At 41.4% G+C, this 115,343-nt stretch carries 106 protein-coding genes, 1 pseudogene, 1 riboswitch and 1 other annotated feature (1 of these 109 running past the window's edge); of the genes and pseudogenes, 62 read left to right on the top strand and 45 right to left on the bottom strand.

The genetic code is table 11. The features are described 5' to 3' along the window. Window positions 1–578 precede the first annotated feature (578 nt). The 7 genes from ACTWP7_RS13275 (at window position 579) to ACTWP7_RS13305 (ending at window position 7,849) form a co-directional block, all read left to right on the top strand. Window positions 579–1,418, top strand: coding sequence for an SAM hydrolase/SAM-dependent halogenase family protein (locus tag ACTWP7_RS13275; RefSeq protein ID WP_443123603.1), 840 nt, complete (start codon window positions 579–581; stop codon window positions 1,416–1,418). 65 nt (window positions 1,419–1,483) lie between these two features. Beyond that, on the top strand, window positions 1,484–1,996 hold the full coding sequence (locus ACTWP7_RS13280) for a DUF4362 domain-containing protein (protein ID WP_443123604.1): 513 nt from the start codon (window positions 1,484–1,486) through the stop codon (window positions 1,994–1,996). A gap of 100 nt (window positions 1,997–2,096) precedes the next feature. Beyond that, on the top strand, window positions 2,097–2,921 hold the full coding sequence (locus ACTWP7_RS13285; protein ID WP_014641499.1) for an aldo/keto reductase: 825 nt from the start codon (window positions 2,097–2,099) through the stop codon (window positions 2,919–2,921). 248 nt (window positions 2,922–3,169) lie between these two features. After that, window positions 3,170–4,660, top strand: a complete 1,491-nt coding sequence (locus ACTWP7_RS13290) for a methyl-accepting chemotaxis protein (protein WP_443123605.1) — start codon at window positions 3,170–3,172, stop codon at window positions 4,658–4,660. A 185-nt stretch (window positions 4,661–4,845) separates the two neighbouring features. Next, the gene (locus ACTWP7_RS13295; RefSeq protein ID WP_443123606.1) at window positions 4,846–6,219 is read left to right on the top strand and encodes a hypothetical protein; all 1,374 of its coding nucleotides are present in this window, start codon (window positions 4,846–4,848) and stop codon (window positions 6,217–6,219) included. Between the two features lie 153 nt (window positions 6,220–6,372). Continuing rightward, window positions 6,373–7,329 carry a UV DNA damage repair endonuclease UvsE gene (uvsE, locus tag ACTWP7_RS13300; RefSeq protein ID WP_443123607.1) on the top strand — a complete coding sequence of 319 codons (957 nt, stop codon included), beginning with the start codon at window positions 6,373–6,375 and terminating at the stop codon, window positions 7,327–7,329. 52 nt (window positions 7,330–7,381) lie between these two features. Beyond that, window positions 7,382–7,849 carry a nucleoside deaminase gene (locus tag ACTWP7_RS13305; protein WP_443123608.1) on the top strand — a complete coding sequence of 156 codons (468 nt, stop codon included), beginning with the start codon at window positions 7,382–7,384 and terminating at the stop codon, window positions 7,847–7,849. A gap of 13 nt (window positions 7,850–7,862) precedes the next feature. Here ACTWP7_RS13305 and ACTWP7_RS13310 read toward each other — a convergent pair whose 3' ends face one another. Continuing rightward, window positions 7,863–8,444, bottom strand: a complete 582-nt coding sequence (locus ACTWP7_RS13310) for a CDP-alcohol phosphatidyltransferase family protein (RefSeq protein WP_443123609.1) — start codon at window positions 8,442–8,444, stop codon at window positions 7,863–7,865. Between the two features lie 180 nt (window positions 8,445–8,624). Here ACTWP7_RS13310 and ACTWP7_RS13315 point away from each other — a divergent pair, with 180 nt between their 5' ends. Further along, entirely contained in the window at window positions 8,625–9,206 is a 582-nt protein-coding gene (locus ACTWP7_RS13315; protein ID WP_443123610.1) for a cell wall hydrolase, read from the top strand. Window positions 9,207–9,272: 66 nt separating this feature from the next. On the opposite strand, the gene ACTWP7_RS13320 is transcribed toward ACTWP7_RS13315, so the two are convergent. Further along, entirely contained in the window at window positions 9,273–10,685 is a 1,413-nt protein-coding gene (locus ACTWP7_RS13320; RefSeq protein WP_443123611.1) for an alanine/glycine:cation symporter family protein, read from the bottom strand. A gap of 153 nt (window positions 10,686–10,838) precedes the next feature. Between ACTWP7_RS13320 and ACTWP7_RS13325 the strand changes: the two genes are divergently transcribed. Next, window positions 10,839–11,435, top strand: a complete 597-nt coding sequence (locus ACTWP7_RS13325; protein ID WP_443123612.1) for a flavin reductase family protein — start codon at window positions 10,839–10,841, stop codon at window positions 11,433–11,435. A 25-nt stretch (window positions 11,436–11,460) separates the two neighbouring features. On the opposite strand, the gene ACTWP7_RS13330 is transcribed toward ACTWP7_RS13325, so the two are convergent. The 4 genes from ACTWP7_RS13330 to ACTWP7_RS13345 form a co-directional block, all read right to left on the bottom strand. Further along, window positions 11,461–12,261 (bottom strand): DUF2935 domain-containing protein, encoded by an 801-nt coding sequence (locus ACTWP7_RS13330; protein WP_443123613.1) that lies wholly within the window; start codon window positions 12,259–12,261, stop codon window positions 11,461–11,463. A gap of 154 nt (window positions 12,262–12,415) precedes the next feature. Beyond that, window positions 12,416–14,050, bottom strand: a complete 1,635-nt coding sequence (locus ACTWP7_RS13335; RefSeq protein ID WP_443123614.1) for a thiamine pyrophosphate-binding protein — start codon at window positions 14,048–14,050, stop codon at window positions 12,416–12,418. Then, window positions 14,047–16,869: an EAL domain-containing protein gene (locus ACTWP7_RS13340; protein WP_443123615.1), complete on the bottom strand. Its 2,823-nt coding sequence runs from the start codon at window positions 16,867–16,869 to the stop codon at window positions 14,047–14,049. Before ACTWP7_RS13340 ends, ACTWP7_RS13335 begins: the two co-directional genes overlap by 4 nt. 868 nt (window positions 16,870–17,737) lie before the next feature. Beyond that, a complete protein-coding gene (locus ACTWP7_RS13345) occupies window positions 17,738–18,706 on the bottom strand; it encodes an iron-hydroxamate ABC transporter substrate-binding protein (RefSeq protein ID WP_443123616.1) in 969 nt (322 codons plus the stop codon). Window positions 18,707–18,898: 192 nt separating this feature from the next. On the opposite strand from ACTWP7_RS13345, the gene ACTWP7_RS13350 reads away from it, so the two are divergent. Genes ACTWP7_RS13350 through ACTWP7_RS13360 form a run of 3 tightly spaced genes read left to right on the top strand, consistent with a single transcriptional unit; the run spans window position 18,899 to window position 21,963 of the window. After that, complete coding sequence (locus ACTWP7_RS13350) at window positions 18,899–19,954, top strand: FecCD family ABC transporter permease (RefSeq protein ID WP_443123617.1); 1,056 nt, start codon at window positions 18,899–18,901, stop codon at window positions 19,952–19,954. Continuing rightward, entirely contained in the window at window positions 19,951–20,961 is a 1,011-nt protein-coding gene (locus tag ACTWP7_RS13355) for a FecCD family ABC transporter permease (RefSeq protein ID WP_443123618.1), read from the top strand. The genes ACTWP7_RS13350 and ACTWP7_RS13355 overlap by 4 nt, the downstream gene beginning before the upstream one ends. A gap of 15 nt (window positions 20,962–20,976) precedes the next feature. Continuing rightward, entirely contained in the window at window positions 20,977–21,963 is a 987-nt protein-coding gene (locus ACTWP7_RS13360; RefSeq protein ID WP_443123619.1) for an NAD(P)/FAD-dependent oxidoreductase, read from the top strand. Between the two features lie 76 nt (window positions 21,964–22,039). Here the strand turns inward: ACTWP7_RS13360 and ACTWP7_RS13365 are convergent, their stop codons facing one another. The 6 genes from ACTWP7_RS13365 to ACTWP7_RS13390 all read right to left on the bottom strand — a co-directional run bounded on the left by ACTWP7_RS13365 (window position 22,040) and on the right by ACTWP7_RS13390 (window position 27,501). Beyond that, entirely contained in the window at window positions 22,040–22,372 is a 333-nt protein-coding gene (locus ACTWP7_RS13365; RefSeq protein ID WP_443123620.1) for a hypothetical protein, read from the bottom strand. Between the two features lie 83 nt (window positions 22,373–22,455). Further along, complete coding sequence (locus tag ACTWP7_RS13370; RefSeq protein ID WP_443123740.1) at window positions 22,456–22,902, bottom strand: DUF4385 domain-containing protein; 447 nt, start codon at window positions 22,900–22,902, stop codon at window positions 22,456–22,458. A 16-nt stretch (window positions 22,903–22,918) separates the two neighbouring features. After that, window positions 22,919–23,863: a glutaminase A gene (gene glsA / locus ACTWP7_RS13375; protein ID WP_443123621.1), complete on the bottom strand. Its 945-nt coding sequence runs from the start codon at window positions 23,861–23,863 to the stop codon at window positions 22,919–22,921. 172 nt (window positions 23,864–24,035) lie between these two features. Continuing rightward, a complete protein-coding gene (locus ACTWP7_RS13380; protein WP_443123622.1) occupies window positions 24,036–25,061 on the bottom strand; it encodes a cytochrome d ubiquinol oxidase subunit II in 1,026 nt (341 codons plus the stop codon). A 34-nt stretch (window positions 25,062–25,095) separates the two neighbouring features. Next, window positions 25,096–26,424, bottom strand: coding sequence for a cytochrome ubiquinol oxidase subunit I (locus ACTWP7_RS13385; RefSeq protein WP_443123623.1), 1,329 nt, complete (start codon window positions 26,422–26,424; stop codon window positions 25,096–25,098). Window positions 26,425–26,532: 108 nt separating this feature from the next. Then, window positions 26,533–27,501 (bottom strand): class I SAM-dependent methyltransferase, encoded by a 969-nt coding sequence (locus ACTWP7_RS13390; protein WP_443123624.1) that lies wholly within the window; start codon window positions 27,499–27,501, stop codon window positions 26,533–26,535. Window positions 27,502–27,523: 22 nt separating this feature from the next. Further along, window positions 27,524–27,752, top strand: a binding site (T-box leader). A 106-nt stretch (window positions 27,753–27,858) separates the two neighbouring features. On the opposite strand from ACTWP7_RS13390, the gene ileS reads away from it, so the two are divergent. The 4 genes from ileS to ACTWP7_RS13410 all read left to right on the top strand — a co-directional run bounded on the left by ileS (window position 27,859) and on the right by ACTWP7_RS13410 (window position 35,580). Continuing rightward, window positions 27,859–30,948 carry an isoleucine--tRNA ligase gene (gene ileS / locus ACTWP7_RS13395; protein ID WP_443123625.1) on the top strand — a complete coding sequence of 1,030 codons (3,090 nt, stop codon included), beginning with the start codon at window positions 27,859–27,861 and terminating at the stop codon, window positions 30,946–30,948. Between the two features lie 256 nt (window positions 30,949–31,204). Then, window positions 31,205–32,566 carry a sigma-54 interaction domain-containing protein gene (locus ACTWP7_RS13400; RefSeq protein WP_443123626.1) on the top strand — a complete coding sequence of 454 codons (1,362 nt, stop codon included), beginning with the start codon at window positions 31,205–31,207 and terminating at the stop codon, window positions 32,564–32,566. Between the two features lie 276 nt (window positions 32,567–32,842). After that, complete coding sequence (locus tag ACTWP7_RS13405; RefSeq protein ID WP_443123627.1) at window positions 32,843–34,246, top strand: YjiH family protein; 1,404 nt, start codon at window positions 32,843–32,845, stop codon at window positions 34,244–34,246. Between the two features lie 11 nt (window positions 34,247–34,257). After that, entirely contained in the window at window positions 34,258–35,580 is a 1,323-nt protein-coding gene (locus ACTWP7_RS13410) for an aspartate aminotransferase family protein (protein ID WP_443123628.1), read from the top strand. Between the two features lie 69 nt (window positions 35,581–35,649). Here ACTWP7_RS13410 and ACTWP7_RS13415 read toward each other — a convergent pair whose 3' ends face one another. Beyond that, complete coding sequence (locus ACTWP7_RS13415; protein ID WP_443123629.1) at window positions 35,650–36,024, bottom strand: hypothetical protein; 375 nt, start codon at window positions 36,022–36,024, stop codon at window positions 35,650–35,652. A gap of 1,005 nt (window positions 36,025–37,029) precedes the next feature. On the opposite strand from ACTWP7_RS13415, the gene ACTWP7_RS13420 reads away from it, so the two are divergent. After that, window positions 37,030–37,464 (top strand): DMT family transporter, encoded by a 435-nt coding sequence (locus ACTWP7_RS13420; protein WP_443123630.1) that lies wholly within the window; start codon window positions 37,030–37,032, stop codon window positions 37,462–37,464. A gap of 104 nt (window positions 37,465–37,568) precedes the next feature. On the opposite strand, the gene nadA is transcribed toward ACTWP7_RS13420, so the two are convergent. From nadA to nadB, 3 genes are read right to left on the bottom strand one after another with little or no spacing between them, the layout of a single operon-like run. Beyond that, window positions 37,569–38,675, bottom strand: coding sequence for a quinolinate synthase NadA (gene nadA, locus ACTWP7_RS13425; protein ID WP_443123631.1), 1,107 nt, complete (start codon window positions 38,673–38,675; stop codon window positions 37,569–37,571). After that, a complete protein-coding gene (gene nadC / locus ACTWP7_RS13430; RefSeq protein WP_014641528.1) occupies window positions 38,662–39,525 on the bottom strand; it encodes a carboxylating nicotinate-nucleotide diphosphorylase in 864 nt (287 codons plus the stop codon). Before nadC ends, nadA begins: the two co-directional genes overlap by 14 nt. Continuing rightward, window positions 39,506–41,068 carry an L-aspartate oxidase gene (gene nadB, locus ACTWP7_RS13435; RefSeq protein ID WP_443123632.1) on the bottom strand — a complete coding sequence of 521 codons (1,563 nt, stop codon included), beginning with the start codon at window positions 41,066–41,068 and terminating at the stop codon, window positions 39,506–39,508. The genes nadC and nadB overlap by 20 nt, the downstream gene beginning before the upstream one ends. A 99-nt stretch (window positions 41,069–41,167) precedes the next feature. On the opposite strand from nadB, the gene ACTWP7_RS13440 reads away from it, so the two are divergent. Beyond that, window positions 41,168–42,301: an IscS subfamily cysteine desulfurase gene (locus tag ACTWP7_RS13440; protein WP_443123633.1), complete on the top strand. Its 1,134-nt coding sequence runs from the start codon at window positions 41,168–41,170 to the stop codon at window positions 42,299–42,301. A gap of 52 nt (window positions 42,302–42,353) precedes the next feature. On the opposite strand, the gene ACTWP7_RS13445 is transcribed toward ACTWP7_RS13440, so the two are convergent. Then, window positions 42,354–43,673, bottom strand: coding sequence for a TrkH family potassium uptake protein (locus ACTWP7_RS13445; RefSeq protein WP_443123634.1), 1,320 nt, complete (start codon window positions 43,671–43,673; stop codon window positions 42,354–42,356). Between the two features lie 196 nt (window positions 43,674–43,869). On the opposite strand from ACTWP7_RS13445, the gene ACTWP7_RS13450 reads away from it, so the two are divergent. Then, window positions 43,870–44,688, top strand: a complete 819-nt coding sequence (locus ACTWP7_RS13450; RefSeq protein WP_443123635.1) for an ABC transporter ATP-binding protein — start codon at window positions 43,870–43,872, stop codon at window positions 44,686–44,688. A gap of 90 nt (window positions 44,689–44,778) precedes the next feature. After that, the gene (gene mscL / locus ACTWP7_RS13455; RefSeq protein ID WP_443123636.1) at window positions 44,779–45,270 is read left to right on the top strand and encodes a large conductance mechanosensitive channel protein MscL; all 492 of its coding nucleotides are present in this window, start codon (window positions 44,779–44,781) and stop codon (window positions 45,268–45,270) included. Between the two features lie 995 nt (window positions 45,271–46,265). Here mscL and ACTWP7_RS13460 read toward each other — a convergent pair. After that, window positions 46,266–46,415: a hypothetical protein gene (locus ACTWP7_RS13460; protein ID WP_443123637.1), complete on the bottom strand. Its 150-nt coding sequence runs from the start codon at window positions 46,413–46,415 to the stop codon at window positions 46,266–46,268. 198 nt (window positions 46,416–46,613) lie between these two features. Here ACTWP7_RS13460 and ACTWP7_RS13465 point away from each other — a divergent pair, with 198 nt between their 5' ends. After that, a complete protein-coding gene (locus tag ACTWP7_RS13465; RefSeq protein WP_443123638.1) occupies window positions 46,614–47,855 on the top strand; it encodes an MFS transporter in 1,242 nt (413 codons plus the stop codon). Between the two features lie 33 nt (window positions 47,856–47,888). Here ACTWP7_RS13465 and ACTWP7_RS13470 read toward each other — a convergent pair whose 3' ends face one another. Then, complete coding sequence (locus ACTWP7_RS13470) at window positions 47,889–48,317, bottom strand: BrxA/BrxB family bacilliredoxin (RefSeq protein ID WP_443123639.1); 429 nt, start codon at window positions 48,315–48,317, stop codon at window positions 47,889–47,891. Window positions 48,318–48,328: 11 nt separating this feature from the next. Then, the gene (locus tag ACTWP7_RS13475) at window positions 48,329–49,477 is read right to left on the bottom strand and encodes a conserved virulence factor C family protein (protein ID WP_443123640.1); all 1,149 of its coding nucleotides are present in this window, start codon (window positions 49,475–49,477) and stop codon (window positions 48,329–48,331) included. Between the two features lie 300 nt (window positions 49,478–49,777). Between ACTWP7_RS13475 and ACTWP7_RS13480 the strand changes: the two genes are divergently transcribed. The 3 genes from ACTWP7_RS13480 to ACTWP7_RS13490 are packed head-to-tail and all read left to right on the top strand — an operon-like array spanning window position 49,778 to window position 52,142. Continuing rightward, on the top strand, window positions 49,778–50,698 hold the full coding sequence (locus tag ACTWP7_RS13480; protein ID WP_443123641.1) for an ABC transporter ATP-binding protein: 921 nt from the start codon (window positions 49,778–49,780) through the stop codon (window positions 50,696–50,698). Further along, window positions 50,691–51,668: an ABC transporter permease gene (locus ACTWP7_RS13485; RefSeq protein ID WP_443123642.1), complete on the top strand. Its 978-nt coding sequence runs from the start codon at window positions 50,691–50,693 to the stop codon at window positions 51,666–51,668. The genes ACTWP7_RS13480 and ACTWP7_RS13485 overlap by 8 nt, the downstream gene beginning before the upstream one ends. Before the next feature lie 21 nt (window positions 51,669–51,689). Beyond that, window positions 51,690–52,142, top strand: a complete 453-nt coding sequence (locus tag ACTWP7_RS13490) for a DUF4064 domain-containing protein (protein ID WP_443123643.1) — start codon at window positions 51,690–51,692, stop codon at window positions 52,140–52,142. Between the two features lie 115 nt (window positions 52,143–52,257). On the opposite strand, the gene ACTWP7_RS13495 is transcribed toward ACTWP7_RS13490, so the two are convergent. Continuing rightward, complete coding sequence (locus ACTWP7_RS13495; RefSeq protein WP_443123644.1) at window positions 52,258–52,407, bottom strand: hypothetical protein; 150 nt, start codon at window positions 52,405–52,407, stop codon at window positions 52,258–52,260. A gap of 35 nt (window positions 52,408–52,442) precedes the next feature. Then, window positions 52,443–52,616 (bottom strand): hypothetical protein, encoded by a 174-nt coding sequence (locus ACTWP7_RS13500; RefSeq protein WP_443123645.1) that lies wholly within the window; start codon window positions 52,614–52,616, stop codon window positions 52,443–52,445. A 121-nt stretch (window positions 52,617–52,737) separates the two neighbouring features. Between ACTWP7_RS13500 and ACTWP7_RS13505 the strand changes: the two genes are divergently transcribed. Further along, window positions 52,738–53,643, top strand: coding sequence for a formate/nitrite transporter family protein (locus ACTWP7_RS13505; protein ID WP_443123646.1), 906 nt, complete (start codon window positions 52,738–52,740; stop codon window positions 53,641–53,643). Window positions 53,644–53,714: 71 nt separating this feature from the next. After that, window positions 53,715–54,407, top strand: coding sequence for a Type 1 glutamine amidotransferase-like domain-containing protein (locus ACTWP7_RS13510; RefSeq protein ID WP_443123647.1), 693 nt, complete (start codon window positions 53,715–53,717; stop codon window positions 54,405–54,407). A gap of 58 nt (window positions 54,408–54,465) precedes the next feature. Here ACTWP7_RS13510 and ACTWP7_RS13515 read toward each other — a convergent pair whose 3' ends face one another. Together ACTWP7_RS13515 and ACTWP7_RS13520 are read right to left on the bottom strand one after the other, a co-directional pair. Then, complete coding sequence (locus tag ACTWP7_RS13515; RefSeq protein WP_443123648.1) at window positions 54,466–54,936, bottom strand: DinB family protein; 471 nt, start codon at window positions 54,934–54,936, stop codon at window positions 54,466–54,468. A gap of 128 nt (window positions 54,937–55,064) precedes the next feature. Continuing rightward, window positions 55,065–56,093 (bottom strand): AimR family lysis-lysogeny pheromone receptor, encoded by a 1,029-nt coding sequence (locus tag ACTWP7_RS13520; RefSeq protein ID WP_443123649.1) that lies wholly within the window; start codon window positions 56,091–56,093, stop codon window positions 55,065–55,067. Between the two features lie 177 nt (window positions 56,094–56,270). Here ACTWP7_RS13520 and ACTWP7_RS13525 point away from each other — a divergent pair, with 177 nt between their 5' ends. Next, window positions 56,271–57,035: a MerR family transcriptional regulator gene (locus tag ACTWP7_RS13525; protein ID WP_443123650.1), complete on the top strand. Its 765-nt coding sequence runs from the start codon at window positions 56,271–56,273 to the stop codon at window positions 57,033–57,035. Between the two features lie 47 nt (window positions 57,036–57,082). Here ACTWP7_RS13525 and ACTWP7_RS13530 read toward each other — a convergent pair whose 3' ends face one another. Further along, the gene (locus ACTWP7_RS13530) at window positions 57,083–58,138 is read right to left on the bottom strand and encodes a class I SAM-dependent methyltransferase (RefSeq protein WP_443123651.1); all 1,056 of its coding nucleotides are present in this window, start codon (window positions 58,136–58,138) and stop codon (window positions 57,083–57,085) included. 265 nt (window positions 58,139–58,403) lie between these two features. On the opposite strand from ACTWP7_RS13530, the gene ACTWP7_RS13535 reads away from it, so the two are divergent. The 3 genes from ACTWP7_RS13535 to ACTWP7_RS13545 all read left to right on the top strand — a co-directional run bounded on the left by ACTWP7_RS13535 (window position 58,404) and on the right by ACTWP7_RS13545 (window position 60,999). After that, window positions 58,404–59,174 (top strand): LysM peptidoglycan-binding domain-containing protein, encoded by a 771-nt coding sequence (locus tag ACTWP7_RS13535; RefSeq protein WP_443123652.1) that lies wholly within the window; start codon window positions 58,404–58,406, stop codon window positions 59,172–59,174. A 394-nt stretch (window positions 59,175–59,568) separates the two neighbouring features. Beyond that, complete coding sequence (locus tag ACTWP7_RS13540; protein WP_443123653.1) at window positions 59,569–60,165, top strand: 3D domain-containing protein; 597 nt, start codon at window positions 59,569–59,571, stop codon at window positions 60,163–60,165. A 237-nt stretch (window positions 60,166–60,402) separates the two neighbouring features. Further along, the gene (locus ACTWP7_RS13545) at window positions 60,403–60,999 is read left to right on the top strand and encodes a 3D domain-containing protein (protein WP_443123653.1); all 597 of its coding nucleotides are present in this window, start codon (window positions 60,403–60,405) and stop codon (window positions 60,997–60,999) included. Window positions 61,000–61,381: 382 nt separating this feature from the next. On the opposite strand, the gene ACTWP7_RS13550 is transcribed toward ACTWP7_RS13545, so the two are convergent. Further along, window positions 61,382–61,945: an NADPH-dependent FMN reductase gene (locus ACTWP7_RS13550; RefSeq protein WP_443123654.1), complete on the bottom strand. Its 564-nt coding sequence runs from the start codon at window positions 61,943–61,945 to the stop codon at window positions 61,382–61,384. Window positions 61,946–62,065: 120 nt separating this feature from the next. Between ACTWP7_RS13550 and ACTWP7_RS13555 the strand changes: the two genes are divergently transcribed. The 4 genes from ACTWP7_RS13555 to ACTWP7_RS13570 all read left to right on the top strand — a co-directional run bounded on the left by ACTWP7_RS13555 (window position 62,066) and on the right by ACTWP7_RS13570 (window position 65,313). Then, the gene (locus ACTWP7_RS13555; RefSeq protein WP_443123655.1) at window positions 62,066–62,560 is read left to right on the top strand and encodes a GNAT family N-acetyltransferase; all 495 of its coding nucleotides are present in this window, start codon (window positions 62,066–62,068) and stop codon (window positions 62,558–62,560) included. 84 nt (window positions 62,561–62,644) lie between these two features. Continuing rightward, window positions 62,645–62,797 carry a hypothetical protein gene (locus tag ACTWP7_RS13560; protein WP_014641555.1) on the top strand — a complete coding sequence of 51 codons (153 nt, stop codon included), beginning with the start codon at window positions 62,645–62,647 and terminating at the stop codon, window positions 62,795–62,797. Window positions 62,798–63,060: 263 nt separating this feature from the next. Then, a complete protein-coding gene (locus ACTWP7_RS13565; protein WP_443123656.1) occupies window positions 63,061–63,861 on the top strand; it encodes an SDR family NAD(P)-dependent oxidoreductase in 801 nt (266 codons plus the stop codon). A gap of 288 nt (window positions 63,862–64,149) precedes the next feature. Beyond that, window positions 64,150–65,313: an AI-2E family transporter gene (locus tag ACTWP7_RS13570; RefSeq protein WP_443123657.1), complete on the top strand. Its 1,164-nt coding sequence runs from the start codon at window positions 64,150–64,152 to the stop codon at window positions 65,311–65,313. Between the two features lie 31 nt (window positions 65,314–65,344). Here the strand turns inward: ACTWP7_RS13570 and ACTWP7_RS13575 are convergent, their stop codons facing one another. The 4 genes from ACTWP7_RS13575 to ACTWP7_RS13590 form a co-directional block, all read right to left on the bottom strand. Next, window positions 65,345–65,905 (bottom strand): cysteine dioxygenase, encoded by a 561-nt coding sequence (locus ACTWP7_RS13575; RefSeq protein ID WP_443123658.1) that lies wholly within the window; start codon window positions 65,903–65,905, stop codon window positions 65,345–65,347. Window positions 65,906–65,931: 26 nt separating this feature from the next. Next, window positions 65,932–66,840 carry a DMT family transporter gene (locus ACTWP7_RS13580; RefSeq protein ID WP_443123659.1) on the bottom strand — a complete coding sequence of 303 codons (909 nt, stop codon included), beginning with the start codon at window positions 66,838–66,840 and terminating at the stop codon, window positions 65,932–65,934. Between the two features lie 92 nt (window positions 66,841–66,932). After that, entirely contained in the window at window positions 66,933–67,397 is a 465-nt protein-coding gene (locus ACTWP7_RS13585) for a GNAT family N-acetyltransferase (RefSeq protein ID WP_443123660.1), read from the bottom strand. A 224-nt stretch (window positions 67,398–67,621) separates the two neighbouring features. Next, the gene (locus tag ACTWP7_RS13590) at window positions 67,622–68,626 is read right to left on the bottom strand and encodes a YeiH family protein (RefSeq protein ID WP_443123661.1); all 1,005 of its coding nucleotides are present in this window, start codon (window positions 68,624–68,626) and stop codon (window positions 67,622–67,624) included. 117 nt (window positions 68,627–68,743) lie between these two features. On the opposite strand from ACTWP7_RS13590, the gene ACTWP7_RS13595 reads away from it, so the two are divergent. Next, complete coding sequence (locus tag ACTWP7_RS13595; protein WP_443123662.1) at window positions 68,744–69,640, top strand: LysR substrate-binding domain-containing protein; 897 nt, start codon at window positions 68,744–68,746, stop codon at window positions 69,638–69,640. A gap of 622 nt (window positions 69,641–70,262) precedes the next feature. Here the strand turns inward: ACTWP7_RS13595 and ACTWP7_RS13600 are convergent. After that, window positions 70,263–71,474: an MFS transporter gene (locus ACTWP7_RS13600; RefSeq protein WP_443123663.1), complete on the bottom strand. Its 1,212-nt coding sequence runs from the start codon at window positions 71,472–71,474 to the stop codon at window positions 70,263–70,265. 110 nt (window positions 71,475–71,584) lie between these two features. Here ACTWP7_RS13600 and ACTWP7_RS13605 point away from each other — a divergent pair, with 110 nt between their 5' ends. The 4 genes from ACTWP7_RS13605 to ACTWP7_RS13620 all read left to right on the top strand — a co-directional run bounded on the left by ACTWP7_RS13605 (window position 71,585) and on the right by ACTWP7_RS13620 (window position 75,252). Next, a complete protein-coding gene (locus tag ACTWP7_RS13605; protein WP_443123664.1) occupies window positions 71,585–72,460 on the top strand; it encodes a LysR family transcriptional regulator in 876 nt (291 codons plus the stop codon). Then, entirely contained in the window at window positions 72,453–73,028 is a 576-nt protein-coding gene (locus tag ACTWP7_RS13610; protein WP_443123665.1) for a nucleotidyltransferase family protein, read from the top strand. Before ACTWP7_RS13605 ends, ACTWP7_RS13610 begins: the two co-directional genes overlap by 8 nt. A 75-nt stretch (window positions 73,029–73,103) precedes the next feature. Continuing rightward, window positions 73,104–73,904, top strand: a complete 801-nt coding sequence (locus tag ACTWP7_RS13615; RefSeq protein WP_014641569.1) for an STAS domain-containing protein — start codon at window positions 73,104–73,106, stop codon at window positions 73,902–73,904. A 187-nt stretch (window positions 73,905–74,091) separates the two neighbouring features. Then, on the top strand, window positions 74,092–75,252 hold the full coding sequence (locus ACTWP7_RS13620) for an acyl-CoA dehydrogenase family protein (protein ID WP_443123666.1): 1,161 nt from the start codon (window positions 74,092–74,094) through the stop codon (window positions 75,250–75,252). Window positions 75,253–75,654: 402 nt separating this feature from the next. Here ACTWP7_RS13620 and ACTWP7_RS13625 read toward each other — a convergent pair whose 3' ends face one another. Together ACTWP7_RS13625 and ACTWP7_RS13630 are read right to left on the bottom strand one after the other, a co-directional pair. Then, window positions 75,655–76,179 carry a type 1 glutamine amidotransferase domain-containing protein gene (locus tag ACTWP7_RS13625; protein ID WP_443123667.1) on the bottom strand — a complete coding sequence of 175 codons (525 nt, stop codon included), beginning with the start codon at window positions 76,177–76,179 and terminating at the stop codon, window positions 75,655–75,657. 48 nt (window positions 76,180–76,227) lie between these two features. After that, the gene (locus ACTWP7_RS13630; protein WP_443123668.1) at window positions 76,228–76,611 is read right to left on the bottom strand and encodes a DoxX family protein; all 384 of its coding nucleotides are present in this window, start codon (window positions 76,609–76,611) and stop codon (window positions 76,228–76,230) included. 211 nt (window positions 76,612–76,822) lie between these two features. Between ACTWP7_RS13630 and ACTWP7_RS13635 the strand changes: the two genes are divergently transcribed. Continuing rightward, window positions 76,823–77,725, top strand: coding sequence for a DUF1002 domain-containing protein (locus tag ACTWP7_RS13635; protein ID WP_443123669.1), 903 nt, complete (start codon window positions 76,823–76,825; stop codon window positions 77,723–77,725). Between the two features lie 70 nt (window positions 77,726–77,795). Here ACTWP7_RS13635 and ACTWP7_RS13640 read toward each other — a convergent pair whose 3' ends face one another. Both ACTWP7_RS13640 and ACTWP7_RS13645 read right to left on the bottom strand, forming a co-directional pair. After that, window positions 77,796–78,638 (bottom strand): alpha/beta fold hydrolase, encoded by an 843-nt coding sequence (locus ACTWP7_RS13640; protein WP_443123670.1) that lies wholly within the window; start codon window positions 78,636–78,638, stop codon window positions 77,796–77,798. 173 nt (window positions 78,639–78,811) lie between these two features. Beyond that, the gene (locus tag ACTWP7_RS13645) at window positions 78,812–79,390 is read right to left on the bottom strand and encodes an SCO family protein (RefSeq protein ID WP_443123671.1); all 579 of its coding nucleotides are present in this window, start codon (window positions 79,388–79,390) and stop codon (window positions 78,812–78,814) included. 207 nt (window positions 79,391–79,597) lie between these two features. Here ACTWP7_RS13645 and ACTWP7_RS13650 point away from each other — a divergent pair, with 207 nt between their 5' ends. Then, window positions 79,598–80,383: an alpha/beta fold hydrolase gene (locus tag ACTWP7_RS13650; RefSeq protein WP_443123672.1), complete on the top strand. Its 786-nt coding sequence runs from the start codon at window positions 79,598–79,600 to the stop codon at window positions 80,381–80,383. A 12-nt stretch (window positions 80,384–80,395) separates the two neighbouring features. Here ACTWP7_RS13650 and ACTWP7_RS13655 read toward each other — a convergent pair whose 3' ends face one another. Then, window positions 80,396–81,829, bottom strand: coding sequence for a hypothetical protein (locus ACTWP7_RS13655; RefSeq protein WP_443123673.1), 1,434 nt, complete (start codon window positions 81,827–81,829; stop codon window positions 80,396–80,398). Window positions 81,830–81,944: 115 nt separating this feature from the next. On the opposite strand from ACTWP7_RS13655, the gene ACTWP7_RS13660 reads away from it, so the two are divergent. Next, window positions 81,945–82,271, top strand: coding sequence for a hypothetical protein (locus ACTWP7_RS13660; protein ID WP_443123674.1), 327 nt, complete (start codon window positions 81,945–81,947; stop codon window positions 82,269–82,271). A 41-nt stretch (window positions 82,272–82,312) separates the two neighbouring features. On the opposite strand, the gene ACTWP7_RS13665 is transcribed toward ACTWP7_RS13660, so the two are convergent. Next, window positions 82,313–82,486, bottom strand: coding sequence for a hypothetical protein (locus tag ACTWP7_RS13665; protein WP_443123675.1), 174 nt, complete (start codon window positions 82,484–82,486; stop codon window positions 82,313–82,315). A gap of 155 nt (window positions 82,487–82,641) precedes the next feature. Between ACTWP7_RS13665 and ACTWP7_RS13670 the strand changes: the two are divergent. From ACTWP7_RS13670 to ACTWP7_RS13700, 7 genes and pseudogenes are all read left to right on the top strand, one after another. Then, window positions 82,642–83,483: pseudogene (locus tag ACTWP7_RS13670) on the top strand (alpha/beta fold hydrolase). Continuing rightward, complete coding sequence (locus ACTWP7_RS13675) at window positions 83,480–84,085, top strand: NUDIX hydrolase (RefSeq protein ID WP_443123676.1); 606 nt, start codon at window positions 83,480–83,482, stop codon at window positions 84,083–84,085. The pseudogene ACTWP7_RS13670 and the gene ACTWP7_RS13675 overlap by 4 nt, the downstream one beginning before the upstream one ends. A 62-nt stretch (window positions 84,086–84,147) precedes the next feature. Next, a complete protein-coding gene (locus ACTWP7_RS13680; protein WP_443123677.1) occupies window positions 84,148–85,296 on the top strand; it encodes a trans-sulfuration enzyme family protein in 1,149 nt (382 codons plus the stop codon). Window positions 85,297–85,789: 493 nt separating this feature from the next. Further along, complete coding sequence (locus ACTWP7_RS13685; RefSeq protein WP_443123678.1) at window positions 85,790–87,031, top strand: dicarboxylate/amino acid:cation symporter; 1,242 nt, start codon at window positions 85,790–85,792, stop codon at window positions 87,029–87,031. A 260-nt stretch (window positions 87,032–87,291) separates the two neighbouring features. Next, window positions 87,292–87,855 carry an RNA polymerase sigma factor gene (locus ACTWP7_RS13690; RefSeq protein ID WP_422168750.1) on the top strand — a complete coding sequence of 188 codons (564 nt, stop codon included), beginning with the start codon at window positions 87,292–87,294 and terminating at the stop codon, window positions 87,853–87,855. Then, a complete protein-coding gene (locus ACTWP7_RS13695; protein WP_443123679.1) occupies window positions 87,848–88,672 on the top strand; it encodes an anti-sigma factor in 825 nt (274 codons plus the stop codon). The genes ACTWP7_RS13690 and ACTWP7_RS13695 overlap by 8 nt, the downstream gene beginning before the upstream one ends. A 139-nt stretch (window positions 88,673–88,811) precedes the next feature. Then, window positions 88,812–90,146 (top strand): copper amine oxidase, encoded by a 1,335-nt coding sequence (locus ACTWP7_RS13700; RefSeq protein WP_443123680.1) that lies wholly within the window; start codon window positions 88,812–88,814, stop codon window positions 90,144–90,146. A gap of 268 nt (window positions 90,147–90,414) precedes the next feature. On the opposite strand, the gene ACTWP7_RS13705 is transcribed toward ACTWP7_RS13700, so the two are convergent. Further along, window positions 90,415–90,594 carry a YjzC family protein gene (locus ACTWP7_RS13705; protein WP_014641591.1) on the bottom strand — a complete coding sequence of 60 codons (180 nt, stop codon included), beginning with the start codon at window positions 90,592–90,594 and terminating at the stop codon, window positions 90,415–90,417. A gap of 201 nt (window positions 90,595–90,795) precedes the next feature. Here ACTWP7_RS13705 and ACTWP7_RS13710 point away from each other — a divergent pair, with 201 nt between their 5' ends. From ACTWP7_RS13710 to ACTWP7_RS13735, 6 genes are all read left to right on the top strand, one after another. Next, a complete protein-coding gene (locus ACTWP7_RS13710; protein WP_443123681.1) occupies window positions 90,796–91,368 on the top strand; it encodes a TetR/AcrR family transcriptional regulator in 573 nt (190 codons plus the stop codon). 80 nt (window positions 91,369–91,448) lie between these two features. Continuing rightward, on the top strand, window positions 91,449–94,622 hold the full coding sequence (locus ACTWP7_RS13715) for a bifunctional cytochrome P450/NADPH--P450 reductase (RefSeq protein ID WP_443123682.1): 3,174 nt from the start codon (window positions 91,449–91,451) through the stop codon (window positions 94,620–94,622). 270 nt (window positions 94,623–94,892) lie between these two features. Then, window positions 94,893–95,102: a hypothetical protein gene (locus ACTWP7_RS13720; RefSeq protein WP_223254248.1), complete on the top strand. Its 210-nt coding sequence runs from the start codon at window positions 94,893–94,895 to the stop codon at window positions 95,100–95,102. Window positions 95,103–95,441: 339 nt separating this feature from the next. Further along, window positions 95,442–96,083 (top strand): methyltransferase family protein, encoded by a 642-nt coding sequence (locus ACTWP7_RS13725; protein ID WP_443123683.1) that lies wholly within the window; start codon window positions 95,442–95,444, stop codon window positions 96,081–96,083. A gap of 17 nt (window positions 96,084–96,100) precedes the next feature. Then, the gene (locus ACTWP7_RS13730) at window positions 96,101–97,606 is read left to right on the top strand and encodes a phytoene desaturase family protein (RefSeq protein ID WP_443123684.1); all 1,506 of its coding nucleotides are present in this window, start codon (window positions 96,101–96,103) and stop codon (window positions 97,604–97,606) included. Between the two features lie 137 nt (window positions 97,607–97,743). Next, complete coding sequence (locus tag ACTWP7_RS13735; RefSeq protein WP_443123685.1) at window positions 97,744–98,736, top strand: sodium:calcium antiporter; 993 nt, start codon at window positions 97,744–97,746, stop codon at window positions 98,734–98,736. A gap of 90 nt (window positions 98,737–98,826) precedes the next feature. On the opposite strand, the gene ACTWP7_RS13740 is transcribed toward ACTWP7_RS13735, so the two are convergent. Continuing rightward, entirely contained in the window at window positions 98,827–100,968 is a 2,142-nt protein-coding gene (locus tag ACTWP7_RS13740; protein WP_443123686.1) for an MMPL family transporter, read from the bottom strand. Window positions 100,969–101,126: 158 nt separating this feature from the next. Between ACTWP7_RS13740 and ACTWP7_RS13745 the strand changes: the two genes are divergently transcribed. Both ACTWP7_RS13745 and ACTWP7_RS13750 read left to right on the top strand, forming a co-directional pair. Then, window positions 101,127–101,759 (top strand): uracil-DNA glycosylase, encoded by a 633-nt coding sequence (locus tag ACTWP7_RS13745; protein WP_443123741.1) that lies wholly within the window; start codon window positions 101,127–101,129, stop codon window positions 101,757–101,759. A 791-nt stretch (window positions 101,760–102,550) separates the two neighbouring features. Continuing rightward, window positions 102,551–104,215 carry a YndJ family protein gene (locus ACTWP7_RS13750; protein ID WP_443123687.1) on the top strand — a complete coding sequence of 555 codons (1,665 nt, stop codon included), beginning with the start codon at window positions 102,551–102,553 and terminating at the stop codon, window positions 104,213–104,215. Window positions 104,216–104,384: 169 nt separating this feature from the next. Here ACTWP7_RS13750 and ACTWP7_RS13755 read toward each other — a convergent pair whose 3' ends face one another. The 3 genes from ACTWP7_RS13755 to ACTWP7_RS13765 all read right to left on the bottom strand — a co-directional run bounded on the left by ACTWP7_RS13755 (window position 104,385) and on the right by ACTWP7_RS13765 (window position 107,972). Further along, window positions 104,385–104,480, bottom strand: a complete 96-nt coding sequence (locus ACTWP7_RS13755; protein WP_139205849.1) for a putative holin-like toxin — start codon at window positions 104,478–104,480, stop codon at window positions 104,385–104,387. Between the two features lie 201 nt (window positions 104,481–104,681). Further along, the gene (locus ACTWP7_RS13760; RefSeq protein WP_443123688.1) at window positions 104,682–105,722 is read right to left on the bottom strand and encodes a ribonucleotide-diphosphate reductase subunit beta; all 1,041 of its coding nucleotides are present in this window, start codon (window positions 105,720–105,722) and stop codon (window positions 104,682–104,684) included. Window positions 105,723–105,737: 15 nt separating this feature from the next. Further along, a complete protein-coding gene (locus ACTWP7_RS13765; RefSeq protein ID WP_443123689.1) occupies window positions 105,738–107,972 on the bottom strand; it encodes a ribonucleoside-diphosphate reductase subunit alpha in 2,235 nt (744 codons plus the stop codon). Window positions 107,973–108,120: 148 nt separating this feature from the next. Then, a riboswitch (cobalamin riboswitch) is annotated at window positions 108,121–108,295 on the bottom strand. A 259-nt stretch (window positions 108,296–108,554) separates the two neighbouring features. Between ACTWP7_RS13765 and ACTWP7_RS13770 the strand changes: the two genes are divergently transcribed. Continuing rightward, window positions 108,555–109,241, top strand: a complete 687-nt coding sequence (locus ACTWP7_RS13770) for a methyltransferase domain-containing protein (RefSeq protein ID WP_443123690.1) — start codon at window positions 108,555–108,557, stop codon at window positions 109,239–109,241. Between the two features lie 209 nt (window positions 109,242–109,450). Then, complete coding sequence (locus ACTWP7_RS13775) at window positions 109,451–109,594, top strand: hypothetical protein (protein WP_443123691.1); 144 nt, start codon at window positions 109,451–109,453, stop codon at window positions 109,592–109,594. A 36-nt stretch (window positions 109,595–109,630) separates the two neighbouring features. Here ACTWP7_RS13775 and ACTWP7_RS13780 read toward each other — a convergent pair whose 3' ends face one another. Beyond that, window positions 109,631–110,491: an alpha/beta fold hydrolase gene (locus ACTWP7_RS13780; RefSeq protein ID WP_443123692.1), complete on the bottom strand. Its 861-nt coding sequence runs from the start codon at window positions 110,489–110,491 to the stop codon at window positions 109,631–109,633. Window positions 110,492–110,726: 235 nt separating this feature from the next. Between ACTWP7_RS13780 and ACTWP7_RS13785 the strand changes: the two genes are divergently transcribed. Next, window positions 110,727–111,152 (top strand): pyridoxamine 5'-phosphate oxidase family protein, encoded by a 426-nt coding sequence (locus tag ACTWP7_RS13785; RefSeq protein WP_443123693.1) that lies wholly within the window; start codon window positions 110,727–110,729, stop codon window positions 111,150–111,152. Between the two features lie 696 nt (window positions 111,153–111,848). On the opposite strand, the gene ACTWP7_RS13790 is transcribed toward ACTWP7_RS13785, so the two are convergent. Together ACTWP7_RS13790 and ACTWP7_RS13795 are read right to left on the bottom strand one after the other, a co-directional pair. Next, window positions 111,849–112,739, bottom strand: a complete 891-nt coding sequence (locus ACTWP7_RS13790; RefSeq protein WP_443123694.1) for a cation diffusion facilitator family transporter — start codon at window positions 112,737–112,739, stop codon at window positions 111,849–111,851. Window positions 112,740–112,932: 193 nt separating this feature from the next. Next, window positions 112,933–114,309 carry a DUF2254 domain-containing protein gene (locus tag ACTWP7_RS13795; protein WP_443123695.1) on the bottom strand — a complete coding sequence of 459 codons (1,377 nt, stop codon included), beginning with the start codon at window positions 114,307–114,309 and terminating at the stop codon, window positions 112,933–112,935. 152 nt (window positions 114,310–114,461) lie between these two features. On the opposite strand from ACTWP7_RS13795, the gene ACTWP7_RS13800 reads away from it, so the two are divergent. Together ACTWP7_RS13800 and ACTWP7_RS13805 are read left to right on the top strand one after the other, a co-directional pair. Then, complete coding sequence (locus ACTWP7_RS13800) at window positions 114,462–114,908, top strand: GNAT family N-acetyltransferase (protein ID WP_443123742.1); 447 nt, start codon at window positions 114,462–114,464, stop codon at window positions 114,906–114,908. A gap of 79 nt (window positions 114,909–114,987) precedes the next feature. After that, a protein-coding gene (locus ACTWP7_RS13805) for an aldehyde dehydrogenase family protein (protein ID WP_443123696.1) crosses the window boundary here: on the top strand, window positions 114,988–115,343 show its 5' portion. Its footprint extends 1,099 nt past the window's final position; only the first 356 of its 1,455 coding nucleotides appear in the window; its start codon is at window positions 114,988–114,990; its stop codon lies off the right edge, out of view.

The raw sequence follows: 115,343 nt of genomic DNA on the forward strand, positions 1-115,343 counted from the left end.
CGGGGTCTCACCGATCATGTTCATCCCGCAGGAGTCTTCATCATCCCCCTCCGGACCTGGCCAAATCAGAAGCTCGAAACCACTTTAACTCGTAAGGAATTAGACCAGGTGGTTCTGTACCTATTTTTAAGGGTATAACGATGCACAATAGCCTGTTATAAAAGCGTTTAATGCAGATTAAGGAGAAGAACTTTCATCTTCTGGAAGGGTCCGTTCGCAACATTATAGTTGGGGGGGTGGGGAAATGATGAGACTCCCATGGGAGAAGGGACTAGGCGAGATCCCACAGGGAGTGAAACGAGCGAGGAAGCTCACCGTTCCCCCATAGGAAAGCGAGTTATTTCCCCACCTGCCCTTGTCCATCTAACGTAAAGGACCCATTTATCTCGAAACTGAGTCTTCAAGTAATGGGAGCTTATCTTCAGGTTGTCACGGGTGGCTTCGCAGGATAATCGTTTTAACAAATTAAATATAGAATTTTTTTATGAAAGTGTTCAGAAACGATAAACTTGTTGATTTTGCTGAAGGATTTGGATAAACTATCAATAATTTATAACTAAAAAAAGAGGCGGGATTCGATGAATCAAGCGCTAGTTCTACAATCCGATTTTGGCAGAAGTGACGGGGCAGTCAGCGCCATGCACGGGGTGGCCTATTCCGTGTCTGAGGGGTTATCAATCTTTGACTTAACGCATGACATCCCTCCTTTCAATATATGGGAAGCTTCCTATAGATTGTGGCAGACAATCGCATACTGGAAGGAAGGCACGGTCTTTGTTTCAGTGGTGGATCCCGGTGTAGGTTCGACGAGAAGGAGTCTCGGAGTAAAAACAGGAGCAGGCCACTTTGTAATTACTCCTGATAACGGAACACTGACCCACATTAAGCGTACAGAAGGTATTGTACAGGCACGTGAAATTGATGAAACTATTAATCGACTTCCGAGGTCAGGAGAGTCCTATACGTTTCATGGAAGAGATATTTATGCTTATACAGGAGCACGACTTGCCTCTGGAGTAATTTCGTTTGAAGAAGTAGGTCCTGAAGTACCGTTAAAATCACTGGAGGAACTTCCTATTCAGGAACCAAGTATAGGAAGAAATTATGCAGCGGGGAGCATCGACATACTGGACATCCGTTTTGGAAACTTGTGGACCAACATCCCCCGTGATTTCTTCAAACAAATTGGGGTTGGGTATGGAGATACACTGGAGGTAACGATAACTCACGATGGCCGAGAAGCTTACCATAACTCGATGACTTTTGGTCGTTCTTTTGCTGATACTCACAAGGGTGAGCCTTTAGTGTACGTTAATTCACTTGATAACTTAGGTGTAGCCATTAACCAGGGTTCGTTTGCGAATGCTTATAATATTGGAACTGGCTCCAGTTGGCAGATTACCTTACTAAAAAGCTGAGCTCTCCGCGGCCGGTTGTAACGTAAATTCATTTGATTCGTCTAATGAAATAGAGGTGATCAAGCATGAAAATATGGAAGATTTTATTGCTTGCTTTATTGCTAACCGGCTGTGGTGAGAGCACCGAAGAGGAAACTGATCAATCCAAGAAGGAACAGGAAATTAGCACGATGGAGCAGGAAGACCAGGAACCGGATAGTAAAGAAGAAAAAGGTACGGAGGATTCTGCTGATATGAACAAAGAAGAACCTGAGGATAAGGCTGTAGAAAAACAAGTTGAGATTATTGAGGAGCTTGATGCTTTTATTCAGAATGTTCAGCAAGGGATCGTGGATGAGGTACACATTGTGAGACGTACGACAGAAGGAGATCCCATTTTTATTGATCTTTCTTTTAACGGGGAAGATATAAATTATAAACACGATAATCGAAGAGATAAGCTCGGGAATGGGCAAATAACGACAAAGACATGTCAGAGTATCGATAAGGAAGAGCAGGAGGGTACACTCGCTTATCAACTAACTTGTGGTCATGAAAGGTCTGTAGAAATTTATCAAACCGACTATAATGAATATTAAGAGATCTCTCTTTCTTATAAGGTAAGCAGAATAGAAGCATTTGGAAATCCATCTGTGCTACACTGCCTCTGTAAACCTTTAATAAGAAAGGGAGTTTTTTATGAAAACCATGACACTTCATAGCAATGTGGAAATGCCTCAACTAGGATTTGGAGTATGGCAAGTAGAACAGAAAGACGCGGTAGCCGCTGTAACAAAGGCGCTTGAAACAGGATACCGCCATATAGATACGGCTGCTGCTTATAAAAATGAAGAACAGGTTGGCGAAGCTATTAAGCAAAGTGGTTTAGGCCGTGACGAACTATTTATTACGACCAAAGTCTGGAACGCCGACCAAGGATATAACAACACGATTCAAGCGCTTGAGACTAGTCTGGATAAGCTAGGTCTTGAGTATGTAGATCTATATCTAATCCATTGGCCGACTCCTGAATACGATGAATATGTAGAAACTTATAAAGCACTGGAACAGCTGCAGAAGGATGGAAAAGTAAAAGCGATCGGCGTGTGTAACTTTGATATTGACCATCTTGAGCGTCTGATGGAAGAATGTGAAGTAAAACCATCCGTTAACCAGGTCGAATGCCATCCGTATCTTGCTCAGAATGAACTGAAAGATTTCTGCCGCAAAAATGGTATCCATCTGGAAGCGTGGAGTCCACTAATGCAAGGAAAAGAAGTGCTGAAGGACGAAACCATTCAATCAATAGCAGAGCAGCACAATAAAACAGCTGCCCAGGTCATAATCCGCTGGCACTTGCAAAACGAGACCATTGTTATTCCAAAATCAGTCACACCTTCAAGAATCGAAGAAAACTTCAATGTATTTGATTTTGAACTGACGGCAGAGGATATGAACTCCATTAATAAATTAGACCGCGGAGAAAGAAAAGGACCTAAACCTTCTGAGATGAACATCCGATAAAAAGAATGTAGGAAAGAATGAAGCTGCTGGTTTTCCGGCAGCTTTTTTTATACAAGCAGGTGCAGAGGGATAAGTAGAATATTAATACATACATAAAGGCGCATTAGTAGTAGAGCAATCAAATAATTAGTATTATTAAGTATAGTTCATTAGTATTACGTAAAGATAGATACAAAAACGGGAGTGGGTAAAAAGTAATGGTTAAAAGGCTGAACGGGAATCTACTTATGTTATGTTTTTCTTTCGGAGTGCTTATAATTGCAGTGACGGTTTATATTTTGCACCGTATTTTTGGATTTTTAGAGTCTTACTCCCTGCTTATGGGGGTTAATAATCTTTCACCTTCTATGAATACCCTGCTTTATATCCTTTTAGGGATAACGGCGGCTCTTGTATTCACAGGTTTCGCTCTTTTTCGCACGAACCCGAATCACCGCATACTTCCATTAATCACTACCTTAGCCTTAACTCACGGCTCAATGCTCATCATTGCTTCAGGCGACGGGTTAGTTGAATATCATTTCTCTATATTTATGGTTCTTGCTTTAATTGCCTATTATAACTCTATCGCCCTGCTTAGCATCAGCGCGGGTATATTTGCCGTCCATCACTTAGTTGGGTATTTCTTTTTTCCTGTGCTGTTGTGCGGGACACCAAATTACAAATTCTCTTTGCTTATGATTCACGCTGTGTTCCTTTTGCTAACCTATGGAGCCACGCTCATCTTAATTCTACATAAGAGGAATTTAGTAAAAGAGATAGAGAAGGAGCGCAGCCTTAGTTCAGAGACGTACGAAGCAGTCGTCCAGCATGTGAACCGAAGCGTGGTCGAGCTTGGGAGGCTGGCGCAGGTCATTCAGTTTGAAACAAATGAAAGCGCCAATTCTGCTCAGGATATGGCTGGTTCTGTTCAAACCATGAATGCAGCGGCTGTTACTCAAAGAGGTCAGGCAGAAGAAAACACGGGAAAACTGGCAGAGCTGCTGCAAACGATTAAAGAAATGGATGAACATATAAAGGAAGTAGAGGACCACTCTGAGCTTGCCAATGAACAGTCGCTTGCAGGAGCGTCTGTTGTTGATGAAGCACGCAACAGGGTTCAGGAGGCAAATCGCTCAGTGGAGCAGTTAGAAAAGCTATTCGCCCAATTTTTGAATCAAACAGGTGAAGTCTCCACTTTCGTTTCTGTTATAAGGGATATTAGCGAAAAGACAAATCTCTTAGCCCTCAATGCTTCTATTGAAGCAGCAAGAGCAGGAGAAGCAGGAAAAGGGTTTGCCGTTGTAGCTGAAGAAGTCAGGAAATTAGCCCGCCAGTCGAGTCACTCTGCACAATCCATTCACAAAGTTGTATCGGGTATTCAGGAAGAATCAGCGGTCATCCATTCAGAAATGAATGAATGTACTTTAAAGATAAATGAAGGATACAAATTGATGGAGAATGCTGAAGGATCATTAAATGGTATCCAGAAAGCTACATCGGAAGTTACTCCCCGGATAAAAGATACTGGACAGCGTTCTTCCCAAATCCGTACAAGTGGAGCTGGGGTTCAAGCTTCCATGCAAGAGCTGAAAAATGCTGCTAAAGAGAACGAAGCAAGCAGTGAGCAAATAGCCGCAGCTTCTCAACAACAGCTGGCCATGTCTCAGGAATTAGAAGCTGTTGTTGATCAGCTAAATCAATTAACCTATGAACTTCAAGAGTTAGTGGATGGGATGAGTATTGAAAAAGTATCCTAGCAGGAGCGGTAGAAAACGGTGAAGTTGATCAGGGCTCTTTTTAAGGATAGGAAATAAACCCAATCCTGAAATTCAAGTTTCTTGAAAATAATCATTGTAACCGATAGGATGAGATCATTGGTAAAAATAAGTAGACGAACTCATCCTATATCCAATGTATCGTTCGCCTATGGGCAGGTGAGGTTATGCAGAATTTAAAGATTACAAATTATCTATACATCTTTTACTCATTGGTGTTCTTGCTAAATATTGTTCACGTATTCTGGGCAAATGATATTCTATTCTTTGTCATTGGGGTCATGGGAATAGTGATGTTGATTATTAATTTTCCCAGGTCTGACAAGGTGTTCCGAATCCTTGGTGTTGTGCTGTTAGCGATAGGCATTTTTTTCTTTATATCGAGTGACGTCTCTGTAAATGAAATACCTTCTTACTTTGCTGGAAACATAAGTCTGCTTTTTCTTCTTTCTATGCTTCCATGGATGAATAGCGTAGTGAAAGCTGGAAGATATAATAAATTGCTGCAGTCGTTGCTCGGCGGGAATGTGAAAGGTATGGGATCCTTGTACATACGAAGTGAAGTAACGATGGTCTCGCTGGCTGCTTTTTTGAATTTATCATCAGCCACAATTTCACAAGACCTGTTGAAGAATCAATTAAAAGAGGCTAAAACTAAAGTGAGAAATAGCTTCATAGCCATGGCGACGCTTCGGGGATATTCCCTTGCCTTACTTTGGAGTCCACTCGAAATATTATTGGCTACATCCATCTTCATTACAGGCGCGAATTACTTGGAAGTGCTGCCCTGGATGCTGCTCGTAGCCATTCTTGGAATCACATTGGACTCGACTATCGGAAAGCTCATTTTTCGAAAACATGATATAGGAAGTAATTCACTGACATCAAGCCATCCCCAGTTCCAAAAAAAGAAACTGGTGGAATTTATAGCTGCTCTTGTTCTATTTTTAGTGGTGGTTGTTTTCCTGGCAAATGTCGTTCAATTTGATTTTCTATTTGCCGTCACCATTGCTATATTCCCATTTGCTTTTATATGGGCAGTGGTAAAACAGCGAAAAAATAGCTTCTTGCAGATAGGATGGCCTATTTGGAAAAGACAGACGAATAATTTAAATAATTTCATCGTGTTATTATTATCATTATCGTTTTTTACGGAGGCCTTGAATGCTTCTCCATTTTTACAATATTTACAGGATCCAATTGTGGCTTTGGAAGGCAGCCCTATCCTCATAATGTTGTTTATTCAAGCTGCATTTCTTGTGTTAACCCTGCTCGGCGTGCACCCAATTGCTACGATGGGGATCTTTGGGGGAGTCAGCGGTCTGTTAATAGAAGCGCTGCCTTCAGTAACTTTGACGATTTTACTCGCAAGCTGCGCAATTGCTACGGTTCCGTCAGCTCCATATGGTCTTATTGTAACGATTACGTCTGTCGGTTTAGGGGTCAATCCTTATCAAATTGTTTTAAAAAATCTTCCATACACCTTAATGTGCGGATTTATAGGTATAATTGTTTCTATGATAACGCTTTACATTTACTAAAAGTCCCGTGTTTGTATAAAGACGAGAATCTTCTTCAAGAAGATTCTTTTTTTGTCGCTGAAAATCATGAATGAAAATGCTGTAAGTATATTAAACACCTGAGAAAAGGGGAATATATTGATAGACATTCAAGCAGTGAAGGAGTTTATATAAATGATCATAAGATTCGGCTACGTAGCCCATGCACTCTCCCTTTGGGAAGCCACCCCGGCAAAAACCATGACCTTTTCAAGATACAAAAAATTACAAGAAGAAGAGCGGCTGCCTGAGCTGCAAAGAATTACCCGTCTAAATTTACAGCATACACTCAGGGCCATTCATTACAATATTGCACATGAAATACCACTATATCGGTTCTCTTCCTCACTTGTTCCATTAGCCACCCATGACGAAGTGGAGTGGGATTATATTACACCATTTCAGGAGTTGTATGATGAAATTGGTACGCTCGTTAAGAAACATGAGCTGAGAACGAGTTTTCACCCAAATCAATTCACACTATTCACGAGTGATAAACCTCATGTGACAGAGAATGCCGTTAAAGACATGGAATATCATTATGCTTTATTAAAAGCGATGGGGCTCCATCATGAATCTCATATTAATCTTCATATCGGAGGGGCCTATGGGGATAAATCAGCTGCCCTGGAGCGCTTTCATGAAAATGTAAAGCAATTGCCAGATCCTATCAAAAAGCAAATGACCTTAGAGAATGATGATAAAACGTACACCACTACAGAAACCTTGGAAGTATGCGAAAAAGAAGGGATCCCCATGATGTTTGACTATCATCATTACATGGCTAACCATACCGCTGAGGAAGATCTAGCTGAACTTTTGCCAAGGTTTTACGAAACGTGGTCCGGATACGGGTTTCCACCTAAAGTTCACTTATCTTCTCCAAAGAGCGAAGGGGCTTATCGTAGTCATGCAGATCATGTGGATGAAGCGTTTGTAACCCCTTTTCTAAAGATAGTGAAACAGACAGAGCAGCCGATTGATGTCATGATTGAGGCTAAGGAAAAGGATCGTGCTCTATTGAAGCTTGTAGAAGGCCTGGCCGCTCAGAGAGGTGTGAAGAGGGTGAAAGGGGCGGAGCTTGATTATTAAAGGTAGATTAAACACGCGTAGAAATGAGATTCAGTAATAGGAGGTGTAGCAGATGAGTGAAGAAGAATACCTGAAGTACACGATTCAATTAGCCGCTGACAATGTGGATCACGATGGAGGTCCATTCGCTGCCATTGTTGTAAAAGAAGGGACTATTATCGCGGAAGCAGGTAACAGAGTGACAGAGAAGATGGATCCAACAGCGCACGCGGAAGTTCAGGCGATTCGAAGTGCGTGCGAGACTCTGAATCACTTTGAATTGAAGGGATGCGAGCTTTATGTAAGCTGTGAGCCCTGCCCCATGTGTGTGGGAGCTATCTATTGGGCGCGTCCTGAGCAGGTGTACTTTGCGGCAGGGAGAGATGATGCCTCACGGGCAGGTTTTGATGATAATCTGATCTATAAAGAAGTCTCAAAGGATCCACAGGAGAGATCTCTACCTTTCCGCAGGATAAACATACAGGATGCAGCGCTTCCGTTTAAGAAGTGGGAAAGGAAAGAAGATAAATCAGCGTATTAAGTTTCCTTTCCATTTACTGCAGAATTCGCTTTGCTTCTATGAACCTTTGTATTCCTGTGAACAATTCCACAGCGAAGAAAAGAAGAGTGGACCATAGAAGGAAGTTGGGAAACAGAAGCATAATACTAAAGAATATAAAGCCTTCAGATCGTTCAGCCGCTCCTGCTTGATAATAAAATGACTTGATACCTGCCTTTTCAGAAACTGCTCCTACCACTAGGAAAACCGTCATGGAAATAATGATCGAAACGCTTAACAGTAGTAGTGGCCACATGACTTCGGGATGCAGATAGGCAATCGCCACAATCATGGCTACTTCCACGATTCGATCGAACGTAACGTCCATGACGGTTCCAAAGGGAGAAGATTTAGTATGGCGTGCCATCGTTCCGTCAACAGCGTCTAAAAAACCTGATACCCATAATACGATTACTCCCAATATTGGATAACCGCCTAAGTAGAGAATACTGGTAGAAAGTCCTGCAATAAGTGCGAGAATGGTTATCTGGTTGGGGGTCCTTCCTCTTCTGAGTAAAAAAGAAGCTGTTTTTTCTATAGATGGCTGTACATACTTTCTGGCGTGCGTGTCTAACATTAAAATCACCTGCTTTTCTCTTTTTCTCTCATTTTAACCCTTTCTAGTAGTTCGTAAAATCATTTAAGCTCCTTTTCCGTACATTGTACAGCTGGTAATGTTGGAAAGAATTAATAGTGAAAAAATTTAACCTCCCATGTTAATGTGTGAAATAGATTATTTCAGGGAGGTTTATTGCATATGTTTAAGAATTTAATGGTTTCCTTATTGGTGTTTACTGGAATATTCTCATTTACTTTCCCTGCGCAGGCGGAAGGTGCTGAAGAAACTTATACCGTCCAAAAGGGCGATTCCTTATATAGCATTGCATCGAACTATGGGGTTTCTACCCATCAGCTGAAGGCGGTCAATGATAAATGGTCTTCCATGATTTATCCAGGAGAACAGCTGCAAATGCCTGTGCTGCCGGAAGAATGGGAGAAAAATTTACTGGCCCGCTTAGTTGAGGCGGAAGCTAAAGGCGAAAGTTATTCAGGTAAAGTGGGCGTGGCGACGGTAGTCTTAAACCGTGTAGAAAGCGATAAATTCCCAGACTCCATTTATGGAGTGATTTATGATGGTATTCAATTCTCTCCAGTATTGAACGGGACGATCGAGCAGCCTGCCAGTCAGGAATCGAAACAGGCTGTAGAGGAAGCCGTAGCTTATCAGGGATACGATAGAGAGTCTCTTTTCTTCTATAACCCTTCGAAAGCTTCCAGCAGTTACCTTAGCAGTAAAGAAGTAACGACTGTTATAGGTAATCACGTATTCTTGCGTTAAAATCAAAAGAAGCGGGCATGGTCATCCATGCCCGCTTCTTTTGATCTTTATTTTAGGTCCATTCGTTTAACCAGCTTCTTCTTCGTCAAACAGTTCGACCTCTTGTTTACTTTTACGTTTCTTATACACTCTGTTCACATAATCATCAGTTAAAGCAGCAATTTCTTTATGCAGGAACAGCAGGGGAATGATATTCGTAAGCAGCACAAAGGCAAGAAGCAAATCAAGGAATTGCCACACAAATTTCAGCCCTCCGATAGCTCCGACAAAAACCGCTAAAATATAAACGATTCTCATAACACGGGCAAATTTAAGGTTATATAAATACTCGGCTTGTTTTTCGCCATAGAAAACTAATATACCGATGGTTGTCATAACAAAAAATAGTAGAAAGATCGAAATGAATGTACTGCCAAAGGCGTCTCCAAACTCTGTACCAATGGCAATATTAATCATGTTGGAAGCATCTGTACCTCCAACCTCTTTCCATGCTCCGGTAACTAGCACGGTGATGCCCGAAATGGTACAGATAACAATCGTGTCAATAAAGACACTGAATATTCCCCAGAGACCTTGTCTTGAAGGGTGGTCTGTCTTGGCAGCAGCATGAGCAATAGGAGCTGTTCCCAGTCCTGCCTCATTAGAATACAGACCGCGGGCAATCCCCCAACGTAGAGCTTGAGCTACACCCGCTCCTGCGAATCCTCCTGTTGCAGAAACCGGGGTGAAAGCAGAAGTGAAAATTAAACTGAATACTTCCGGTAGCTGACCGGCATTGGCAAAGATGACATAAAGGCAGACAGTTAAATAAATCAGTACCATACCCGGCACCAATTTATCGGTTACCTTGGCGATACGCTGAATACCTCCAAATACGACAGCAGCAATAGCGACACATACCACAGCTCCTGTAATATAAACAGGCCAGCCGAATGCTCCCTCGGCCTGTGTGGCAATGGAGTTGGACTGTACCATCGTACTCGGAATCAGTTCAAGCATAAGAAAAAACGCAAAGGCTGAGGAAAGCCATTTCCAGCCGAGGGCTTTTTTTATGTAATATTGAGGTCCCCCGACCCAAACGTTCTTTTCGTTCTTTTCCCTGTACTTCATACCCAGCAGAATTTCAGAGTATTTTGTCGCCATTCCTATGAGAGCAATAATCCACATCCAGAATAATGCTCCGGGGCCTCCTAAGGAGATGGCAATAGGAACACCAACGATATTAGTGGCTCCTGCAGTAGAGGCTAAGGCAGAGGTGAATGCTTGAAATGGGGTGATGGTACCTTTTTTATCAGTTTTCTTGAAGATCTGACCGATGGTTTGATGGAGAACGTGGCCAAAGAAGCGAAATTGAAAGAATTTGATTCTAATGGTAAGAAAAATACCTCCTGCAATCAGAATAATAGCAAGTGGATACGTCCATAAAAAATCTGATAAGTCAGCAATCCCTTGCTCTATACTACTCCATAATTGTCCCAATTAAAGGGCCTCCTTTAAAGTATTAGAAATTTTGTGTGAATTAATCCATATATTCCCTAAAATGTTGTAATTAAACACACAATGAGCAAGAGAGATGAGAACGAAAAGCGGTTCGCGTATGATGGTTATAAAGGCTCTCAGGAGGGATAAGCTTTGTTAATCCATAAGGATCATTTCAAAGATCATAATATGAGTAAGTTGATCAAAGGGGCAGTTGTACCGAGACCGATTGCATGGGTGTCTACAGAAAGTACTGATAATGTACGCAATTTAGCGCCATTCAGCTTTTTTACAGTAGCTTCAATGGACCCCATTACGTTATGTTTTTCAGTGGGAAATGTAGAACGGGAAAAAGATACACTCACTAATATTAAAGAGACCGGCCAGTTTGTCGTGAATATCGTATCTGAGTCGCTTGCCAATCAGATGCATGAAAGCAGCAAAGCTCATCCGAGAGAAACAGATGAATTCATAAAGGCAGGAACGAGGACAGAACAAGCGGCATATGTAGAAGCTCCACTAGTTACGGATTCACCCGTAAGCATGGAGTGTGAGCTCGACAGGATCATTGACCTGGGGCTCAACCAGCTAATTCTTGGACAGGTTGTTGGCTATCATGTTAGGGAGGAATTTTATATGGAAACAGATAAGATTGACCCTTATAAGCTGAAACCTGTGGGGCGTATGGCAGGAGATTATAGTTACATCCGTGAATTCTACAAGCTTCCAAATGAGAATTTGCCAGAATAAAAAAGCACCCAATGTGGGTGCTTTTTTATTCCGTACGGGGCTTTGTAGGGTCACAGGAAGGGTGCTCTCCCTGTGTAGACTCAGCTATTTTAAATAAGTAATAACATTCTTCGCGAGCCATATGGTCTGCCATTAAAGCAGAAAAAGTACCTAGGAGTTCGGCATTCATCTCCATTTCTTCCAGTTCTCTCAGAAAGGTTTTAAAAATCTTCATTTCAAGAGCTACTTCATCATTAAATTTTCTTAATGCTGGAAAGGATTGGCGATTAGTGCGCAGGTACCCTTTCATTTCTAAGGCTTTTAAGTAAAATTGCTCAAAATGCTTCGTAAACTTATCGCTTTTTTCTTTCAAGCGCTTTTCCACACCATCCAGTTCATCATTAATAGCTCCCGCGTGTCCTGAAGCGTCCATTAACCAAAGGAGATGGTGATGCAGCTCATGGAAGAGAGGCGGTACTTCTCTTTTTCCTAAATAGCCAATAACCAGCATATACTCTTCCAGTTCATTTACCATGTGATTAATAAAAGTGGGAGGAAGGTGGATCTTGATTTGACTAAAGAGAGAGCGCTCAAGTAAATCAAGCTTAAACCGGTGAAATTCTCGTACTTTTTCTCCAGCTTGAAGGCTGAAAGTCATCCAATCCTGTATGGTTCCACTTCTGGATTGATTGAGATAATCATCCCATAACTGTACGTAAGACTTAGCCAATTCAATCGTTTCTTGTTCTGAAGGGTATAAAGAATCTCTGATAAACCTGGCATGGTCTCCCAAAATTTGCAACCAGAACTGGTGCTCGAACTTAGCTGTTTCTTGAAAGCTCTTCATTGTCTACACCCCTTGTCTATAGCTTCCTTCCATAGTTATTCAAAAAGGGAGGGGCTCATACGAAGGGCTCTCATAAAAAAAGCTCGCAGATGCGAGCTGAAACAGACTTGAACCTTTTCTACTAATACTCTGGAATTGAGAGTGGTTCAGTATCTTATTTTCCAAAGGATGAAAGGAATTTCACTCGGTCTCCCATAGGCGGAACGGTATCATCTACCAGAGATATTTCCAGCAAAGATGGGCCGGTGGTTTGAAGCAACTGGCGAACCTTTTCTTCAGTAAGTTCACCCAGGTGGTCAATTCGAGCGCACGGTACACCTAAGGAAGCAGCCATTTGAGAAATATCCACCGGTTGTTGAGAAAATCGTTCATGGGCTCGTTTATATTGAAGGGAGTGGCCATGATGAACCATGCCAAGACGTGAATTGTTCATAACTACGAACAATACGGGAATATCGTACTCTTTTGCCGTAAGGATCTCCATTCCGTGCATAAAGAAGCAGCCATCTCCTGTAATACTAATCGTTGGCCGTTCTGGTTCAGCAATTTTGGCGCCAATAGCACTGCCAATACCACTTCCCATAGCCCCAAAATGCACGTTTATATCAAAGGAGTCTTCATGAAAGACATTCATGTGGTTAATGACGTAGGCCATAAATTCTCCAATATCAATTGTATATCTTGAAGAGGAAGGCAAAATTTCTTGTAGCTTATGCAGCACATTGGAAGTATTGTACTCTTCCGTCAAAGATACGTTAGCCCTGTTCTCCGAAGGATAAGAATTTCTTTTCTTTCCGCGTGCATTTAATTCTGTGATCATAGAAGAAACGGTAAGGTGAACATCGCTGTGAATCGCTGTATCTACGACATATTTTCGATTGAAAACAGAAGCATCGAAATCGACCTGTATGGTCCATTTGTCTTTATTAATATTAGGGTTCCAATTATTGGTGGCCGTTTCTCCGAGACTGGAGCCTAATATAAGAACCGCTTCCTTTGTACGATCATTAATCAGCTGGGAAGCTTGTTCATGACCGGCAAACCCGAATACACCGGCGAGAAGTGGATGGTCATCGGGGATCAATCCTTTGGCCTGCGGAGTAGTGACAATCGGCCAGTGGAGAGTTTCGGCTAATTCAAGCACATCATTAACTGACCCCCGTATACCTTGGCCAGCAAAGATATAACCACTTTTGACTTCCGTCATTTTGTCAACCGTTTCATGGATTAACTGGTCATCCGGCAGTAAGGGAGTGCGAGATGGGAAAGCTGGAATCCGGGGGGCAGGAATATCGTGCAGCTGCACATCGATCGGCATTGCAATATGTACAGGACCCGGGACTCCCGTAAGGGCAATTTCTACGGCCGTATGAATTTCAGAGAGAAGGTCTTCCGCCTTATCCACCCGTTTACTGTACTTCGTGACAGATTGATAAAGTGGATCTGCATGAAGCTCCTGGGAAGCGTTAAGTCCAACAGTGTTTACAGGTACAGCGCCCGTTAGAAACAACACGGGCAAGTGTTCCCTCATAGCATTTGCTGCACCCGTAACTAAGTTAGTACCGCCGGGACCGCTGCTCCCAATACAGACTCCGAGAGACTGAGAGTACTTGGCATAAGAAGCGGCCATATAGGCAGCTGCACCTTCATGTTTAGCAATGATTGGCGTAATGGTAGGTGTATCATAAAGTTCATCAAAAAAAGCATTAACGGACCCTGCAGGGATTCCGAAGATTTTGGACACATTTCCTGACACTAGGTAATCCAGAACAGCTCGAACGGATTTCATTTTTTTAACCCCTTTTTAGAATGTTTTTTTACAAATTCTTCAATCAGTTGACCGGGAGGGAGAGGACGACTGAAAAAGAACCCTTGGATTAAATAGCACCCACGGCCTTGAAGAAAATCAATCTGATCCTGCGTCTCTACTCCTTCAGCAATCACATCAAGTTTAAGGCTGTTCGCTAAAGTGATAATGGTATCGGTGATCGCTGCATTATTTTTATTAGTTGTAATGTCATCAATAAAGGATTTATCGATTTTAAGGGTATCCACAGGAAAGTTCTTTAAGTACCCAAGCGATGAATATCCTGTGCCGAAATCATCAATTGAAATTTTAATCCCCAGGTTTTTCAGTTGTTTAATAGTAGTTGTTGTTTTACAAGTATTGTGAATGATAAGATTTTCTGTTAACTCTAATTCCAAGTTCTCTGCTGGTAAATGAGTTTCATTAAGGACACGCATCACCACGTTAACTAAGTTGTTCTGGTTGAATTGCTGAGGCGACAAATTGACAGAAACCGTCCAATTCTTATATCCCTTCATGTACCATTGATTCATCTGCTTACAAGCCTCTTTTAATACCCATTCTCCGAGTCTCGTGATTAACCCTGTTTCCTCAGCAAGAGGTATAAAGGTTTGAGGTGGAACGAGCCCTAAATGAGGATGATCCCAGCGAATCAGCGCTTCCATACCAATCATCTCTTTGGTTTCCAGATTCATTTTGGGCTGATAATGTAACATAAACGAGTTTTCTTCGTTTAAAGCTTTGTAGAGGTCGTTCTCCAGCTTTATTGTTTCTATAGAACGATTATCGATGTCCGATGAATAAAATTGAAACTGGTTCCCTGAAAGCTCCTTGGCCTTGTACATAGCCAAATCGGCATGCTTAATAAGCTCTTCGGCACCTGATCCGTCAGATGGGTAAAGACTGATACCGATACTTGTTTTAATGGCTATTTCCTGGCCATTTATTGTGAATTGCTGCTCGAAGACCTGGAGGATCTTGTTCGCATAATTGACCGCATCCTGCTCTTCCTTCACGCTTGGTAGAAGGATGATGAATTCATCGCCACCTTGTCTCGAAACGGTGGCATCTTTAGGCATAACAGACTCCAGACGCTGTGCTGCCTTTTGGAGTACCGTATCTCCAAATCCATGACCGAATGTATCGTTAATCTTCTTAAAGCGATCTAAGTCCAAAAACAGAATGGCTAGTGAACGATTATGGAGCTCGGCGTATGTTAAGGCCTGGTTGAGCCTGTCTTGAAATAAAACACGGTTGGGTATATTCGTTACCATATCGTAATAAGCGTGGTATTTTATTTTTTCTTCCATTTGTGTTCTGGAGGTCACATCTTTAAATGTAATTACATAACCTACGATCTGCTCAGCTTGTCTTTGGGGTGTAATCACATATTCGACCGGAAAGTAAGAACCATTTTTCTTTTTAAAATAACTATCAGAATGACTATGATTGTGATCGGCATCATCTGCTTCCACAAATTTTCGGAAATGGTCTGCCTCGTCAATCTGGTAGAAGATCTTTTTGTAAGAAAGTCCCATGATTCCATCTTCGTTCGGATAACCGAGTAGTTCGATTGCGGAAGGGTTAGCGAAAGTGATTTTTCCGTCTAAGTCAAGCCCGAAGATCCCTTCGCCGGCTGAATTTAGGATAAGTTCTTTCTCATTACTGATTTTTTGTAAATCTGTGATAGCTTCCTCAAGTTCCTTATTCTTTTGCGTTAGTTCAGAGGTGCGTTTATTAATGATCCATTCTTGTTTTTCCATATAAATTAGATTAAAAAGAACAGGTGCTGTGGCATCTACTATGGATTCAGCAAGCTGGCGAACATAGCGCGGATAGGTATAGCCTTTTTCTTCTAAATTTACAATTGCTATGGTCCCGAGTACTTCTCCTACAGCTACCAGAGGGATCATATATAATCCTTTAATACCAAATCGCGTGCATGCCTCATGGTTCGGCCTTGAATCTATGGTAACGTCAGGAATCATGATGGAGTGTTTCTCTTCTACAACCTCGCGGAAAGCAGCATCATTTGTAAAATCAACCTTTAGTTGCTGGTGTGTGTTCTTCCAATCATCCTCTGTCCAGTCACTGCTTTTACTCAAGCTGACGGGCTTCATCTGTAACTCAGCTGCGGGGTCAAGGAAATGTGCGCCAATGTTATTGTTTTTTAACACTTTACTTAAGTAATAGAAACATTTGTCAATGGCTTCTTGAAGAGAAGAACAGAGTGAGAGTTCGCGGGTTACATCCAGTAATAGCTGCTTTTCTTCGATCAAATCTTCTTTACGGGTCAAATTAGTGGCATTTCGTATAGCGACAGCAGCCATATTTACATAAGCATTGATGGATTCTATTTCATCCTCGGTTAAATCCATAGGAATTCCATAGTCGAATAAAAATACCAATCCATAAAGTTCATTTTCGTAGAAAATAGGAGCCACAAGTAAAGAATTAATTTTGAACGCCTGGATCGCCCTTGAATCAGGACGATTGTCTTTTGAGGTATCTGGAATGTAAATGGTTTTCTTCGTTTCAATGACTTCTTTGGCAAGTTGATCGTATTCTGGATCTACAATATGCATATCAAGCGTCATTCCATTTAGAAGAGCTGGTTTCCCGACGTAGCCTCTATAGGTGCCATCTTCTTGTGGCAGGTAAATCCCAACAGAATCACAGCGTGTGATTTCTTCGGATATGGCTGTTACGACGTGCTCTAAAACATCGCGCAAATCAAGTTTGGTATTGATAAGCTTGGTAATTTGCGCTAGGCGAGAATATCTAGTTTGTTCTTCAGCCATTTCATAACCTCCATACTCGTCATATTATGATATTGTTCGACTTCTGAAACGAACCTCCTGCTTTAGGACTTCACTTAATATGTTCTCTATCATAAAAAGGGTCAAAAGTCATATCTAAATTACTTATTTATACAGTTGTAAAGTATCAGGATTTGATTAGGGTAAAAGGACAAAGAGGGTGTATGGATCGTAATGAACACATCTGCTCAATTGGAGTTTTTATTTAAGAAAAGCTTCCGTTTGTTGAAGACTCAGTTTCGAGACATTGGAGAAGCTGAATGTCCTCCGGGGGACGATTTCGCTTTCCGCGGGCATGAGGTGAGCTTCCTCGGGCTTAACAGCCCTGCGGGATCTCACCGATCATGTTCATCCCGCAGGAGTCTGCATCGTCCCCCTCCGGACCTGGCCAAATCTGAGACTCGAAATTACCTAACATACTGTTTGCTTGATGAGAAAAAAGCATGGGGTGATGAGGTTATTTCATGCTAGAACGATGTGAAAAAGCTTGTTATAGAAGCATTTTAGAACCTATTTATGAGGAGAGCATCCTCTCTTGAAAAGGGTCCGTTATTCTCACGTGGCTGGGTTGGCGAAGGAAACAGCGAGACTCCCACGGGAGAAGGAGCTAGGCAAGACCCCACAGGGAGTGACAGCGACCGAGGAGGCTTGCCAGTTCCCCCGTAGGAAAGCGAGTTGTTTCCGTAGCCAGCCCCTTTTTATATTAGCAACGGACCAAAGATATCTCGAAACTGAGTCTTCAACAATCCGGCCCTATTGTGTAATAACTTTTCTGATTAAGATTGAACATAACCTTTATCAGAACCAATAAAAAAAGTGTAAACATCTACGTTTACACTTTTTTCATTCTCTATTGTGTTAGTGTATCTGTAACCTTATCTATAGTCATGCCGTGGGCAATTACGCCATCAATGGTCCAGTGACTAGGTTCGTTCATTTGATAGACTTGGTCATTTTCAACAGCCGGGGTGCTTTGCCATACGGAACTATTGTTAATAATTTCCAACCCGGCTTCTCCCTCCTGAGCAATTAAAAAGACATGGTCAGCATCCATCTGCCCTAGTTTTTCTAATGCGATTGGGTTCCACTGCGCTTCGGCTTCCGGAAGGTTTTTAATAAACTCAGGCTCTGTCACGCCAAGGTCGTTGTATAGAACTTCTGCACCATAACGAGTGTTTTCGAAAACATAGAATTGTTCACCTGAAGCCCATACGAATGCAACTGACTCGTCGCCAATGGACTCTTTCAGACTTGCTTTGGCTTCCTTTGCTTTTTGATCAAAATCAGCCAGTGCCTGTTCGGCTTCTTTTTGTTTACCAAGAATTTCGCCCATTTGGGTTAATTGCTTGCGCCAATCTGAACTGTTTTCTTCACTGAATACGTAGGTCGGTGCAATATCACTGTATTCTTCATACGTACCATTTTGCAGAGCGGATGGACCGCTGAATAAGATTAAACCTGGATCCTGGTTAATGGTTTGTTCTAATGGAAGATCCCAGGCTATTTTGGGAACCCCCTCTAATTGAGGCTGTAGGTAGTCGAGAACTGTGTCACCAATCGCCCACTGTGCCACAGGCTGCTCTCCAAGAGCTACTAAAGGATCTTCTAAGTAAGGGGCGAGAATGCGTTCAGGGTTGGAAGGGATGGTTACTTCTCCCATCTCATGAGTCAACGTTCGCTCTTCGTTTGATTGTTCATCTTGATTTTGGTCTGAAGGGTTTTCTTCAGAGGACGAAGAGTTTTCGTTATTATTACATGCCGTTACTACAGTAAGCACGAGCAATAGACTGAATAACAAAAGGGATTTTGATCTAAGCATGACTTTCCTCCTAAAATGATAGTCTAATACCCGATAATGATAATCATTTTCATTGGAAATGTCAAGCCAAAACCTGCTGCACCTGACTTGAACTACTAGAATATTATCGATATAATACGTAGTGATAATGATTCTCAATTTTAATTAAATAGATACATAAACTGATGCTAGTGATAGAGAGGATTTACTGCCGTGAGAGAAGAGGTTGAGCGAAATAAAAATAATAAAAAAGATATAGAAGGATTAACCTCGAAGTTCTTCCAGGCTGGACTTGTATTTTTGCTGGCTATTGCTGGATTATTCCTGTCTCTTGGACTATCCGTTTCTTTAGGGGTAACCGATATACAGTTAAAAACGGTATGGGACTCTATATTTGCTTTTGATCCAGGAGTCACAAATCATCAGGTCATCCGTGAACTGCGTTTACCTCGTGCATTTGGCGCTGCTCTAGTGGGCAGCTTTCTTGCTGTTTCAGGGGCTGTCATGCAGGGATTAACTAGAAATCCGCTGGCTTCTCCCTCGATTATGGGTGTTACGCACGGGGCTGCGTTTGCTCTTATCATTGCTTTAGTGTTTTTCCCGACTATGACGAATCTGGGGATGACCATTTCAGCTTTCATAGGGGCGGGACTCGCCGTACTTATTGTATTCGGTGTAGGGTCTTTTTCAAAAGGCGGCTTGACCCCTGTAAAACTTGCCCTTGCCGGTGTTGCAGTAGGTGGTATGTTGAGTTCTCTATCATCTGCCATCTCTCTTCATTTTCAGGTGGCCAAGCAAATGAGTTTTTGGTACGCCGGAGGGTTAACGGCGACAGATTGGCTGTCTGTGAAAATTCTTTTAGTTGTTGGAGTTGCGGGTTTAACGCTTGCATTATTTCTCTCAAGAGCGGTCACAATCCTTAGTTTAGGAGAAGATGTGTCCAAAGGACTCGGTCAAAACACTTTTGTCGTAAAGTCTTTAGGAATTGTGGTTGTTTTTCTTTTAACAGGAGCTGCTGTTTCTGTTGCAGGGACGGTTGGATTTGTAGGATTAGTTATTCCTCATATGACCCGGGCTTTAGTAGGCACGGACTATCGGTTGATTATTCCAGTATCGGCTGTGCTCGGAGGATTGCTTCTTGTGTTATCGGATATTGGAGCGCGGCTCGTTAACGCTCCTTTTGAGACACCTGTAGGAGCCATCACGGCGTGTATTGGTGTTCCTTTCTTTCTATACCTTGCTCGAGGAGAGGGGAGGGGGATGGAATGAATAAAAAGCAGAGTCGCTTTGGCTGGGTTGTCTCTATACTAGGAGCTAGTATATTTTTGTTATTTCTATTCAGCTTAAACATGGGTGTCGTCAACATAGCTCCAATGGAAGTCATTCGTACGCTTCTTGGGAGTGGAAGCAGCACACAGGAAATGGTGTTATTTGATATCCGCCTGCCGAGAATGGTGCTTGCTCTTCTAATCGGTGCAGGCCTCGGGGTCTCAGGCGCCATTCTTCAAGGGGTATCACAAAATGACCTTGCGGACCCGGGGATTCTTGGAATTAATACAGGCGCCGGTTTTGCTATTATTGTCTACATTTTCTTTTTTCAAGGTTCGATGTCCAAATTAAGCGGCCTTGGTATTTACGCCATGCCCGTTTTTGCCCTGGCAGGGGCTTTTCTGGCTGCTTTTCTGATTTACCTATTAGCCTGGAAAAAAGGGATTAATCCAGTTCGGTTAATTCTTGTTGGTATCGGGGTGAATTCGGGATTCAGCGCAGCTTTAATTATTTTTCAAGTAAAGATGAACCCTCAGGATTTCACTCAGGCTATGGTGTGGCTTGCTGGAGATATATGGGGAGGGAACTGGGACTTTGTTGCCGCTTTGGCTCCGTGGATCATTTTGTTGACTGTATATGCCATGTACAAAGCGTCAGTTCTGAATATCTTGAATCTTGGCGATCAGATTTCCACAGGTCTGGGAGCGGCCGTGGAAAGGGAACGCAGGGTTTTATTGGCGCTTGCTGTTGCGCTTGCCGGATTATGCGTAGCTGCTGGTGGCGGCATTGCTTTTCTTGGATTGATAGCCCCTCACGTGGCTCGAAGATTAATGGGACCAAAACACGAGACGTTAATTCCTGTTACGGCTTTAATAGGTGCACTGATTTTGCTAGCAGCGGATACAGTAGGAAAGAACTTGATCGCTCCTTCCGAAATACCGGTTGGTATCGTAGTAACCATTGTCAGCACCCCTTACTTTATATATTTACTAATGAAAACCCATTAGAAGAGGAGACCAATTATGAACGAGATGTTTGATGTAACGATTATTGGCGGAGGAACAACAGGTTTGTACACATCATTTTATAGTGGCATGCGTGGTTTAAAAACAAAAGTCATTGAATATCACCAGGAGCTGGGCGGGAAAGTAGCTTTCTTCTACCCTGAAAAGAAGATATATGATGTAGGAGGGTTTCTCGGTGTCCGGGGAGAAGATCTCGTGACCGAGGTGGAAAACCAGGCGTTAAGTGTCCAGCCTGTTATCGTTACAGGCGAACAGATTCGGACGATTGATAAACAGGAGGATGGATCCTTTATCCTGACAACAGCAAGTGGTGAGCAGCATTTCTCGAAAACCGTTATTGTTGCCTCAGGTATGGGGACATTCGAGATGGAACCTCTTCAGGTAGAAGGCAGTAGTCAATATGATGACAGGTGCATTCACTACACTATTCAAAACGTAAATCAGTACGCTGGAAAAAAAGCAGCTGTTATCTCTCAAAGCCGAGTTGGAATCGACTGGGCGCTTGCTCTTGAAAAAGTTGCAGAGGAAGTACATTTAATTAACCGTGGCGAAGAATTTAAGGCCGTGTATGAACAGGATATAGAAACTCTTGAAAAGTCATCCGTTCACGTTCATAGGAATCAAAAGGTAGAAGATTTAGCAGGTGACGGACAAGTGCTCACAGGAGTTACTTTACAGGACGGAACCGAATTGGATGTCGGGCACCTTTTAGTCTATGAAGGACTGAATATAGAGAAAAGCCTATATGACAGCTGGGGCCTTGAAACAGAAAAAGGGAGGATTCCTGTTGGTACGGATATGTGCACATCTATCGATGGGGTTTTTGCAGCAGGCGACGCGGCTATTTATCCAAGTAAGACGATGTTGATCGCTTCTGGATTTTCAGAAGCAATGACGGCCGTGAATAGTGCAGCCATGTACCTGGATCCTAAAGCAAAAGCGCAGGTGTATAGTACGGTTATTTATAAACATGCGAAAGATTGACACGGATAAAAACCCCAAATGAGAGAAACCTTTTCCTGCCGAATCTCTCATTTGGGGTTTTTAAATTAGGGAGAATTTAATGGCAGATGCCCAAATTATAGGCAACGATCTTTAATTGGGCACCAATCGTTAGAAGCCAGGCGGTAAGATTAATTAGAGCGATTGCAGACCATTTTCGAGTATGAACAACGGATTTTCGCTTACTAAAATAATAGGTTAAAAAAGGGATCGTAAGTATCGTTATGATAGTAGTCAATCCTAGCAAACCTTTGTATTCGTTTGTCCATAGAAAATGATTAGGAAATGGGATAATAATAGTTGGCGTGTATAAGATGGAGATAAAATAATATCCTAAAATCCAAGAAGTGAGCATAAAGAAAAGGCTCATCCAAAGTGAGAGTAGTTTCACTTGTTTCTCTCCTTTGCATCATTATCCCGACCTTTTTGGTCGGGTTAATGATATCTTATGTTTCCCCGCTCGAAAAGTCAATATTACCCGTATGATTTTTGGTGTTCTTTTTTCTTCTTCAAGTATTCTTCATCTTCCCTTGCCTGGATCCACTTTTCTTCGAATATCTCGGCTGATTTTGCTTTTTCTTCATCAATATCCCGTTCATTAATCTCCCCATTTTTATCGTACTTTTTACCACCTTTATAATTTGCATAGCGGCGGGAGCGTGTATATCCCATCTGCAGAAATTTCCGTGCCATATCCATACCGACGAAGTCATCATTTTTCTTGTATTCTAAGAACATTTGATAGATTTTATCTGATGATTCCCTGGCTATTTCAGGAGTTTTAAAGCGCCAGTGGGGGAGGATCTCCCCTTTGTAGGGTTCAACCATCAGGACGCCCTGTTCTCCACGCCCTACTCTATATTTGTCCGGGTTCTTACGGAAATCTGTATTTTTAAAGTCTATGGAATAATCGAATGGCAAAGCAGTCTCTCCTTCATTACGTATTTTCAACTCCGAACATATTTAATCCCAGATCCTGAGACAGTTTTTTTATGAGGGCTCCACCTGCGGTACTGTTGCCTTTTGGACTGATGGCTGGTCCAATGACACCAACCCCCATTCGGCCTGGAATAGCACCGATAATACTGCCAGATACTCCGCTTTTACAAGGAAAACCAGCTTCTACAGCATAATGACCTGAAGAGTTATACATACCTGAGGTCATCATAATAGCTTTGACCGTGCGAAGGTGATGAGGAGGGATTAATCGTTCTTCACTTTCGGAAGTCATTCCACCTCTTGCAAGGAATGCGCCTACGCGCGCAAAGTCCTCCGAACACATCATGACCGAATTCATCCGAAAGTATAGTTCGAGTGCATCATCCACACTGGTAACGAGTGTTCCTGTACTTTGCATGAAATAAGCCAGAGAACGGTTACGGGCGCTATTGGCACGTTCCGCCTGGTACACTTCTTCACTCATTTGCAATTCGTTATTATTTGTAATTTTTTTAAGGAAGTCAAAATAGCGGTTAAACCGGTTTTCTACACTTTTCCCTTTGATTAATGCAGCAGTAGCGATGGCACCTGCATTAATCATCGGGTTAAAGGGTTTGCTAGTATCGTAAGATTCAAGCTGACTAATGGAATTAAAAAAATCCCCCATCGGTTCCATCCCCACTGTCTGGAAAACACGATCTTTGCCAAAATCCTGCAGGGCGAGCATTAGACCGATGATTTTCGAGGTGCTCTGCATGGGAATATAATGATGGTGATCACCTGCTGATAAAGACTTTCCTTCATTCGTTATGATGGTCACACCTAGAAGGTCCTTCATCGTTTCATCAAAATTGGGAAGGTCCATGTTTACTTTACCTGAGGAAGCATAGGGTTTGCTGTCTTCGATAGCATCCTCAAGATATTCTTCAGTGAGTTTCTGCATGTAGTTCTCTCCTTACCTGTTATTCATCTCTACCTATTTCCCTTGTAAATGGAAAGGATAAACCAATTACCCCCCTCTAATGCTCGATAGTATAAAAAAAGGAAATAAAAGGCACCTCAGGTCATCCAGATAATGGATGACCTGAGGTGCCTTTTATTTCCAGTTAAGTTGTTTAAGGTTGTTTAAGGTAGCGTCTATCTTTAAGGAACAGGCGCCAGAACAGATAAAAGGCAGGAATTAAAATTCCAAATCCAACCCCGTACACAATCAGCATCGGATAGAAGGTTGATGGATTTGTGAATCCATCTGTAACTGTGAGATGCGGATAGACAAGATAAGGAAGGTGTGCCGAACCGTAAGCATAGATGGCAATTCCATATTGGAGAATGATCGCAGTAACAGCAAGCCTTGACCAGCCGCGCACTCCGTCCCGTTTTTTAATAAATAACAAAGTGTACCCAATGATAAAAAAGAACACAGATAATCCAAACCACAGCCAGTTATCCTCGATGTTTTCTACAATCCAATTTGCTTCGGCCGGGAATGTCCCAATTGTTAACATAGCAATAGCGATCGACACAGGACCGAGCCAAATCGCATGCTTGCGAAAGGTCTGATAAGCTGACCAATCATCTGCTTCCTTGGAATAATCCATAAGGAAAACGGCTGAAATAAAAAGCTCGGTGGAAAGACCAAATGCAATATGCATATACAAGGTCGGGTGAGTAAGCAGCTCAGCGTAATGAAGGACGGGTAGATCATTTTCAAAATCCACAAATCCACCGAGTGTGATCGGTAAGATACTTACAAGAAGTGCGGGAATAATTAACCCGGAAAATCCTGAGGTCAGCCGCATAAGTTCCCTGTACTTTTGAGTGTGGTGTTCAAACACCATAAACGTTGTTCGAATCGTCAAAAGCAGCAGTCCAATTCCTACGGGGACAAGCAGGATACTGCCAAGTAAAGTTGTTGCAAATGGGAAGAACGTAACAACGGAAACAACGAAGATGACTAAAAAGACATTTGTAACTTCCCAGGTAGGGGATAAAAAGCGGTTCGCTATTTGCGAAGCACTGGTCTGATCATTTTTTCCGTAAATCATTCCCCAGAATCCTGCTCCAAAATCCAGGGATCCAAGGATGGAGTAGATAAAAAGTAAGCTCCATAATATCGTAATGGCGAGCGTCGAGGCTTCCATAGGTTAATCAGCTCCTTTATAGGTAAACGTGGATTTAATGCGCTGCATCCAGGTCTATGCTTACAGGGTTCCGCTTAAAATAGGATCGCAATACGAAACCGGTGATAAATAATAGAGTGATATACAGCGTTAAAAATAATCCAAGTAAAAAGCCGACGCTGCTTGATTTAGTTGCGGCTTCGCCTGTGCGAAGTACGTCTGTTATGGTCCAGGGCTGTCTTCCAATACAGCTGAAGCACCAGCCGGTTTCAATCGCAATCATCGCAAGTGGTCCGCTGACCGCGAGAATAGCCAGAAGCCATCCTGGAAATTCTCTTTTTAGCACATGCTTCCAAAATATAGCGAAGAAAGCGACGACAATTAAAAGCGAGCCGATACCGACCATGACGTTAAATAGGACATGTACATACAGAGGGGGCCAAAGTTCTTCAGGAAATTCGTTCAGGCCGAGAACTTCGGTATCCAAGCGGTCTCCAGCCAGAAAACTGAGAGCGTATGGAATCTCTACGGCATATTTGACCCGCTGGTCTTCCAGTGATGTATAGCCTCCAATGGATAAAGGCGCATAGCGGGTGGTTTCGAATAAACCTTCAGCGGCAGCGAGTTTACGCGGGTTATATTCATGAAGCATTTGAGCCGTTTCGTGTCCATTTATCGCAGTACCCAGGGACATGATGGCCCCGAAGTACAAGGCAATAGTCAGAGCTTTTTTATGATAATTGCGTTCTTTGCTTGAGAGGCCTCTTCTCATTAAACGGATAGCAGCTATGGAAGCAATGATAAAAGCAACTGTCATATAAGCAGATAAAGTAACATGGATGGCTGTCACCCCAAAGCTCGGGTTAAAGAAAGCAGCCCATGTATCGACATCCGTAATAGTTCCGTCCGGTGTTATGTTAAAACCGGCGGGTGTATTCATCCACGCGTGGACATCTGTAATTAGAATTGCCGAAGCGGTGGCCCCAAGAGCAACCGATATAATGCTGATAAATCTTAAAACAGGCGGCAGCCGATCAGCTGCATATAAGTAGATCGACATGAAAACAGCTTCGATTAAGAATGCGAATATTTCCATCTGAAAAGGGAGGGCAATGACTTGTCCGACAATTTCCATGAAATTAGGAAAAAGCAATGATATAAGAACGCCGACAATCGTACCGGAAGCAATTGAAACCGCAAGTATAATGGCGAAACCTTTCGTCCACCTTCTTGCCATCAGTGCATAATCGGAATCTTTTTTAATGTAATGCAGAACTTCGGCGATGATAATCATCACAGGGAGTCCCACACCGATTGTGGCATAGATAATATGAAACCCTAAGGAAGACCCAAACAATACGCGGGCCATAACAACGATATCCATGAAATATTCCACCTCCAATAACTATCCATCATTTATTTCCTTAATCTCTTTTTATATACAAAAAGATGGAATTTCGATCGGCAGAATACAAAAAAGACACCCACTAAGTTAGTGAGTGTCATACTTTTGACAGAGAACCATCCATTCATCAATTGAAAAAGCTTCCATGCTACCTTCTTTAAGGACAAAGGAAAAATAGGAAGAGGCTTGAGGCCCCGCTTGAAGGAAATACTCTTCCACAAGCTGCTGACTGTTTTTATCATGAAGGGTACGCTCAAGCCAATCCCGGAAAGGCAGTGTTTTTTTGCGCTTCATTTCTCTTTTTAGCTGAAATCCTGTAGGCTTAATCATTGTTTTCCATTCTGAGACTTTCCAGGCACGGTGGTGACTGGGGTCACGCATTTCCTCGAACGTGTTGTAGAAAAGGTCAAGGTCATCATCCTCAGGGGCGATATTGTCGATCATCATAAATAATCCACGGGGTTTCAGTACCCGATAAGCTTCTTTTATAAATTTCTCTGGGTCTGGAAAGTGATGAGGAGCAATTCGGCAGCAGACTACATCAAAGCTTTCATCAAGAAACGGGAGGTTGGATACATCCGCAACAATATAAGAAAGGTTTTTTATATCGCTCAAGTGCCGGGCTGTGTTTTGCAGCATATCTTTGGTGAGGTCGCTTGCCACAACATGATCCATCCACCGGCTCATTTCCCTGGCTACATGCCCGCCGCCAGTCGCCAGATCAATCCCTTTCCAATTTGGTTCAGGATTCAACCATTCCGTAATTAAGTTTAAGTCCTGCTGATTATTATGGGTAGCACTACTTACATAAGCTTCTTTGTTTTTAGAAAAGGTAGATTGCACCCTTTTTTTCATTTCTTCAGACATCCCGCCACCTTCTTTCTGGTTTGTTATTAGTGTACTCCCCAGGTGGTAAAAGCGATAATACTGGATTTTAATCCAACCTGATAAGCAAAATGCATCAAAGAACACGACCGCCACGTTGACTCGTATAAACCCTCCGAAAAATGGGCAGGATGGTGGGTGAAGATCCTTTGACAATTCTAGGATTTCCATGTACGATATGGAGAAACTACGTATTTTTTCGTTGACGAGAAGAGTAGGCTGTAAAGGCTGTCCACAGAGAGTCGCTGTTTGCTGCAAGGCGATGACAGGTTAGAGCTGAAGATCATCTCTGAGAAGTTTCGCTGAAATGAGGGTAGAGTAGGTGGAACCGGCAGACGGCCGTTATCCGTTTAATGAACCGAGAGCCGTGCAATTGCTGCGCGGAATATGGGTGGTACCGCGGATCTACATCCGTCCCTGTTTTTATGAGCAGGGGCGGATTTTTTATATTTTAAAAGGGATTTCCCCTTGAGTCTATGGTTGATGAGTTTATCGAGATAAAAATAAAAAGGGTAAGAGGTGGAACGAATGCGCAGTGTTAATACGAAAGAAGCAGCAGTAGACCGCGAGAATCGCGTCAAGGACTATTGGAACGCTGAAAATGTATTCAATCGTTCAATGGATGAACGAGAGGGTGCAGAAACGTTTGTATTCTATGAAGGGCCTCCAACAGCTAATGGACTTCCGCACGCCGGTCACGTACTGGGCCGTGTTATTAAGGACTTCGTAGCTCGCTATAAAACCATGGGAGGTTATCAGGTACTTCGGAAAGGCGGCTGGGATACTCATGGTCTCCCTGTTGAACTTGAAGTAGAGAAGCAACTTGGTATTTCCGGAAAACAGCAAATCGAAGAGTACGGTGTAGAGAAATTTATTGAAGAATGTAAAAAAAGTGTCTTTAACTACGAGAAGCAGTGGAGAGAGTTTACGGAGTCCATCGGCTACTGGCTGGATATGGATGATCCGTACGTAACGCTTCAGAACCGATATATTGAAAGTGTCTGGTATATCCTGAGTGACCTTCATAAACGTGACTTATTAAGCAAAGGGCACCGCGTTACCCCTTACTGCCCAAGCTGCCAGACCACACTTAGTTCGCACGAAGTTGCTCAAGGGTATGAAGATGTTAAAGATCTGTCAGCAACAGCTAAGTTCAAAGTGAAAGGATCCGAAAATGAGTTCTTCCTGGGATGGACGACAACTCCTTGGACCCTTCCGGCTAACGTAACGCTTGCTGTACATCCTGCACTTACTTATGTGAAAGCGAAGCAGAATGGCGAAGTTTATATCGTTGCTGAAGCACTGGCTGAGAAAAATATGGGAGAAGACTACGAAGTTCTATCTACTCATAAAGGCAGTGAATTTACCGGAGTAGAATATGACGCGCCATTCCCATTTGTTCAACCAGAGCGTGGCCACTTTGTGGTAGAAGCAGATTTCGTTAACGCAGAAAGCGGTACAGGTGTCGTACACATTGCTCCTGCTTATGGTGAAGATGACTACGCTTTAGTAAACGAACACAATCTGTCTTTCTTTAACGTGGTGGACAGTCAGGGACGTTATACGGAAGATATTCCTCCGTTTGCAGGACGATTCGTAAAAGACTGTGACGTTGACATTGTGAAGTACCTGGCAAACGAAGGTCTTCTTTTCCATAAAGAAAAGTATGAGCACAGTTACCCGCACTGCTGGCGCTGTGACTCTCCGTTGCTTTACTACGCAATCGAAAGCTGGTTTATAAAAACGACAGAACTGAAAGATCAATTCCTGAAAAATAACCAGCAAGTGGAGTGGTATCCAGACCATATTAAAGATGGCCGTTTTGGTAATTTCCTTGAAAATATGGTCGATTGGAATATTGGACGTAACCGTTTCTGGGGTACACCGTTACCTATCTGGATCTGCGACTCCTGCAATCACCAGTATGCACCGCACAGTCAGGCGGATCTGCAGGAAAAAGCGATCGGTGATATCGGAGATGTAGAGCTTCATAAGCCATATGTCGATCGTGTACAGTTGCAATGTGATCAGTGTGAAGGAACGATGAACCGTGTCCCTGAAGTTATCGACGTTTGGTTTGACAGTGGCTCCATGCCATTCGCTCAGCAGCACTATCCATTTGAAAATAAAGAGCAGTTTGAGAAGCAATTCCCGGCAGATGTCATCTGCGAAGGAATTGACCAGACCCGCGGATGGTTCTACAGCCTGCTTGCTGTTTCGACCTTGTTTACAGGGAAAGCCCCTTACAAACGTGTGCTTTCTACCGGCCACATCCTGGATGAAGAAGGTCGTAAGATGTCGAAGAGTAAAGGGAATGCCCTTGACCCAATGGATCTCGTGAATAAATTTGGAGCGGATGCTTTCCGTTGGGCTCTCCTTGCTGATAGTGCTCCATGGAACAACAAGCGCTTTTCAGAACGCGTTGTTGTGGAAGCTAAATCCAAAGTGATTGATACACTTGTAAATACGCACGGATTCTATACGCTGTATGCAAATATTGATGGTTACGAGTTCGATGCGAAGGAAGCGGGAGAGAAAACACTTCTGGACCGCTGGGTACTCGCCCGATTGAATAGTGTTACAGCTACGGTTACCGAGGCTCTGGATAATTATGACTTTACAAAAGGTGCTAAAGCGCTGGAAAAATATGTAGATGAATTGAGTAACTGGTATATCCGCCGTTCCCGTGATCGTTTCTGGCAGGAAGGAATGACTGAATCCAAGAAAGCGGCTTACCATACCTTGCATGAAGTTCTGGTTAACTTGAGCAAGCTTCTCGCACCGTTCATTCCATTTGTAGCGGATGATATTCATCACAATCTAACAGGCAAAAGTGTTCATCTCGCTTATTTCCCTAAAGTGGATGACAATCAGGCAGACCATCAGCTTGAACAGGATATGGATGCCGTCCTTCAAGTAGTTGAACTGGCTCGCGGCGTACGCAATACCGAAGCGATTAAGACGAAGCAGCCGCTTTCTGAACTAGTTGTCATTCCAGTTAACCCTGAACAAGGAAAAGCACTGGAGCGATACAATTCCATCATCCGTGATGAAATTAACGTCAAAGAAGTGGTCGTTAAGCAGTCTTCTGATGATCTTGTCCGTTATGAAGTGAAACTGAATTTCCGTGCGGCAGGTCCTGTCCTCGGTAAGAATGTAGGAGTGGTGAAAGGCTACCTTGAAAAGCTTTCGGATGAAGAAGCAGCTAAGGTTGTAAACGAAGGGAAAGTCGTGGTACCAACAGGAGACGGAGAAGTTGAAGTACCGATGGACCTACTAAACGTAGAACGCGTAGCTGATTCCGGCTTGTCTATGGGATCAAACCAGGACTTCCACGTGATTCTTGATACAACGATCACTGAAGAGCTTCGCCTTGAAGGTCTGGCGCGCGAAGTGATCCGTGTCATTCAGGATGATCGGAAACAGCAGGATCTTCCAATTGATCTTCGCGTCAATATTGCTCTTGATGGCGATGAAGATGTGAAGAAAGCCATCAAGCAAAATGAAGCCTTGATTCGTGAAAATGTACTCGTGAAGAACCTTACAGTAGGAGAAACAGATAACATGAAAGACTTTACGGTTGGCGAAAGCCAAGTAAGAGTCGCCCTTCAAAAATAAATATGTATAAATAAAAGACCTGGCTCAGAGGAATCCTCGTGCCAGGTCTTTTTTAATAGGACAAAAACGAGTTTACCATCTTATATAAGTGAAAGGGTGATGAATTTACAAACTATTCGATCATTCTGGGCAGTTATGTTAACCTTAGAGTAACTATTATTCACTTGTGAATAACGATTGCAAGCAATTTCCTAGGAGTGAGTACAATTCTATTGAATTTATATTCAAATTTGAATAATAAGGGTGATGTGGTGATATGACAGAGTGGGATGAATATAAAACGATCTTTCATTCGCTGCAGGAAGATATTCTCGTCACAAAAACTGACGGGACCATTGTGAAAGTCAGCGAAGGCACTGGGGCAGTATATGATATTAATGCAGATGAGCTTATGGGCAGATCCGTCTATGATCTGGAAAAAGAAGGACTCTTTACTCCTCTGGCTACGCCAAAAGTGGTGAAGTCGCAAGAGAGAGCGACTTTTGTTCAAACCCTTAAGGGTGGTAAGAAATTGCTGGTTACGGCTTTGCCCGTTTTTAACAATGACGGTGAGCTTGTACGTGTAGTCAGCTACTCTCATGATGTAACGGAATTAATGGAAATCAAGGCCGGAATGGAAGAGATGACGGTTGAGATGGAGCGTGTGAGAGATGAGCTTACTCGGTTAAAGCAGCAGAATGAGGGAGAGTTTATTGCTAAAAGTGAACAAATGCGCAAAGTCCTCGCTACAGCCAGTCAGGTGGCGGGTGTAGACGTAAATGTTCTTCTCTTAGGTGAGTCTGGGGTAGGCAAGACAGAGCTGGCAAAAATGATGCATGAAAAAAGCGAGCGTTCAAGCGGCCCCTTTATTGAAGTAAACTGCGGAGCGATCCCGGATTCATTATTTGAAGCCGAACTGTTCGGTTATGAAGGCGGCTCCTTTACGGGGGCTACTAAAGGAGGAAGGAAGGGATTTGCTGAACTGGCTTCTGGCGGAACCTTGTTTCTGGACGAGGTAGGAGAGTTATCCCTGGCCAATCAAGTAAAGGTACTAAAATTAATTCAGAAAAAAGAGTTTTATAAAGTAGGCGGCCGTAAAGAAATTCATTCCGATTTCCGCCTGATTAGTGCAACAAATAAGTATTTAAAAGAATCTGTAGAGCAAAAGCTGTTTAGAGAAGACCTTTATTTCCGGCTGAATGTAGTTCCTTTAACGATTCCTCCTTTAAGGGAAAGAAAAGAAGATATTACCCCGCTTCTCCAATCCTTTCTTGAGCATTTTACGACCCGTTACAAAAGAAAAAAAGTGTTAGATCGAGATGTACTGCATGAATTAAACAAATTGGAATGGAAAGGGAATGTAAGAGAGCTTATGAATCTGGTGGAAAGATTAGTCGTTACTTCGTCGGACACTATTATTCTTCCTTCCGATCTCCCTGAATCCTATCAGCAGATTATTTCTTCCTATTCAGAAATGAATAATTTTGAGGAACCCTTGGCTATGACAATGGAAAAAGTAGAAAAAGAAAGACTGGAACAAGCGAAACAAAAATTTCAAACTACGACTAAAATAGCAGAAGCACTGGGCATCAGCCAGCCTACAGTAGTTAGAAAACTCAAAAAATACAGAATTAAATAATAAATTGGCACGATACTTGCATGTTACAAAGGTAAGAGACTATAGTCTTTTGCCTTTTTATTTGTTTTTGTGATAGGTCTTTGCTGTCTTCTCTTAAAAGTGATCTTTGACTAAAGGGGATTGTGGAAGGCGCTTATTCAATGTGTTGTGTGGAGGAGTGTTCCAGGAATCAGCTCGTCCAGCTAGTACAAAGGTGTAGAGCGGTTGAGAGATTTGTTTTAGACGATAGGTTGTTTTCAATGTAACCTGATTAAATAATTTTAAGGAGTGGAAGCGATGGAGGTTAAGCAAAAAGAAGATTTTCAACAGGAGGAATGGAACGAGAAACTGGGAAACAGGAAGCAGCAGTCCCGACGGAATTACTTTTGGTTTATAGTTCCCTCTCTATTAGGTGTTCTATTGTTTTTATTCCCTATTCCTTATGGCGGGAAAATTACGATTGGTGTCGGAGTTATGGCAGAAGCTGTACAGGCAAACCTGGAACCGGTTCTTCCGAGTTTAATGACAGGAATTCTTGTGATTTCGGCTATCCTTCCAGTGGTAGCGAAAACGGTGAAGCCCAAATTTATCATCGATAAACCGTTCATAAAACAACTATTTTATGTGAACACGTTTTGGATGAGCACGAGAATAATTGGAGCTGTATTTGCTCTTATGACTCTTTTTGCCGTGGGGCCGGAGTTTATCATTTCTGATGTTACCGGTGGCACTATGCTTTATTCTCTCGTTCCTGTTCTCGCTGCCTGGTTTTTGTTTGCGGGAATTTTAATGCCATTATTAATGGAATTTGGCTTAATGGATTTTATAGGGACAATGCTTCGTAAAGTCATGAGGCCAGTATTTAAGTTGCCGGGCCGTTCTTCTATTGATGCTTTAGCCTCCTGGATGGGAGCGGGAACAGTAGGTGTCTTAATTACCACCAAGCAATATGAAGAAGGATATTATACAAAGCGGGAAGCTGCCACTATTGCTACGAACTTTTCGATTAACTCGATTGCTTTTAGTTTAGTGGTGATCAGCTTCATAGGTTTAGAAGAGTTCTTTGTACCTTTCTATTTAACGGTAGTGATAGCTGGGCTGGTTGCTGCCTTCATCTGTCCAAGGATCCCTCCATTATCAAGAAAAGCGGATACTTATTATGAAGGAACTGGGAGGAGAATCTCAGAAGATACACCTGAAGGAATGTCCAATTTTCAATGGGGGTTAAATAAAGCTCTTAGTAAAGCTTCAGAAGTTAAGGGTGTTAAACACGTAGCCAAGCAAGGAGTTCAAACGGTCCTCGATATATATTTCGCACTGATTCCATTAGTGATGGCGCTTGGAACAATTGCTTTAATTATAGCTGAATTCACACCATTTTTCACGTACCTGTCTTTACCGATTGTACCTGTACTTCAATGGATGCAAATACCTGAAGCTGCTCAGGCAGCTCCGGCCATGCTCGTTGGATTTGCCGATATGTTCCTACCTGCGGTTATTGGAGCGGGTATAGAAAGTGAATTAACTCGATTCGTCATAGCCGCCATCTCCTTAACTCAGCTTATTTACATGTCTGAGATTGGAATACTGCTGGTTAAATCTAAAATACCAATTTCAGTGGGGGAACTTGCTGTTATTTTCCTGCAGCGCACAGTTATTACACTCCCAATTATCGTATTGATTGCCCACTTTATTTTTTAGGAGGAAAGTAGATGAATTCATCATTTGATAGTCTATATGGAAGCATGTCTGATTTACTAGCCCCGAGTATGGCAAAAGACCATCCGAATCTTCCGGTTGAAAAGGAGGAGGGGTGTTACTATTACGGAACAGATGGTAAAAAATATTTGGATTTCACTTCGGGTATTGCTGTAGCTAATACTGGTCACCGTCATCCGAAAGTCGTTCAGGCTATTAAGGATAGTGCAGATAACTTAATGCATGGTCCTTCCGGAGTAATTATGTATGATTCTATTCTCAGAGTTGCTGATCGTTTAAAAGAGAAATTACCCGGAAATCTGGATTGTTTCTTTTTTGCAAACAGCGGTACTGAGGCCATAGAGGGAGCTTTAAAATTAGCAAAATATGCGACTCAACGCCCTTATACGATTTCCTTTACCGGCTGTTTTCACGGCAGGTCGCTGGGGGCGCTTGGAGTCAGCACCTCGAAAAGTAAATATCGGAAATTTTTGCAGCCTAATGGACTGACTTATCAGCTGCCTTACGCTGACAGCTCAGGGTGTCCAGAGGGGCAGTATGTAGGGGAATACTGCGCGGAAAAACTCGAAAAAGAGGCAGAGCTTTTATTTGATCATCAGGTAACACCCGAAGAAGTCGCCTGCATGATTGTGGAGCCAGTCCTTGGAGAGGGGGGTTATATTATTCCTCCTAAAGCCTGGCTTCAAAAGGTTCGCGAAATTTGCGACCGACATGGTATTCTTTTAATTTTTGACGAGGTCCAGACAGGGTTCGGACGAACTGGGGAGTGGTTTGCTGCTCAAACATTTGAAGTTACTCCTGACATCATGGCGATTGCTAAAGGCATCGCTTCAGGCATGCCTCTAAGTGCTACGGTTGCTTCTAAAGAATTGATGAGTAAATGGCCAATGGGGACCCACGGTACCACGTTCGGTGGAAACCCTATCGCCTGTTCAGCAGCGCTTGCTACCCTGGATGTAATGGAAGAGGAACATCTAATCGATAATTCAAGAGAACTCGGAGCATACGCCTTACGACGGTTAAAAGAAATAAGAGAAAGGCATGAAGTCATCGGCGAGGTAAGGGGGGTAGGACTCATGATTGGAATAGAAATTATCCACCCTGAAACAGGGGATCCGGATGGAGCTGGAATGATGAATATATTAGACACTTCCCTTGAAAAAGGTGTCCTGTTCTACTTATGCGGGAAGCACCAGGAGGTTATCCGCATGATTCCTCCGCTAATCGTTACCAGAGAGCAGATTGATCAAGGCTTGGCCGTATTTGAAGAAGCCGTATATGAGTTCGAACAGAAAAAAACATATGTAGGTTCATAAACTAGAAAGCCTGAGCATATTGCTCAGGCTTTCTTGCTAGGATCAAAATTAAAGCAAAAAGAATAGCAGCTAGTACCAAAACTCTCTGGAAATATCCATTTCAATGGTTGGATTTTCAGTCTTCAATTTACCAAGCAATTTGCCGCAGTTTCTAATGTGAACCAAGTATTTTCTGCCGGTCTTCATTTTAAATACCAATCCATTATAACTTCTATCTGGCGTACCGATTTGAATAGCTCCTTTAGGAATTTGGCTCAAATTAACCTCGTAAATCATATCAATTTCTTGAATGGGGAGACGAGTCGTATCCCAGCCGAACACTCGGCTAAGCTTAAGCTCATTATCGGTAATTTTATAATTAACCGTTACTAAATTACCGATAACAAAAATAAGAGCAAAAACTAGAAAGAACAAGAGCATATAAACAATAACCATATGAAGCATTTGCCTCCCTTCTATTTAAATCCTTAATAAAAGGTACGATTACATAAGAGAAGGGTTTCAACTACTATTGATCAAAAGGTGGGAGACTTATTAAAAACACTCTCTACTTATAAAATGAAAGATAACCTGAAAATAAATATCACTTCTCTATGAATTCTGAAACATCATACCACCCACTTCTTCGATAGAGTCCGCCGGGAGTACTGATTTTACTCCGCACAAAAACAATTTTTATGGGTAATGGTGTGAAGGATTTTAATCAAAGATGATATTGAACTAATGGGCCGGTTACTGTAAGACTCAGTTTCGAGATAATCTGGGTCCGTTTCCCAAAATTTAATAAGGGTGGCTGCGGAAACAACTCGTCTTGTTCCATCACCCAGACACTCGAGACATAAGCCGCTCATCAACGGATTGAAAAACCGCCATCCTTTTGATGGTCGGCTTATGCTGGTCGTGTCTTTCAGGGTGATTCCACATTTGAACACTTTCCTGCGGCCCTACACGACGTAGGGGCGATCGATGTTGCCACAGGACGTGGCGATCTTAGTCGATCCTCCTTTTACCATAAGCCTCCTCGCTCGTTTCACTCCCTGTGGGGTCTCGCCTAGCTCCTTCTCCCGCGGGAGTCTCATCGTTTCCTTCGCCAACCGAGCCACGTGGGAATAACGGACCCTTTTCAAGAGAGATTGCTCTTCTTCTAAATAGTTACTAAAATGCTTCTATAACAAGCTTTTTCACATCGTTCTAGTATGAAAATTACCACGTCCCCCCCATGCTTTTTTATCATCCAACAAACAGGATGTTAGGTGGATTCGAGTCTCAGATTCGGCCAGGTCCTCCAATGTCTCGAAACTGAGTCTTACGCAAACGGGAGCTTTTATTAAGAAACCAAGACTCAGATAATCAGAATATTTATAGATGAATTCAATAAGTTGAGCTCCTGGATAGAGTTTGAAATAATTGAGCTTATATTCTGATAGAGAATGGAGTGAGAAGCAAGCTATGCAGTGGTTATTAATGGTACTGGTTTTCATAGGTGGAATTGGAGTTGCCGTCCAGTCATCAGTAAATGGGGGACTCGGGCAGAAGATTGGTGTGTTTGAAGGAGCATTTACATCCTTTTTAGTAGGAACAGTCGTCTTATTTTTAGTCATGCTCTTTTTCGGTAAAGGGAATATAGTTAACGTGTTTCAGGTGCCAAAATGGCAGCTTCTTGGAGGCGTGCTGGGAGCTTTCTTCGTTTCGACCATGGTTTTAGCTGTACCTAGAATTGGAGTAGGGGCTGCTATTTTTACGCTAATATCTGCTCAGCTTATTGCAAGCTCACTTATCGACCATTTCGGCTGGCTTGGTATGAAACAGATCCCGCTGGATGGTCAAAGAATAGCTGGAATGGCTCTCATGATTATTGCTATTTTGCTTTATACTAAAAATTAATTCTTTCATACATAAAAAAGGCGCCTCTCACCAGAGAAGCGCCTTTTTTAGTTATCGAGAAACAGTTCATCTTATTCATTGTACTTGTAAATTTCTTTTTAACATCAGGCCCTTGCCAGCATACGTTCCAGTGCTTTTTTAGCATCGGCCGCAATCTCAGGATCTACTTTTATTAAGTTTTGAGGTTTCCCTTCGGCTAAGGTTTCCAATGACCATGCGAGGTGAGGGAGATCAATTCGATTCATGGTAAGACAAGGACACATCCGTGGATTTAAGGAAATGATATGCTGTTCCGGGTGTTCGTGGATAATTCGGTTCACTAAATTCATTTCCGTGCCGATCGCCCATGCACTGCCAGGAGGAGCATTTTCGATTTGATTAATAATATAATTCGTTGATCCAGCATAATCCGATAGAGCTACCACTTCACGGCTGCATTCAGGGTGAACAATGATGTTCATATTAGGATAATCTTTTCGTACCTGTTCGACGTTTGGCACAGTAAAGTTTTCGTGAACCGAACAGTGCCCTTTCCATAAAATCACTTTCACTTCTTCGACAGGTACTTCGTGAAGCAACTCTTCTTGTATAGGATCCCATACCGCCATTTGTTCGAGAGGGATGCCGAGGTCGTAGGCCGTATTCCGCCCCAGATGCTGATCCGGCAAAAACATAATACGCTCTTTTTGGGATAAAGCCCATTCGATCATCCCCGCTGCATTGGAGGAAGTGACTGTGGCTCCGCCATGCTTTCCTACAAATGCTTTAATGGCAGCAGTTGAATTAACATAGGTAAGTGGGAGTATGGTGTTGTTAAAGATGCCCATTAGCTTCTTCCATGCTTTTTCAGTTTGCGTGAGGTTCGCCATATCGGCCATCGAACAGCCAGCTCTCATATCAGGGAGGTACACATGCTGGTCCTCCCGAGTCAAAATATCGGCGGTTTCTGCCATAAAATGTACTCCGCAAAAAACGATCGCTTCTGCTTCGTGCTGACTTGCCGAAAGCTGAGCTAGTTTAAGAGAATCTCCGCGTACATCGGCAAACTGGATGACTTCATCTTTCTGATAGTGGTGACCAGGGAGAAAAAGTTGCGCGCCCATTGTCTTTTTTACACGCCGAATGATAGTTTCTAATTCCTCTTTACTCCTATTTTTGTAACGCTCGGGTAAAGTGGGGCTGGAATTTTCCATCGTTTCAAATAGATTCATAGTTGGGCCTCCTTTGTTTAATCGAAACATTTGCACTAATATCAAGAGAAGTAGCTGAATGGGTAAGCGCTCCAAGGGAAATATAATCAACTCCCGACTCACGGTATGCGGCTAAATTATTCAAGTGAATTCCTCCTGAAGCTTCCGTTGTAATGTGAGAAGGGACGAACTTGACCAAAGTGCTGATTTCTTCTGGAGACCGGTTATCGAACATAATGCAGTCAGCTCTAGCCTGGACAGCTTCCTTAACCTGAGCTTCCGTTTCTGTTTCCACTTCAATTTTTACCATGTGCCCCAGCTTGGCTCTTACTATTTCGACGGCTTTTAAAATGGAACCGGCAAAAGCTATATGATTATCTTTCAACATGACGGCGTCGTACAAACCATATCTATGATTTACTCCCCCTCCCATCCGGACAGCGTATTTTTCAAACATTCTTAGCCCAGGGGTGGTCTTTCTTGTGTCACAAATTTTCGTTTCTTGATTATTGAGAGTTTCAACTGCTCGTTTAGTATTTGTAGCGATTCCGCTCATTCGTTGAATTAAATTAAGGATCACCCGTTCACCTTTCAGTAAATTTACGATCGGTCCTTGAATAGCAGCGATGCACTCACCTGAACCGACTTCAGTCCCGTCCTGAGTATAAAGTTCAATCATAATCGACGGATCAAGAAGCTGGTAACCCTCTCGAATAATTTCTGAACCACAAAAAATTCCGGACTGTTTGCTTACAAAATGCAGTTCACCTTCTGCATCTTCAGGGAAGAGGAAGTCACTGGTTACATCTTGATCTCCTATATCTTCAATAAAAAAATCTTCCAGGAGGCGCCTAACTTTTAATCTGTTCATTGAATGACCTTCTTTCTAATGATCTTTGCTTAAGAACCTTTTTTGTCTGCCAGTAGGTCCTTTCTTCAGGAAAATCACTGCGGTAATGACCTCCCCGGCTTTCCTCCCTTTCTATAGCTGAGTCTGTAATCAGCCAAGCCGTCTGCATCATAAAGAAACGGGTGATTTGCTCGATAGTGAGCAAATCAAGCCTTGATTCATAAAACTTTTCTAATTGGAATGATTCCAGCCACTTTATTTGCTCGGTAAGCCCCTGAGCCGAGCGCACAATCCCTACCTGGTCCATCATGGATTGCTGGATTAATTCTTTTTCGGGCAAAGCGGGGAAGATGGGTGTAGTCTTTTTCTTGGTTGAATGAATAGGCATATGCTTCACAGGAGTGCAGTTAATGTGCTGGGCAAGTCGTTTTCCAAACATGAGTCCTTCCAGCAACGAATTACTGGCAAGTCGATTTGCACCATGCACCCCAGTACAAGCCGTTTCTCCAAGAGCATATAGTCCTTCGACATTGGTTCGACCAATGGAATCGGTCTGTATACCACCCATAGCAAAGTGAGCGCCCGGTGCTACAGGTATTCGTCCTCTACTTAAATCAATACCATGCTTTTTACAAAGAGCGGTGACAGTAGGGAATTTAACAGAAAAACCTGCAATGGAGCTTATATCTAAATAAATGCGCTGTCCTTTCCGTAGCCACTCATAGATGTGCTGCGCCACAATGTGTCTTGGGGCTAAGTCTTTCAAAGGGTGAACATTTTCCATGATTCTTTCACCCATATCATTAATTAATATGGCCCCTTCTCCTCTAACTGCCTCTGAAACAAGCCCTTTTGTTTTTCCGTTTGAGTATAAAAGGGTGGGATGGAATTGAATGAATTCCATGTCTGCAAGCTCTGCCCCGGCCATATACGCTAAAGCCAAGCCATCTCCCGTAATCGTATCCGCGTTAGAGGTGAAGGAATAGAGCTGGCCACAGCCGCCAGTTGAAAGAACGACATAAGGAGCTGTGAATGTATGTACAAAGTTTTCTTTATTTTTACTTTTAACACCATAACAGCGGCCCTGGTCATCAAGAAGCAGCTCGAAAACAAACTCATTTTCATAGATAGAGATATTAGAAGATAAGTGTTGAATAAGTCCTTCTACAATCCGCTTTCCGGTTTGGTCTCCACCTCCGTGAACGATTCTGCGGTGGCTGTGAGAACCCTCTTTACCGAGGAGTAGAGAACCAGTTTCATCGGTATCAAACTGACATCCATCCTTAATGAGTTCCGCAACAAGGGCGGGAGCTTCTTCTGCTAATTGCATCACAGACTGTGGATGATTTAAGTGGCATCCGGCTTCAAGTGTATCTAAGTAATGAAGATAAGGGTTATCGAGAGGCCCGATTGCTGCTGCGATTCCTCCTTGAGCACAAGTTGAATTGCTATGTTTCAAGAAAGACTTTGTGATAACAATCACATTTAAATCCTTAGTTAAGTGTCTGGCTAACTGTAAGGAGGCAATTCCGCTTCCTACAATAATCACGTCTGCTTTTTTCATATTCAGCCTCCTGTTTATTTACAGGTGTATTGACACTTATATTTACACAGAATTAAACTTATGACAAGTGGTTTACTTGAAAAAGGGAGGATAAAAGGAATGTCTAACTATTTTGACTATGCATCCACTTGCCCAATCGATGAGGAAGCCCTGGAAGCTTATATCAAGGCTGCCCGCGAATTCTATGGAAACACCAGCAGTCTGCACGACCCGGGAACAAAAGCTGAAGTGCTGCTATCTCATTGTCGCCAGACACTTGCGGATCTTCTCGAGGTTAATAAAGAAGGGATTTATTTTACAAGTGGAGGTACAGAAAGTAACCTGCTTGCCATAGAAGGTCTAATGAAAGCAGGTAAAGGAAATCATCTGATTACTTCAGCTGCCGAACATTCTTCTGTAAAAAATGCAGCAAAAAAATTGGAAGCAGATGGATATGAAGTCAACTGGGTTCCATTAACGAAGGAAGGAACCATTGACGTAAGCGAATTAGAAAATTTAATGCGCGAAGATACTGTGCTTGTAAGTATTCAGCACGTAAATAGTGAACTTGGATCAATCCAGCCTATAAAAAGAATTCGAGAGATTTGCGATAAGTGGGGCGCATTGTTACATAGCGACTGTGTTCAATCATTTGGTAAGGTGGATTTAAAATCAATGACGCCTTACCTGGACAGTTTCTCACTCTCAAGTCATAAAGTATATGGACCTAAAGGAGTGGGAGCCTTGTACATCAGCCCGTCTGTTTCTTTTCAGCCCCTGCTGCCAAATGGAACTCATGAAGCTGGCGTTCGAGCTGGCACCGTAAACACTCCTGGGATCGCAGGCTTTATAACGGCTGCTTCAAAATCCATTCGAGAGCTTCAAGACCGCCAGTCTAAAGTTAAAGCTTTAAAGCGTGAGTTCTTGACTGCTTTGAAGGATATAAGAAACCACGTCACAGTAGTATGCGAGTCCGTGAATTCGGTCCCGATTATTGGCATATGTATGCATGGCCTTGAAGGGCAGTGGGTAATGCTCGAAGCCAATCGCCGCGGTTACGCTTTTTCTACTGGAAGTGCCTGTCAAGTTAGGAGTGAAGGATCTCCTTCTATACTTGAGGCAGTAGGAATCAGTGGAGAGGAAGCAAAATCTTTCATTCGTGTGTCTTTTAGCCATGAGCAGACAAGTGCAGATATAGAGGGTCTAGTCGAGTGTCTTAAAGAAATAGCATCCAGCTATTCTAATTCTTTCTAGCTAAACAGAGAACCCTCCCTCTCTTGAAATAGAAGAAGGGGAGGGATGTATGCTAACCGGTTAATACGTCTTCGTTCGGATATTTAACCGGATCTGGCTTGTAACGGGCGAAAGCAAAGGCAAAGGTCAGTGGTCCTAACTTTCCAACCAGCATGATGAAAATCAGCGTCAATTTTCCGATTAGAGTTAGGTGGCCTGTCAGTCCCATAGACAAACCAACCGTTCCAAAGGCAGATATCGTTTCGAACAGTATCATTAAAAAAGGGGCATCTTCGGAGAGGTTCAGAACAAAAGTCCCCAAAAATACTACACCTACACTGCCAACCGTAAGAGCGAGAGCGCGCATGATCAGATGGAAGTGGAAACTTCTGCGGTACAGGTTCACATGTTCTTTTTGCCTGAAAAAAGTAATGGAAGCAAGGACTATGATGAGGGCAGTTGATAGTTTAATGCCGCCAGCGGTTGAAGTGCTACCCCCACCAATGAACATAAGCATCAGCATGTAAAAGAGAGAAGATTCTTCCATCTGACTAATATCAATGGAATTAAATCCTGCTGTTCTTGGTGTTACTGCCTGAAAATAAGCTGCCTGCAATTTACCGAGTGTAGAGAAGTCTGCGATGGTGGCTGGATTATTGAATTCTAAAATGAAAATCATAAACAAGCTAACCACATTTATGCATAAGGTCCCGACCAGCATGATTTTAGTGTGAAGGGAGAGGTGGTAAAATTCTTTACTTTTCCATAAGTCAAAAACAACCGTAAAACCGATTCCTCCTATAATAAAAAGCAAGGTAATGACAATATTAACGAGCGGGTCCACTGCATAAGCAGAGAGGCTGTCGGACCAGATCGAAAAACCGGCATTGTTGAAAGCTGAAATGGAATGAAAAATACTTGCATAGATACCTTTAGCCATCCCCATTTCCGGAACCCATCGTAACGATAGAAAAACTACGGCAAAGGTCTCAATTGTTATTGAAAAGATAAATAATTTACGAACCAGGCGTATAACACCGCCTAAAGAAGTTTGATTTAAAGCCTGCTGAATTAACAGCCGCTCTTTAATTCCAATTCTTTTACCAAGCACTATGTAAATCAGTACCGCAAAGGTCATAATTCCTAAACCGCCAACCTGGATCAGAACTAAAATGATAACCTGACCGAACAAGGTGAATGCTGTACCTGTATCTATTACGACTAACCCGGTAACCGTCATGGCTGAGGTTGCTGTAAATAGAGCATCAATGAAAGTTATTCCATTGGTTGTAGCGGACGGTAGTTTAAGCATTAATGTGCCAGCGGATATAAAGAGCATAAATACGCTGATCAGCGTTTGAGGCGGACTCATGTGAATCATACGGGTTTTCATGGTTATCTCCTTTAGTAAAAGAATGATCTTATTATAATCCAAGCTTACAAAAGAGAAATAGTCCATTAGAACTACTTTTAGTTAACTTGCTTGTTTTTAATAAAATCTTTATAATCATAAGTGATAATGATTTTCACTATTAGCATTTACTATAGATATTGAAAGTTTGTTTATAGATTTGAGGGAGGATTTTTGCATGGCAAAGCTGATGACAGAAAAAGTCGGTATCGCTTATGGTGAGTACAATGTGGTGGAAGACCTGGACTTGGATATTCCCGAAAATCAGATAACGACCATTATAGGCCCGAATGGGTGTGGGAAGTCCACAATACTGAAGGCTTTAGCCAGAATTCACACCGTAAATTCAGGAAGTGTCTATTTAGATGGCAAAGCGATAAAAAAAGAATCCACTAAAAATATTGCCAAAAAAATGGGCGTGCTCCCTCAAACGCCGAAAGCACCAAGCGGTTTGACTGTATCTGAATTAGTTTCTTACGGGAGGTTCCCTCACCAAAAAGCCTTTGGAAAGTTAAATGAGCACGATCGAGAAATGATTCAGTGGGCTCTATCCATTACAGGTATTGAGGAATTTGCAGACCGTCCAATTGATGCTCTCTCTGGCGGTCAGCGCCAGAGAGTGTGGATTGCGATGGCCCTGGCACAGGAGACAGAACTGCTTATTCTGGATGAGCCGACAACATACTTGGACTTAGCTCATCAGCTGGAAGTCCTTAAGCTATTAGAACAGCTGAATCGGGAAGAGGGACGTACGATTGTAATGGTCATCCATGACTTAAACCATGCAGCTCGATTCGCTGACTATATTGTAGCTTTAAAGGAAGGGCGTATAATTAAGGAAGGAACACCAGCAGAGGTAATCAAGCCAAAAGTTCTGGAAGAGGTATTCCAAATCGATGCGGAAGTCGTTCAAGATCCAAGGACGAACCGGCCGGTCTGCCTTACCTATGATCTACTGGGATCCGTTCCTAATGTATGCCAAAAAGCCATTTTATAAATGTACCCCCGTGCGCTTGCCCGGGGTTTTTTGTGGGCTCATAGTTTGTCCGAATATCTCATAGGATAAAAAAAGAAGGGGGGAGAAACGATGGGGCTGTTCCATGAATTTCGCCAGTTCACAGTCAGAGGGAGTGCAGTGGATATGGGGGTCGGGATGGTACTGGGAGCGGCATTCAGCGGATTTATTGATTCGCTTGTTACAGATATTCTGCTTCCTCCTGTAGGGCTACTATATGCCAAAATGAACTTTGAAGAAATGTTTCTTAATTTGAGCGGGGGGTTCTATCCAAATCTGTCTGCGGCTAAAGAAGCTGGGGCTGTAACGATCAATTATGGACTATTCCTTACGGCAACGGTCCGTTTTATGATTGTCTTATTTGCTGTATTTCTTGTAGTCAGGCAAATTAATCGCTGGAAAAAACCTCATCAGCACCCGTTACATGCCATGACTAAAAAAGAGTGCCCTTATTGTTGTACGCCTATACCCTCTCAGGCAGTTATTTGCCCTAATTGTGGTTCTCAACTGGAACAAAACTTTAATAAAATAGAGCACCAAAAAACTCGGTGGAATATTAAGTAGTTAGCCTCTGTCATATCTCCGGGATGATTATTAAAGATAAGCTCCCGTTTGTATAAGACTCAGTTTCGAGATAACTCGGGTCCGTTGCAAACATTAGATGAGGGCGGCTACGGAAACAACTCGTCTTGTTCCATCACCCAGACACTCGAGACATAAGCCGCTCATCAACGTATTGAAAAACCACAATCCTTTTGATGGTCGGCTTATGCTGGTCGTGTCTTTCGGGGTGATTCCACATTTGAACACTTTCCTACGGGGGAACTGGCAAGCCTCCTCAGTCGTTAACACTCCTTGTGGGGTCTCACCTAGCTCCTTCTCCCGCGGGAGTCTCGTCGTTTCCTCCGCCACCCCAACGATATCTAGTGAACGGACCTTTCCAGAAGAGGAAAGTTCTTCTCCTTAATCTGCATTAAATGCTTTTATAACAGGCTATCGTGCATCGTTACATCCTGAAAACAGGTGTAAAACCATACGTCTTAATTCCACATCAAGCAGGTATGTTTGATGTGATTTCGAGCATCTGATTTGGCCAGGTCCGGAGGGGGATGATGAAGACTCCTAGGTTAAAAGCGGAAGCACCTTGCTCAGCGTCGTATGGACTGGACTGAGCTGGCGGAGATAAAGAAAACACGAAGAGCGGAGCGATTCGATGTTGCCTTATCGTACAGAAGTGAGGGAAGTCTCACTAGACGCTAGGGCTGGAGCTGGATAGCTCTCCATATCGTTTATGTTCTGATATTTGATTAAGACTAAAAAAAGAGTAAGAACGGGATGAACGTGATCGGTGAGACCCCGGATAGCGTTAGCTCGAGGAGGCTCAGCACATGCCCATGGAAAGCGAATCATCCCCCACAGGACCTTTCTTCTCATAAAAATATCTCGAAACTGAGTCTTAAACAATCCGGCCCTATAGTTGAAGAAAGTAATAATGAAAATCAACAAAAAGGAATACCTCGTATAGGGCATTCCTCTTTGTTGATTTTTATTATAATTACCTATTCCTCAGAGTCAGAATCGCTCTCTTCTGAACCATCTTCCATTTCTGACTGCTCTTCTGTATCTTCTCCATCTTCACCTTCACCGCCACACGCGGCCAACGTAAGTACAGAAACTAAACCTAATGCTAACATCCATTTTTTAATCAAAAGGAACATCCCCTTTCAAAGTATATTACATATAAAAGGTAACCGATGTAAGTAAATGGTGCATAAAGGAAATGTTAAAAAATTCTAAATTTCAATCAATTGCTTTCGAATAATTTACAAATATAGTAAAAGGTTCAGGGCAAATATTTACTTTTGGTTTGGATACGCTATAAGTATGAATGTAAATGAGGTGTAATTATGGAGAACAAAGTCAGCCGATGGTGCCTCATCAGTATGGCATCCATTCCACTAGTAATGACGCTTGGAAATTCAATGTTAATACCCGTTCTTCCGATTTTTGAAAAAAAAGTGGGGATATCTTCTTTTCAATCCAGTACGATCATTACCAGCTATTCGTTAGCTGCTATTTTTCTTATACCTGTCGCTGGTTATTTATCTGATCGTTTTGGAAGGAAAATCGTGATATTACCCAGTCTGATCTTAGCTTTTATAGGTGGAGTAATAGCAGGATTTGCCTCTTGGAAAATGAGTGATCCATTTCTATGGATCATTATCGGGCGAGTTCTCCAGGGCATGGGAGCAGCTGGAGCGACCCCTATTATTCTCCCTCTCGTAGGAGATTTGTACAAAGATGATGATGAAAAGACCAGTTCCTGTCTAGGATTAATTGAAACGTCTAATACATTTGGTAAAGTATTAAGTCCAATTCTTGGAGCAGCATTTGCTGCTTTCCTATGGTTTTTGCCGTTTTTTTCTATATCTTTCTTTAGTCTAATATCCATTATCCTAGTTTTCTTTTTTATTAAAGTTCCCCAAGGTGAAAAGGAAGAGCCTAAAAAGTTAAAGGAATTTCTTAAAAACACGAAGAAAATTTTTAAACAGGATGGGAAATGGCTGTATCCAGTATTCTTATTAGGGATCTACGCTATGCTTATCTTGTTTGGTGTCCTTTTCTTTTTATCGGATATATTGGAAAAAGTTCATGATATAGATGGCGTAAAAAAAGGTTTTGTTCTGGCTATCCCGTTATTTTTTCTTTGCATCGCTTCCTTTATAACAGGAAAGAAAATAAAAGGGGAGACAAAAACCATGAAAAGAGTCATTCTTCTTTCCTTAGCTGGGATTTCAGCAAGTGTGATTTTTGTAGGCTATGTGAATAAGCAGCTGTTTCTTCTTCTTATTGTCACGAGTGTTCTAGGCATTGCGATAGGAGCTATGCTTCCAACACTAGATGCCCTTATCACTGAAGGAATTGAAAAAGAAGAAAGAGGGACCATCACTTCTTTTTATAGCTCTTCAAGATTTATAGGAGTGGCCGCTGGACCGCCAGTGATGTCACTTGTCATGAAAGAGTTATTAAATATCAGTTATATTAGCGCGGGCATAATAGGTGTTTTATTAATACTAATTGTTATGAAGTTTATTAAAGGGGACAATAGTAATTCGGCTTCAAGTAATCCTGCGGTAACATCGACATAAAAAAGGCGGCCTGCTTAAGGGCCGCCTTTCGTATTAGCAGTATTGATTATAGGAAGATGTTAAGTTCTCTACAATCTCTTCTACTTCATAATCTTCAATTTCTTCCCGGGGGATGAAATGAAGGACCTGTCCATCTTTTAGTAAAGCCATAGATGGAGATGAAGGCTCATAGCCTTCTAAATATTCTCTCATTCGTGAGGTTGCATCACGATCCTGGCCTGCAAATACGGTTACTAAATGATCGGGTTTAGAATCATTAGTAAGAGATTCTCTTGCGGCCGGGCGAGCGAGACCTGCGGCACAGCCGCAGACGGAATTAATAACAACGAGCGAGGTTCCTTTTGTTGATGCAATGAATTCATCTACTTCTTCTGGAGTCGTTAATTCTGTGAAACCTGCATTGGTTAATTCATCTCTCATTGGCTGGGAAATTTCTTTCATATATGCTTCATATGGATTCATAAATAATCCTCCTATTTAGGTTTTTGTTTAGTGGCCTGGGTCATTTGATGCCAAACAGATCCTTTGGCGTCTTCGCCACCTTCTATTCTTTCTATGGCCATATTAATTTGCATTTTCACTTCAAACTCAGGATCCTCTGCTGCTTTCCTTAAAGCAGGAAGTGCAGTTTCATCTCCTAGTTCATATAAGAACATAGCTGCACGCCAGCGAACAATCTTACTAGGATCAGCCAGTGAATCAATCATTCGTGGCATAGCTTCTTTAAATCCTAAATCTGAAATACAATCCCCCGCTGTCCGCCTTACGGTAACGGACTTATCATTCAATGCTTTATAAAGGAAGGGAAGTGTCTCCATTTCTTCTATCATACCAAGGTAGGCAGCAGCTAACCTGCGAATAGAGGCTTTACTGTCGTCCAAAGCCTTATCTAAAATGGCGTAGTCCTCGGCGGTAGGGTTCATACGATCGAGTGCCGCATAACGTACTTTCCAATCGTCATGATCCAATGTTTCAAGTGTAATCCTCGACTGCTTATCCGTCGTTTCTACATAGTCCGCGTCCTGATCAAACGCTTGTTTAACTAGTGAATCGAGTCGTTCTTGATCGTAACTTGCCGAAATTTCTTCCTTAACTTGCTCCCCAATCTCTGAAGTGTCTCCGAAACGCGGGCTCTGTTCTGCCCACTTGCGTTCCATGATCATATTTGGGGAGGCTGGGGCTGCTTTCATTGCAGCCTCCATAAATCTTTCCGGAAGACCGACACGCTTCTCTTCTTCGCCTTCTTCAAGCTTTACTTGCATAGGAATACCACGGAACATTTGAATAAATACTTTAACTTCACCAAATGTATCCTCGGGAGTGTCTGAGGATTCACTTTCATTGAGAGCCTCAATTTCAGAAGATGAGCCAAGGGTTTTTCTTACTTCTGGCAGTATCTGCTCCCACGAGATTTTTGCATTTCGCTCCAGGGCAATAAAATCCGTCACATGGTAAAGTCCCTTTACCCCCTCAATCTCGAATAATCTTTTTATAAAATCCGGGGCGCTGTCCAAATCGTCCCCTTTCTTATAGTTATGAGTTTCCCCTTCAGGTAAGTGCTCATTAAGATTGATTTTCATTGAGTTTGGGCTGGGCGTTGGTTCAATTGATACAATCTTCATTTCGATTCCCCCTCCATACTCCGTTAAGTTCTAGTTTATCAAAAATAAGAAACTCCATCCATTGTTAAGAAGGAAAGAGGAGTTGAGTAGACGGGAAGATCAAGAGGATATGTCTAGCCAAGGGCGACGAACTGTATAAATGTGAAAGTGTACAGAAGTAGAAAAAAAGGACTGAGCTGCAGTAAACCACGAAATTTCCCGGGAAATATCCTCAAAGTTCTGTAAAAAATTATAAAAATGTGAAACAACTTGTCTTTTTTTACGTAGTAGAAAAGTGAGAATAATTAAGGAGGGGTTCATTTGTCTCAATCTGTCATGCAGTTGAAGAATGTTAGTAAAACAATAAAAAACAAACAGATTATTAAAGGGCTGGATTTTGAAATTTACAGCGGAGAAGTATTCGGATTCCTAGGTCCTAATGGAGCAGGTAAAACAACCACGATTAGAATGATGGTGGGGTTGATGGATATGACGAACGGAGACGTCATCATACAGGGCCACAGTGTTAATAAGGATTTTAAAAAAGCTATTCGCCACGTCGGCGGAATTGTAGAAAACCCGGAAATGTACCCTTTCATGAGTGGTCGGAAAAACTTACTGCACTATTCCCGTATGATTCCAGGAATTACAGAAGAACGAATACAGGAAGTCATTCGCCTGGTTGGACTGGAAAACAGAATCAAGGACAAAGTAGGTAAATATTCATTAGGAATGAGGCAGCGTCTCGGAATTGCGCAGGCACTCTTACATAGACCATCCATTCTTATTTTAGATGAACCTACTAATGGCCTTGACCCTGCAGGGATTCGAGAGGTAAGGGCATATATTCGACGCATGGCTGCTGAAGAAGGTGTTGCAGTGATTGTTTCAAGTCACATCCTTTCAGAGATGGAAATGATGTGTGACCGGATTGGAATTATCAAAAATGGAGAATTAATTTCCATACAATCTGTGGAAGACGCTTTGCAACAAACAGATAAAAAGGAGGTTTCGGTTGAAGCTTCTCCTATTGACCGTGCCCGGGAATTAGTGGAGAAAAAGCTGGACGCGCCTGTCCAGGTAAACAGCACCGCAATAACCTTCAGCAGTACACGTGAAGAAATACCAGGAATTATAAGCGGACTGGTTAAAGAGGGGATCGATATTTACAGTGTGCATGTCAATCGATCGACACTAGAAGACAAATTCCTGGACTTGATAGGAGAGAATTCCATTGAATAACTTTATACAATTAGTACGAAATGAACAAATGAAGCTTTATTCTCAAATCGCAACTTGGATTATGCTGATTATACTTGGGGTATTGGTTATTGGGTTCGGTGTACTTATGAAAGTTGATAATACGATGATTAGTGGAGAGGGACCCACAGGGGAAAACTGGAAGCAGGAATTACAGGAGCAGAATACGCAGTTGAAAGAGCAGCAGCAAGGGCCGCCGAGTCCAGGTGAAGAAAGGGAACAAATTCAGTATCCTACTTACACGGACATTGAAATGAATCAGTACCGCATTCAAAACGATATTAAACCTTCCGGATATGATGTTTGGGACTTTTTGCAAACCAACCGAAGTTTAATATCCATTATCAGTTTGTTTACCATTATCGTTGCTGCCGGCATGATAGCTAATGAGTTTAAGTGGGGAACTATAAAACTCTTACTGATTCGACCTATATCCAGAACGAAAATCTTGCTCTCCAAATATGTTTCTGTGCTCTTGTTTGCTGGGACGATGCTTCTTTGTTTATATGCTTTGTCATTTATCGTTGGAGCCGCACTTTTCGGTATTGACAGCATCTCTCAGACTTATTTGTTTCGGCAGGCCGGAGAGATACAAGAAGCGTCGATTTTTCAGCACACCGTTTCTATGTATTTACTTAGTTCGGTCAACTTGTTATTGATGGCAACTTTCGCTTTCATGATTTCCGCGGTCTTTAGAAATAGTTCGTTGGCCATAGGTGTTGCTATCTTCTTAATGATGGCTGGTAACTCTATTGTGCTCTTTTTAATGGAAAGGGAATGGGCCAAATATATCTTATTTGCCAATACGGATTTAACGATGTATTTAGAAGGAAACCCTATGTTCAATGAGCAAACAGCAGGGTTTTCAGTGGCTGTGTTACTCGTGTACTATGTAATTTTTGTTATACTGGCCTGGGTCTTCTTTACAAAAAGAGATGTGGCAAGCAATTAAATAAATAAAGGAGAGATAGGAATGAAACGAACAGCTGAAATCGTACTTACTGTTATTGGAATTGTACTGTATGGTCTACCCATTCTGTTGAGTGGTATTTTCTTAAGTAATAAAGGTAACCCTCAATTCAGGCAGGAATTGGAGAACATGATGAATTCGTCTCCGGAAATGCAGGGGAACGGGGCAATTAATGTTAATCAGATGCTTGATGCTATGGGAACTTTTACGATGATCGTCATGGTCGCCGCTCTAGTAGCGATTGCTTTAGGAATTTTATCAATTGTATTTCTTAAAGGAGATAAAAAACCAAAGGCAGCGGGCATTATTTTAATTGTAACAGCGATTATTATGACATTTGGAACTGTAGGACTTGGTATATTTGCAGGTGTGGCTTACTTAATAGCAGGTATTGTCGCACTGGTTAGAAAATCAAAAAAACCTACAGATGGGGAAACTAGTATTGAGAGTTATTAACGTGGATAAAAGGAACAGGGCTTAAAGTCCTGTTCTTTCTTTAGTTTACGAGCCTTTTCAAGGAGATAACATTCTTGTTTTTTGCATTTAACGGCCGTGAAAGATGCTTTTGATGCTATGTTTTCTGATCGGCGATATCGAAAGGGATGCGGCGGATAAAGTTCTTTTGAATATTGAAATAGAAATTTGTTCTTAGAGATGAGGAATGAACAGAAAGATTTACAAAAGCAAGCAGTGGAGCTATAAGTGTTATGATTGTGCTCATGAAAAAAACACTGGGTTTACCAGCGCTTTTCTCGGTTAATCCAGATATCGATTCATTTCATCAACGTTGGCGGGCTCCCTATTATATACTGATCCTTCTTGAGCCATAAAACCACTACCTCCACAGATTTTACAAGTATATTTCCACTCTTCATCATCCATGAGCAAACCTTCTCCGCCACAAGCAAGGCAAACTTGATCTCTCGGCATATCCATACTCCTTTGCAAAATTAAGATTTACTCTTAATGTGTACCACTACCATAAAAGTTATTCTGAGTAGGATTATTGGGGGGAGATAATGGGAATAGCACAATCATTGGAGGGATACATGTGGCTAATAATGACAATAGGCTAGAAGAAGAACACGAAACTAAAGAAACAGACACTTCTTCCAATGGCAAAATTGATCGGCCCGGCCGGCAATTTTATATTCCATCTCAAATTGTAGATGAGTTTGGGGAAAAAGGTCGGGACCATTTAAATAAACCATTCAGAGCCCAATTTTTACTTGCGATCACAGCAGGATCGTTTATGACATTTGGAGCAATATTTTCAGTATTGCTTGCTATGGGCGTTGAAACGCAGGGCGTTTATCATTTGCTCTCCGGATTGGGATTTGCTGCTGGTTATGCAATGGTGTTCATTTCGGGTTCCGTATTATTTACAGAAATCAACGTACTGCTCCCTTCTTATCTTTTTAATAAAGCAGGTTTAATGAAAGCCAATATTTATAAATTCTGGGCCTCTGCATATATAGGGAATATACTAGGGGCATTTATGGTGGCAGGTCTGATACAACTTTCAGCGTCATTATCAGATCCATTCTACACCGAGCTTTCGTTATATTTAGATAAGAAAATGAAGTTTATGGATCACGGAATTAAAGGTTGGTTTGAAATATTAGTCTCAGGTATTATAGCCAACTGGTTAATCGGGATGGCAGCCTTTCTGACTACGGCAGCTCGTGATATAACAGGTAAGTTCCTGGGAACCATGCTCCCGGTTATCTTATTCGTGGCCGGTAATTTCCAGCACAGTGCTGCTAACATGGGCTATTTTAGTATGGGTATACTATCTTCAGATAAGTATGAATGGTACGAATACATCTTTTTCAACCTTATACCAGCAAGTATAGGTAACCTGATTGGCGGTGGAATTCTCGTTTCTCTATTGTTTTCATACGCTTACAAAGAAGATATTCAGACATCCTTAGGAAAACCAAAAGCAAGAAAATAGTTAGATCAATACCTCAGGTCATCCATATTATGGATGACCTGAGGTGGATAAAAAGTAAAGGAGGTTTAAGAGTGAAGCAAATCATTGCTATGGGTGGTGGGGGATTTTCGATGGAAGATGATAATCCTGGGCTTGATCAATACATATTAAGACAGTCAGATGCAAATAAGCCTTCTATTTGTTTTATCCCTACAGCAAGTGGGGATGGAGATGAGTATATTGAAAAGTTTTATCGTTTTTTTGAGAAAGAAGATTGTAACCCAAGTCATTTGGCATTATTTAATCCTCCCCATAACCTGAGGGATTTTGTATTAGACAAAGATATTCTTTACGTCGGCGGGGGTTCGACTAAAAACATGCTGGCGCTGTGGAGAGAGTGGGGACTAGAACAAATCATCAGAGAAGCCTGGGAACAAGGCACTGTCCTGGCGGGTTTGAGTGCAGGGGCTATATGCTGGTTTCAACAAGGATTGACGGACTCTTATGGCGACAAACTAAGGCCGCTTGAATGTTTGGGCATTATTGAAGGGAGCTGTTGTCCCCATTATGACGGGGAAGTCAACCGACGTAAGGCTTATACAGAGTATATTACAAATGCGGAAATAAAACCGGGTTACGCTCTGGATGATGGAGCAGCACTTCATATCGTGGATTTTAAAGTACATAAAGCAATTAGTTCCAGAAGAAGTGCGCAAGCCTACTACGTTTACAATAAAGACGGCACAGCCTTAGAAGAAAAGATTCCGATTACTTATTTATCCTAAAAAAACCACCTCAGGTCATCCATAATATGGATGACCTGAGGTGGTTTTTTGCCTAACTTTATTCAAATAATAGGATTTCGGGATCTTTACGATAGGAGTGGACGAGCATCGCGTGAAGTTGTCCTCGATGATGATACATATGTGCAACGATTTGAAGAAGCCATTCATAACGGGTATAAGTTACTCCCCACCATGAGACGGTTTCCGTATGAAGATCCTGCTCTGTATAATTCTCATATTGTGTTTTTAGTTGAGAAAAATGCTCGAATAGCCTTTCAAGAATCTCTTCTTTTGAATGTAAAGAATAGGATCGATAGAGGGCGTTCATTTCTTCTTCAGATGCACTCTCAGCAACCTTTCCATCAGCTGCCGGGATGATCGATAGGTGTTCCAATAGCTCTCCGATTGAATATTTCTCTTCAGTCGGCCGTAAAGCGAGTTCTTCCTCAGTTAATTGTCCAGCTATTTCAGAAATAGACGCAATGACTACTTCTAATTGATGAAAGGCGCTTTGACAATACATATTCATATTATCCAACCTCTTTTGCAAATATATTGTAACTTCATTTATTCTACACTGTTCTAATAAATTCCTTTAAAGGAAAAATAGTCTATATATTTCTATTACATAAAAAAGAAGCTGTCTACATTCAGCTTCTATACGACTTTAAGCACCCGCTTCATATAATAATCTGGTAGTTGGGCAAAGAAAAGATCGTTGTATTCATGAATAAATCTGTTTTTTGCTTTACGCAAAAGTTGTAAATTCCTCTCCGCTAAACCTAGATAAGCTTGTTGGAAAGGAGTTAAAGAGGATAATGTGGAAAGAATTTCAATAGCTTCCTTTCGTTGACCGCGTGAAAGTAATAAATGAGCATTTTCGGTTGGATCATTGGAAATGATTTGTTCAGACTTCTGATGAAACGCAGCAATAAAAGGAATGGTATGATCACGGGTCACTTGAGACGCATGGGAATAACCATTAGTTTCGGCGATATTTATCGTCTTCTCGGCATAATCCATGGCTGCTTCGTAATTTTCAAAGCTATAGCATAAAGCAAGATTGTGGTGCATCATTATTTGTTTTCTTGGAGCAAGTCCGGCGTTTATATACTTGTAGGCAAACTTCCTTGCCAGTACTAAATGATTGGCTTTCCAATAATGCTGGAACGTCAGTTCATCGAAACGCAGTTTCATATAATAGTGAAACAGGGGTTCATTGATCGTAAATAAAGCGGTTTGAATTTCCTCAGTGAACTTATCCATTCCTGCATATTTCTTTGTATCATAATGTGCATAAACAAGAAGGAAAAGATGAAGGCACTTGAGAGAAGGATGTTCGAAACAAAGCTCTTCAATGGACTTAATATCGTTAATGCTTAAAGGTTGTTTTTTTCGATCCAGAATTATGCGGTAGAGCTTTGCAATGTCTTCATGCATATAATTTTCATTTAGGTGACCTTCAAGTTCCTTGAAAAAATCATTCATATATAGGAATTCTGCTAAAGCTAATTGATCTTCTAACATGGAAGGCCTGGAGCGTTGACAGAAGAACCTGGTGAGCTCTGTTGCTTCTATACTGTTTCTTTCTTTCAAGTAATCATAATAAACCTGATAAACCGGGGACGTATGGTGAATATGGATGCTATTTAATTTAGCTGGTTGAATAACCTTGTGGATCTGCATGAATCCCCCGCCCTCATTTATTTATTTACTATATTATAGCTTTTTTTTAACGTAACTAAAAGTTTTGTGCCCAGATGATGGAAAAGAGGCGGGAGGCACTTTTTTACGAAAATATATAAATAAACCATTGACCCTTACGCTGCGTCATACCATAGACTTTGAATTGAGGTGATCACCATGTATAAAGTCAAGGAGGTAGCAAGGCTGGCAGGTGTTAGTACACGAACCCTTCACCACTACCACGATATTGGACTGCTGAGCCCTTCAGAAGTGAAGGAGAATGGCTATCGTTATTATAGTGAAAAAGAAATAACTCGATTGCAGCAAATCCTTTTCTTTAGAGAATTGGACTTTTCATTATCTAAAATCCAAGAAATATTAGACGCTCCTGATTTTGATCAAGCAAAGGCTTTGCATCGCCATAAAAAAATCCTATTAGAAAAAAGCAGACGTTTGGAACGAATCATTTTATCTGTAGATCAGACACTTCAATCATTGGAAAGAGGAGATCAAATGAACAACCGGGACCGTTTTCAACCATTTGATAAAAGTCAAATTGAACAACATGAGAAAATGTATGAGCAAGAAGTGAAAGAACGCTGGGGAGAAACTGAGGCTTATCAGGAATCTAAAAGAAGAACAAAAGCATACTCGGAAAAGGATTGGAAAAACATCCAAGAAGAAGGGGCAGAAATTGATAAACAAATTATCGCACGTATGAATCAAGGACCAGATGATTTAGACGTTCAAAGCCTTATAGATGAAAAGCGAAAGCATATATCGAAGTATTTCTATGATTGTCAGTTAGATATATTTAGAGACCTTGCAGAGATGTATGTAAGTGATCCAAGGTTTACGAAGAATTTCGATCAATTGCAGCCTGGATATGCAGAGTTTTTACAGAAAGCGATGGACATTTACTGCAATAGGATGGAAGATTAAACACCAAAAGGGACTAGTTAATAGTCCCTTTTGGTGTCTGGCAAGGGCTAATGAGGCTGACAGACTAGTCCGTTATGCACTTTAATATACCCGTGTCTTAAAATATCAAAGCCGTTTTCATACATATACAATCCCATTTGCTCTACTGTCATAAGTTCACGATACGTATGATTCATCACATCCGCCATAATACGATAGTATAAGCGTGACCGAACTTGATTTCTGGGGGTGGTCATAATAGCATAACCACCCGGCTTAAGGAATCGTCGGTGCCAGTCAGCAACCTCATGCTTATATTCATCGGGAAAGTGTTCCAGTAATCCAACAGAAAGCACGATGTCAAACTCCTTATTAAAATCAAGGTTACGAATGTCTTCAACGATATATTCTATGTTTAAGTCATCTTTGTAATAGACAGCAGGATGTCCTGTGCGTGGGTTTTCACCTAAAAAAGGATAGCTATCCGGGAAATCTTTAAATCTAGTTGTCTTACAATACTCGTCATAATCTACCATCACAATTTCTGCTCCGGGATACATCGCTCCAAGCTGCATGGCTTCGTATCCTTCAGCGGCTCCTAAAAATAATATGCGAGGCCTGGTTAAATGAAGTCCTTCAAATAGTGCACGTTTCCCTCTGGGGTCCCAAATTCCATCTTGAACGCGATGAATGTAATTCCAAAGTTGAAGTTGGATGACTTGTCCAAGAGCTTGCTTAACTTCCGCAGGTTTAAAAGTACGGAGACTGTTTAGGAAATGGTGTTTAGAATTCCCTATCTCCTTTGGGACATCTTTAATAAACCATTCATGAAAGGATTTGTTAAATAACGTCCAGGAAGTGTGGGGGTCCATATCTCGATTGTTTTTTGCCTCCCAGTCCTGTTTTTCTTTGGCGGAAGCCTCCACTTCATAAGGTTTGCCTACATCATTCCAGGACAATTGTGACCAGTCCCTCACCGTATTTAAAGTGACAAACTTATTGTAGTCTTTCTCAGAGACTTGACGTAGATCGGTACGGTACTGACGATGAAGATGAGTAGTCCCGATATCTTGTTCAGAATAAGGTTTTGTGCGGTTCTGTGCACGTGACATTTCTTGTAACATGATACCCCGCCTTTTTCAGAATAATTTTATTTATTATAAACAATAATGACAACGCTTACAATATTTGGTTGTTAAATCGCTCTATATCAGGCGATTTCGCCAAAATAACCGGTAATATTACAACCGTGTAAAAAAAGTGTAATATTTGATATATAATTGTTGTCGTCCTGTTATTGTTGTTTGCCTTCTAGATGGGTAAAGTTAGAGTTGTTATTTAAGACAGAGATAAAAAATAATTCGACTGTTAACTAGGGAGGCATTAATTATGAAAAAAACATTATTTTCAATAGCAGCGATCTTAATGATTATGGCATCTACAACAATTACAGCTAGCGCACAGGAAACTGTGGTTGATAGAGGAGATACACTTTGGGGCATTGGTCAAGAATATGGGGTGTCTGTTGAAAACATTAAAGACATCAACGGTTTATCATCTGACTTGATCCATCCTGGACAAACTATTCAAATTAGTGAAGAAGAAAGCAATGAATCAAATGAATCAACTTCAAGCGACGAACTATACACAGTTAATTCCGGAGACACTCTATGGGGTATCGGTCAGGATTATTCTGTAAAAGTAGATTCATTGAAATCCTGGAACGATCTATCTTCTGACCTTATTCATCCTGGTCAAGAACTAGTCGTTGAAGGAGCTCAGGCTGCTTCTACAAGTAATGAACCTGAAGAGAAAGAAGAAGCGAAAGAAGAAACATCTGAATCAAACGAGACTTCTAGTGATGATGTAGCTAAAACCATGACAATGGAAGCTACAGCTTATACGGCATTTTGTGAAGGCTGCTCTGGAACGACCTATACTGGTATCGATCTAAGAGCGAATCCGGATCGTAAAGTTATCGCAGTGGATCCTGACGTTATTCCACTAGGCTCTGAAGTTTACGTTGAAGGATACGGTAAAGCTGTTGCAGGAGATATCGGCGGCGCTATTCAAAATGACCGCATTGACGTATTTATTCCTAACCAGGACGATGCTCTTGAGTTCGGACGTAAAGACGTAGAAGTAACTGTATACGAATAAGTATGACCTCACAACTGAATGATTAATAAGATAATATGACGATGTCCATTTGGGCATCGTTTTTCTTTTTTTGATTTTTTACAACTTTATTATCAATTTTCCATCATCTAAAATAGGAATCTTTATCATCCCCCTCCTCCCCATAGAGTAACGGACCCAATTTATCTCGAAACTGAGTATTAAAGAAAAGGGAGCTTTACTGGAAAATCAACACGGAGGTTAAGTAGAGCCTTTTGTTATTTTGGTAAATATTACATGTATGTGAAGCAAATGTAATATCTGAAAAAGGATTGTTGTCATCCTGTTATTGAGATACAAATGTGAGGTGTTAAGGTAGAAGATGTGATTTTAAACAGAGGCGATCATCTGTTTAGCAAACAAGGAGGTCATTATCATGAAAAAATCAATTCTTTCAATAGCAGCAACTTTTGCAATTATAGGTACAACTACCATTACCGCAAGCGCAAGTGAAGTAGTCGTAGATAGAGGAGACACCCTTTGGGGCATTGGACAGGAAAAAGGGGTTTCCGTGGAACAGCTTAAAGCCGCAAACGATTTATCATCTAACCTGATTTTCCCGGATCAGACTCTTACCATTAATGATGGATCAGATGATCAAGCAGAAGAAAGCGAAGAAAATCATTCAGAAGCTGAAGATGTACAAGCTTCTGGGTCTGAAGATTCCTCTGGTGAAGATGTAGCTAAAACCATGACGATGGAAGCTACAGCTTATACGGCATTTTGTGAAGGCTGCTCTGGAACGACCTATACTGGTATCGATTTAAGAGCCAATCCGGATCGTAAAGTTATCGCAGTGGATCCTGACGTTATTCCACTAGGCTCTGAAGTTTACGTTGAAGGATACGGTAAAGCTGTTGCAGGAGATATCGGCGGCGCTATCCAAAACGACCGCATTGATGTATTCATTCCTAACCAGGACGACGCCCTTGAATTCGGACGTAAAGACGTAGAAGTAACCGTATATGAGTAAGAACAATTACCCAACTGAATAACTACAAAAGCATATTTATATGACGATGTCCTATTGGACATCGTTTTTCTCTTATCCATTAAACAGGTAAATATTACATGTGTGTGAAGGAAATGTAATATCTGAAAAAGGATTGTTGTCATCCTGTTATTGAGATAAAACTGTAAGGTGTTAAGGTAGAAGATGTGATTTTAAACAGAGGCGATCATCTGTTTAGCAAACAAGGAGGTCATTATCATGAAAAAATCAATTCTTTCAATAGCAGCAACTTTTGCAATTATAGGTACAACTACCATTACCGCAAGCGCAAGTGAAGTAGTCGTAGATAGAGGAGACACCCTTTGGGGCATTGGACAGGAAAAAGGGGTTTCCGTGGAACAGCTTAAAGCCGCAAACGATTTATCATCTAACCTGATTTTCCCGGATCAGACTCTTACCATTAATGATGGATCAGATGATCAAGCAGAAGAAAGCGAAGAAAATCATTCAGAAGCTGAAGATGTACAAGCTTCTGGGTCTGAAGATTCCTCTGGTGAAGATGTAGCTAAAACCATGACGATGGAAGCTACAGCTTATACGGCATTTTGTGAAGGCTGCTCTGGAACGACCTATACTGGTATCGATTTAAGAGCCAATCCGGACCGTAAAGTTATCGCAGTGGATCCTGACGTTATTCCACTAGGCTCTGAAGTTTACGTTGAAGGATACGGTAAAGCTGTTGCAGGAGATATCGGCGGCGCTATCCAAAACGACCGCATTGATGTATTCATTCCTAACCAGGACGACGCCCTCGAATTTGGTCGTAAAGATGTAGAAGTAACCGTATATGAATAAGTGATAAAAAATACTTTTTCCTTATAAGCCTTGCAGAATAAAATTCTGCAGGGTTTTTATATTGTTTCGTGTATAGTTTTGAACAAAGAGATAAGTACAACAAACTAGTGATTAGATTTATATATTAAATTACCGGTGTGTTTTGTTACTAAACATACTTTTTTACGAAATCAATGTGCTGAACTTTAAAGATACAGCTCCTGATTTCGTGTGGAAGAATACAGGGTTGCAAAAGACTCGCTTCCCGCTCATCACATCCAGAAGCTGTGTCCTCTTCAATCCGACCCTCTCGTTTACGTTAATAAGTCGTTGGGGAAGGTCAACCACGATGTTTAACGGCGCCACATAAAAAAAGATTCCTGTACAAAACAGGAATCTTTTTTTATGAGATAGTAATACTGCTGTATTGCTTATCTGCAAATTTTAGAAATTCGTCAACCACTCCGTCAATAAAATCAATCGTGCCCTGATCTGTAATTAGTCCTTTTTCATCTACCTTATGCTGGATCTGTCCGACAAGGATTTCATTACCTGGCAGGACATTTGCGGACATACCTGGAGAATTCAGAATTTGACGCAGGTGCATCTGTGCCCGTACTGTGCCAAGTACCCCCATCGTGGCGCCTGCGATGAAAGTAGGCTTGCCTTTCATCTCCTTGTCGCCACGGGAAAGCCAGTCTAAAGCATTTTTCAGTACACCTGGGATCGAATGGTTAAATTCTGGAGTTACGATTAAAAAAGCGTCTGCATCTGATAATTGAGCTTTGAAATTTTGCACAGACGCAGGGGCTTCATGTTCAATATCTTGATCATAGTGAGCCAATTCACGTATAGGAATAACTCTTACATCCATGTGGTTCTTGTATCGATCTTTTATAAAGTTGGTTAACTTCATGTTGTAGGAATCTTTTCGAATACTCCCAACGAGAGCAGCTACTTTTAACATGACAACGTCCTCCTCGTATTGTGCTCCACTTCTATTATAAGAATAGGTGCAAATGGTTTCTAATTTTTTGCTCAATATTGGCAAAAAGTGGGTATATAGCGGGTAGGAGGGAATACAGCTATGGATTTAGTACAATTGCAGCCATATACATCACAGCATTACCAGGAACTTGCGCAGCTATCTTTACCAAAAGAGCAGACTCACTATACAGGAATGCCTGAGGATTCAGTGGAGTGTGCTGATGGTGATCCTACAAGAAACCCTGTAACCATTCTTGCAGATGACGTACCAATAGGGATGTTTGTTTTACAGAGCGGTCCAGTAGTGTCCGAATACACGCCTCATAAAAACGCTCTTCTTCTAATAGCTTATATGATAGATTATTCCCAGCAGGGAAAAGGATATGCCACTGAATCCTTAAAAAAACTCCCCAGTTATGTTCGAGAGCATTATCCAGAAATCGAATATATTGTTCTGGCCGTTAATGTAAATAATTATGCTGCTCAACATGTATATAAGAAAAATGGATTTTATGAAAAAGGTGAACGGATATTAGGGAAAAAAGGATGGCTGATGATTTTTGAAATGAAAGTAGAAAAAATGTTTGAAGAATAGTATTTCTTGTAAATTTTAAGTTTTAGTCTAATCCTTCAGGGGAAACATAATTATAAGCCTAAATAGAAAAGGAGGTACACCACTATGACTCTGCTATATTCAAAAGCTCGCGAGATGTTTGAACAGGATTACAAAAACAGTCCTGAAGCTAAAACCGATCTTCAGACAAAAGGTATGAAGCGCACGCGGTCTGGAAAGGCGTTATTTTCTTTCCGTAAGCAGAACAAGAAGAAATAACTAAAACAGTGGTGACGGTAGCTATGAGAAGAAATTACAAAAGAATAAACCTTTCGGATCTTATGAAAAAAGAAGATCCGTGGTGGGTCAGCGTTTAGTGGCATTGTATGTCTCAGAAACGCTGACTTTTTTATGAAAAAAATCCTTGGTTTGTTAGTATTTTATTATTTTTAAATAATTAAAAACAGGAGTGTCTGAAATAATGAAAAGGGTTTAATCAGGTGAAGGGAAGGCTATCTGATAATAAAGGAGGCTGCGAAGTTATGACGGTTTTTTCAAATGATGCTTTAATTGGTGAACATATTCTGATTACAGGAGCCACAGGCGGAATTGGGTATGAAGCAGCTAAAGAAGCTGTTCGTACAGGGGCGCATATAACGATTACTGGTAGAAACGTAGAGAAGTTAGAGTCGTTAAAAGAAGAGTGTAAAAAACTTAATTCAGAGGTAGAGGTTTTTGTAGGTCCAGCAGATATAAATAGTGAGGACGACCGGAAACAATTAGTACAAAATGCGAAGGAGTCCATAGGTCCGATTACGGGGCTTGTTAATTCAGCAGGTATCGGGGGAGGATCCCCGCTCGAAGATCTTACAGAAGATCAGCTTCGAAAACCTATGGAATTAAATTATTTCTCTACTGTTCTGCTTACTCAGGAAGTTTATAAAGATATGAAAGAACAACGACGTGGATCCATTGTTAATCTATCTTCTTTATCAGGTTTACGAGGTACTCATAGCAATATTGCTTATAGTTCCTCTAAATTTGCTGTGATTGGCTTTACTCAGTCCCTCGCTATAGAAGCTATTGAATATAATGTGCGTGTGAATGCCATTTGCCCAGGTTTCGTTGATACGTCAATGGGAAGGCAGGCTATAGCTAACATTGGTAAACGAGAAGGTCGGAGTTACGAAAAGCAAAGACAAATCTCTGAAGAAGCACTGCCTTCTGGCAGGATAAGCACCCCGGAAGAGGTAGCTCGTTCAATAGTATATTTGTTAACGGATGCTTGTGAGAATATCGTTGGTGAATCGTTAAAAATTTCAGGCGGAGGAGTTATGAGATAATCCTTTATATTACATTTTGACGACAAGCGTTTGCTTGCTGGTTGAACTGGGAATTAATAAACATATATAAATTAGGAGGAGGTTTTCTCCAAATGGGACGCTTAATTAAACGAATTATTAAATTTGGTCCGATCGTCTATCCGGTCATTCGTAAGTTTATGCGGAAACGCAAAGGGAAATATTAGGAACGTGCCTATCTTCATAGGCGCGTTTTTTTACTATTCTATGATAAACTGGAAAAAAGATCAGACCACTTAAACTGTCACCACGTATGAAGGGGATATGAACATGAATCGTTGGGACTCAACACCGGTTATCCGTTTTTTTGGAGGCCGTAAATTATTGTACATATTAGGTGTTATATTAATCATCGGTCTTAATATTTTAGTCTATTCTAGTGTGGATTTCATCTTTGAACCTATCATCGTGTTTATAAAGACGGTAGCTTTACCGCTGATATTGTCCATTGTCGTCTATTATTTATTGCGGCCCATTATTAACTTAATGGAATCATTGAGAATTAAGCGTATATGGGCGATTTTAATTACTTTATTATTAGTTATCGGGTTAATCACGTTACTGGTTGTTTTGATTATTCCTTTTCTTGAGAAACAATTTTTAAGTCTTGCGGAAGAATTGCCTGAATACCTTAATGCTCTGGTAATTTCACTTGATCAATGGCTGCGTGATTCCTTTTTAGGAAGCTATTACAGCAACCTCTTTCAGGATATAGACGGGCTCCTAAACCAGCTCCCTGAAAATATGTCGTCTTATGCCGTTCAGACTGTGGAGGGCATTACGAATTTTATCACGACGCTTACAACTGTGCTCGTGGCTTTAGTTACATTGCCATTCATCTTATTTTATTTACTGAAGGATGGACATAAGCTCCCATCTAAGATGTTAAGTTTCTTTCCTCCGAAGGTTCGGCCGGAAGTGAATAGTGTATTTAAAGGAATTGATCATCAGCTAAGTGCCTACATTCAAGGGCAGATTATAGTCAGTTTCTGTATCGGTATCATGATGTATATCGGCTTTGTCATTATTGGTTTAGATTATGCTCTCCTTCTTGCAGCTATCGCCAGTGTGACGAGTGTCGTTCCCTATTTAGGACCGGTGATCGCGATTACGCCAGCTTTAATTATTGCCATTGTAACGTCACCGTTTATGGTATTGAAGCTTGCATTCGTATGGACCGTCGTCCAGCTGTTAGAGGGTAAGTTTATTTCACCTCAGATTATGGGGAAAAGTCTTCATATTCACCCGGTTACGATTATATTTGTTCTTTTAACGGCAGGTCATTTATTTGGGGTAGTCGGTATACTTGTAGCTATTCCAGGCTACGCCATTCTGAAAGTGTTTGTATCTCATATTTTCTATTGGCTGCAGCTCAGGTACAATTGTTTCGTGGAAGACGGGAATAAATATAAACTCCCCGAGCGAAGGTATTGATAACTAAAACCGGGAGGACTATGGCCTGAGATTAAGGGAAGCCTTTAAGGTTGATCTCCTTGATCTTCTGGCGCGTTTCTTCCGGCCACCAAGCTCCGCAGTCACTTGAAACGATGCAGGCTGCACATTTCTTTAAATCATACACCTTCATCCCTCTGATCGGAGGGGAATAAAGATGAAGGGTGATCAGAGGGGTTGTTCCCTCCCGCCCCATTTTGTGCACCCCGTGTTGGGGTGCGTATAATAGAACACCTTCTTTTTTGATTTCTGTAAAAAGGGCTTCTGGCAGATGTCCTTTTTTTACTTTGAATACCGTATGTCGCGTTGCACCACTGAGCACTTGGATCCAGCCCGTAGAATCACCGTGGTCATGAGGCGCACATTCAATGTCAGCCCAGTTCATTACCAAAAGCTCAACTTGCTCATCCGCGTATAAGAGTTTTCGGTAATAGGGTCTTGGACCTGGGGACTCGAGCCATGCTTCTGCCTCACTTTTTTGAACATCAAGTTTTAATAATGCCTTCTTTAATGCTTCATCAGAATAGGATGGCATACTACCCAAGATATTGCTGGCACGATCCTTTATATCCATAGATCTCCCTCTTCTCCATTTTAGTCTCAGTTTCTTTGAAAAAGAAAACGAAGTCTTCCTTGAACAAGCAGTACGCCAAAAATAATGAGCCACCCTCCGGTAATAGATAGCCAGGAAAAGTTCTCCTTTAACAATAGAACGGCAGCAATTAAGGTGGCCAGAGGTTCTAAATACAAGAAAACAGAGACTTGAGATGCTTCCATGATTTCTAATGCTTTGGCCCAATACCAGTAAGCTAAAGCCGATACAAATACCCCAAGAAATAGTAAATGGCCCCAATAGTAAACTTCAAGATCAACAAGTTGACCAAATCCTTGATTTCTTATAAGAAAGGGCAGCGTCAATAGAAAACCGCACATACTCATATAAAACGTAATAACTATAGATGGTAATGGAATAGCTAGTTTCTTGAGCAGAACCGAATAAACCGCCCAGTTGAATGTGCTTAAAATCATTAGGAAGTAACCAATGCTTAGAGCAAAACTGAATGATTGGCCACTTCCCAGAGTGGTAATCAATAAGACCCCGGAGACGGCTATAGTAATTCCGACGGCTCTGACACGAGTGAGATGCTCCTTTAAGAACACAATAGATAAAAGAACCGTAAAAATGGGAGAAAAAGAAATGAGCCACCCAGCAGCTGAAGCCTGTATGGTAAGCAGGGCGGATGCCTGGATGACCTGGTGAACAAATACTCCGAGGACTCCCAGTGATAATAAATGAGGAAGATATTTTAACGGTACCCTTATGTTTTCTTTAAGAAGATGGATGAAACAGAATAGAAAGGTGCTGCCGATTCCGAATCTCACGACAAGAAGTGAAAAAGGGTCGAGCACCTCCAATACAGCTTTAGTAGAAACAAAAGAAACTCCCCAGAAAGTGATGGACATTGTAGCATAGAGGGATGCGGTTAAACGGGTGTTAGGGAAGGGCATGTCCCGCTTCCTTTCTGCCAAGTGTACTTTAATACACTATATGCTTAGGGCAGACAGGCATCCCTATAAATTTAAAAATTGGCAGTGCGCAATTAGTTTGCTTCTGAGGTTGATCTTTCCAAGCGGGTAAGAAACATACCTGGTGTTACTTCTTTTTCATGGGTAGGATGAAAACCGTGACTGGTGTAGAGGTTGATGGCGGGGGTGTTTTCACTGCCTGTATATACATAACTGGGCTTAGAAGGATAAGTCCCGATTACATTGCGGAGGAGACTTTGACCAATCCCCTTACGAAAGTGTTCAGGGTGTACCATAAGACGGTATATATCTATATAATTATCTTCTATTTTATAAGAAATCGCTCCAACCAGGTCTGTGCCTATATAAGCTCCTATAAACGTTTCGCCTGATTCCATAATAGAGGTTACATTATCTTCGCAAGGAGGAAGATCAGGGAAACCTACAATAGCAGCTTCTACTTGATAAGAGAGAAATTGAAGGCGTAGAATACTGTCCGCTACATGGAGCTTAGCGGGGGAAATTTTAAAGAGATTCAATGTTATTATACTCCTTGTACCTTTGACTTTGACTCTTTTTTCATTTTAGCAGAGAATGACGGAATTATAAAAACGGTTTCAAGTTAGGGGTAATGAAAAGAAAGGGAAAAACGTAAAGGAAAGCCTGTATATCGTGAGTGTTCTTCCGTAAAAACAGACGCGGAAGCTCTGCCCGAATAAAAAAGGTGTCCTTCTAAGATAGGACACCTTTTGAGGCAGGTCTATTAAATCATCCAATAAGTGAGTAATGATAACAAGACCGAGGTAATAATCATAAGGAGCATCGGTTTTAAAGCCTTTGTCCTTACATCTTCCAAACTTACGCTAAGACCAAGACCGACCATCGCCATGGTTAAGATAAAGGTTGTACCGACAGAAATCCCGTCCATAACAACTGAAGGAATAGTGAACCAATTTCCTTCTATATAACTTCCAAACAGGCTCATAGCTATAAAGCCCAGCAGGAACCAAGGAAAAGCAATAGAGGTCTCAGATCCTTTATTCCCTTTTTTGTTCATGATCCATACTAGGATCAAACTGAGGGGGACGAGCAGGAAGACGCGCCCGAGTTTAGCAAGTAACGCCATTCCTAGTCCATTGTCCCCGGCGGGTGCCCCAGCGAGAGCTACATGAGCTATTTCGTGGAGACTTAACCCGGCCCACATTCCGTATGCTTCCATATCTAATGGAAGTAGTGGGCGAATCAGCGTATAGCCAATTGCAAACAATGTACCAATAATGGATATTATCCCTGCACTGATCGCCGTATCCTCTTCCTTCACTTTAAGAATTGGTGATACCGCTGCGATAGCAGAAGCACCGCAGACACCAGTTCCTATTCCAAGCAATATGGATAAAGAAGTGTCGGCTTTCGTTAATCGTGCCAAAAGGATCATGATTCCTATCGCAAATCCGATGACAACGGCATCTCGTAATAATAAGGGAAGACCTTCGCTTAAAATGACGGATATATTTAACTTCAATCCAAATAGGATAATGGCTAGCCGTAGTAGTTTTTTCGCTGAAAATTGGATGCCAGAGCGTATTCGTTCTGGGTAACCGAAGAAATGGCGGTAAAGGACTGCCAAAAGAATAGCGGTCGCAAGGGGTCCAATTTGACGGATTAAAGGAAGGGATGAAAGCAGAAAACCTGCTCCCGCAAGTATTGCGGTGAATCCCATTCCCGTAAGGAGTGGTCGAAGTGAGATCGAACCTAAGAAATGTTTCATCTTTCAACCTTCTTTTCGCAAGATTTTCACCTCATATACTATACGACCCGTCATGACATTAGTAAAATAAAACTTTATAATATAAATGATTAATATTATTAATGATAGGGTGATTGAATGGATCTTGAAGCGATGAAGACATTTGTAGCAGCCGTGGATCAACAGAGCTTCACAAAAGCTTCCAAAATGCTAAATCTTTCCCAACCCACAGTAAGCTTTCATATTAAAAATCTTGAAAGGTATTTCGAAGCGGATCTTATTGATCGTTCTCCTAAACGATTTATAGTGACTCAGACAGGTGAACTCGTGTACCAGCGTTCAAGGCAGATACTAGGACTTATTGATAAAACAAAGGCTGAAGTGCTTGAATTCCACAAGCAACTAAGGGGGAAGCTCCACATTGGAGCAAGCTATACGGTAGGCGAGTATATCCTGCCATCAGTTTTAAAAGAATTTGACGAACATTATCCAGCGATAGATCTGGAGGTTAAAATTGCCAATACGGAGCGCATTAATCGGGCGATCCAGCTTCATGAATTGGATATTGGACTGGTGGAAGGACAGGTGAACCATCAGGGACTTAAATCTGAACCTTTTCTGGAAGATGAGATGGTCGTTATTGTCCCCGGGGATCATCCGATTCGTGAAAAGGCATCTATTACCTTCCAGCAGTTGCAGGATCAAACCTGGATTACCAGAGAAGGTGGTTCAGGCACAAGAGCAGTTATGGACTCCATGTTAGAGTCATATAACATAAGACCGAAAAAATTGATTACGATTGGAAGCAACCATGGTGTTGTTCAGGGAGTGAAGGAAGGTCTTGGGCTTTCTTTGATATCGAAAACCGTAGTAGAACATACAGCAGCCGAGCAGTTAATCATGAAGCTTCCTTATATAAAAACCACAAGCCGTTACTTTTCTTTAGTAACGCATGCTAATGAAGAAGAAATTTCCAAAAATGTTCAGCTGTTTGTAGGAAAAGTAAAAGACCTCTATCGTCTAAGTGAGAAATAACAACAGTTGAGCCGGGGTAAGAAGTGCGGAAATAAGAGGTAATTCACCTGAAGAAAGAAAATATACATGCAGTGAGTCAAAGGTCAGTACGTGCCGATCCATGTGGAGCACGGGTATCAGCGAAATGAGTGGATAGCAGGCTGCTGCTCGAAATCGAAAAATCCGCTTTAACGAGCCAAATCAACTTCATAGAAACAGAGGCAAGTGTGAGTACTATTTCATTCTTTCAAGGCCAAGGTTTCAAATAAATTCGTTCTCCTCATAAACGGGTGCAGGGAATCAGTATAAAAAATGAGCAAATGTGCAAAAAGTTGAATAATTGATCATCAGACGGGGTATCGTGACTTATAATTAAAATTTGAAACGTTCAGGGATATTCGATCGTAAAGAATTGTAGTAGATACATGAAGGTAGTCACATAAAACTCTGCATCATATTGAGGTGAAATCATGAAGAGATTAGACCAGATTGTCGATTATTTAAAGACGCTGGGAGTAGAAGTTGAGAAGGTTTACAAAACCCCAAAGGAAGAGACGAGATAAGATAGGTAGAAGGTTGGGTTAAATACTTACGTAAAAGAGAAAATAAGGTATGTTTCCGCGAAGAGAAACATACCTTATCGTCATGCGGGTTTCTGCTTGGTTATGGCAGCAAACTGCGGATCTCTTGCTTGGAAGAAAGCCCATACCATTCCCGCAAAGCTGATTCCACTTAATAACAGGAAAACATAATGAACGCCATGTGCGGAAGCGACATATCCAAAGATAGGTCCTGTTATGACGACAGAAGCCTGGTTGCATAGCATGCGAAAGCTGGCCATTCGCCCGTGGAAACCCGGGTCTGTCGCCATTTGCTGAACAGACTGCAGGAGTGCACGGACAAAAGATGTACCTAGACCTACTAAAACCACACCTACTACGACGATTGCTAAATTTTTTGTTATTCCTAACAGCAAAAGCCCGCCCATCATTATACCAATAGAGAAAAGGGCCAGGTGATTTTTCCACTTAAGCCACCACCATGTACCCACCATACCGGCTGTAATTCCTCCAATTGAGAAAGCAGCATCAAGAAACCCATAGACCGTCGAAGTTTGATTTAAGTAAGCACTCGTATAAACAGATAAGAAGCCTAGAATTGTGTGAAAAGTCAATTGGCCAAGCATCATCATGGCGAAGAGTCCATGCAGCATATGGTGTCTTTTTAAATATACAAATCCTTCTTGTAATTCTTGGAAGAAAGGAGAAGCTTTGGCAGGTTTTCTCATTGATGAAGGTTCATACGAAACAAATAGCACAGTAAAGAAAGCCCCAATGTACAATCCCGTAACGATAAGGAGAGAAATTGAAACAGGCAGAAGTCCAGATAGAATTCCACCTAAAGCAGCACCGGTCAGGCTGCCTGATATAGTGGCTGAGCCAGATAAGGAAAAAATTCTTGGTAAGTCATTTTTTTTGAATACTTCAGCGACAAGAGCTTGTAAAGAAGGTCTGAACAGGGAACCAAGTGTTTGAAGGACCATGTGCGTCAAAATCATCACCCAAGGGTTGATCAAGCCGAGCAGAAAGGCTCCCCATAAAAGCAATAAACAACCAATACTCCCTCCCCCTGCAAGAGACGCTAGTTTCTTTCGATTCGATCGGTCGATGACTACCCCAAAGACCAGGTTGGAAAATAACCCTGGCAAAAATCCAAAACTCACAAAAATCCCTGTATAAATCGCGTCTTGAGTCCATTGATATAGAAACCATGTAATTAAAACAAAATACATAGCTCGACCGCATTCATATAAGAAATAAGTGGTTAATAGTCGGCGCATATTCAGTCGATTCATCGGTAACCTCCCCTGTTATGAATTATTTCCATCTTATCCTAATAAGGGAGATAAGGATAATGCTGTTTTATTATTGAAATTGATAATTTTTGCTTATGGAGTGATGAAAATTGAAAATAGAGGATTATGAATTATTGCTTCAGTTACACCGAATCAAAACGATAAGGGGCACAGCAAGGAAAATTCTTATATCCCAGCCTGCCATTACCCAACGGTTAAAATATATAGAGAGCCATTTTGGAGGAGTCATTTTCTTAAGAACCCCAAAGCAGCTCGTTCTCACTGCTCTTGGGGAAAGTGTCCTGAAACACGCAGAGGAAGTTGTAAAAAGAGAAGCTGATTTCTGCGATTGCCTTCTACAGCAGGATGGGAATAAGGTAGCTGGAACACTTTCCATAGGGGCATCTTCTTTGTTCAGTCAACATTTTTTACCTGTGGTTTTAGAATCTTTCACAAAAAAATATCCGAGTGTAACGATTGATCTGGTAACAGGAGTCAGTGATGAAATAAGAGAGTCCTCCAGCCAGTTTCATGTATGTATTGTACGCGGTGAAGCAATTCGTACCATGGTTAGCCACCACCTTTTTGAAGATCCTCTGCACTTAATGGATACTAGGCCTTTACATGAAGACATAGCTCGACCTCTTATTGAATTTAAAAGTGATCCCGCGTTTCAAAAAGTACTGGAGGAGTGGATAGCGATTCAGCCTCAGCCAGCATTTAATAGGTCGATCAAAGTCGATCAGTTTGAAACAGCCAAGCAGCTGATGAAACGAGGGTTAGGTATGGCTGTACTGCCTGAGAGTGTAAGCAGAGATCTTAAAGATTTCTATTCCATACCTCTGGAGGTGGACAATCGGCCCCTGAGCAGGAACACGTGGGTTTGTTACCAGGAAGGACTTCGTCAATTATTACAAGTGGACGCGTTTATTCACGAACTCGAGAAGACGAGTTGGTTTGAGGAAGAAGGAAAAGGAATTGACTAATTTAGAAAATGAACTAATAGAAATCATCCAGGCACATCCATATATTCAACAGCTGTTTGATGCGACTGATCACTATATAGACGATTATTATATCGGAGCCGGTGTTATTACGCAGACGGTATGGAATAAGCTCTATGACTTTGACTTCACCTATGGAATAAATGACGCGGATATTATTTATTTTAATTCCTTAGAGCAGCCTTCCAGGGAACTGGAAAGAATAAAGGAAACGAAAATACGAAAAGTTCTGCCTCATTTTCCTTTTGAAATTGATTTAACCAATGAAGCTCTCGTTCATCACTGGTATGAGCAGAAATTCAATAAAAAGATAGCCGCTTATCGATCAGCGGAGGAAGCGATTGAAACATGGCCGACAACTGCATCAGCGATCGGTGTGAAGCGAGTGGATGGTGAATACAAGATATACGCTCCTTTTGGATTACAGGATCTGTTTAAGGGTATTGTGCGTCCCAATAAAGCTTTAGTTCCAGAGCATGTTTATAAGAGCAAGGCGGTTAAATGGAAAACCCGCTGGCCTGGACTAACTGTGCTGGAATGGTCTGTTTAAGGTATGATTGGAAATTTTCTATGTTTCATTTTATGATAATAGTATTCATTCCACTACCAAAGGGGATTGCTTAGTATGAACGAAGAGACATTCGATAAATTAGAAGAAATTCAGCAGAACGAATTCATTAAGGCAGCTATTGATCGAGTGGGGGCAGGTGTGGTTATCTCTGACCCTGAGCAGGAAGATAATCCGATGATTTATTGCAATAAGGGATTTGAGGACTTGACGGGTTATAAGGCAGAAGAAATCCTTGGGAAGAACTGCAGGTTTTTACAAGGGGAAGACACAAGCTCTCAAATGGTAGATAAGATTCGTAAAGGGCTTTCCAATTATGAAAATGTACTGGTTGAGCTGAAAAATTACAAAAAAGATGGGACGATGTTCTGGAATGAACTGCAAATCTTTCCTGTTTACATACAACAGATGGATCAGAATTTTTTTGTCGGTGTTCAGAGAGATGTCAGTCAGCGGCGAGAGCAGCAGGAGCTGATCGGGCATTATCTATCCGAAGTGAAGAGGTTGTCTACACCGATCGTTCCACTTGAAGAAGGGATTTCTGTATTGCCACTTGTGGGAACCTTCGATGAGGAGCGACTTAACGAAATGCTCGACTCCGTTAGTCATCACGTGAAGGAATCCAAGGAAGATTTTTTGATTATCGATATGTCCGCTGTGCATGCCTATAACGAAGCGGTACATATGGGGATTTACCAGATGAATCAACTGTTGGATCTAATGGGCACGACTCTGATTATTACGGGGATTAAGCCCAGCTTTGCCATTCAAAGTGCACCATATGCAGACTTCAGTGAACTATCACTTCAGTCTTATGCTTCTGTTAAACAGGCCCTGAACGCGGTTCGAGGTCGATAGATAACAGAATGTCCGGCATCTTCAGGGTGTCGGACTTTTTTTCAATTGAAGTTCGCATGTTCTGTTTATTTCCAGTCTCTCTATAGTAAAAAAACAATAGATGAAAACTCTGCTTAAGCCTAGTATTGGCTTAATTCCGACTGATTTTGTAAGATTTAAATATATAATAAATTGGGAGTGGATGGATATGGTTGATCTTTTTGATAATTGGATAAAAAATGACCGTCATCAACGATTGTTTGAAAAAGCAGAACGGATTGCTAAGGAAGCGAAAGCACAGGTAAGCAAAACGGACCTTGAGGCTGTTTTTTCCCATCGTACTTTGAAAGTAATAAAACAGGAGAGATACCCATCACTTACCTTATCAGCTGCTTACGGAGGAGAAGATCTATCTCTGTACGAGTTTTTATTATTACAAGAAAAGATAGCAGAAGGTGATGGTTCGGTTGCATTATCTATCGGTTGGCATTTAGGGATTATGAAAGAGTTAAAGGAAGACCATCTTTGGAGGAAAAATGATTTTGACCGCCTGGCTAAAGAGGTGGCTGAAGAACAGAAGGTTGTTAATCGGGCAGCTACAGAGCCGGCAACTGGAAGTCCGACTCGTGGAGGGGTCCCGGAAACCAAAGCAGTCAGAAATGGAGACCATTATATCATCACCGGTCGTAAAACTTTTACATCTATGGCGGGCCATTTAGATTATTATATAGTTTCTGCTTATGTTGAAGAATTAGATGAGATTGGCTGGTTTCTCATTGATCGTCATCATCCTGGACTTTCGGTCGATAAAACATGGGATACCCTTGGTATGAGAGGTACGGAGAGCGACGATTTAGTATTGGATGGAGTAGAAGTTAATGTACATGATTTAGTAGAGAGAAAATCAAAAGAAAAGCCTGCTCCTAAAGGCTGGCTGCTGCATATCCCGGCGTGTTATCTAGGAATTGCTACAGCTGCGCGAAATGATGCAATTGAATTCGCTCAAAACTTCCAGCCAAACAGCTTGGATACTCCAATTGCAGAAGTGGGACATATCCAAGATAAAATTGGTGAAATGGAATGGAAGCTGCTGCAAGCCCACTCGTTCATGTACACGGTCGCAAGAAAATGGGATGAAGAACCCGATCAGCGCAAACACATGGGTGCGGAGTTAGCCGCGGTTAAACTGGCCGTCACTAATACTGCGGCAGAGGTTGTGGATTTAGCAATGAGGATTGCCGGAGGGCGAGGTTTATCCAAGAAGTACCCATTCGAAAAATATTACCGCGATGTCAGAGCGGGTCTCCATAATCCGCCTATGGATGACGCAGTGGTGAAGATGCTCGCAAAACAAGCTTTATCAGAATGATACCTGTGTTAGATTTGTAATTTTTATAAGCGGTTATTAAAGAATAGGGCAGTTTAGTTGAAGACTCAGTTTCGAGATATCTCTGGTCCGTTGCTAATATAGAGAGGGGCTGGCTACGGAAACAACTCGTCTTGTTCCATCACCCAGCCCCTCGAGACATAAGCCGCTCCTCAACGGATTGAAAAACCACAATCCTTTTGATGGTCGGCTTATGCTGGTCGTGTCTTTCGGGGTGATTCCACATTTGAACACTTTCCTGCGTCATGCAGGGCCGGAAAGCGAAATCGTCCCCCGCAGGACCTAATTCTCTCAAAAGTCTCGGAACTGAGTGTTCAAGTAATGGGAGTTTATCTACAACAGAAAAATAAAGAAAAGAGGGCGCTCTGCAGCGCCCTCTTTTCTTTATTTTTCTGCTAGTAAGTCAGCAAATGCTTTAGCGTAAGGAGGCAGGTCAGGCGGACGACGGGCGGAAACGATGTGTTCATCTTTTACGACCGCTTCATCATACCAAATGGCTCCAGCGTTTTTCATATCGTCTTTAATACCAGGAGTACTTGTAACTTTACGACCTTGCAGGATGTCTGCAGAAATGAGCACCCAGCCGGCATGGCAGATTTGGCCGATCGGCTTACGTTGTTCGTTCATATGCTGTACCATTTCGATGACTTTATCGAAGCGGCGAAGTTTATCCGGTGACCAACCGCCTGGAACTAAAATACCATCATAATCAGCGGGATTAATATCACCGAAAGCATAATCGGAAGTTGCCGGTACCCCGTATTTGCCAGGGTATTCTTTACCAGCTTCTTCTCCCACGAGATGAACCGTAGCCCCCTCTTCTTGAAGGCGCAGTAAAGGATACCATAATTCGAGATCCTCAAAATCTTTGCTCACAAGTGCAATTACTTTTTTATTCTCTAATCGCATAAACAACCTCCTTTATCAATACTCTTCTTTTATTCTATCAAACCCTTTTCAGGTATTCGAATCTTTAGACACGGCGAGAACCCACCAGATCAATAAAGGCTGAAACAGCGGTCGGATCCATAAAGCCGTTACATTTGTCTCCTCGCTCCAAGGTGCGGGTATGCCATAAATCGCCGCATAGATGTTTGCCGGCAGAACAATCACTAGAAAAGTAGCGGTAGCCCATCCAGCAGCCCTTCTCGTTTGGGGGAAAAGCAGGAGAAGAGCAAGCAGCCATTCCGTAATCCCCGTTACATAAACAATAATAAGTTTGTAGGGCACCCACTGAGGAATCATCTGAGCAAATCCATGATCATAGATAAAGTGAGTGACTCCTGCAAAGAAGAAGGCAGCCGCAAAAATATAAAGCCCAAGTTGTCGTATAAATGTCATGTTTTCACTTCCTTTGATACAAATAAAAATTCACTTTATATAAAGATTTGAAACCTATGTACTAAAAGATCCGTATTAAACTGTGCAGCTTCTTAATTAAATAATTCTATATATCCATGTCAAAAATTTAAAGTAATGTATAATAACTACTGAGTCCAGCATAAAGCTAAACAAGCTGCGAATCTACCATGAGCATAAGGGGACGAAATTTATGAAAAAGAAAATGACTCTGTTGATGACGTTAGTTATATTGTTGATCTCAAGTTTTGGTATGTCAGAGGTTAGTCTGGCATCTACAGGGAATGAAGGAATTAATGAAAAACTCGGCTTACCGATTGTAGTTTATGGAGAAGCCTTATCCGATGCCCAAAAATCAGAAGTGACCGATCTTTTGGAAGTAAATCAGCATGAGCAAGTTGATGAATTTACAGTTAATGGTCAAGATTTAGCTAATTACATTGGTGGAAATCCGAATGCCAATATGTACTCTTCGGTTAAGATTATTCATAAGGATACAGGGCAAGGGTTAAATATAGAAATCGTTACTAAAGATAATATCACAGAAGTAACCAAAGAGATGTATACAAACGCTCTATTGACTGCAGGTGTTCAAGATGCTGACGTTCTGGTTGCTTCTTCTGTTAAGGTTAGTGGACATTCAGCGCTTACAGGAATTTACAAAGCCTATGATGCGAAAGGTGTTAAACTGGATGAAGGCCGTATGCAGGTAGCGAGTGAAGAGCTGGACGTCGCTACTTCTATTGCCAAGGAAGAAGGAATAAGTCAGGCGGAAATCAGTGAACTGCTGACAGAAATCAAAAAGGCAATTGCTGAACAGAATCCTGCCACCCGTGATGAAGTCGAGCAAATTGTTAAAGAACAGCTTCAAGCATTAAACATTGAACTTAGCGCTGAAGACCGCCAGAGGCTGGTAGATTTGTTTGAGCAAATGAGAGACCTGAATATTGATTTCGATCAGGTGAAAAACCAATTAGATGATTTAACTGGAAATATTCAGGATTTAATCAATGATGATGGTTTCTGGAACAACCTCCGGGCAGCTGTTAAAGACTTCTTTCGCTCTCTGAGCAACTTTATCAGTTCCCTGTTTTAAGCTCATTTAAGAATCTATACGATCTGGAACACCTCAGGTCCTCCATATATTAGGAGGGCCTGAGGTGTATTTAATGGGGAGAAATGAATTGTTCGGCGATATAATTTTTCACGTAACCATTATTCCAGTGGACATAATGCCCGCCATTTATACGCTTAATGGTCAATTTAGAATTTCTACGTTGAAGGAGTCGATCAATCGCCTTAATTGTACGGGCTTCTTCTGACTTATTTACACCTTTAAAAGAAGCATAGAAAAGGGTGGTGGGAACGGTCAGTTTTTGGACCATCGATACGAGAGGTGTATTGTAGAAACCAAACATGACATTCAGACCTTCAATTGTCACCTCGCACGGTGTATAAAAGGTTTGGTCAATATAATTTGATTTCGGGAGATTTACAGCTTCACAAAAACGGTCAATGTCTTTCTCGACATCTTCGGAAGGAGGACTTGAAAATAAAGGGTGAAGTATTTTTAAAACAGGACGTCTGCAAAGATGGACCATCCAATTCAATATAGGAAAAGCCAGCGCAAAAGACCCGAATTCGTTGAATGGGATTCTAGGGAAATTCTTATGTCCTTGATCGAGTAAGAACAACTGAGTAACACGTTCAGGGTAATAATAAGCAAAAGAAATTGCAAAACCACCGCCCAGTGAATGACCAATTAGAAGTGCTTTTTCGATCTCTTGTTTATCTAAGTAGTCTTTCAGCCAATCAGCCATCGCTTTTGAAGTGCACTTCTCAGAAATACCTGCGCTTCTTCCGATGCCAGGAAGGTCCAGCATGTGCACTCGGAAACCGTTCTCTAGATGTTCAGCTATATTTAATCCTTCTACCCCAGGCATGCCTCCAGCAGGTAAAAAAATGGCGTCCTGCCCAGTTCCTATTATTTCTGCATAAAAATCCTCCATATTGTTCCCCTCGCTTCATCATAGTTGGACCTGCAAATCCTTTTGTTTAGCGTAGCTTAAATCCCCATTATATGGCTAATCATTCCACCTCAGGTCATCCATAATCTGGATGACCTGAGGTGGAATGATTAGCCATATAAAAAAAGCGTTCCGAATCAGGAACGCTTTTTTAGTCAGTTGGTTGCAGTTTTAACATCTTCGATGATTTGATCATAGGGGACATCAGTGTCTCCTCTATATTTTTTTAACACGTTGCCATCTTTCCCAACAAGATAGAAGGAGGTGCCGTGGGTTACTTGATCATTACCTTCTGTTTTTTGAACGGGAGCTTTAAAACTTTCCTGAGCGAAATTCTGAATCTCCTCCTGCGTGTAACCCGTCACAAAAGTCCAGTTGCTATAGTCCACACCATGTTTATTGCCGAATTCCTTTAATTCATCAGGAGAGTCCACCGTGGGATCTACGCTAAATGAAACGATTTCAGCTTCTATGTCTTTTTCCTGAAGTTGGTCCTGTATTTGAGCCATATTGCGGGTCATGGGTGGACAGACCGTATTACAGGAAGTAAAAATGAAGTCAGCCAGCCAAACTTTTCCTTCCATATCCTCTACAGCAAAATCAGCCTCTTCCTGGGTGGTTGCATTGAAATTCTGTGTTTCCCAGTCAAGTGTATTTTCAAGTTCGCCACTGCCGCATCCTGTAAGCAATAGTGTGAACAAAAGTGTCATGCTAAGTAAGATGAAATGCTTCATAAAGCTTCTTTCTCCTTCCGAAATAGGATGTACGTCCTCAGTTTACGCTCGAATAAATAAAAGTGTCAATTAAATTTCCAGCTGTTAATAAAATAGACACAGTTGTTTTTTACTTATAGTTCAAATGTGAAATATTTACTTAATAGTATAAAGACGTGAAGTTCGGAAAAGGCTAAGGTACCAGGATGGATGAGCGGGGGATTATAAATGCCTTATTTTACTGAAAAACATGGAAAACAATTATTTTATGAAGATAAAGGAAATGGGGAAGCGATCATATTTATACATCCGCCAGGGATGGGAAGGAAAGTATTTAGACAGCAGCATCCTTTAGCTGAACACTTCCGAATTATATTTCCTGATTTAAGCGGAAATGGAGATTCGGAACTCGTGACTAAAGCTCCTGATATTACCTTCTATGCAAGGGAGATTAAACAATTAATTGACCATTTGAAGATTGATAAAGTAACTCTTGTTGGTTATTCATGCGGCGGGATGGTTGCTCAGGAATTTGCATTAACTTATCCAAAGCGAGTCCACGCGCTTGTATTGGCAGGGGGATTTCCAAAGGTCGATACTGGCGGATTGCGATTTGAATTTCTAGTAGGCATGGAGTGGGTAAGGAAAAGCCCCGAGACGCTCGCTAAATTATTAAGCAATTCTCACTTTAGAGATCCGATCATTAAGCGGGATTTAAGTGAACATATGGCTAAATCCAGTCCGGATGCGTGGTATGAGTTCTATAACAGAGGATTTCGTTTCGATTGCAGCCGGAGAATTCGTAACTTAGAAGTACCGCTTCTGCTTATGTATGGAACCAAGGAATTCTGGATTAATCACCACGTTAAATATTATTTTAACTGTCCGGATACGACCCTTGTTTACATTGAAAGGGCCTATCACCAAATTCCGGCGACGCATTGGCCGATCTTTAATCATTACATTAAAGAGTTTCTTGAAAAAAATGTATTATCAAAAAAAGCAGAGATCTGATCTCTGCTTTTTTTACTTTCTCTCTGCTTCAAACGTCTGGCTGATCTGCTCGGTAAAGACCGCATTTTTTAAGGTTATTTTCAGATTGGAAGCATCCTGAACAAGCGAATCCTTAACATTAATATAAGCGCTGTCTTCCGATCCACCATACTCAACATTGGCTTCCTTTCCATTATCACTTTCGACATGGACATTTTTAGGTCGTTCAAAAGCAGGGCCGCCCATTTGTCTGGGAGAGATGCCGATTAATTTTTTAGGCTGTTCAAAATCTTGAGGTCTAAACCCTAGTCGTACATCCATTCCGTGCTCTCCATGAGTGTTTAATTGCTCGATATAAACATCCGTATTATATATTTCTGCTGCCTTTTTATTCACACTTGTGTTTCCTCTTACTTTTGGATTTATCTCAGAAAGATCTACATTAAAAGAAAATGAATCACCACTAGTTAAATGGACGTTTTTCACTTCAAATGATACCTCTTCTGGTACAGAATAGATCGGTCTGAAATATCCTTCATAAATGTTCTCTTTCCCTTCTACTTTTTGCAGGAAAGGAGTGATAGGGATCTGTTGTCCATCTGGGGTTTTCAAAGTCGCGTTCATAGAAGAATTAAATTGCGCTTGCTGATGATCGACCCTTACCTTGAGAAAACTTTCTGTAATTCCCAGATTAAGTTCCAAAGGTTCAACGGTTAGTCCGTCATTTTGATATATTCTATCAAAGGTATACTCCCCTAACCGGTTCTTATCCGGATCGAATGTGTACTGAACGGGCATGGTCTTCGACTCGTACATATTTCCATCAATTCGGAAGGTCATCGAAGTTAAAAGCTGTTGATTGAACTCTTCAGGATTAGGAACCATCCGGTCAGGTTCTCCCTCTTTAGGAATTGGGATTGTTTGGACCATACTATAAAGACGATTTTCAAAAATAACTCCCTCTCCATACTGCATGGGCGGTGCATGAGTGGATAATGTTTGGGTATCAGCATCTTGTTTCTTTTTCAATTTCACTTCTTCTACTGAAGGGACATTATTCACATAGTTATTGGTTTCTTCCGTGATTAGCGCGGATAAATCAATGCTGTAAAAGATATAAATTGTGCGCCCGCTATGCCATACTTCATTAATTTGCATGCGGCCATCTCGTTCCGGCAATTTCGTAGATTCTTGTGGGAAAGTAGTTAATCCTCTTTCCTGTGCTAGCTCAAGACCTGGTACTCTTTCTTTATAAAAATCATTTATTTTCTCGTAGCTTTCAACTTCTTGCCATTTGGTCGGCAGATCGTCTTGATTTACAGGCTTTGCCTTCCGTTGTGGTTTGGATTTCTGACTATATGTAATTCGATCCTTACTGTCTGATGTCGTCACGTACGTTCCTATCGCAAAAATGAACAGAACGGCTATAATCCCCAGCCATTTCCATTTGTTTTTGTTTTTCCACATATGTATAACCCTTTCTATCATTTAGTTCCTATTAGCCGTTTCATATAATTGAATGGTGATTTGCTTTTCGTTTATTCCTATACCCATTATATTAATAATAACAGAATTTTCGGAAATGGATGGGTTTGAATTTGAAATCGAAAATCACCGGACGCGCTATTTCTTGTGGATCATTGTTATAGCATCTGTTGAAACAGTGGATTTGTCACTAACTCAAACAGCTTATATCAGCATGGATGGTTTGATGACTTACGAAACTGGATTAAGAATTGGTTTGTGGAGTTCCTTATTTAGAATCTCCCACCTCAATCTCGGTAGTAGGGAGGGGAGTAGTTCAAAAGTTCTCCGGGGGAAAGACGGGAAAGCACAGACTTATTACTTTAATACGGAAAACGGTAGTTACTTGCTGAAAGAAGCTTTTACATACGGATCCACTTATTAAGAAATAGTAAAGCCTGGCTCCAATGTATTGGAGTCAGGCTTTTAATCTTCGTCTGTATAATGATGGTACATAGCTTCACCTTCGGAAGGTTTTTCTTCAGCTTTTGTCTCCTGTTGTGGAACGAAAGCTTTTGTGTACGTTAAACGGCTGCTGAATATCTCGGCAGCTTCGTTCGAATCCTCCACTTTTCCTCGTCGTTGCTTTTTATTTGTCATACGAATCACCTCCTTCAAGAATAGGTTTCCTTTGTATAAAAAAAGATAAACATGGATGTTGTTACCAGAGTTACAAAATATGGATGACCTGAGGTGGTGGATTATTCCAACTTAAGAATGGTTTTGCTAAACTTAAAGAAAAAGGAGGAAACGTTATGGGATCTTGGAAGGTGATTATGGTGGTTACATCTAGAGGGACTTTTGAGGTGTTTTGTAAGGGAGAAGGACCGCCTCTTTGTGTCAGTCATCTATATTCAGTTTTAAATTCTACAGGAGATTATTTTGCCGATTGCTTCACGAGTCTATATCAAGTGTTTTTAGTGAACTTAAGGGAGGCAGGAGCATCTGAAGCAGCCCATGAACCTTATCAATTAAGCATGCTGGAATCCGTATTGGACCTTGAGGCCGTCAGGGAAGAGTTGGAACTTCCTACTTGGACATTCGCTGGTCATTCGACTGGTGGAATGCTCGGTTTAGTCTACGGATTGGCTGCCCCTCATTCATTGAATCAATTGGTGATTACTAATGCGGCCGCTCGTATGTACATGGATTCTCCTACGTGTATTTATCATAATCACCATCCACAATTTTTATATATGCAGCAATTATTTAACAGTTGAAATCTCCGCTGTTAACGAGTCGGGAGAAACGCCGTTTACATGCTGAGAGAACGAAACTGTCGTTAGTTCGTGACCACACGTATGAACGTTATTTCTCAAAAAATATACATAAGGAAATGTCGCGATCCCGTATGGACTTTTTTGCAAGGGAGCTTCACATTTTTGATGTCACACAGCAGCTTTATAAAATAAATGTGCCTGTTTGGATTGCCGCCGGAAAATATGATGTTCAATGCCCGGTGGAATTTTCTATTGAAATGCATCATTATTTAAATCATTCTAGATTAACCGTCTTCGAAGAAAGCAACCACTATCCTTTTCTTGAAGAGAAAGAACGTTTCGAACATGAATTGAGTGAGTTAGGAGGCATACAGTGACGGAGTGGCTGCAAGTTTTTGATCACAGAGGAAATCCATTAGTTGTGAAGGAACGAACTGAAGTACATCGTGAGGGGGATTGGCATGAAACCTTTCAGTGTTGGCTTTATGAAATGGACTCAGAAGGACAAGTTTGTTTGTTCTTTCAAAAAAGGGCTGCGGATAAAGCAGAGTTTCCCGGCTTATATGACATTTCTGCTGCAGGACACATAGAAGCAGGAGAAAACATTATTCAGGCTGGAAGGAGGGAAATACACGAGGAGCTAGGTATTTCTTTATGGAAAGAAGATCTCAAAAGTATAGGTACATATAAAGAAGTGCTTATTTCTGATACCTTAAAAGACAGAGAGCTTTGCCGGGTGTATATCTCTCCTTACCCGGGTGAGAAAGATTTTTCACTCGGATACGAAGTAGAAGATCTCGTAAGGATAGAGATCAATGGATTTAAGCAAGTGCTTGAAGGAGCAAAAGGGTCAACGGATGCAAGTTCTGTTATGGATGACCAAAAGGTCCGCGTTCACTTTCGGGATTTTGTTCCCCATGATCAGGATTACTACGAATTTGTTATCCACGCTATTCTCGAAGAAGTCGAAAAACTTTGACAGAAAGTATATTTGCTCTATATAATCGTTGATTAACAGTGAAAGTGGAGGAGATCATCATTATGAAAAAACAATCATCTTTTGATACGAAAGTTGTACACAACAAAGTTGATCAAACGCTTGTACAAAATAGTAAAAATACACCAATTTATCAGACAACAGCTTTTACGTTTAAGGATTTAGACCATCTGGAAAGTTACTATGAAGGAGACTCTCCTTATTTATACAGCCGTGAAAGGAATCCGAATACGGATGAACTGGGAGATTCAATTGCTGATCTTGAGGAAGCTGAAGCAGGGCTTGCTACTTCTTCGGGGATGTCCGCCATTTTGGCTGGTATATTATCCGTAGCTAAACCCGGAGATCATATTGTTGCAGCTGAAGATTTGTATGGAGGCACTCACAAACTTCTCACAAAAGAACTACAGACATTTGGGATTGATGTAAGTATGGTATCGTTCTCGGATCAGCGTCAGATTCGTGATGCTATTAATGCTCGTACAAAGCTCCTATACGCTGAATCCATCTCCAATCCATTTTTACGTGTCGAGAATTTAACAGGTCTAGTCGAGTTGGCCCGGGAACATGGTATAAAAACGATGGTGGATAATACGTTTGCAACTCCTTATTTGCTGCGACCTTATCCGCTTGGTGTTAATCTTGTGGTCCATAGTGCAACCAAATACATTGGTGGTCACAGCGATGTAACTTGCGGAGTGCTGGCAGGCGACAAAGATCTGATCCATGAGGCGACACAGAAAGTCGTAACGCTAGGGGCTAATTTAAGTCCGTTTGAAGCTTGGCTGACTCAGCGCGGAGCAAAGACTTTAGGCCTTCGAATGAAGCAGCAGTCCCATAACGCGAATGCTGTAGCAACTGCACTTAGACAAAATAATGCTGTGAAGCATGTGTATTATCCAGAATTTGTATCGGAGCGCGGAAATGGGGCGATTGTTACGATTGAGCTTGATTCCAGTATTGATCTGGATCAATTCTTCAAATCACTGGGCTGGATTAAGATTGCTCCGACGCTTGCGGGAGTCGAAACCACGGTTTCCTATCCAGTTCGCACCTCTCACCGTGCTTTATCAGAGCAGGATCGTGAAAAGGTGGGCATCACAGATTATATCATTCGTCTATCCATTGGAATTGAAGAAGAGGAAGACATCATTAACCAACTGAATCAGTCCATTGAAGGATCACTAAAATAAATAATCTGAGAAGACTTTCTTATATATGCCGGATTAACAGGGGAACCTATCGTATTTAGAGCGGCAGTAAACCTCTCTGAATAAATAGAATTCATTGAAGAGAAGCGGCTCAGATACCACCAAGGTAATTTCATTCTTTTAGACCAGACAAATGACCTCGTTTGTTTGGTCTTCATTTATATACAGAGAACCTGTTGGAAAATGCAAAAAAGAACTTTAGATGATTGCTTCAAATGTCTAAAAACCCATAAAGTACTCTCAAGCTATTAGAAAGCGAGGAAGGTTTGATCCATAGGTCCTCAGCCCTTACACCTGAATGATTAGTTTGCTAGAATAGTTTCAGAAATTTTATTCAATAAAAATACAATTTGTGCTATAATTCAAAAATAGCGCAATCTACTTGGGTTCCGGGATTCCTATATCAATAAATATACCCGATTTTTTTAACAAAAACACAAGAAAGCGCTTTCATATTATTATAGGAGGTTTCGTCATGAATCTAACCACCAAAATATTTATTGGTTTAATTCTCGGTGCTGTTACCGGACTCGCATTGCACTTTGCTGCACCGGATCTCTTTGGAACGTTAGATACTTTTATATTCAATCCTTTAGGAACCGTCTTTCTTAACTTAATTAAGATGTTAGTTGTTCCTATTGTATTCTTTTCCATTACGCTTGGAACTGCTTCCCTGGGAGATCCCAAGAAGCTGGGTCGTATCGGGGGCAAAACCGTTGCATTCTTTCTAATTACTACTACGATTGCTATCAGTATTGCTCTTTCACTAGCTTATATTTTCGAGCCTGGGAATATCAGTATTGATACAGCTGATGCCAGCTATGAAAGTGAAAAAGCTCCTTCAGTAGTCGAAACGTTTACAGGAATCATCCCAACTAACCCTATCCAGGCTATGGCAGAAGGAAACATGCTTCAGATTATAGCCTTTTCTATCTTTATCGGATTAGCCCTGGCTATTCTAGGTAAGAAGACGGAAGGGATTATGAAGTTAATTGAGCAAGGTAACGACATTATGATGTACCTGGTTAACTTGATCATGAGATTCGCTCCTTATGGTGCATTCGGTCTATTAGCATCAGCCATCGGTACAATGGGGCTGGACGGTGCTCAAGCTATGGGCATGTATATGATTGTAGTTATACTTGGCTTAGTTATCCACGCGATTGTTACCTATGGATCAGCCGTATCCTTCTTAGGTAAAATGAATCCGATAAAATTCTTTAAAGGATTTTTCCCGGCGATGACTGTTGGTTTCAGTACATCAAGCAGTAGCTCTACACTGCCTATATCTATGAAAACGGCTCAGGAAAATTTAAATGTACCTAAACCAGTAAGTAGTTTCGTGCAGCCTCTTGGGGCTACTATAAATATGGACGGTACAGCTATTATGCAAGGTGTAGCCACTGTCTTTATTGCGCAAGTTTATAATACAGATTTATCATTTGGGCAGCTGGTTATGGTTGTACTAACTGCGGTACTTGCCAGTATAGGTACAGCTGGTGTTCCAGGTGTTGGATTGATTATGCTTGCAATGGTACTGAATCAAGTTCAACTTCCAGTCGAAGGAATTGCCTTGATTATCGGTATTGACCGTCTTCTGGACATGACTCGTACAGCTCTTAACATCACAGGTGATGCAGCATGTGCGGTAGTGGTGGCAGAGTCTGAGAAAAAGTATGATGATGCGAGTGAAGAGAGAGAAGCCATGCAAGCCTAGATCTTAGATCCATCATGCGTCCTTTCTATAAGAAAGGGCGTATTTTTTATGGCCTCAGGAGTCGGTCGGATGCCTTTCCAATAGGTATTTAATTTAGAGGGAGGGGCAGACTCAAGTAAAACAATCTCATGTTTAAATCAGCCCGCTTTTTATAAAAGTGATCCAAATGAAGGGGAGTGCCGATAGCTATATAGCTTAACTCCCTTATTAAAGATACCCTATGCTATGATGATGATATCCACCAACTAAAGGAGTGTGCTATGAGCAATCGTGATATTGAGCTCTATCGCCGGGTTGTCGAGGGTGATAAACAAGCGCTTGAATCGATCTATGATCAATATGAAAAGCTGCTTTATTCCTTTGTCATTAAGCTATCCGGAGATCAAGCTTTAGCAGAAGAAGCCCTTCAAGAAGTATTTATAAAGATTTGGACACAAAAAGCTCACTTCGATGAAAGTAAAGGGAAGTTTTCATCATGGATCGTAACCATCACAAGATACACAGCTATTGACCTTATACGTAAGCATAAAAAACAGGAAGTTACGTTAGAAGATGAAACAGATCTTCCTGAAGATGAAGCAGAATCTACGGAAGATTTAGTCGAATGGAAAGAGCGGGGGAGCGAGATTCGGCAGGCAGTTAAAAAATTATCCGAAGAACAAAAACAAATGGTGGATTTATTTTATTTTAAAGGATTAAGTCAAAGTGAAATTGCCTCGCAGACCGAATTACCGCTTGGAACCATAAAAGGCCGCATAAGGCTTGCCCTAAAACATTTAAAGAAACATTTATCAACGCAGAAAGGAGGGGTACATGATGCGTAAAGAATGCGATAAATTAATTGATTACTTTAATGACCAATTGAGTGAAGAAGAGAAGATTGAATTTGAGAATCACTTAGAAACATGTGCAGATTGTAAGGAAGAATTGGAAGAGTTAGAGGCGCTTACAGATGATTTGCCATTTGCTTCTGAACCCGTGGCCCCTCCTGAGGACATGAAAGACCGTGTACTGGGGGAAGTGTTTTCACAAGAATCTCCTGCAGCTGGTGATCGTAATAACGACGCATCCAGCGAAGAATATCGGAAATCTTCAAAGAATAATAATTTAGATAAAGGAAAATTGGTATTTCCCAGCGAGAAAAAAGCAAAGATTGACAAGACGCGCCCCTGGGTTTTTCGGGGACTCGCAGCAGCACTAGTACTTTCAATTGCTGGAAACATTTTTGCACTTGTCGATGAACAGGAACAAACCACTCCAGAGCCTGATGAACCTGAACAGCCTGGTGTTGAGAACGGAACCGACCAAGTAAGAGCGAGAGTACAGCTTCAATCCGAAGGAACAGAGGCTAATGCTACTGCAGCTTTGATCCAGCAGGAAAAAGGCGATATTCTTACCTTGCAAGCAGAAAAACTTGCTCAGCTTCAAGGGGAAGAGGTTTACCAGGTTTGGCTTATTGAAGGTGAAAAACCTTACCGGGCTGGAACGTTTGTAGCGAATCAAAATGGAGAGGGAGCAGTATCCTATTCTTTAAATGATTTACCAGAAGTTACAAATTGGGATGCCGTAGCTATTTCCAAAGAACCAGATGCAACGAGTCAGACTCCTCAGGGAGAAGTTATATTAAGTTCAGAATTGTAAATACTCTAAACCCTATTGCAGACAGCTTTTGACAGCTGTCTGCAATTTTTTTAATTTTTTTAGTGAAAATGTGATCCAATCGAACCTTTGGTGCGATAGCTTAGTGAAAAAACAAAAACAAAGGAGAGAGGAAAACATTATGAATTTCAAAAAAGCTTTATTAGTCGTACCGATGAGTGCAACACTGTTGCTCCCTACGTCACTGGATGTTGTAAACGCTGAGGATCATAAGATGCCGGAAGTCTCAACAGAAGCAGTGGAACTCCGGGCTCAATTAGATAATTTATTTAGTGAACACGCTTACCTGGCAGTTGAAACGATGAGAAAAGGGGCAGAAGGCGCGGAAGACTTTGAAGCCTCCGCAGCAGCCCTATCATCTAATACGGAAGACTTATCGAAAGCCATTTCTTCCGTTTACGGAGATGAAGCTGGAAACAAGTTTAAAGACATGTGGTCCTCTCATATTGGGTACTTTGTCGATTATGTAAAAGCGACGGGAAGTGAAGATGAAGAAGCCAAACAAGAAGCACTAGATGAACTCAGTCAGTACCGTGATGACTTTTCTACATTTATTTCAGAAGCAACTGGAAATCGTCTGAAAGCTGAAAATCTATCTGAAGGACTGCAAATGCATGTGAACCAATTAATTGGAGCTTTTGATGCTTATGTAGAAGGAAACTATGAAGAAGCTTATATGAAAGAGCGAAAAGCAATTGATCATATGTACGGAGTAAGTAAAGGGATGTCCAGTGCTATTGTTAATCAATTCCCGGACAAGTTCAATGAGACTAAAGCTGTAACCCCAGCTGCTGATCTACGCTCCAATTTGAACCATTTGCTAAGTGAACACGTAGGCCTGGCAACGATGGCGATGCAAAATGGTATTGATGGTTCAGAGGACTTTGAAGCGTCTGCTCAAGCTCTTTCTAATAACACGGAAGATCTTACAAAAGCGATGACGAAAATATTCGGTGAAGAAGCCGGTGATCAATTTAATGAAATCTGGACCCAGCACATTGATGACTTCGTAGCTTATGTAAAGGCTACAGCCAATGAAGATGAAGAGAAACAAAAAGAAGCGATGCAAGCATTAGAGGATTATCGCGAAACGTTTGCCAACTTCCTGGAAGAAGGAACGAATGGTGAACTGAGTGCTGAGAAGCTTGCTCCGAGTCTCCAGCAGCATGCCGATTTCTTATTTAATACTTTTGATCAATATGCAGAAGGAGACTATGAACAAACGTATCAAACGTTGAGAGATTCATATGCCCACATGTTTGGTGCTTCCAAAGCACTTTCAACTGGGATCGTTGCCCAAAATCCGGAAATGTTTATGAGTGAACAAATGCCTGAAGAGATGCCAGACACGGGTATGGGTGGAACAGCTTCCAACCATGACATTTGGTTATATGCTTCTATTCTTGCAGCACTAGCAGCAGCAGGTGTTTTTATTCGCAAGCAATCCAAACAATAACTAGCTATGAAATAAGGATTCTCATAAAAAAGGAAGGCTGGCATTTCCAGCCTTCCTTTTTTATGAGAAATTAATAAGAATTTATAAGTTTCAAGAACCAAATTTCTTGGTAATAAAGATGGGGAAAACAATGTTCCGCCATTAAAATGTTTTTCTATTGTTTTTATTTTATTTAAGAGGGTATGAATTAAACTAGAGAGGGATTCCAACAAAAAAAGGACTTTTCTGCTCATGCAAATGGCAGAAAAGTCCTAATTGAATAAACTGGTTATGCTTTGGTCCAGTTTGCTTCTTTGTCAGTTGAGGGGGAATTAGGGAACGGCTGACCTTTTTCAATCATAATTTCCGTATCATCCTTGTTGAGCTCACCACCATCGATGCGGCTCACTACTTTATACGTGCCATCTTCCGGCACGCTATCGCCTGTTCTGTAAGTGGTATTTTCCATATTCCTCCACCTCCTAAAGTGTAGAAGAGAACTCTATTTATTTCTCTTCCTTTGGAAAGTGTTTCACAATATCTTACGTCTAAAACAAGATAATCGGTTCTTTTTATAATCGTTAGTAAATAACTAGTTGAAAAGAAGGGTGAAATGGATTTATAATTTAAGAATGAACGTTCATTCCGATGTGAAAAGGAGTCAAGACCCATGCCTGCATCAACGATTAAAAGAGACAACATCTTAAGCAGTGCGCTTATGCTATTTGCTGAGAGAGGGTTTGATGCCACAACCATTCCCATGATTGCAAATGAAGCACAAGTCGGAGCTGGAACGATTTATCGTTATTTCGATAATAAAGAAGTTCTAGTGAATACATTATTTCAATATTATGTAAAGATGTTTGCTGATACTCTTGCAGAAGACTACCCCGGCGATTCATCCATTAGAGAACAATTTCACCATTTGTTTAAAGGAATGACTCGTTTTACAAGCGAACACGAGCATGCCCTTTATTTCATTAAAACTCATAATGGTGCTTACTTTTTAAATAATACCAGCCGTGAAGATTTCGATCGGCTTTTAAACAGATTGAAGCATTTCCTTGATCAGGGAAAGGAAGAAGGAGTTATTCGTGAACTTCCTTCCATGGCGATGATTGCAATTATTTTTGGCGGATTTCTGGAACTGCATCAGTTGGTGCGTTCCGGTAATATCGAAGAAACAGATGATTTATTTATTGGAGTAGAAGAAAGTTGCTGGGATGCTATACGCTATCATTGAAAATTCGATAGTGTATTTATTTTTAGTTAGGAATGAATATTCATTCCGTCATAATCATTAATTTAACGAGGTGACTAATCGTGGAAAAAACAAACAATCTTCCGCAGCCAAAATCCTATGGGCCACTTGGGAATTTGCCGCTTATTAATAAAGAAAAGCCTATTCAGTCGTTTATGAAACTGGCTGATGAATTTGGTCCGCTCTATCAGTTCCAATTCCCTGGCCGTACTAGCAGATTTGTTTCAAGTGCGCAGTTCGCTGCTGAGATTTGTGATGAATCCCGTTTTGATAAGAAGGTCGGTCCTGCTCTGCAAAAGGTCCGTGCATTTGGAGGAGACGGTTTATTTACCAGTGAAACGGAAGAAATCAATTGGAAAAAAGCTCATAATATTTTATTGCCAAGCTTTAGTCAGCAGGCTATGAAAGGCTATCATAATAAAATGGTTGATCTTGCTTCTCAGCTTATTCAAAAATGGGCTCGACTAAATCCGAATGAGGAAGTTGAAGTTCCGGAAGACATGACACGACTAACCCTTGATACAATAGGGTTGTGCGGTTTTAATTACCGGTTCAACAGCTTTTACAGGGAGAGGTCTCATCCTTTTGTTGAAAAAATGGTGCATGCACTTGATGAATCTATGAATCAAACACAACGTTTTGAGCTTCAGGATAAGCTGATGATTCGTTCTAAAAAACAGTACAAAGAAGACATTGATTATATGTTCAACTTAGTTGATCAATTAATTGCCGAGCGTAAGGAAACGGGTGATCAGGGAGAAGATGATCTGCTTGCTCATATGTTGAAAGGGAAAGATCCGGAGACTGGAGAATCTCTCGATGATGAAAATATCCGCTTCCAAATCATTACTTTCTTAATTGCCGGACATGAAACGACGAGTGGTCTTCTGTCTTTTGCCATTCATTATTTGATGAAAAATCCTGATAAGTTAAAGAAGGCCCAGGATGAAGTAGATGAAGTAGTTGGAGAGGATATACCATCCTATAAGCAAGTGAAAAAGCTTAAATATATACGAATGATTTTAAATGAGGCTTTACGTTTATGGCCGACGGCTCCTGCCTTTTCTGTTTATGCGAAAGAAAATACGACGCTTGCCGGTCAATATGAAGTAGAAAAGGGAGAGACGCTTACACTACTTCTCCCTCAGCTTCACAGGGACACTAGCGTATGGGGAGAAGATGTGGAGACTTTCAAGCCCGAACGTTTCGAGGATCCTTCCCAAATTCCCCACCATGCCTACAAACCGTTCGGGAATGGTCAGAGAGCCTGTATAGGACAGCAGTTCGCGCTTCATGAAGCTACTCTTGTACTTGGGATGGTTCTTCAGTATTTTGACCTTGAAGATCATACGAACTATCAGCTGGATGTCAAAGAAGCATTAACAATGAAGCCGGAAGGGCTGACTATGCGTGTGAAAGCAAGACGCGATGCGACTTTGATGCAGCCGGCTCCTATTCAGAAAGAAGCGGAAGGTTCATCTAAAACGGAAGAGCAAAGCGTTCCCGATGCTAATGCTCACCGCATCCCTTTACTTGTATTATATGGTTCTAATATGGGCACAGCAGAAGGAGTGGCCAGAGAACTTGCGCAGACTGGAAAGCTCCAAGGTTTTGATGTGAAGACCGCTCCATTAAATCAGTACACATCTGCTCTCCCTGCAGAAGGAGCGGTGCTGATAGTGTCAGCATCCTATAATGGAAACCCGCCTGATAATGCTGACGCTTTTGTCCGCTGGCTTAAGGAAGCAGATGGAGAAGAAGCTAAAGGAGTAAGCTATGCTGTGTTTGGATGTGGAGACCGAAACTGGGCCAGTACTTATCAGCGAGTCCCAACATTGATTGATGAGGAACTTCAAGCTCTTGGAGCGGAACGGATTCTTGCACGAGAAGGCGGAGATGCGAGTGAAGATTTCGAAGGCGATTTAGAAAAATGGGAAGCAGCGTTATGGCCTGCGCTGGCAGATACATTTAATCTGGAACTTGAAGAAGCCGATGACCCATCCAGTCATGTTTCAATGGAGTTTGTCAGTGGTGTCACACAGACGCCTCTCGCCCGGACTCATCATGCCTTTACAGCTATGGTGAATGAAAATCGTGAATTACAGGTGAGCAGTGAACGAAGTACTCGGCATCTGGAACTAAAACTTCCTGAGGGAGTGAATTATCAGGAGGGGGATCATCTCGGGGTTCTTCCTCAAAATGGAAAAGAGCTGGTGGAACGTGTCCTTAGGCGCTTTCAATTGAAGGGAGAAGAGTATGTAGTTCTAGGCGAAGATACAGGAAAAGCAACTCATCTTCCTACCAGTCAGCCGATCAGCTTAAGAGAGCTCCTAACATCCTATGTTGAATTGCAAGAGCCGGCTACCCGAAGCCAAATCAGGGACTTGGCTGCTCACAACCCTTGCCCGCCGCACAAAATGGAGTTGGAGAAGCTTCTTGAGGATGAGACCTACAAAAGTGAAATACTGGCTCATCGCCTTACAATGCTGGATCTTCTTGAAGATTATTTGTCATGTGAAGTTCCTTTTGAAAGATTCCTGGCTCTGCTTCCACCGCTTAAGGCTCGTTACTATTCAATTTCCAGCTCTCCTCGAAAACATAGTGAGGAAGCGAGCGTTACGGTGAGCGTAGTGAAAGATACAGCTTGGAGCGGAAGAGGAGAATTCAAAGGAACAGCGTCGAATTATTTGGCTAACCGGGACATTGGCGATAAGGTGGCTTGTTTTATTAACACACCTCAATCCAATTTCACCCTGCCTGAAAATCCGGAGACGCCGATGGTTTGGATTGGTCCAGGTACCGGTATTGCTCCATTCCGTGGATTTATACAAGCACGTGAGAACCTGCTCGAAGAGGGTCATCGTCTTGGAGAAGCGCATTTGTATTTCGGGTGCAGGCACCCGGAGAAGGACTTCTTATATAAGAACGAGCTGGAAAAGGCAGCAGATAAAGGGCTTATTACCCTGCATACTGCTTTTTCAAGAATAGAAGGAAAAGGTAAAGTTTACGTTCAGGATCGCTTGTGGGAAGACGCCTCTACCGTTCTTTCGCTACTGGAAAGCGGAGGCTGCTTGTACATTTGTGGTGACGGCAGTGATATGGCTCCCGCTGTCATTGAAAAAATTATAAAAAGTTACCAACACAAATACGAGACGACTTATGATAAGGCGGTTGAATGGTTAGAGAATCTTGAATTAGAAGGACGTCTTGCTAAAGATGTCTGGGCTGGTGCTTAATAAAAAACTCTCCACAAGGCAGCAAACTGCCGGCGGGGAGTTTTTTAAATAGAGTCTGTGAAATCACACTGTTACTTAATGCGGGTAAGCTCTCGTTTGTTTAAGACTCAGTTTCAAGAAAATGGGTCCGTTACGTAAAAAGGAAGAGGGCTGGTTGGAGAATAAGTTGCTTCATTATATAAGTGGAGAAGCTCTTACGTGTAAGCGAGGGTCGCGTAGGGTATAACTAACCATAGATTATGTGGAAGAGGTGATTGGGTGTTTTATTCAGTGACGTTACAAAAAATCATCTTTTTAACTGGGATCGGAATAATTATTGGAGCCATAGTCGGTTTCACTTCCGTGCTCGGGTTTGAATTGGATGGATCTGTTTTTGTTTTATCCATGTTTTTGAGTATTCTCAGCGTATATGCAACAGCTATGTACGCAGAACTCTATCATATCAGGGAAGCAATTAATAAACAGAGAAAAGAGAAGTAAATGAAAAAGGCCGGTGCTTTTGCACCGGTCTTTCTTAATCTATAAAGCTCCAAATTAAAAGTGCTGAATATACAACCACAATTATGATCATAAGGATATAACTTTGTTTGTTCAGCGATTTAAAGATAATATAGAATGTAAGGAGAACAACCGCTATAATAAAGATAGCATATAATATTTCCATTTGCTGTATTCATCTCCTTAGAAGTCAAAAAACTCTTTGAAGATAGAGTGCAGAGTATTTCATAGTCTTTTCTATCTATCATAAATTTAGTTTCTTAATCTTTCAAGCAGTTCGCAGAGAGTGTCCAGCTGTTTAAGCGGGTTGGATTATGGGAAATGCTAGAGGGTAGCAGCTATGAAAAAGAAGAGGGGGAACAAGGTGGCTATGATAAAGCTTTATCCCGGAAATTTTTTGGATACATGAGTACATTCGAAGCCCTTTTTTTACTGGTAACTGCCCTGTGGGTCGGTGAATTCATCCTGTTCCGCAATCGTGGTTCTTCTAAAACTGAAAATCTGGAACGCCAATCGTTCCCCCTTATCCTTATTGCCGTTATATTGGCGATAGCTTTATCACTCATGATGCGCGAATGGAAAATAGGTGTAATAGCCTCTGAATCCCTGTGGTGGTTTGGCTTACTTCTTTATATAGGCGGGGTTGCTTTACGCTACTGGGGGATTATTCATTTAAAAGATCAGTTTACCAGGGACGTGTCTGTAAAGAAAGGTGATCGTCTAGTAAGCAGTGGACCATACCGGAAATTACGGCATCCTTTATATACAGGACTGTTCTTTATCATCGTTGGTTTTTGTCTGGGAGTAGGGAATTTGTGGACAGCTATTCTTTGTGGTGGATTGCTGGCAGCCGCTTTACTACATAGAATTCGCATTGAAGAAGCCATGTTAACGCAAGCTCATGGAGAGATATATCGAAGCTGGTGTCAAACAAGATATCGTTTGATTCCGTTTGTTTATTAAACGTGGAGGTGGAAGTGTTGAAACAGAAAACAGCGATTGTCGTCGGTGCAGGACTTGGTGGTATGTCTACTGCGATCCGTTTAAGCGGGGACGGATATAAGGTAAAATTAATTGAAAAGAACAGCAACCTTGGTGGTAAGTTAAATAGAAGAGAAGGTAAAGGCTTTACTTTCGATACGGGGCCTTCTATTTTAACCATGCCATGGGTATTAGAACAATTATTTGAGAGCGTACACCGTAAGCTTGAGGATTACATAACGGTGGAGCGTGTGGAACCGCAATGGAGAACTTTTTTCGAAGACGGTACGCAGCTTGATGTAACAAGTGATCTGCCAAGCATGCTTGAGGAAATGGCAAAAGTTACGGATCGCCCGAACCGTAAGCTTACGGACTTTCTTTCTTATACACAGGATATGTATGAGTTATGTATGAAGAGTTTTTATAAGTATAGTATTCAGGACTTAAAAGATTTAAAAAGCCATCATAAGCTGAGTGAGCTTTTGAAAATGGATCCATTGAATACCGTAGCCAAGTCGACGCATAAACATTTCGATAATAAATACTTGGAGCAGTTATTCAATTTCTTTGTGATGTATGTAGGTTCCAATCCCTACTCTTCACCTGCCATTTTAAATCAGCTGGTCTATGTGCAGCTGGGATTAGGCATTCACTACGTTAAGGGAGGAATGTATCAGATCGCAGAAGCCATGGGCCGATTAATGGATGAACTTCGTGTAGATATTCACTTGAACACTCCTGTCCAGCGCCTGGTGGTAGAAGGTGAGACAGTAGTAGGAGTTGAAACGGAAGAGGGAGTCGTTCATGAAGCTGATGTAGTCGTATCAAACTTGGAGGCCATTCCTGCTTATCGCCGCCTGGCTCCGCAGACGTCCAAAGTGAAAAAAGAAACAAAAACGCTTCAGAAGAAATTTGATCCAACGGTATCAGGGCTTGTCCTGCTTCTTGGGACTGATAAGAAATTCGACCAATTAAAGCACCATAATTTCTTCTTTTCCGAAGATCCTGAAAAAGAGTTTAAGCAAATTTTTGATCAGGGCAAACCGGCAGATGATCCAACTATTTATATTGGGATTTCTGCAAGGTCTGATGAGACACAGGCACCGGAGGGTAAAGACAACTTATTTGTATTAACCCATGTTCCGCCGCTGACTGATGGAAAACGTAAGCCGATTGACTGGGATCAGTACCGGGAATTAGTCATTGAAAAGCTTGAAAGAATGGGACTCACAGATTTGAGAGATTCTATTGAATTTGAATATCGTTTTACCCCTGAGGATTTAGAGTCCTTATACGGACCTAATGGTGGTTCTATTTACGGAATTGCTGCTGATCGTAAATCGAATGGCGGATTCAAAATTCCATCAAGAAGTCAGGTGTATGACGGACTATACTTCGCTGGTGGCTCTACTCACCCTGGAGGGGGTGTGCCGATGGTTACACTTTCAGGGCAGCTGACGGCCGACTTAATTAAAGAGGATGAAAAAAACGCAGTAAAACAGTAATACGATATACAAGCACACCAAGGCCGGCATTTTGCTGGCCTTTTTTTACTGTTTAAGAACGGTAAGGAGAGGGAAATGTGACAAAATGTTGCTGAAATAATTTATAAATGGAATGAATAGATGAAGGAGATTATTGAATGAGTGATTGGTTAATATTTGTATTATTTTTCTTATCAGGGATAAGTACGTTTTTTGTGGCCTCAAGACTGGCCGTATTCGGAGATGCTGTAAAAGAAAAAAGCCGGGCATCATCAACATTTATGGGAGCTATTATCGGAATAGCAATATCATTGCCTGAACTGACATCAAGTGTGACGGCTATCATTATTGACAGTCCTGATCTTGCTGTGGGAAATCTAATCGGAAGTAATCTTTTTAATATTATGGGCCTGGCTATCTTTGATATTGTTTATAGACGCTACCAAATTTTAACCCATGCTACCGTTGAGAGTAAGCTGTATGGATGGCTGGTCATTATCATGACCTTGATTGTCATGCTTGGATTGACTTTATCTTTACCAACGCATATTTTTCATATAAGCTATACAGCAATAGCCACTGTTTTGATCTATTTTATAGGATCAAAATTAATCAATGACCGTACAGAATATAAAGGCAGAAAAGTGAAGAGAGAGGATAAGAATAAAAAATATTCCGAATATACCTATAAGCAGGTATTATTCCATTTTATTGTGTCCGCTGTATTAATCATGATTATCGGGAGTGTCTTGACAATCACGGCGGAAAGGATTTCTGCTATTACAGGGATTGGAGCTTCTTTCATTGGAGCCTTCCTTGTGGCCATCAGTACATCCCTTCCTGATGCAGTCAGCGTTGGAACAGCGCTTAAGCTTAGAAATTTTAATTTAGGAATTAGTTCTCTCCTTGGCAGTAATGCCTTTAATTTAATGATCCTAGCGATAACGGATCTGATGTACTTTAGAGGGAATCTTCTTCAAGGTTCAAGTCCTGCCAATCTATTAACAGCGGGTGCATCGATTCTATTTATCCTGTTGATTATCATAAGTATTACCAGGAGGAAAGCAAAAGCCTGGAACTATCTATGGCCTTCTTTTCTTATAATAGTAACCTATTTTGTTACGACTTATTTGGTCTTCCAGATTAAATAGAAAAAGCGGCCAAAGAGCCGCTATAAGCTGATCGAAAAATATTAAGTTTTTCGATCAGCTTATTTTTTGCAGAGGTAGAAACTGCTTGTTTCAGGTCTTTTCGGAAACTCTTTTACCTTTTTGGTTATGGCTGCTAAAAGGCAGCCACCAATTCCAGTCACCTAAAAGCTTCATTAAACTAGGAACGAGAAGTAAACGTATAACGGTTGCATCTATAAATATTGCAATAGCAATACCTATTCCAATCTGCTTAACCGGGACGACACCAGTAAAAGCAAAAGCACCTGTAATGACAATCATGATAAGAGCCGCAGAGGTAATAATTTTACTAGTGCTCGCAAGCCCCTCTATCGTTGATTTTGTATTATCACCTGTCTCCAGATAAAACTCGTGAATTCTTGAGATCAGAAACACTTCGTAATCCATACTTAATCCAAATACAAGACTGAACACAATCACGGGTAATATAAGGGCAATATCCGCTTCGTTCAAACCGAAGTGTCCTCCTTGAAAGAGCCATACAAGAATTCCGAAGGTTGAGGTAAGTCCAATCACATTCATCAGGATCGCTTTTAAAGGAATAATAATGGAACGAAATGCGATCATCAAGATGATGAACGTAGAAACGATAATGATTGTAAGAGTTAATCCGATTTTGTCGGAAATCTCCGTATAAATCTCCTGATTGAATTTTGGCTGTCCCCCGAACATCATGGAAACTTCCCATTCATCGTTCGACCAGTCCGTCATGAGTTCTTGAGCTTCGGAAGAATTGGCTGCTACCTTTAATTGAACAGGAATCATTAATTGATCTCCTGAAAGGAATTGTTCTATCGCAGGCTCCAGCTGCTGTCGCGATGCAGACTGCTCCAAAGCAGATGATAGTTGTTCAGGAGAATTTATCCCGCTTGTTGTGTACAGGGTATCAACAGCCGCTACAATCTCTGGTTCTGACAATCTTTCCTGAAGGTCTTTCATTTGTTTTAACCCATCTTCACCCAGCCATTTGCCTTCTCGTTCAGCAATGATGTAAGCGGTACTCTCTTCAGAGCCCATAAACGTTTCGTCAATGGTTTCAAAAGCAGCTCGTGAATCATAGCTTTCTGGTAAAGCGTTAATCGTCGGGATAGATAAGTTCATATTGGTTACAGGGATAACACCAATTATTAAAATCACTAAAGCAGAAAGAGAAATCAAGGCAGGATGCTTCATTACACCACGCGCAAATTTTCTCCATCTTGGTGTTGTATCCTTCTGAAAGGGGATTAATCTCCATTTATTCACGTTCGCACCAAATACGTACAGTAACGAAGGTAGAAGCGTTAAGGAACATAATACTGCTGCTACAATAACCACAGATCCACCGATGGCAATATTCATAAAGATATCTACTTCTATTACACTCATGGCTGCAAGACCGATGAACACACAGACAGCTGAGAAAATGATGGATCGGCCTGCTGTTTCAATCGTAGTTTTTAGGGCTTCGGTTTTTTCCTGTTTTAGTAGTTCTTCACGATAACGATTAATAAATAAAAGAGCAAAGTCAATGCTTAGAGCCAGTCCGATCATAGGTGCAATATTCAAAATGAAAATGGACAACTGTGAGTCCTGACCAATAAGGGCCAGAATGCCAAAGCCGACAATAATGGTGATTCCTCCGATGATTAATGGAAGAATAGAAGCAAGAGCTGTTCCAAAAGCGAAGATTAAGATGATTAGGGCTACCGGAAGCCCGATTAACTCCGCACGTTTTAGATCCTCCTGGCTCGCTTTATTAATATCTTCAGATATGACAGGAGATCCAGTTAGAGAAACTCCTTCTACCTTTCCGGTTATCTCTTCTACCTGTTTAATAGCTGCTTTCATATCTTCGGGTTCTTCTGAAAAATGGATAGAAGCATAAGCAGTCTTGTCTTTCTGCATGGATTCATCATCGAGTGGTGACTGAATACGAGAGGCTATTTCTAAATCCTTTATATCTTCTAAGACGGAAGTGATGGTATCCTCTGAATTATTTTCAAATAATAGTAGAAATGTGGATTCAGGAAAATCAAAGTCTTTATTTAATTTTTCTTCTACCCGTTCATATTCTCCATCTGTGCGGAAGCCGTCGCCTTCTAATAAAGAAGGTAATTGAATAGCAAAATAACCCATAACCAGGGTTATCACGATCCAAAAAGCGAGCAGCCATTTGTGGGTGCGTACGATAAAGGAGGAAATTTTACGCATGATCATCGATCTCCTTCAATGATTTTCTAGGATAATGGTCTCCTACAAATAATACTCCTTTTAATCTGGCTTGCAAACTAAAAAATTCCAGTGTGTAGCACATACATTTCCGTGGAATATAGGTATCAATGAGAAAAAGGAAGGGACAGGTGTCTTTCATGCAATTTCCGGAAGAATTAATTGAGGAAGCAAAAAAAAGAATAGCCGGGTTCGATGTTGAAGGCTTTGTTCTGGGGCAGGGCGATGAATCCGGTGAAATTATGATTGTCGGTGAGGCTCCAGGAGAAAATGAAGCCGTAAAAGGAGAACCTTTTATAGGCAGAGCAGGAGATGAACTGGATAAACAGTTAAATTATATAGGTTTAGAAAGAAAAGACGTTTACATCACAAGTGCAGTGAGAAGTCGTCCATACAAATGGGTGAAGACCACCAAAAAAGGGTCAGGGGGACAGAGGAAAGCAAACCGGAAACCAAATCAAAAGGAGATACTGGCTCATGCTCCTCTCTTGGATTACCAAATCGAGAAAATGGATCCTGAAGTGATCATTGCCCTTGGAGGTGTAGCATATGAACGATTGATGGGAAGAAAGGACAAAATTAGTGAACGAGTTGGGAAAGTAATTCGAACCCCGATCATGCGGCTTGATCGTGAGAAGGAAAAATACGTGGAAACTGAAAAAGACTATCTTATTATCCCGCTCTATCATCCGGCAGCTGTTTTTTATAACCCTAAAATTAGAGAAGATATTTATGCATCACTGGATGAAATGAAAAATAACCTTAATTTATAAAGAAGTTGTGATTTTAAAAAGTTGGCTCTGTTATAGTTTATTGTTGATTTTTCATAAGGCTTATTTTGCAATAGGGCCGGATAGTTGAAGACTCGAATTCAAGATAAATCGTGGTCCGTTACTTAAAAGGTATAGGGTTGGTGGGGAAATAACTCGCTTTCCTATGGGGGAACGGTGAGCTTCCTCGCTCGTTTCACTCCCTGCGGGATCTCACCTAGTCCCTTCTCCCATGGGAGTCTCGCCATTTCCCCACCAGCCCAACTATATTAGGGCTAACGGACCCTTCGTAAAGAGAGTATCCTATCCTCCTTATACCGCCTGAAATGCTTATATAACAGGCTATCCCGCATAGTTCCAGCCTAAAAAAGTATATACGCCCTTGTGATTATTTCTTCTCAAGCGGGTGAAGGATGAACTTGTTTCGAGTTGCTGATTTGGCAAGGTCCGGAGGGGAGCGGGGAGACTCCTGTGGGATAAACATGATCGGTGAGACCCCGGAAAGCGTTAGCTTGAGGAGGCTCAGCACATGCCCACGGAAAGCGAGTTGTTCCCCGCAGGACCTAACTCTCTCTCTAGATATCTCGAAACTGAGTCTTACAGTATCGGTAGCTTTACCTTAATAACAACACGGAAGATTAACAGAGCCCAAAAATTTAAATTGACTGTAGAGGGAGAAGTACTTAGTGAGCATCTCGATTTTCTGTAGCAGAGCTAACCTTTCTGGGGCGGGTTTTGATAAAATATAGAAAAGAGGATGATATGACCGTCCTATGATAGGGGGAGGAAATCTTTTGAAAAATCCCGGAAGTTGGAATGCCCTGGCTGGAGCATTTTTATTTCTAATCTGGGTCATCTTCTTTCAAGGAAGCGGTATTGATCTGGTCTTAGGTTTTGCATTTCTTGTACTTGTCCCCTTGTTACTGGAAGAAGCCGTTCAGAGTGCGGAGGGGAGCCGCCCGGAAAAGTGGCTGTGGAACGTGATGAGCTGCTCTTTGCCTTTTTCAGCTGCAGGTATGATCGCCATTTCGCTGCCGTCAGGAAATGAAGCAGGGTGGTGGGCGGCCGTCTGGTTTTTTTATACACTTCTCATCGCTTTTGGAGGTTTCATGAGGCTGTTGAGCAGAGGGCTCGGACCTGTCGAGGAAACTGTCATTGATGTTGGTTTGATTTACATAGCGATTGGAGGAGGATGGCTGGTATGTTCCAGTGCAGGATGGACTGGTATCTTCCCATATTCAGAGACGATTCTTCAGCTCAACGTGGTTCACTATCATTACGCTGCTTTTGTAGTACCACTAGTGACGGGGTTCTTTGGACGTTACCGTGCAGAATGTAACAGAATTAGGAAGAATTTTATGGTTACCCCATACTTATGGTTAGCAGTCGGAGTGATGGCGGGTTCTTTCATTACTGGTCCTGGTTTAAGTTTGGGGGCTCCTTTTACATCAATTGCAGCAGGGGTTTATTTCCTTGTTCTGGTCTGGCTTTGTTTATGGTGGTTTTGGCTCTCTGTTTATTTTAAATTGTGGATTGGAATGGCATTGCGTGCAGCATCTCTTCTTCTTTTAGGAACTATGTTGCTTGCTCTATTCACTAGTTTGAGCATATGGTTAGAAGTTTATTGGCTGCAGTTGAATACAATCGCTGGCTATCACGGTCTGTGGATAGCGTCCGTTTTTTCCATTTTATCTGCTTTAGCTTGGCGCGGCGTTCATGCTCCACAAAGGCATGCCTACACCGTTTTTCCTATTAGTCATATACGTGCTGGACGAGGAAGTATTAATCCTACAATAGATTATAAACCCTGGGCAGCTTCTCATGAATATGTGACAGGGCTTGTGCATGATTGGAGTCCTTTTAACAGTCCTCATTTTCATTCAGAACACATGGATTCACTGGTGAAAAGGTGGTTCCTACATACCGATAACTTTCATGTTCAAGCGTCTATTCAATGGGCCAGAGGATTTCGATCAATAGCCGACCGGATAAGCCAATGGGGACTCCCGCCATCCGGATCTGTGGCGCTTCAAGGAGAAGCTATATCTATTTCTGACTATAAAGATGGTCGAAACTTGGTGAGAGCGTGGATAACACGTAACAAACAAACCAAGGAACCGCTAAATACAGCTTTATATTCTTTTCATGAACATGCAGGTGAAACCTATTTTAATATAGGTTTCCCTGTACCACATGGAGTCCTGACGGTTATAGGACGGGTTGAGACAGATGGAACAGGGGGGGTGATGTTAGAAACCATGCGGCGTGAGGATGGCCGGGGAGATGAAGGTATCTACTTTACCCTCGGGGAATGGACGATGCGGCTTCCGGTACGCGGGATGTTTCACGTGAAAAAAGCGGAGACAGTAGGAGACTTGCTTGGGGATCTTTGCCTGCGTCTTGGTTATATTAACCTTTTGCATATCCAATATCAAATGAAAGAAATACGAGTAGTATAGTACACCGAAACTAAAGGGCCATAGAAATAAAAGATCGTTGCCTTTTTGCTTTCGGCGTACGCGGAGTGTGCTATAATAAAAGCAAATCAGGCCACAGCTGCGACTGTGACCTGATTGGATACCGTTCGTTTCTTTTCGGTTGAGGACCCTTTCACTAATGTGAAAGGGTCTATTTATTATTGTTCATTTTTATGATCAGCGCCAGGAGTGTAATGATAAATGTCCCGAACGCCAACATAACCATAAGCGCCTCATATGTGCTCATAACTGGCATCACTCCTTTTCTATCGCCACCTAACCTAATCCTGTAGAACGGTATCTATATATAAGGATACCATATTTTTAATATAAACAAGAACATTTGTTCGCATAAAATGCAAAAATAGCCAGAACGTACCATGTTAAACCACCTCAGGTCATCCAATATCTGGATGACCTGAGGTGGTTTATTTTTCCTTTTTTAGTTTTATAGTTCGTCGAAGCCATTGGTTTCGGATACTTTAGTGTACTGTCTGGATTTCTGTTCAAAGAAATCTGATTTTCCTTCGTCGACTTCCTGATAAGCTTTAATCCACTTTAAAGGATTTTCCTTATACTCAGGAAAAGGCTTTTCGGCTCCCAGTAAGCGGCATCGTTTATTAGCCATGAACCGAATATAATCTTCCAGGTCACCGATCGGAATACCGGGGAAGCGGTCTCCTATAATATGATGTGCCCATTTGATTTCAAGTTCCACCGCTTCTTGGAATGTATTTGTGACAAACCGACGGTACTTTTCTTCGTCCAGCTGCGGGTTTTCACTTAATGTTTCATTAAATATTCGTCCAAACAGACTTACATGAATCTGTTCATCTCTATTTATATAGTTAATCATAGTGCTGGTCGATACCATCTTATTGTTACGTGCCAGATTATAGAAGAAAGCGAATCCTGCATAAAAGAATAAGCCTTCCAGAACAATGTCGTAAACGATAGACTTTAAAAAGGTTTCTACAGAAGGATCGTCCGCAAAAGCTTGGTACCCATCTGTAATGAACTGGTTTCTCTCAATAAGGACGTCATCGTGCTTCCAGTATTCAAAAATCTCTTCCTGTTCATCCTGATCCACAAGAGTCGATAACACATATGAATAGGATTGATTGTGGACCACTTCTTGGAAAGCTAATACTTGCATGAGTGCAGATAAACTGGAGTCCGTTAAATAGTCAGCTATCTTTCCAGAGTAGTCCGTTTGTATAGAGTCTAAAAAGGCAAGGAGCCCAATAATTTTTTTGAACGTTGCCTGCTCCTGATCGGACAGGGTACCCCATTGCTTTAAGTCATTGCTCATATTAATTTCATTTGGAATCCAGAAATTAGCCAGCATATTTTTATACATAGGATACGCCCAGGAGTAGCGGGTATCATCCCAGTTAAGTACGTTAGAACTTCTGCCGTTGATAATGCCTGTAGAAGCATTAGGGGCCTGGTGGTCAACAAGTTTTCGCTTTTGAATGGTTTCATTCATATGTTTGTCCTCCTTTTATGAAGAGCAGCTTTCGCATTCGTCGTATTCACCTTGACTTGAAGTGGATCTCGTGTAATAGGTCGTTTTTAAACCTGATTTCCACGCGTCGATATGCAGATCTAATAGTTCTTTAGCATGTATAGAATTTCGAACATATAAGTTAAATGAAATGGATTGATCAATATATTTTTGACGTACAGCATTTTGCTGTATGCTTGTATGCTGGTCTATATCGTACGCCGATTTGTAATACCAGAACGTTTCCGGGCTTAGGTCAGGGGCTGTTACCGGGATTTTATAATCTTTCTTTTCCTCCGAATAAAACCGCTTAAAGATTGGATCGATGCTCGCTGTACTTCCGGCAATCAGAGAAGTACTGGAATTAGGAGCGACGGCCATTAAATATCCATTCCGTATCCCATCGTGCTGAACCTTATCCTTTAAGGCATTCCAGTTCCAATCCTCATTTTGATCAAACGCCCGTTTAACAAAGAATTCTCCTGTAGACCAATCAGATCCCTCAAATAAAGGATAACTCCCTTTCTCGGCTGCTAATTCGCTGCTGGCTTCAATGGTGTAATAGGCAATTGCCTGGTACACTTCTTCCGCATAATTTACGGCTTTTTCAGATTCCCAGGCTATTTTCTTTTGAGCAAGCAAGTGAGCCCAACCGAATGTGCCAAGACCAATGCCTCGGTAAGACTGGTTGGTCAATTGAGCCTGCAGCACCGGGATGGTATTTTCATCAATTACGTTATCCAGCATTCGTACCTGAATGGAAACTAAACGCTTTAAGACCCCTTCAGGCACGGCGCGGCCGAGATTAACACTGGAGAGATTACATACTACAAAATCCCCCGGGTTTTTAACCGTTATAATTTTTCCTTCTTCTAAATATTGTTCTTCCTGAAGGGTTGGGCTCTGGTTCTGAGTAATTTCCGTACATAGGTTGCTGCAATAGATCATCCCTGCGTGACGATTAGGATTCATACGGTTCACTTCATCTCGGTAGAACATGTAAGGTGTACCTGTTTCGAGCTGGCCCACCATAATTTTTTTCATAATGTCTATAGCCGCTACTTTTTCTTTCGACAGCTCTGGATGATTGACACAGGCTTCGTACCTTTCGCGGAAGGTTCCTCTGCCACGCTTTTCATCGTAAGCATCTTCCAATGAAAAGCCCATAACGTCACGAACTTCATGAGGATCGAATAAATACCAGTCTCCACGATTTTCTACAGCTTCCATAAACACATCCGGTATTGATACGCCTGTAAATAAATCATGGGTGCGCTGACGCTCGTCCCCGTTGTTTAAACGGCTGTCAAGAAAAGGGAAAATGTCCTTATGCCATATATCTAGATAGACGGCAATAGCTCCTTGACGCTGCCCAAGCTGATCCACACTGACTGCGGTATTATTCAATTGCTTCATCCATGGAATAACGCCTGAAGAAACGTCTTTAAATCCTCGAATGTCACTCCCACGACTTCTGATTTTTCCAAGATACACACCAATTCCTCCGCCGTGTTTGCTCAAGTTGGCTATATCTGTATTGCTGTCATAAATGGACTGCAGACTGTCATCTACCGTGTCAATAAAACAAGAGCTTAACTGGCCATATCTTTTTCCTGCGTTAGCGAGAGTGGGCGTAGCGACTGTCATGTATAAATGGCTTAAAGCCCAATAGGCTTCTTTTATAAGTCTCATCCTTACTGACTTTTTCTCCTGAGCCATGATTACCATCGAAATGATCATAAACCGTTCCTGTGGAAGTTCATATATGTGTTTGGACTTGGAACGTGCTAAGTATCGATCGCTTAAAGTTTTAAGACCAATATAAGTAAATAAGTAATCACGTTCTGGTGCAAGGATATCTTCAAGTTGATCTATTTCCTCTTTAGAATAATCAGCAAGCAACGATTTTGAATAGATTTCTTCATTCGTTAAAATCTCGATTAATGAATAAAATCCATTATAGGGGCTCTCCTCCATGCGGTTGTAAGCTGAATTTTTGTACATTTGATCCAAGTGAATCCTGCTCGCGGCAAAGGTCCAATCAGGTGTTGACTCGTCCATTTCAGCCAGACACTCAAGTATTAATGCTTTGGATTGCTCTTCATCAGTCATTTGATTCAGCCCAATCCCTGGAACTTTTTTTAGTATTCGTTCCACATCCAACTGGGGAAATTCTTTTTGAATGTCGATTAGCTTCTGCTCCCATTCTGTTTGCATAGATTGAACGCTCATGTATTCGTACTCCTTTTTATTCATAGGTGATTTCGGACATAAAAAAATCCGCTCACTTATTTGAGCGGATGAAACCATAGAACGAGGCAAATAAACCGTACGAAGACCTCATTCTATCGCTTCATCTTCTCAATCCCCGAAGAAGTTGAAACTTCAGCGAATAAAGACAGGTCTCCTGACTTACGTTCGATTCTACTATGGTCCTTCCCGTACCTGGGCACAGTGGATGATCCATTTCGCGAACGCTAACAGTTGCGGGGGCAGTTCCGGCTCTCTCCGGATTCCCTATTAAGCCTGATGGCATCTTGATTCGCAAATACTATATATAGTATTTTTAAATAATTTTATTAGCTTATATTGTGTTTATATCATATCTAAGATAAATGGAAAGTGCAAACGATTTGTTAGAAACCTCACTCTTTAAAACCTATATTTTCCACATGGAAGCTTTTAACACACTCTTTTCCCATGTCAAAAAAATTTTTAAAACGTTGCTTACTTAATTATAATAAAAGGTAATGAACATTCTATGGTGAACTATACAATAATAACGGAAATAGATAAACAGGGGGATTCGTAAATATGGAACCAACATTTAATTGGCACCAGGAAGCCGCTAAACAATGGGATGAACGGGCAGAGTTTTGGAATCAACGTAGTCAGACGATGTGGGATGAGGGAAGTCGCAAAACGATTATTCCTTTTTTGAAAAATCATCTTCCCCCGGGCAATTCTGTTGCTGACCTGGGCTGTGGAGATGGATATGGCTCATATAAATTATATAAAGAAGGCTACGAAGTGACGGGAGTAGATCTTTCTAAAGATATGATTGAACGAGCAGTGAAACGATTACAAACAGAAGGACTAACCTTTACGCAGGGAGATTTGACAAAGCTTCCTTTCGCTTCAGAAAGCTTTGATGGCATAATGGCCGTGAACTCTCTTGAGTGGATAGAAGTGCCTCATCAGGGACTTGAGGAAATGAAGAGGATCTTACGTCCGGGAGGCAAGCTTTGTATTGGAATACTGGGACCAACGGCCATGCCGAGGATAAATAGTTATCGAAGAGTGTATGGTGAAAAAGTGATTTGCAACACGATGATGCCATGGGAGCTTGCTAAACTGGCTGAAGAAACTGGGTGGAAATATACGGAAGGTCAAGGGGTGTATAAACGCGGGGTTGATGAGAATCAAATCGCACATCTGGACGAAGATTTAAAGCAATCCCTTACATTTATGTGGATATTTATCTTTGAAAAACAAAATTAAATCAGCACAAAAACAAAACTACGGACTAGCCTCTGATCATGTAATAAAATACAATAAAAAGCCCGTGATTCTGTTTCGTTCGCTGAACATAATCGCGGACTTAGTTTGAGGGGCTGGTATTACGACAAAAAAAGCGATTGAAAATTTCGTTAGAAGGAGTATGATAAGGTTCAATGATTCATATATTGATTCAATGAGGAGGGATTGCGGTGGCCTGGGTCCATGCAGTGTTTTCTGTTCGGTATTTATTTATCGGTTTCTTTTCATTGACGGCGTTAAGTTTGATTACCTTCCAATCTGTAGCGATGTTTCATGCATTTCTAGATTTTTTTGAAGTCTTTCATCGGAAATAAAGGAAAGAGACCGGCTTTCTCAGGCTGGTCTTTTTTTTATTCGTTTGACTGTTCCCAAAGAAACTCCCCAAGCACGCGATCTACTTCGGGATGCTCGTGCAAACCAGAATGGGTGGCGGATTGACCAAATACAATTTCTTCTCTGTAACTGCCAAAAGGCACAATGGATTTCATCCCTTTTACACTTGAAGCATGGACAAGCCCGTCCCAATGGTCGCTATCCTCTTCTGAGGAATTAATAACACCTGCTATTACAAGGGTATCTACACCTTTAGGGAAGAATTCCCTTCTAAGGATCATAGATTTCAAAGCGTCAGATTCCGGTTTTAGATCGTTAGCGGCCGGACTTGAATGCACTTCAAAGTAACCTTCTTTTTTAATTCCTTTATAGGGGCTGGCAATAACCGCTAATTTTTGAACAACAGGATATTGACCGTCCTGATAATGAAGCAAAAAGTTAGTGGCTGCAAGTCCCCCCATGGAATGGCCCACTAGATTAATCTGCTGAATACCATGACGCTTTTTTAACCGGTGGATGACTTCTTGGAGCCATACAGTTTGTTGCTTTAAGCTGGCACGGTCATTCTCAAAAAGAACCTGAATGAATGGCTCCATGCTGGGCGGAAGGCTTCCTCTTAAGGTTACATGTCCTTGTCGGGATACATAAGCCACCATACGCTTGGAACCCACATTTTGCTGCTCTAGACGATTCATCATCGTATTGAAGGTTCCTGGGCCTCCTTTAAAACCGTGTATGAAAACGGTAGGGGTAATTTCTCCGTTTTTTTCTGAACTTGTCGGTTTAGAATTCGTTAAAAATATAAAAATCCCTAGGAGAAGGGAAGAAAGAAGAATGAGGGTGAATTTCTTTTTATTACTGAACACATTCATGAACATTAAGTTTCCTCCTGAAAATTACTATCGCTGAAATATAATAAAAAAATCATTTAGAGTCAACTATAAAAACAGCTTAACTTTAGCATACCCATTGCAGAGAAAGGGGAAACAACATCAAATTCTCCATCCCAAGCGCTATATGGATCAGCTGCTAAATAACCTACCGAGATGTTTATATTTAACAACAGAAGGGGAAAACTGGAATTATAATCAGCTAGATGAAAGGAGAATACCATTGAATCAAGAAGAACTAAAGAAGAAAATTTATAACGTTATGGATCAGCATAAAGTAGGAACACTAGCTACAGTAAAGGATAATAAACCTCATGCCCGTTACATGACATTTTCAAATGATGAAGATTTCACATTCTTCACACCCACAGATCGCGATACTCATAAAGCGGAGGAAATTGAGGAAAACCCTCATGTTCATATCTTATTAGGCTATGAAGGTGAAGGTTACGGAGATACGTATTTAGAAGTACAAGGTCAGGCTAAGATTCGTGATGATCAGAAGATGAAAGACTGGTTATGGAGCGAACAAATGGAGCGCTGGTTCTCAGGAAAAGGAGATCCAGATTACATCGTTCTTGAGATTATGCCCGAGTCAATCCGCCTAATGAATGCAGACGGCGATACTCCTGAATCACTGGATTTATAATAAGCCGACAGATATAAAAAGCATTTGAGATACCAATCTCAAATGCTTTTTTCTATTTCGATACGTTGTTAATTAACGGGTTATTAAATTAAAGGGCCGTTTAGTTGAAGGCTCAGTTTCGAGATATTGTCTGGAGAAAGGGGCTCCAGGGAACGGCTCGCTTTCCGCGGGCATGAGGTGAGCTTCCTCGGGCTTAACAGCCCTGCGGGATCTCACCGATCATGTTCATCCCGCAGGAGTCTTCACCGTTCCCTTCCGCCCCTTTGCGTTTATGGGGAGCTCGAAAATCTTTCCATAATTGCTTTCCAATGAACGAGATCCACGCTGGTTTTCACGTGTAGGAACCCTGTTATAGAAGCGTTTGAGGTAGATGCTGCATGGATCCTTTCTCCTGTAACAGGGTCCGCTCATCAGCTATCGTTCGGGCGGCGAAGGAAACGACGAGACTCCACGGGAGAAGGGACTAGGTGAGATCCCGCAGGGAGTGAAACGAGCGAGGAAGCCCCTGGTAATAAGGAGGATCGACTAAGATCGCCACGTCCTGTGGCAACGTCGATCGACCCCACATCGTGTAGGGCCATAGGAAAGCGAGTTATTTCCCCACCAACCCTTATCCATCTAACGTAATGGCCCCATTTATCTCGAAATCAAGTCTTCAAGTAATGGGAGTTTTTCTTTAACTGTCAACATTTAGAATCAGGATGAATCTTGAATAGAGCAGGATTCATCTTCGTATTCGATTTCAATGGTTACATGCTCAAGAGATATCGTATGAAGAATCTCTTTAATCCTTTCTTTCACATCACAGATTTCCTCTTTCGTTGCATCTTCCGGCACCACTACATGGGTGGAGAAGGCGTGGTTCTCACCGTCCATGGACCACAAATGAGTGTGGTGTGTAGAATTAATGTTCGGCACCTCATTAATCTTTTGAACGATATCTTCAAGGCTGATACTCTCCGGCACGCCTTCCAAAAACAGCCGCATTGTTTTAATGAAATTCTTAACTACGTTGTATAAAATAAATACCGTGATGGCAATGGAAGCAATAGGATCCAGAATAGGAAGATCCGTAAAAGACATAATGATACTGACAACTAAAACTGCTGCCCAGCCGAGAACATCCTCAAGCAGATGCCAGCTTATGACTGTCTGGTTCATTGAGTCGCCTCCGCGGAGCCTGAAAACTGCTGCTCCATTAACGATAATTCCGAGTATAGCGAGAATTATCATCCCCGTTGTATTTGGCTGCTCTGGATTGAGAAGTCTTGGTATGGCTTCCGTTAAAATAAATACAGACCCAACAATTAATACGACACTGTTAACAAGAGCAGCTAATAAAGAAAAACGCTTATATCCAAATGAGAACTCTTTAGATTGCTCTTTTTGGGAAAAATTTTGTAGAAACCATGCGAGGCCAAGGGATAGAGAATCTCCAAGATCATGTAACGCATCGGATAAAATGGCCATACTGTTAGTCATAATTCCCCCGATGATTTCGATAATAGTAAAGAATAAATTTAGAAAAAAAGCAGTTTTAATCTTTCCTGTGGAAGAATCAATATGATGATGGTGGTGATGTCCCATTGGCTAAACCTCCTATTCAAATATATGAATATATGCTCATATATATAATATAAAAAAGCTGCTAAGATGTGTCAACATGAAAAATACGAATGAGCTCAACACACCTTACACAGGATGATCTTAGCGTCCCCTTATTCAGAAAAGGTATGAACAAGAAATACTATAAAAAAACTCCAGGAAGGCCTGGAGTTTTTTATTTTTTTTCTGGATAGAAGCGGCGCTCAATAGCATAGTACCCATAAAGATTATTAGTTGCAAGAGCGAGTCTCTTAACCTGCTCTAGTAAAAATGTTTTATCAAGCTGATAAACCACTTTCTTCTCAATATGGTCCAGCGTGTTGTAAGCGAAGTCCCATATGGCCTGATGTTTGGAGGAATCAATGGACTCTGCTACCATAGCTAGGGCCCCGACAATTTCAGTGATGATTAAATGATTATCTCCAGCATAGTGTCGGATATAACCAAAACCGCGATAAATATAATATTCAAATGTTTCATTTAATAGTATAATTCTAACCTGTCCATCACTATCTGTCAGATAAGGTGTGAAGGTAATATAGTCTTCGACTGTAAGCATTAATTCAGCCATTTGATGAATTGTGTTTGTTGTAGTTTTAGGGTCATCATTCCCCAGGGACTTTATTCCAATTTCAGCTAATTTATGCATTCCCATCTGAATGTCCTGCAGTTCAGTTTCTTTATGACCAATTTTAATCATACCGTAGTAAAGTTCTTCATCCACCAAATCAGCACCCGGCCCCCAGTAACTGATTAGCTTATTCGTCTCCAGAATATAATCTCCCACTTGTGAGTGGAATTTTAAGATTACATTGTCCTTGCGAGCCTGCTCAATCATGTTCCTATAGTCTACTAATTGAACATATCCTGACCTTCCTGCTCCTATGCTTTGAGTATTATCTTCGTAATCCTGCAGAAGATCCCCTGCTTGCTTTGTTCGGAAGGGCTCAAGATCCTCGCTCAAAGTATTGTTGATCATCGCTTTGGAAGATTGTTTCATTGTTTCTGTAATATTATGGACCTGCATCCATGTCGTGGCATGGTTAATGAAATAGATAAATGTAAGAGAAGCTATAAAGACTAATACTATCGTGATAATGGGGACGGCTACGAAATATTCGTAAGAAGTGTTCCCAATAAATAAAAATACAAGCAGTACGTACACAAAACTTCCATTAAATATGCCAAGAGCGTGCTGTGTTCGTCTATCTGCAACGAAGTTAATCAGCATCCGAGGTGAAAATTGACCACTAAAGGTTGTAAGTACAACTAAAAGGGAGTTTAATGTGAAGGCGCTCAGTGTTAATAAACCGCCAATTAACGTGCTGACCAGCATTCGGGTTATTTCAGCATTAATTCGAAAAGATTGGAATGTGTATTGTTCAAGTTCTAGAACCAAATCTAGTACAAGAGTAATAGCGACAAACAGGATAGACGATGATACATAAATTAAAGGCATGTACCATAAGGTCGATTGAACTTCTTGCTTGCGCTGTTGTTTAGTCATTTGAAAATATTTTTTAAGAGATACGGGTAATATGTCCATCAGCATATGACGTTTTCCTCCTTTGCATATAAGGTACTCATTCCCTGCAAGAACTTGTATTAAAACTGTAAAATTATATTTGAAAAATAAAATTTTGTCTTTTCATACACACTTTCGATATAGTGGAGAGAAATAAGTGAAAATAAGAGGTGGTTGCACTGAATTGGGTACAAAAAACTTATAAAGATCTTACAAAAGACGAATTGTACAAGATACTTAAGCTAAGAGTTGAAGTCTTCGTTGTAGAACAAGAGTGTCCTTATCCTGAGGTAGATGGCCGTGATGAAGAATGTACGCATATCTGGTTAGAGGAAAATGGTCAACTCTACGCTTACTGCCGAATCGTTCCCCCTGAGACAGAAGAAGATCATTATGCGATTGGGCGCGTAATTGTTATTAAGGAAAAACGCGGGCAAGGATATGCTAAAGAATTAATGGAAAGAGCTATTATGTTTTTGCGTGATGAATGGAAAGTAGAGCAAATTTGGCTTCATGGACAAGAATATTTAAGGGGTTTTTACAGAGCATTTGGCTTTAGAGAAGTGACTGATGTTTATTTGGAAGATAATATTCCTCATGTAGATATGCTGCTGGAATTTAAGTAATTTTCCAGAGGGTTGTAAAGGTTTAAGAAAGGAAAGAGAGTGGAACTTAGTACTCCACACAGTAAAATGGAGGTATAATATGAGTCCACAAACTTATTTTAAACAATATATTAATGGGGAATGGCGCCCAGGTTCAAGTGAGAAACAGATTGAAAATATAAATCCATATACCGAACAAGCTATTATCACAATCCCTTCTGCCAATGAAGATGACTTAAATGAGGCCTACCGATCAGCTGAACAAGCTCAAAAAGACTGGGCAGACTTACTCCCAGCTAAGAAGCAGGCGTATTTTGACAGTTTGTTATCGGTAGTTAAGGAACGCAAAGATGAAATTATAGACTGGTTGGTGAAGGAAGCAGGAAGCACTTTGGTAAAAGCAGAGGTGGAATACCAGGCCGCAGTCTCCATTATTAAAGAATCTTCCTCTTTTCC

The organism is Halobacillus sp. B29, from assembly GCF_052246755.1.
GTDB lineage: Bacteria > Bacillota > Bacilli > Bacillales > Halobacillaceae > Halobacillus > Halobacillus halophilus.

What these genes read in the sequence shown, in the direction of transcription:
- ACTWP7_RS13275 (WP_443123603.1), top strand. Translation starts at nt 579, where the DNA reads ATGAATCAAGCGCTAGTTCTACAATCCGATTTTGGCAGAAGTGACGGG.
- ACTWP7_RS13280 (WP_443123604.1), top strand. Translation starts at nt 1,484, where the DNA reads ATGAAAATATGGAAGATTTTATTGCTTGCTTTATTGCTAACCGGCTGT.
- ACTWP7_RS13285 (WP_014641499.1), top strand. Translation starts at nt 2,097, where the DNA reads ATGAAAACCATGACACTTCATAGCAATGTGGAAATGCCTCAACTAGGA.
- ACTWP7_RS13295 (WP_443123606.1), top strand. Translation starts at nt 4,846, where the DNA reads ATGCAGAATTTAAAGATTACAAATTATCTATACATCTTTTACTCATTG.
- uvsE (WP_443123607.1), top strand. Translation starts at nt 6,373, where the DNA reads ATGATCATAAGATTCGGCTACGTAGCCCATGCACTCTCCCTTTGGGAA.
- ACTWP7_RS13305 (WP_443123608.1), top strand. Translation starts at nt 7,382, where the DNA reads ATGAGTGAAGAAGAATACCTGAAGTACACGATTCAATTAGCCGCTGAC.
- ACTWP7_RS13310 (WP_443123609.1), bottom strand. Translation starts at nt 8,444, where the DNA reads ATGTTAGACACGCACGCCAGAAAGTATGTACAGCCATCTATAGAAAAA.
- ACTWP7_RS13315 (WP_443123610.1), top strand. Translation starts at nt 8,625, where the DNA reads ATGTTTAAGAATTTAATGGTTTCCTTATTGGTGTTTACTGGAATATTC.
- ACTWP7_RS13330 (WP_443123613.1), bottom strand. Translation starts at nt 12,261, where the DNA reads ATGAAGAGCTTTCAAGAAACAGCTAAGTTCGAGCACCAGTTCTGGTTG.
- ACTWP7_RS13335 (WP_443123614.1), bottom strand. Translation starts at nt 14,050, where the DNA reads ATGAAATCCGTTCGAGCTGTTCTGGATTACCTAGTGTCAGGAAATGTG.
- ACTWP7_RS13340 (WP_443123615.1), bottom strand. Translation starts at nt 16,869, where the DNA reads ATGGCTGAAGAACAAACTAGATATTCTCGCCTAGCGCAAATTACCAAG.
- ACTWP7_RS13345 (WP_443123616.1), bottom strand. Translation starts at nt 18,706, where the DNA reads ATGCTTAGATCAAAATCCCTTTTGTTATTCAGTCTATTGCTCGTGCTT.
- ACTWP7_RS13355 (WP_443123618.1), top strand. Translation starts at nt 19,951, where the DNA reads ATGAATAAAAAGCAGAGTCGCTTTGGCTGGGTTGTCTCTATACTAGGA.
- ACTWP7_RS13360 (WP_443123619.1), top strand. Translation starts at nt 20,977, where the DNA reads ATGAACGAGATGTTTGATGTAACGATTATTGGCGGAGGAACAACAGGT.
- glsA (WP_443123621.1), bottom strand. Translation starts at nt 23,863, where the DNA reads ATGCAGAAACTCACTGAAGAATATCTTGAGGATGCTATCGAAGACAGC.
- ACTWP7_RS13380 (WP_443123622.1), bottom strand. Translation starts at nt 25,061, where the DNA reads ATGGAAGCCTCGACGCTCGCCATTACGATATTATGGAGCTTACTTTTT.
- ACTWP7_RS13385 (WP_443123623.1), bottom strand. Translation starts at nt 26,424, where the DNA reads ATGGATATCGTTGTTATGGCCCGCGTATTGTTTGGGTCTTCCTTAGGG.
- ACTWP7_RS13390 (WP_443123624.1), bottom strand. Translation starts at nt 27,501, where the DNA reads ATGGAAATCCTAGAATTGTCAAAGGATCTTCACCCACCATCCTGCCCA.
- ileS (WP_443123625.1), top strand. Translation starts at nt 27,859, where the DNA reads ATGCGCAGTGTTAATACGAAAGAAGCAGCAGTAGACCGCGAGAATCGC.
- ACTWP7_RS13400 (WP_443123626.1), top strand. Translation starts at nt 31,205, where the DNA reads ATGACAGAGTGGGATGAATATAAAACGATCTTTCATTCGCTGCAGGAA.
- ACTWP7_RS13405 (WP_443123627.1), top strand. Translation starts at nt 32,843, where the DNA reads ATGGAGGTTAAGCAAAAAGAAGATTTTCAACAGGAGGAATGGAACGAG.
- ACTWP7_RS13410 (WP_443123628.1), top strand. Translation starts at nt 34,258, where the DNA reads ATGAATTCATCATTTGATAGTCTATATGGAAGCATGTCTGATTTACTA.
- ACTWP7_RS13415 (WP_443123629.1), bottom strand. Translation starts at nt 36,024, where the DNA reads ATGCTTCATATGGTTATTGTTTATATGCTCTTGTTCTTTCTAGTTTTT.
- ACTWP7_RS13420 (WP_443123630.1), top strand. Translation starts at nt 37,030, where the DNA reads ATGCAGTGGTTATTAATGGTACTGGTTTTCATAGGTGGAATTGGAGTT.
- nadA (WP_443123631.1), bottom strand. Translation starts at nt 38,675, where the DNA reads ATGAATCTATTTGAAACGATGGAAAATTCCAGCCCCACTTTACCCGAG.
- nadC (WP_014641528.1), bottom strand. Translation starts at nt 39,525, where the DNA reads ATGAACAGATTAAAAGTTAGGCGCCTCCTGGAAGATTTTTTTATTGAA.
- nadB (WP_443123632.1), bottom strand. Translation starts at nt 41,068, where the DNA reads ATGAAAAAAGCAGACGTGATTATTGTAGGAAGCGGAATTGCCTCCTTA.
- ACTWP7_RS13440 (WP_443123633.1), top strand. Translation starts at nt 41,168, where the DNA reads ATGTCTAACTATTTTGACTATGCATCCACTTGCCCAATCGATGAGGAA.
- ACTWP7_RS13445 (WP_443123634.1), bottom strand. Translation starts at nt 43,673, where the DNA reads ATGAAAACCCGTATGATTCACATGAGTCCGCCTCAAACGCTGATCAGC.
- ACTWP7_RS13450 (WP_443123635.1), top strand. Translation starts at nt 43,870, where the DNA reads ATGGCAAAGCTGATGACAGAAAAAGTCGGTATCGCTTATGGTGAGTAC.
- mscL (WP_443123636.1), top strand. Translation starts at nt 44,779, where the DNA reads ATGGGGCTGTTCCATGAATTTCGCCAGTTCACAGTCAGAGGGAGTGCA.
- ACTWP7_RS13465 (WP_443123638.1), top strand. Translation starts at nt 46,614, where the DNA reads ATGGAGAACAAAGTCAGCCGATGGTGCCTCATCAGTATGGCATCCATT.
- ACTWP7_RS13470 (WP_443123639.1), bottom strand. Translation starts at nt 48,317, where the DNA reads ATGAATCCATATGAAGCATATATGAAAGAAATTTCCCAGCCAATGAGA.
- ACTWP7_RS13475 (WP_443123640.1), bottom strand. Translation starts at nt 49,477, where the DNA reads ATGAAGATTGTATCAATTGAACCAACGCCCAGCCCAAACTCAATGAAA.
- ACTWP7_RS13490 (WP_443123643.1), top strand. Translation starts at nt 51,690, where the DNA reads ATGAAACGAACAGCTGAAATCGTACTTACTGTTATTGGAATTGTACTG.
- ACTWP7_RS13495 (WP_443123644.1), bottom strand. Translation starts at nt 52,407, where the DNA reads ATGAGCACAATCATAACACTTATAGCTCCACTGCTTGCTTTTGTAAAT.
- ACTWP7_RS13500 (WP_443123645.1), bottom strand. Translation starts at nt 52,616, where the DNA reads ATGCCGAGAGATCAAGTTTGCCTTGCTTGTGGCGGAGAAGGTTTGCTC.
- ACTWP7_RS13515 (WP_443123648.1), bottom strand. Translation starts at nt 54,936, where the DNA reads ATGAATATGTATTGTCAAAGCGCCTTTCATCAATTAGAAGTAGTCATT.
- ACTWP7_RS13520 (WP_443123649.1), bottom strand. Translation starts at nt 56,093, where the DNA reads ATGCAGATCCACAAGGTTATTCAACCAGCTAAATTAAATAGCATCCAT.
- ACTWP7_RS13525 (WP_443123650.1), top strand. Translation starts at nt 56,271, where the DNA reads ATGTATAAAGTCAAGGAGGTAGCAAGGCTGGCAGGTGTTAGTACACGA.
- ACTWP7_RS13530 (WP_443123651.1), bottom strand. Translation starts at nt 58,138, where the DNA reads ATGTTACAAGAAATGTCACGTGCACAGAACCGCACAAAACCTTATTCT.
- ACTWP7_RS13535 (WP_443123652.1), top strand. Translation starts at nt 58,404, where the DNA reads ATGAAAAAAACATTATTTTCAATAGCAGCGATCTTAATGATTATGGCA.
- ACTWP7_RS13540 (WP_443123653.1), top strand. Translation starts at nt 59,569, where the DNA reads ATGAAAAAATCAATTCTTTCAATAGCAGCAACTTTTGCAATTATAGGT.
- ACTWP7_RS13545 (WP_443123653.1), top strand. Translation starts at nt 60,403, where the DNA reads ATGAAAAAATCAATTCTTTCAATAGCAGCAACTTTTGCAATTATAGGT.
- ACTWP7_RS13550 (WP_443123654.1), bottom strand. Translation starts at nt 61,945, where the DNA reads ATGTTAAAAGTAGCTGCTCTCGTTGGGAGTATTCGAAAAGATTCCTAC.
- ACTWP7_RS13555 (WP_443123655.1), top strand. Translation starts at nt 62,066, where the DNA reads ATGGATTTAGTACAATTGCAGCCATATACATCACAGCATTACCAGGAA.
- ACTWP7_RS13560 (WP_014641555.1), top strand. Translation starts at nt 62,645, where the DNA reads ATGACTCTGCTATATTCAAAAGCTCGCGAGATGTTTGAACAGGATTAC.
- ACTWP7_RS13565 (WP_443123656.1), top strand. Translation starts at nt 63,061, where the DNA reads ATGACGGTTTTTTCAAATGATGCTTTAATTGGTGAACATATTCTGATT.
- ACTWP7_RS13570 (WP_443123657.1), top strand. Translation starts at nt 64,150, where the DNA reads ATGAATCGTTGGGACTCAACACCGGTTATCCGTTTTTTTGGAGGCCGT.
- ACTWP7_RS13575 (WP_443123658.1), bottom strand. Translation starts at nt 65,905, where the DNA reads ATGGATATAAAGGATCGTGCCAGCAATATCTTGGGTAGTATGCCATCC.
- ACTWP7_RS13580 (WP_443123659.1), bottom strand. Translation starts at nt 66,840, where the DNA reads ATGCCCTTCCCTAACACCCGTTTAACCGCATCCCTCTATGCTACAATG.
- ACTWP7_RS13590 (WP_443123661.1), bottom strand. Translation starts at nt 68,626, where the DNA reads ATGAAACATTTCTTAGGTTCGATCTCACTTCGACCACTCCTTACGGGA.
- ACTWP7_RS13595 (WP_443123662.1), top strand. Translation starts at nt 68,744, where the DNA reads ATGGATCTTGAAGCGATGAAGACATTTGTAGCAGCCGTGGATCAACAG.
- ACTWP7_RS13600 (WP_443123663.1), bottom strand. Translation starts at nt 71,474, where the DNA reads ATGAATCGACTGAATATGCGCCGACTATTAACCACTTATTTCTTATAT.
- ACTWP7_RS13615 (WP_014641569.1), top strand. Translation starts at nt 73,104, where the DNA reads ATGAACGAAGAGACATTCGATAAATTAGAAGAAATTCAGCAGAACGAA.
- ACTWP7_RS13620 (WP_443123666.1), top strand. Translation starts at nt 74,092, where the DNA reads ATGGTTGATCTTTTTGATAATTGGATAAAAAATGACCGTCATCAACGA.
- ACTWP7_RS13625 (WP_443123667.1), bottom strand. Translation starts at nt 76,179, where the DNA reads ATGCGATTAGAGAATAAAAAAGTAATTGCACTTGTGAGCAAAGATTTT.
- ACTWP7_RS13630 (WP_443123668.1), bottom strand. Translation starts at nt 76,611, where the DNA reads ATGACATTTATACGACAACTTGGGCTTTATATTTTTGCGGCTGCCTTC.
- ACTWP7_RS13635 (WP_443123669.1), top strand. Translation starts at nt 76,823, where the DNA reads ATGAAAAAGAAAATGACTCTGTTGATGACGTTAGTTATATTGTTGATC.
- ACTWP7_RS13640 (WP_443123670.1), bottom strand. Translation starts at nt 78,638, where the DNA reads ATGGAGGATTTTTATGCAGAAATAATAGGAACTGGGCAGGACGCCATT.
- ACTWP7_RS13645 (WP_443123671.1), bottom strand. Translation starts at nt 79,390, where the DNA reads ATGAAGCATTTCATCTTACTTAGCATGACACTTTTGTTCACACTATTG.
- ACTWP7_RS13650 (WP_443123672.1), top strand. Translation starts at nt 79,598, where the DNA reads ATGCCTTATTTTACTGAAAAACATGGAAAACAATTATTTTATGAAGAT.
- ACTWP7_RS13655 (WP_443123673.1), bottom strand. Translation starts at nt 81,829, where the DNA reads ATGTGGAAAAACAAAAACAAATGGAAATGGCTGGGGATTATAGCCGTT.
- ACTWP7_RS13660 (WP_443123674.1), top strand. Translation starts at nt 81,945, where the DNA reads ATGGATGGGTTTGAATTTGAAATCGAAAATCACCGGACGCGCTATTTC.
- ACTWP7_RS13665 (WP_443123675.1), bottom strand. Translation starts at nt 82,486, where the DNA reads ATGACAAATAAAAAGCAACGACGAGGAAAAGTGGAGGATTCGAACGAA.
- ACTWP7_RS13680 (WP_443123677.1), top strand. Translation starts at nt 84,148, where the DNA reads ATGAAAAAACAATCATCTTTTGATACGAAAGTTGTACACAACAAAGTT.
- ACTWP7_RS13685 (WP_443123678.1), top strand. Translation starts at nt 85,790, where the DNA reads ATGAATCTAACCACCAAAATATTTATTGGTTTAATTCTCGGTGCTGTT.
- ACTWP7_RS13690 (WP_422168750.1), top strand. Translation starts at nt 87,292, where the DNA reads ATGAGCAATCGTGATATTGAGCTCTATCGCCGGGTTGTCGAGGGTGAT.
- ACTWP7_RS13695 (WP_443123679.1), top strand. Translation starts at nt 87,848, where the DNA reads ATGCGTAAAGAATGCGATAAATTAATTGATTACTTTAATGACCAATTG.
- ACTWP7_RS13700 (WP_443123680.1), top strand. Translation starts at nt 88,812, where the DNA reads ATGAATTTCAAAAAAGCTTTATTAGTCGTACCGATGAGTGCAACACTG.
- ACTWP7_RS13705 (WP_014641591.1), bottom strand. Translation starts at nt 90,594, where the DNA reads ATGGAAAATACCACTTACAGAACAGGCGATAGCGTGCCGGAAGATGGC.
- ACTWP7_RS13710 (WP_443123681.1), top strand. Translation starts at nt 90,796, where the DNA reads ATGCCTGCATCAACGATTAAAAGAGACAACATCTTAAGCAGTGCGCTT.
- ACTWP7_RS13725 (WP_443123683.1), top strand. Translation starts at nt 95,442, where the DNA reads ATGCTAGAGGGTAGCAGCTATGAAAAAGAAGAGGGGGAACAAGGTGGC.
- ACTWP7_RS13735 (WP_443123685.1), top strand. Translation starts at nt 97,744, where the DNA reads ATGAGTGATTGGTTAATATTTGTATTATTTTTCTTATCAGGGATAAGT.
- ACTWP7_RS13740 (WP_443123686.1), bottom strand. Translation starts at nt 100,968, where the DNA reads ATGCGTAAAATTTCCTCCTTTATCGTACGCACCCACAAATGGCTGCTC.
- ACTWP7_RS13745 (WP_443123741.1), top strand. Translation starts at nt 101,127, where the DNA reads ATGCAATTTCCGGAAGAATTAATTGAGGAAGCAAAAAAAAGAATAGCC.
- ACTWP7_RS13755 (WP_139205849.1), bottom strand. Translation starts at nt 104,480, where the DNA reads ATGAGCACATATGAGGCGCTTATGGTTATGTTGGCGTTCGGGACATTT.
- ACTWP7_RS13760 (WP_443123688.1), bottom strand. Translation starts at nt 105,722, where the DNA reads ATGAATGAAACCATTCAAAAGCGAAAACTTGTTGACCACCAGGCCCCT.
- ACTWP7_RS13765 (WP_443123689.1), bottom strand. Translation starts at nt 107,972, where the DNA reads ATGAGCGTTCAATCTATGCAAACAGAATGGGAGCAGAAGCTAATCGAC.
- ACTWP7_RS13770 (WP_443123690.1), top strand. Translation starts at nt 108,555, where the DNA reads ATGGAACCAACATTTAATTGGCACCAGGAAGCCGCTAAACAATGGGAT.
- ACTWP7_RS13780 (WP_443123692.1), bottom strand. Translation starts at nt 110,491, where the DNA reads ATGTTCATGAATGTGTTCAGTAATAAAAAGAAATTCACCCTCATTCTT.
- ACTWP7_RS13790 (WP_443123694.1), bottom strand. Translation starts at nt 112,739, where the DNA reads ATGGGACATCACCACCATCATCATATTGATTCTTCCACAGGAAAGATT.
- ACTWP7_RS13795 (WP_443123695.1), bottom strand. Translation starts at nt 114,309, where the DNA reads ATGCTGATGGACATATTACCCGTATCTCTTAAAAAATATTTTCAAATG.